This window comes from Methanolobus bombayensis (genome assembly GCF_017873415.1).
GTDB classification, from domain to species: domain Archaea; phylum Halobacteriota; class Methanosarcinia; order Methanosarcinales; family Methanosarcinaceae; genus Methanolobus; species Methanolobus bombayensis.
Map to the genome: position 1 here is coordinate 171418 of NZ_JAGGKD010000005.1, position 98695 is coordinate 270112.

Annotated in this window: 96 protein-coding genes and 3 tRNA genes; 32 read left to right on the forward strand and 67 right to left on the reverse strand. The window is 41.6% G+C overall.

The genetic code is table 11. The features are described 5' to 3' along the window. Nucleotides 1-69: 69 nt before the first annotated feature. Nucleotides 70-1020, reverse strand: a complete 951-nt coding sequence (locus J2746_RS07925; RefSeq protein ID WP_209618783.1) for an alpha/beta hydrolase — start codon at nucleotides 1018-1020, stop codon at nucleotides 70-72. Nucleotides 1021-1050: 30 nt separating this feature from the next. Further along, nucleotides 1051-1122: transfer RNA gene (locus tag J2746_RS07930), tRNA-Arg, on the reverse strand. 391 nt (nucleotides 1123-1513) lie between these two features. Between J2746_RS07930 and J2746_RS07935 the strand changes: the two genes are divergently transcribed. Then, entirely contained in the window at nucleotides 1514-1708 is a 195-nt protein-coding gene (locus J2746_RS07935; RefSeq protein WP_209618787.1) for a MoaD/ThiS family protein, read from the forward strand. Between the two features lie 12 nt (nucleotides 1709-1720). Here the strand turns inward: J2746_RS07935 and J2746_RS07940 are convergent, their stop codons facing one another. Further along, nucleotides 1721-2038: a transcriptional regulator gene (locus J2746_RS07940; protein ID WP_209618789.1), complete on the reverse strand. Its 318-nt coding sequence runs from the start codon at nucleotides 2036-2038 to the stop codon at nucleotides 1721-1723. 220 nt (nucleotides 2039-2258) lie between these two features. Here J2746_RS07940 and J2746_RS07945 point away from each other — a divergent pair, with 220 nt between their 5' ends. The 5 genes from J2746_RS07945 to J2746_RS07965 all read left to right on the forward strand — a co-directional run bounded on the left by J2746_RS07945 (nucleotide 2259) and on the right by J2746_RS07965 (nucleotide 8121). Then, nucleotides 2259-2999 (forward strand): HesA/MoeB/ThiF family protein, encoded by a 741-nt coding sequence (locus J2746_RS07945; RefSeq protein WP_209618792.1) that lies wholly within the window; start codon nucleotides 2259-2261, stop codon nucleotides 2997-2999. Nucleotides 3000-3177: 178 nt separating this feature from the next. Next, nucleotides 3178-3837 (forward strand): cobalamin B12-binding domain-containing protein, encoded by a 660-nt coding sequence (locus tag J2746_RS07950; RefSeq protein ID WP_342451825.1) that lies wholly within the window; start codon nucleotides 3178-3180, stop codon nucleotides 3835-3837. After that, nucleotides 3827-4867: a uroporphyrinogen decarboxylase family protein gene (locus J2746_RS07955; protein WP_342451821.1), complete on the forward strand. Its 1041-nt coding sequence runs from the start codon at nucleotides 3827-3829 to the stop codon at nucleotides 4865-4867. The genes J2746_RS07950 and J2746_RS07955 overlap by 11 nt, the downstream gene beginning before the upstream one ends. After that, complete coding sequence (locus J2746_RS07960; RefSeq protein ID WP_209618806.1) at nucleotides 4867-6555, forward strand: ATP-binding protein; 1689 nt, start codon at nucleotides 4867-4869, stop codon at nucleotides 6553-6555. Before J2746_RS07955 ends, J2746_RS07960 begins: the two co-directional genes overlap by 1 nt. A 102-nt stretch (nucleotides 6556-6657) precedes the next feature. Next, complete coding sequence (locus tag J2746_RS07965; protein WP_209618808.1) at nucleotides 6658-8121, forward strand: MASE3 domain-containing protein; 1464 nt, start codon at nucleotides 6658-6660, stop codon at nucleotides 8119-8121. Between the two features lie 35 nt (nucleotides 8122-8156). Here the strand turns inward: J2746_RS07965 and J2746_RS07970 are convergent, their stop codons facing one another. The 23 genes from J2746_RS07970 to J2746_RS08080 form a co-directional block, all read right to left on the reverse strand. Beyond that, entirely contained in the window at nucleotides 8157-8522 is a 366-nt protein-coding gene (locus J2746_RS07970) for a DUF1641 domain-containing protein (protein ID WP_245250048.1), read from the reverse strand. A gap of 12 nt (nucleotides 8523-8534) precedes the next feature. Continuing rightward, on the reverse strand, nucleotides 8535-9725 hold the full coding sequence (locus J2746_RS07975) for an NAD(P)/FAD-dependent oxidoreductase (protein ID WP_209618810.1): 1191 nt from the start codon (nucleotides 9723-9725) through the stop codon (nucleotides 8535-8537). A gap of 243 nt (nucleotides 9726-9968) precedes the next feature. After that, a complete protein-coding gene (rpsJ, locus tag J2746_RS07980) occupies nucleotides 9969-10280 on the reverse strand; it encodes a 30S ribosomal protein S10 (RefSeq protein WP_015052947.1) in 312 nt (103 codons plus the stop codon). A 36-nt stretch (nucleotides 10281-10316) separates the two neighbouring features. Beyond that, nucleotides 10317-11585 carry a translation elongation factor EF-1 subunit alpha gene (gene tuf, locus J2746_RS07985; protein ID WP_209618813.1) on the reverse strand — a complete coding sequence of 423 codons (1269 nt, stop codon included), beginning with the start codon at nucleotides 11583-11585 and terminating at the stop codon, nucleotides 10317-10319. A gap of 116 nt (nucleotides 11586-11701) precedes the next feature. Continuing rightward, on the reverse strand, nucleotides 11702-13900 hold the full coding sequence (locus J2746_RS07990; RefSeq protein WP_209618816.1) for an elongation factor EF-2: 2199 nt from the start codon (nucleotides 13898-13900) through the stop codon (nucleotides 11702-11704). Nucleotides 13901-13941: 41 nt separating this feature from the next. Next, on the reverse strand, nucleotides 13942-14502 hold the full coding sequence (locus J2746_RS07995) for a 30S ribosomal protein S7 (protein ID WP_209618818.1): 561 nt from the start codon (nucleotides 14500-14502) through the stop codon (nucleotides 13942-13944). 4 nt (nucleotides 14503-14506) lie between these two features. Continuing rightward, nucleotides 14507-14935 carry a 30S ribosomal protein S12 gene (locus tag J2746_RS08000; RefSeq protein ID WP_209618821.1) on the reverse strand — a complete coding sequence of 143 codons (429 nt, stop codon included), beginning with the start codon at nucleotides 14933-14935 and terminating at the stop codon, nucleotides 14507-14509. A 50-nt stretch (nucleotides 14936-14985) separates the two neighbouring features. Beyond that, on the reverse strand, nucleotides 14986-15411 hold the full coding sequence (locus J2746_RS08005) for a NusA-like transcription termination signal-binding factor (protein WP_209618824.1): 426 nt from the start codon (nucleotides 15409-15411) through the stop codon (nucleotides 14986-14988). Nucleotides 15412-15425: 14 nt separating this feature from the next. Next, nucleotides 15426-15713 carry a 50S ribosomal protein L30e gene (locus J2746_RS08010; protein WP_209618827.1) on the reverse strand — a complete coding sequence of 96 codons (288 nt, stop codon included), beginning with the start codon at nucleotides 15711-15713 and terminating at the stop codon, nucleotides 15426-15428. 103 nt (nucleotides 15714-15816) lie between these two features. Further along, nucleotides 15817-16959 carry a DNA-directed RNA polymerase subunit A'' gene (gene rpoA2, locus J2746_RS08015; RefSeq protein ID WP_209618830.1) on the reverse strand — a complete coding sequence of 381 codons (1143 nt, stop codon included), beginning with the start codon at nucleotides 16957-16959 and terminating at the stop codon, nucleotides 15817-15819. A 1-nt stretch (nucleotide 16960) separates the two neighbouring features. Next, on the reverse strand, nucleotides 16961-19606 hold the full coding sequence (locus tag J2746_RS08020; RefSeq protein WP_209618832.1) for a DNA-directed RNA polymerase subunit A': 2646 nt from the start codon (nucleotides 19604-19606) through the stop codon (nucleotides 16961-16963). Between the two features lie 13 nt (nucleotides 19607-19619). Next, a complete protein-coding gene (gene rpoB / locus J2746_RS08025) occupies nucleotides 19620-21434 on the reverse strand; it encodes a DNA-directed RNA polymerase subunit B (RefSeq protein ID WP_209618835.1) in 1815 nt (604 codons plus the stop codon). Beyond that, nucleotides 21427-23064, reverse strand: a complete 1638-nt coding sequence (locus J2746_RS08030; RefSeq protein WP_209619105.1) for a DNA-directed RNA polymerase subunit B'' — start codon at nucleotides 23062-23064, stop codon at nucleotides 21427-21429. Before J2746_RS08030 ends, rpoB begins: the two co-directional genes overlap by 8 nt. Nucleotides 23065-23156: 92 nt before the next feature. After that, nucleotides 23157-23393 (reverse strand): DNA-directed RNA polymerase subunit H, encoded by a 237-nt coding sequence (locus J2746_RS08035; RefSeq protein ID WP_209618838.1) that lies wholly within the window; start codon nucleotides 23391-23393, stop codon nucleotides 23157-23159. A 53-nt stretch (nucleotides 23394-23446) separates the two neighbouring features. Beyond that, nucleotides 23447-23523, reverse strand: a tRNA-Lys gene (locus tag J2746_RS08040). Nucleotides 23524-23903: 380 nt separating this feature from the next. After that, entirely contained in the window at nucleotides 23904-25139 is a 1236-nt protein-coding gene (locus J2746_RS08045) for an adenosylhomocysteinase (protein ID WP_209618841.1), read from the reverse strand. A 68-nt stretch (nucleotides 25140-25207) separates the two neighbouring features. Then, the gene (locus J2746_RS08050) at nucleotides 25208-26506 is read right to left on the reverse strand and encodes an amidohydrolase family protein (RefSeq protein ID WP_209618844.1); all 1299 of its coding nucleotides are present in this window, start codon (nucleotides 26504-26506) and stop codon (nucleotides 25208-25210) included. Then, a complete protein-coding gene (locus J2746_RS08055; RefSeq protein ID WP_209618848.1) occupies nucleotides 26506-27147 on the reverse strand; it encodes an HD domain-containing protein in 642 nt (213 codons plus the stop codon). Before J2746_RS08055 ends, J2746_RS08050 begins: the two co-directional genes overlap by 1 nt. Then, nucleotides 27138-27908 carry a 4-phosphopantoate--beta-alanine ligase gene (locus tag J2746_RS08060; protein ID WP_209618851.1) on the reverse strand — a complete coding sequence of 257 codons (771 nt, stop codon included), beginning with the start codon at nucleotides 27906-27908 and terminating at the stop codon, nucleotides 27138-27140. The genes J2746_RS08055 and J2746_RS08060 overlap by 10 nt, the downstream gene beginning before the upstream one ends. Nucleotides 27909-27939: 31 nt before the next feature. Further along, nucleotides 27940-28884 (reverse strand): prohibitin family protein, encoded by a 945-nt coding sequence (locus J2746_RS08065; RefSeq protein ID WP_209618854.1) that lies wholly within the window; start codon nucleotides 28882-28884, stop codon nucleotides 27940-27942. A gap of 65 nt (nucleotides 28885-28949) precedes the next feature. Further along, on the reverse strand, nucleotides 28950-29852 hold the full coding sequence (locus J2746_RS08070; protein ID WP_209618858.1) for a pantoate kinase: 903 nt from the start codon (nucleotides 29850-29852) through the stop codon (nucleotides 28950-28952). Continuing rightward, entirely contained in the window at nucleotides 29853-31100 is a 1248-nt protein-coding gene (gene coaBC, locus J2746_RS08075) for a bifunctional phosphopantothenoylcysteine decarboxylase/phosphopantothenate--cysteine ligase CoaBC (RefSeq protein ID WP_209618861.1), read from the reverse strand. A gap of 106 nt (nucleotides 31101-31206) precedes the next feature. Further along, complete coding sequence (locus J2746_RS08080; RefSeq protein WP_209618864.1) at nucleotides 31207-31557, reverse strand: nucleotidyltransferase family protein; 351 nt, start codon at nucleotides 31555-31557, stop codon at nucleotides 31207-31209. Nucleotides 31558-31752: 195 nt separating this feature from the next. Between J2746_RS08080 and J2746_RS08085 the strand changes: the two genes are divergently transcribed. Both J2746_RS08085 and J2746_RS08090 read left to right on the forward strand, forming a co-directional pair. Next, the gene (locus tag J2746_RS08085) at nucleotides 31753-32811 is read left to right on the forward strand and encodes an endo alpha-1,4 polygalactosaminidase (protein ID WP_209618866.1); all 1059 of its coding nucleotides are present in this window, start codon (nucleotides 31753-31755) and stop codon (nucleotides 32809-32811) included. 68 nt (nucleotides 32812-32879) lie between these two features. Beyond that, nucleotides 32880-33686: a formylglycine-generating enzyme family protein gene (locus tag J2746_RS08090; protein WP_209618869.1), complete on the forward strand. Its 807-nt coding sequence runs from the start codon at nucleotides 32880-32882 to the stop codon at nucleotides 33684-33686. A 122-nt stretch (nucleotides 33687-33808) separates the two neighbouring features. On the opposite strand, the gene J2746_RS08095 is transcribed toward J2746_RS08090, so the two are convergent. Genes J2746_RS08095 through J2746_RS08115 form a run of 5 tightly spaced genes read right to left on the reverse strand, consistent with a single transcriptional unit; the run spans nucleotide 33809 to nucleotide 38180 of the window. Next, the gene (locus J2746_RS08095; protein WP_209618872.1) at nucleotides 33809-34516 is read right to left on the reverse strand and encodes an ABC transporter ATP-binding protein; all 708 of its coding nucleotides are present in this window, start codon (nucleotides 34514-34516) and stop codon (nucleotides 33809-33811) included. Further along, entirely contained in the window at nucleotides 34504-35268 is a 765-nt protein-coding gene (locus tag J2746_RS08100) for an ABC transporter ATP-binding protein (RefSeq protein WP_209618874.1), read from the reverse strand. The genes J2746_RS08095 and J2746_RS08100 overlap by 13 nt, the downstream gene beginning before the upstream one ends. Then, the gene (locus J2746_RS08105) at nucleotides 35265-36140 is read right to left on the reverse strand and encodes a branched-chain amino acid ABC transporter permease (RefSeq protein WP_209618876.1); all 876 of its coding nucleotides are present in this window, start codon (nucleotides 36138-36140) and stop codon (nucleotides 35265-35267) included. The genes J2746_RS08100 and J2746_RS08105 overlap by 4 nt, the downstream gene beginning before the upstream one ends. Next, nucleotides 36137-37060, reverse strand: a complete 924-nt coding sequence (locus J2746_RS08110; RefSeq protein WP_209618877.1) for a branched-chain amino acid ABC transporter permease — start codon at nucleotides 37058-37060, stop codon at nucleotides 36137-36139. The genes J2746_RS08105 and J2746_RS08110 overlap by 4 nt, the downstream gene beginning before the upstream one ends. 19 nt (nucleotides 37061-37079) lie before the next feature. Continuing rightward, nucleotides 37080-38180 (reverse strand): ABC transporter substrate-binding protein, encoded by a 1101-nt coding sequence (locus tag J2746_RS08115; protein ID WP_209618878.1) that lies wholly within the window; start codon nucleotides 38178-38180, stop codon nucleotides 37080-37082. Between the two features lie 189 nt (nucleotides 38181-38369). Here J2746_RS08115 and J2746_RS08120 point away from each other — a divergent pair, with 189 nt between their 5' ends. The 4 genes from J2746_RS08120 to J2746_RS08135 all read left to right on the forward strand — a co-directional run bounded on the left by J2746_RS08120 (nucleotide 38370) and on the right by J2746_RS08135 (nucleotide 42010). After that, nucleotides 38370-39395: a Vms1/Ankzf1 family peptidyl-tRNA hydrolase gene (locus J2746_RS08120; RefSeq protein WP_209618879.1), complete on the forward strand. Its 1026-nt coding sequence runs from the start codon at nucleotides 38370-38372 to the stop codon at nucleotides 39393-39395. A gap of 16 nt (nucleotides 39396-39411) precedes the next feature. Beyond that, nucleotides 39412-40020, forward strand: coding sequence for a DUF7109 family protein (locus J2746_RS08125; RefSeq protein ID WP_209618880.1), 609 nt, complete (start codon nucleotides 39412-39414; stop codon nucleotides 40018-40020). 25 nt (nucleotides 40021-40045) lie between these two features. Continuing rightward, nucleotides 40046-40810 carry a 23S rRNA (uridine(2552)-2'-O)-methyltransferase gene (locus tag J2746_RS08130; protein WP_209618881.1) on the forward strand — a complete coding sequence of 255 codons (765 nt, stop codon included), beginning with the start codon at nucleotides 40046-40048 and terminating at the stop codon, nucleotides 40808-40810. 183 nt (nucleotides 40811-40993) lie between these two features. Then, nucleotides 40994-42010, forward strand: coding sequence for a tetratricopeptide repeat protein (locus J2746_RS08135; protein ID WP_209618883.1), 1017 nt, complete (start codon nucleotides 40994-40996; stop codon nucleotides 42008-42010). Between the two features lie 51 nt (nucleotides 42011-42061). Here the strand turns inward: J2746_RS08135 and J2746_RS08140 are convergent, their stop codons facing one another. Beyond that, nucleotides 42062-42352, reverse strand: a complete 291-nt coding sequence (locus tag J2746_RS08140) for a DUF211 domain-containing protein (protein WP_209618885.1) — start codon at nucleotides 42350-42352, stop codon at nucleotides 42062-42064. A 155-nt stretch (nucleotides 42353-42507) separates the two neighbouring features. Between J2746_RS08140 and J2746_RS08145 the strand changes: the two genes are divergently transcribed. The 3 genes from J2746_RS08145 to J2746_RS08155 all read left to right on the forward strand — a co-directional run bounded on the left by J2746_RS08145 (nucleotide 42508) and on the right by J2746_RS08155 (nucleotide 44916). Continuing rightward, on the forward strand, nucleotides 42508-43143 hold the full coding sequence (locus J2746_RS08145; RefSeq protein WP_209618889.1) for a histidinol phosphate phosphatase domain-containing protein: 636 nt from the start codon (nucleotides 42508-42510) through the stop codon (nucleotides 43141-43143). 20 nt (nucleotides 43144-43163) lie between these two features. Continuing rightward, the gene (locus J2746_RS08150) at nucleotides 43164-43832 is read left to right on the forward strand and encodes a cyclase family protein (protein ID WP_209618893.1); all 669 of its coding nucleotides are present in this window, start codon (nucleotides 43164-43166) and stop codon (nucleotides 43830-43832) included. A 205-nt stretch (nucleotides 43833-44037) separates the two neighbouring features. After that, a complete protein-coding gene (locus J2746_RS08155; RefSeq protein WP_209618896.1) occupies nucleotides 44038-44916 on the forward strand; it encodes an archaellin/type IV pilin N-terminal domain-containing protein in 879 nt (292 codons plus the stop codon). 110 nt (nucleotides 44917-45026) lie between these two features. Here the strand turns inward: J2746_RS08155 and J2746_RS08160 are convergent, their stop codons facing one another. The 6 genes from J2746_RS08160 to mcrB all read right to left on the reverse strand — a co-directional run bounded on the left by J2746_RS08160 (nucleotide 45027) and on the right by mcrB (nucleotide 52207). Continuing rightward, the gene (locus J2746_RS08160; protein WP_209618899.1) at nucleotides 45027-47075 is read right to left on the reverse strand and encodes a hydantoinase/oxoprolinase family protein; all 2049 of its coding nucleotides are present in this window, start codon (nucleotides 47073-47075) and stop codon (nucleotides 45027-45029) included. A 184-nt stretch (nucleotides 47076-47259) separates the two neighbouring features. After that, the gene (mcrA, locus tag J2746_RS08165; protein WP_209618903.1) at nucleotides 47260-48978 is read right to left on the reverse strand and encodes a coenzyme-B sulfoethylthiotransferase subunit alpha; all 1719 of its coding nucleotides are present in this window, start codon (nucleotides 48976-48978) and stop codon (nucleotides 47260-47262) included. A 10-nt stretch (nucleotides 48979-48988) separates the two neighbouring features. Continuing rightward, the gene (mcrG, locus tag J2746_RS08170; RefSeq protein ID WP_209618906.1) at nucleotides 48989-49738 is read right to left on the reverse strand and encodes a coenzyme-B sulfoethylthiotransferase subunit gamma; all 750 of its coding nucleotides are present in this window, start codon (nucleotides 49736-49738) and stop codon (nucleotides 48989-48991) included. 12 nt (nucleotides 49739-49750) lie between these two features. Beyond that, the gene (gene mcrC / locus J2746_RS08175) at nucleotides 49751-50356 is read right to left on the reverse strand and encodes a methyl-coenzyme M reductase I operon protein C (RefSeq protein ID WP_209619108.1); all 606 of its coding nucleotides are present in this window, start codon (nucleotides 50354-50356) and stop codon (nucleotides 49751-49753) included. A 1-nt stretch (nucleotide 50357) separates the two neighbouring features. Next, nucleotides 50358-50855 carry a methyl-coenzyme M reductase operon protein D gene (gene mcrD, locus J2746_RS08180; RefSeq protein WP_209618908.1) on the reverse strand — a complete coding sequence of 166 codons (498 nt, stop codon included), beginning with the start codon at nucleotides 50853-50855 and terminating at the stop codon, nucleotides 50358-50360. Between the two features lie 47 nt (nucleotides 50856-50902). Beyond that, nucleotides 50903-52207 (reverse strand): coenzyme-B sulfoethylthiotransferase subunit beta, encoded by a 1305-nt coding sequence (gene mcrB, locus J2746_RS08185; RefSeq protein ID WP_209618911.1) that lies wholly within the window; start codon nucleotides 52205-52207, stop codon nucleotides 50903-50905. A 409-nt stretch (nucleotides 52208-52616) separates the two neighbouring features. On the opposite strand from mcrB, the gene mmp10 reads away from it, so the two are divergent. After that, nucleotides 52617-53852, forward strand: coding sequence for a methyl coenzyme M reductase-arginine methyltransferase Mmp10 (gene mmp10, locus J2746_RS08190; protein ID WP_209618913.1), 1236 nt, complete (start codon nucleotides 52617-52619; stop codon nucleotides 53850-53852). A gap of 28 nt (nucleotides 53853-53880) precedes the next feature. Here mmp10 and J2746_RS08195 read toward each other — a convergent pair whose 3' ends face one another. Continuing rightward, nucleotides 53881-57306 carry a DNA polymerase II large subunit gene (locus tag J2746_RS08195; protein WP_209618915.1) on the reverse strand — a complete coding sequence of 1142 codons (3426 nt, stop codon included), beginning with the start codon at nucleotides 57304-57306 and terminating at the stop codon, nucleotides 53881-53883. Nucleotides 57307-57599: 293 nt separating this feature from the next. On the opposite strand from J2746_RS08195, the gene J2746_RS08200 reads away from it, so the two are divergent. Further along, nucleotides 57600-58058, forward strand: a complete 459-nt coding sequence (locus tag J2746_RS08200) for a hypothetical protein (protein ID WP_209618917.1) — start codon at nucleotides 57600-57602, stop codon at nucleotides 58056-58058. Nucleotides 58059-58132: 74 nt separating this feature from the next. On the opposite strand, the gene sso10a is transcribed toward J2746_RS08200, so the two are convergent. Then, nucleotides 58133-58396, reverse strand: coding sequence for an Sso10a family chromatin protein (gene sso10a / locus J2746_RS08205; RefSeq protein WP_342451822.1), 264 nt, complete (start codon nucleotides 58394-58396; stop codon nucleotides 58133-58135). 221 nt (nucleotides 58397-58617) lie between these two features. Between sso10a and J2746_RS08210 the strand changes: the two genes are divergently transcribed. The 3 genes from J2746_RS08210 (at nucleotide 58618) to J2746_RS08220 (ending at nucleotide 60135) form a co-directional block, all read left to right on the forward strand. Continuing rightward, nucleotides 58618-58703: transfer RNA gene (locus J2746_RS08210), tRNA-Leu, on the forward strand. Nucleotides 58704-58720: 17 nt separating this feature from the next. Beyond that, nucleotides 58721-59560 (forward strand): fumarate hydratase, encoded by an 840-nt coding sequence (locus tag J2746_RS08215; RefSeq protein WP_209618952.1) that lies wholly within the window; start codon nucleotides 58721-58723, stop codon nucleotides 59558-59560. Next, nucleotides 59560-60135: a FumA C-terminus/TtdB family hydratase beta subunit gene (locus tag J2746_RS08220; protein ID WP_209618953.1), complete on the forward strand. Its 576-nt coding sequence runs from the start codon at nucleotides 59560-59562 to the stop codon at nucleotides 60133-60135. Before J2746_RS08215 ends, J2746_RS08220 begins: the two co-directional genes overlap by 1 nt. 44 nt (nucleotides 60136-60179) lie before the next feature. On the opposite strand, the gene J2746_RS08225 is transcribed toward J2746_RS08220, so the two are convergent. From J2746_RS08225 to minD, 4 genes are read right to left on the reverse strand one after another with little or no spacing between them, the layout of a single operon-like run. After that, nucleotides 60180-61169 (reverse strand): type II secretion system F family protein, encoded by a 990-nt coding sequence (locus J2746_RS08225; protein ID WP_209618954.1) that lies wholly within the window; start codon nucleotides 61167-61169, stop codon nucleotides 60180-60182. 1 nt (nucleotide 61170) lies between these two features. Beyond that, nucleotides 61171-62094 carry a type II secretion system F family protein gene (locus J2746_RS08230; protein WP_209618956.1) on the reverse strand — a complete coding sequence of 308 codons (924 nt, stop codon included), beginning with the start codon at nucleotides 62092-62094 and terminating at the stop codon, nucleotides 61171-61173. Then, nucleotides 62087-64234 carry a type II/IV secretion system ATPase subunit gene (locus J2746_RS08235; RefSeq protein WP_209618959.1) on the reverse strand — a complete coding sequence of 716 codons (2148 nt, stop codon included), beginning with the start codon at nucleotides 64232-64234 and terminating at the stop codon, nucleotides 62087-62089. Before J2746_RS08235 ends, J2746_RS08230 begins: the two co-directional genes overlap by 8 nt. Nucleotides 64235-64290: 56 nt before the next feature. Beyond that, nucleotides 64291-65085, reverse strand: coding sequence for a cell division ATPase MinD (minD, locus tag J2746_RS08240; RefSeq protein WP_209618961.1), 795 nt, complete (start codon nucleotides 65083-65085; stop codon nucleotides 64291-64293). A 179-nt stretch (nucleotides 65086-65264) separates the two neighbouring features. Here minD and J2746_RS08245 point away from each other — a divergent pair, with 179 nt between their 5' ends. Next, nucleotides 65265-65786: a DUF367 family protein gene (locus J2746_RS08245; RefSeq protein ID WP_209618964.1), complete on the forward strand. Its 522-nt coding sequence runs from the start codon at nucleotides 65265-65267 to the stop codon at nucleotides 65784-65786. Between the two features lie 16 nt (nucleotides 65787-65802). Continuing rightward, entirely contained in the window at nucleotides 65803-66258 is a 456-nt protein-coding gene (locus J2746_RS08250) for a TIGR00725 family protein (RefSeq protein ID WP_209618967.1), read from the forward strand. 36 nt (nucleotides 66259-66294) lie between these two features. On the opposite strand, the gene J2746_RS08255 is transcribed toward J2746_RS08250, so the two are convergent. After that, nucleotides 66295-67068: an exodeoxyribonuclease III gene (locus J2746_RS08255; RefSeq protein ID WP_209618970.1), complete on the reverse strand. Its 774-nt coding sequence runs from the start codon at nucleotides 67066-67068 to the stop codon at nucleotides 66295-66297. Nucleotides 67069-67268: 200 nt separating this feature from the next. On the opposite strand from J2746_RS08255, the gene J2746_RS08260 reads away from it, so the two are divergent. From J2746_RS08260 to J2746_RS08280, 5 genes are all read left to right on the forward strand, one after another. Continuing rightward, nucleotides 67269-67700: a Fur family transcriptional regulator gene (locus tag J2746_RS08260; RefSeq protein WP_245250051.1), complete on the forward strand. Its 432-nt coding sequence runs from the start codon at nucleotides 67269-67271 to the stop codon at nucleotides 67698-67700. A 2-nt stretch (nucleotides 67701-67702) separates the two neighbouring features. Next, nucleotides 67703-68377, forward strand: a complete 675-nt coding sequence (locus tag J2746_RS08265; RefSeq protein ID WP_280921229.1) for a peroxiredoxin — start codon at nucleotides 67703-67705, stop codon at nucleotides 68375-68377. Between the two features lie 37 nt (nucleotides 68378-68414). Further along, nucleotides 68415-68912 (forward strand): ferritin-like domain-containing protein, encoded by a 498-nt coding sequence (locus J2746_RS08270; protein WP_209618972.1) that lies wholly within the window; start codon nucleotides 68415-68417, stop codon nucleotides 68910-68912. A gap of 321 nt (nucleotides 68913-69233) precedes the next feature. Then, nucleotides 69234-71477: a DNA topoisomerase I gene (locus J2746_RS08275; protein WP_209618974.1), complete on the forward strand. Its 2244-nt coding sequence runs from the start codon at nucleotides 69234-69236 to the stop codon at nucleotides 71475-71477. A 16-nt stretch (nucleotides 71478-71493) separates the two neighbouring features. After that, entirely contained in the window at nucleotides 71494-72732 is a 1239-nt protein-coding gene (locus tag J2746_RS08280; protein WP_209618976.1) for an MBL fold metallo-hydrolase, read from the forward strand. Between the two features lie 47 nt (nucleotides 72733-72779). On the opposite strand, the gene J2746_RS08285 is transcribed toward J2746_RS08280, so the two are convergent. The 16 genes from J2746_RS08285 to J2746_RS08360 form a co-directional block, all read right to left on the reverse strand. Continuing rightward, nucleotides 72780-73421 carry a tetratricopeptide repeat protein gene (locus J2746_RS08285; RefSeq protein ID WP_209618978.1) on the reverse strand — a complete coding sequence of 214 codons (642 nt, stop codon included), beginning with the start codon at nucleotides 73419-73421 and terminating at the stop codon, nucleotides 72780-72782. Nucleotides 73422-73629: 208 nt separating this feature from the next. Beyond that, nucleotides 73630-74205, reverse strand: coding sequence for a hypothetical protein (locus J2746_RS08290; protein ID WP_245250052.1), 576 nt, complete (start codon nucleotides 74203-74205; stop codon nucleotides 73630-73632). Between the two features lie 28 nt (nucleotides 74206-74233). Beyond that, nucleotides 74234-74836, reverse strand: coding sequence for a molybdenum cofactor guanylyltransferase (gene mobA / locus J2746_RS08295; RefSeq protein ID WP_209618980.1), 603 nt, complete (start codon nucleotides 74834-74836; stop codon nucleotides 74234-74236). Then, nucleotides 74833-76812 (reverse strand): DUF460 domain-containing protein, encoded by a 1980-nt coding sequence (locus tag J2746_RS08300; protein WP_209618982.1) that lies wholly within the window; start codon nucleotides 76810-76812, stop codon nucleotides 74833-74835. The genes mobA and J2746_RS08300 overlap by 4 nt, the downstream gene beginning before the upstream one ends. A 57-nt stretch (nucleotides 76813-76869) precedes the next feature. Further along, complete coding sequence (locus J2746_RS08305; RefSeq protein WP_209618984.1) at nucleotides 76870-77757, reverse strand: serine/threonine-protein kinase RIO2; 888 nt, start codon at nucleotides 77755-77757, stop codon at nucleotides 76870-76872. Nucleotides 77758-77808: 51 nt separating this feature from the next. Beyond that, nucleotides 77809-78996 (reverse strand): nickel pincer cofactor biosynthesis protein LarC, encoded by a 1188-nt coding sequence (larC, locus tag J2746_RS08310; RefSeq protein WP_209619124.1) that lies wholly within the window; start codon nucleotides 78994-78996, stop codon nucleotides 77809-77811. A gap of 82 nt (nucleotides 78997-79078) precedes the next feature. Beyond that, nucleotides 79079-79855, reverse strand: a complete 777-nt coding sequence (gene larB, locus J2746_RS08315) for a nickel pincer cofactor biosynthesis protein LarB (protein WP_209619000.1) — start codon at nucleotides 79853-79855, stop codon at nucleotides 79079-79081. Between the two features lie 145 nt (nucleotides 79856-80000). Beyond that, nucleotides 80001-81200, reverse strand: a complete 1200-nt coding sequence (locus J2746_RS08320) for an aldo/keto reductase (protein ID WP_209619004.1) — start codon at nucleotides 81198-81200, stop codon at nucleotides 80001-80003. A gap of 77 nt (nucleotides 81201-81277) precedes the next feature. Then, nucleotides 81278-81409, reverse strand: coding sequence for a hypothetical protein (locus tag J2746_RS14890; RefSeq protein ID WP_280921230.1), 132 nt, complete (start codon nucleotides 81407-81409; stop codon nucleotides 81278-81280). A gap of 46 nt (nucleotides 81410-81455) precedes the next feature. Further along, nucleotides 81456-81977, reverse strand: coding sequence for a cyclophilin-like fold protein (locus J2746_RS08325; protein WP_209619007.1), 522 nt, complete (start codon nucleotides 81975-81977; stop codon nucleotides 81456-81458). Between the two features lie 10 nt (nucleotides 81978-81987). Then, nucleotides 81988-82938 carry a DUF3737 family protein gene (locus tag J2746_RS08330; RefSeq protein ID WP_209619010.1) on the reverse strand — a complete coding sequence of 317 codons (951 nt, stop codon included), beginning with the start codon at nucleotides 82936-82938 and terminating at the stop codon, nucleotides 81988-81990. Between the two features lie 152 nt (nucleotides 82939-83090). After that, a complete protein-coding gene (locus tag J2746_RS08335) occupies nucleotides 83091-83468 on the reverse strand; it encodes a cyclophilin-like fold protein (RefSeq protein WP_209619013.1) in 378 nt (125 codons plus the stop codon). A 93-nt stretch (nucleotides 83469-83561) separates the two neighbouring features. Continuing rightward, the gene (locus J2746_RS08340) at nucleotides 83562-85088 is read right to left on the reverse strand and encodes a dienelactone hydrolase family protein (RefSeq protein WP_245250053.1); all 1527 of its coding nucleotides are present in this window, start codon (nucleotides 85086-85088) and stop codon (nucleotides 83562-83564) included. Between the two features lie 3 nt (nucleotides 85089-85091). Continuing rightward, nucleotides 85092-85517, reverse strand: a complete 426-nt coding sequence (locus J2746_RS08350) for a cupin domain-containing protein (RefSeq protein ID WP_209619016.1) — start codon at nucleotides 85515-85517, stop codon at nucleotides 85092-85094. A 290-nt stretch (nucleotides 85518-85807) separates the two neighbouring features. Beyond that, on the reverse strand, nucleotides 85808-86860 hold the full coding sequence (locus J2746_RS08355) for an MBL fold metallo-hydrolase (protein ID WP_245250054.1): 1053 nt from the start codon (nucleotides 86858-86860) through the stop codon (nucleotides 85808-85810). A gap of 167 nt (nucleotides 86861-87027) precedes the next feature. Continuing rightward, complete coding sequence (locus J2746_RS08360) at nucleotides 87028-87603, reverse strand: TetR/AcrR family transcriptional regulator (RefSeq protein ID WP_209619020.1); 576 nt, start codon at nucleotides 87601-87603, stop codon at nucleotides 87028-87030. Nucleotides 87604-87768: 165 nt separating this feature from the next. On the opposite strand from J2746_RS08360, the gene J2746_RS08365 reads away from it, so the two are divergent. Further along, entirely contained in the window at nucleotides 87769-87981 is a 213-nt protein-coding gene (locus tag J2746_RS08365) for a hypothetical protein (RefSeq protein ID WP_209619023.1), read from the forward strand. 42 nt (nucleotides 87982-88023) lie between these two features. Here J2746_RS08365 and J2746_RS08370 read toward each other — a convergent pair whose 3' ends face one another. The 4 genes from J2746_RS08370 to J2746_RS08385 form a co-directional block, all read right to left on the reverse strand. Next, nucleotides 88024-88452, reverse strand: a complete 429-nt coding sequence (locus J2746_RS08370; protein ID WP_209619026.1) for a DUF2023 family protein — start codon at nucleotides 88450-88452, stop codon at nucleotides 88024-88026. Nucleotides 88453-89017: 565 nt separating this feature from the next. After that, nucleotides 89018-89437, reverse strand: coding sequence for a DUF2111 domain-containing protein (locus J2746_RS08375; protein WP_209619029.1), 420 nt, complete (start codon nucleotides 89435-89437; stop codon nucleotides 89018-89020). Between the two features lie 32 nt (nucleotides 89438-89469). Next, a complete protein-coding gene (gene trxB, locus J2746_RS08380; RefSeq protein ID WP_209619032.1) occupies nucleotides 89470-90384 on the reverse strand; it encodes a thioredoxin-disulfide reductase in 915 nt (304 codons plus the stop codon). A gap of 5 nt (nucleotides 90385-90389) precedes the next feature. Further along, nucleotides 90390-90641, reverse strand: coding sequence for a glutaredoxin family protein (locus J2746_RS08385; RefSeq protein WP_209619035.1), 252 nt, complete (start codon nucleotides 90639-90641; stop codon nucleotides 90390-90392). Nucleotides 90642-90784: 143 nt separating this feature from the next. On the opposite strand from J2746_RS08385, the gene J2746_RS08390 reads away from it, so the two are divergent. Together J2746_RS08390 and J2746_RS08395 are read left to right on the forward strand one after the other, a co-directional pair. Next, nucleotides 90785-91513, forward strand: coding sequence for an AIM24 family protein (locus J2746_RS08390; protein WP_245250055.1), 729 nt, complete (start codon nucleotides 90785-90787; stop codon nucleotides 91511-91513). 636 nt (nucleotides 91514-92149) lie between these two features. After that, complete coding sequence (locus J2746_RS08395) at nucleotides 92150-92395, forward strand: hypothetical protein (RefSeq protein WP_209619037.1); 246 nt, start codon at nucleotides 92150-92152, stop codon at nucleotides 92393-92395. A gap of 79 nt (nucleotides 92396-92474) precedes the next feature. Here the strand turns inward: J2746_RS08395 and J2746_RS08400 are convergent, their stop codons facing one another. Both J2746_RS08400 and J2746_RS08405 read right to left on the reverse strand, forming a co-directional pair. Then, the gene (locus J2746_RS08400) at nucleotides 92475-93818 is read right to left on the reverse strand and encodes a PAS domain-containing sensor histidine kinase (protein ID WP_209619040.1); all 1344 of its coding nucleotides are present in this window, start codon (nucleotides 93816-93818) and stop codon (nucleotides 92475-92477) included. A gap of 15 nt (nucleotides 93819-93833) precedes the next feature. Continuing rightward, nucleotides 93834-97121, reverse strand: coding sequence for a chemotaxis protein CheB (locus J2746_RS08405; protein ID WP_209619043.1), 3288 nt, complete (start codon nucleotides 97119-97121; stop codon nucleotides 93834-93836). A gap of 423 nt (nucleotides 97122-97544) precedes the next feature. Here J2746_RS08405 and J2746_RS08410 point away from each other — a divergent pair, with 423 nt between their 5' ends. Together J2746_RS08410 and J2746_RS08415 are read left to right on the forward strand one after the other, a co-directional pair. After that, a complete protein-coding gene (locus tag J2746_RS08410; RefSeq protein ID WP_209619046.1) occupies nucleotides 97545-98036 on the forward strand; it encodes a rubrerythrin family protein in 492 nt (163 codons plus the stop codon). A 399-nt stretch (nucleotides 98037-98435) separates the two neighbouring features. After that, nucleotides 98436-98695: CHASE3 domain-containing protein (locus tag J2746_RS08415; protein WP_209619049.1), on the forward strand; the 260-nt coding region annotated here is incomplete at its 3' end.

Genomic DNA, 98695 nt, shown 5'->3' on the forward strand with positions numbered 1-98695 from the left:
CTACCCATTTTTCCCTGTTCTATTGATTTGTTCTGGATTTATTGTTGGATTTTTATTTCTAGATTAGGACTATTGAAACATAATTGAAAGCTCTTTTTCAATATCTGTAACCATGAGTTGAGAATATCCATGGGTGCTTCCGTTAACTTGATAAAGCATCTTTGGTTCTTCGGCTTTATCAAAAGTGCGAAGTGCAAGTTCATATGGAACTTTGCTGTCGTTTATAGAATGCAGCATCACAAACTTGCGTGGACAGATCATTTCCAGATAGTTGTCAGGATCAATTGATCTGTAAAACTTGTATGCATCAGTGTCAATTGTTTCATCAACTTCTATAGAGTCAGTGTCGTATCCGCTTGTACTTATGCCAATAACTCCTTTGATTTCAGGTTCAATGGCAGTTGCTATTATGGCGAACCTTCCACCATTGCTGAGTCCAAGCACTACAATGTTCTCGGAATTAACTTCTGAATGATCTCCAAGAACAGTGGCAGCTGCAAGAGCATCATGAACCATCATATATTGCACAGGTTCTTCGTTGTTCATATAAAGTTCCAAGTCTCCTTGCGGATCAATGCCCCCAAGATTTCGCTGGTCTATGGTTATGGATGCGTACCCCAGGGATGAAATTAACTGAGGAACCGCTTTCTGCTGTTCTTTCGATACGCCTGCTCCGGAGAGGATCACAACACCAGGTACATTCGTATTAGATTCTGGAATTCTGATAAGTCCTGCAATTTCAGAGCCACGGCTTTCAAAGCTAACTTCTCTGATAATATTGGAACCATTAGTTTCTGAAATGACTTGAGAGCTGTATTCCACATCCTTAATTTCCGGATAGGACAAAATCCCATCATCTGAAACAGACCACTGTTCACCGTCATGCGAACTGTACATGACCCCAATAACACCGACTGCCATGAGTAGTATACCCAGTACAAGAGGGAGAAGTTTGACGTTCATTTTTTGCTGCTTACCTTCAGACTTTCTTTTTCCTTTCACGGTATGTTTCTTACTCATGGAACCGCCAAATTGATTTTCAGAAATATACGAACCTGCCGGGACTCGAACCCGGGTTCTAAGCTCCGGAGGCTTAAGTGATATCCGCTACACTACAGGTCCGCCTTAAGTTTTAAAACTTAAACTCATTTTGCATGTTTGTCATTGAAGATAAATATAATGTTGGTGCTGGTGTTCTATGGGCTTTCTAGATTGTTTCTTGTATATTTATTATTATAATATGGATTATTAGTCCCTATACGAACGTTATTCTTAAATATCACAATTGTGTATTAGATGCTATCACAATTGTGATTTGGCAGGAATTCTGTCTGATATCGGGTTGTAGGGTGGCTACACAATTGTCCTTTGCAATATGCCGGTTCGAATCCGGAACCTGAATTGAGGTATTATACCTCAGATATAGCGCAGGGGCTTCCAGGCTCCTGCTGAAAAACGTCCTATCCTTAAATCAACCTCTAACATCCATTGTATTTTTGATATGAGGACTAACATGAAAGTAAAACTCCCTTCCGGCAAGACTGAAGTAATAGATATGGAATCAGCAACAGTTGAGGAACTCCTTCAATATTTATCCATAAGTCAGGGAGAAGTACTTGTATCCAGGGACGGGCAGATAATTCCTGTAGACACAGTACTTAACAGAGAGGACAATATTCGTATTATGCAGGTGGTTTTTGGTGGTTGAACCTATTCTGGTTCAGACATTATTATTGACACATTGCTGTTCTTCGTCTCTTAATTGTTTACAAATACTGCAAATTCTGGATGCCAGATCATCAACACGCTTTGCTTTCATATCTTCTGCAAGTTTACGTATGGATTCCTTTACATCATCTTCAAGCACAATTCTGTAGCCTCTTTTTTTAGACAGGTACTGTGAGACTGCAGAAGGAGCCATATCCAGCTCTTTAGCTATTTCCTGCTGTGATAGTCCGCAATTCATAAGTTCTTCTGCAATGGCTGCTCTAATCGCGGGTAATACGTCCCAGACTATCATCTGACATGGTAATTTCATGATTTTCACTTTTTGTTGCTTTTTGGTTAGTAAATAGAAAACAACTCACAATTGTGAATATATTCTTCATATTAAATATCTTTTTTTGAGTCCACCAAAATAATATCCTGCTACTGAATCGGAGTTCTGACCCTGTGGACTTATATTATTTGACTACTTATGGACTTTACATAGGTCATTCATGAATTGAAGATTAAATCCATATTTAAGGGTACACTTTATGTTAACTGATGAAGAACTTGAAAGGTACAGCAGGCAGATAATGCTTTTTGGTGAAGGCGGCCAGGAACGCTTAAAGGGAGCTACTGTTTTCATTGCAGGAGCAGGAGGTCTTGGCTGTCCCGTTTCTCTTTATCTTGCAGTTGCGGGAATTGGTAATCTGAGAATTGCAGACAAAGATGCAGTGGAAAAGACAAATCTCAACCGTCAGGTCCTTCACTGGGAAAAAGATATCGGCAAAGAAAAAGTAGGGTCTGTGGAGGAAAAACTCAGGATGATCAATCCTCATATCAACGTTCAATCATTTCATCTGACTATAGATGAATCAAATATAATGGAGCTTGTGGACGATGCAGACCTAATAGTTGATGCCATGGACAATTATGAGGTGCGCTATCTTTTGAATAAGATTGCCCATGAGAAAAACATCCCACTGGTTCATGGTGCCATTCGTGGTTTTGATGGCCAGGCCATGACGATCATTCCTGGAAAAAGTGCATGTTTTAATTGTGTATTCCCTTGTGAACCACCATCAGAAACCTTTCCGGTGGTAGGTGTAACTCCTGGGATCATTGCAATGATACAGGCAAATGAGGTTCTCAAATACCTGTTGGGAAAGGGCAGGCTTCTGACAGACAGGTTAATGATATGGGATGGGCTCAATTCTGAAATGGAATACATGCGCGTTTCAAAAAGACAGGAATGCAGAATATGTGGAAATGGTGATGCAGGTCATGGCTGAAATCCCTTACTGTTTAATTTACACTTAATTCTCAAACTTTGAATGCTCACAAATACGTGCTTACCTTAAATTGATCTATTTTTCAGATAAGCAGAATATTTTAGTTGGTTAATTATTATTTTAATAAAATATTTATATAATTTGACCGCATAAATGATTCATACTAGGTGGTGAGTCTATAACCGGTGATAACTCTAATGCAAAGGATGCCAGGGATTTTGAAGATGCTCTTTTGTCCTTGAACAGGGTTGCTGCACATCAAATGATATGTAGTAAATTCACAGGTGACAATGCCTTTGAACTTATAAGGAACATCATTGCACCAGCTCTTGAAAATATAGGAGATATGTGGAACTGTGGTGAAATTGCCCTGTCACAGGAGTATATGGCAAGTAAGATGTGTGAGGTAATTGTTGAAGACATCCTTCCTTCAGAGAGTTCTTCCAGAAAGAATCAGCCTATTCTGGGAATCACAACCCTTGGGGATGAACACATGTTAGGCAAACGAATAGTCATTTCATTCCTCAAATCCTGTGGTTTTGATGTTCACGATTATGGTGATATGGCTCCTGAGAATGTTGTCCGCAAAATAGCTGAAGATAATGTTCAGGTTATCCTGGTTTCAACATTAATGCTTAATTTTGCACATGAGGTCAAGAAGCTCAGATCAATTCTCGAAAGTAATGGCTCTGGTACCAAAATAATAGTAGGAGGTGCTCCATTTATGTTCGATCCTGATCTGTGGAGGGAAGTAGGTGCCCATGCAATGGCAAATGATGCAACAGAGTCTCTTGACGTTATATGCAAATTAATGGGGGGTAATACCTGTGTCAACTGAAGAGATGAGCTCCATGGAAAGAGTTCTCACAACACTGGACCACAGGGAACCTGACATAGTTCCTTATTTTCTGTTATTGACAACGCAGGGTGCAAAGGAATTTGATGTTTCCATTGAGAAATACTTCTCTGATCCCGAGATGGTTGCATCTGCCCAGATAAGTATGCAAAAGAAATATGGTCATGATTGTTATTATTCATTTTATTACGCATCACTTGAACTTGAGTCATGGGGTGGGAACACTGTTTTCTATCCGGATGCATCTCCAAATTGTGGCCTGCCGCTTATCCATGACATCAATGATATTTCTTCCCTTGAAGCACCTGACGTATATGAGTCTCCTGGGTTGCAAAAGGTTCTGAAAACAACGTCTATATTAAAGGAACATGCAGGAACAGATATTCCTATAATAGGTGTTGTCATGTCTCCTTTTGCCCTGCCTTCAATGCAAATGGGAATGGATCATTATTTTGATCTTATCTATGAAGACCCGGACATTTTTGAAGAATTAATGGATATAAACAAACAATTCTGCATTCAGTGGGCAAATGCACAACTGGAGGCAGGTGCCACAGCTATCTGTTATTTTGATCCCATTTCTTCTTCTACAATAATTCCTCCTGAACTTTACAGGAAAACCGGATTTAAAGTCGCAAAAAGTACTCTTCACGGAATAAAAGGACCCACTGCAACTCATATGGCATCAGGAAGATGTCTTCCCATAATCAAAGATATTATCAAAACAGGAACTTCAATAGTATGTACAAGTGTTCTGGAAGATCTTGCTGAGGTAAAAAAGGAATGTTATGGTAAAATATCTGTTCTTGGAAATCTCAATGGTATAAAAATGCGCCACTGGTCTCTGGAAGATACTGAAAGTAAAGTAAAGGAGGCTATTGATAAGGCTGCTTCAGGTGGGGGTTACATTCTGTCGGACAACCACGGTGAAATCCCATACACAGTTCCGTCCTCTGTAATAAATGAAATTTCTCGTTCTGTAAGAAAATGGGGATATTATCGGAGTAACTAATGTTTCGTAATCACCAAGTTCTTGCACCGGATTGTATCAGGGAAGAGGTAGAGCAGGTTCTAAATGCTAATGTCCTGTTCAAGGGGATCAAATATTCATTTTTTGACTATCTGGAAGATTTTGGAGATTTTGAATCAATTTTCGAAGTAAGCCGGGGAATAATAACATCCGGAAATAACATTCTTCTTATATGCAATAATCCCTGCCCTGAATTTGAAATTCCTGATGAATATTCCCAATCTTTGAAGATAAGAAGGGTGAATCATCTTTATTCTCTTTTTACTGAAGAACTTGTATTGGAAAAACACAGGAAAAATGATGCTTTTTTTGTATCCCCGGGCTGGTTTGAATGCTGGGAGAAGAATCTGATATCTACAGGTCTTTATGAATCGGGTAAAGGTGATCAATTTCTGGAGTCATATTCTCATGTTCTAGTAATGGATACAGGCCTACATCCAAATTTACTCGCTCATGCAGACGAGTTTTCAAGAGTAACAGGTATTCCCTATAAGGTAATTTACGTAGGAATGGATTATTTCAAATTATCCTTTGAGAATTTGCTATTCAAATGGAACATTAAAAAGAAACATGATGAACTAAAGGTCTGTAAAAGACAATCTGCAACATATGCCATGTCGCTGGATTTCATAAAATCACTTGCTGATATGAACGATGAAGCTGCAACTATAGAAGCTATTTGTAACCTTTTCAGCATGATGTTTGCTCCTCGTTATGTTGTTTACTATTCTGTAAATGGTGAAAGTATGGAGTTTGCATATTGCAAACCGACTAATACTGAACAAAAAGCCATTTTTAAGTTGAAGGATTCAGATTCCAGTCATTTTGTTTTTGAAAAAGGGGATGGCTTTGCAATAAAAATACAAATGTCAGGTGATCTTCTCGGTATAATTGAAATCCGTGAAATTGCCTTACCTGAAAACATGGATGAATATCTCAGTATAGCTTATGATATTGCAAAAGCAGCAAGTCTGGCTATATCCAACATAAGAAGATATTATGAGCTCTTCGAATCAAAAGAAGAACAAGCAAAACTTGCTGAATTACTTCGAACCACAAACAGTATTTTGAGACATGATATTGCTAACAATTTACAGGTTATAACCATGGCTCTTGATCTTCTGGAAGAAAAAGGAGATAGTTCTTATATATCAATGATAAGGAATGCTACGAAAAAAAGTGCTTTGCTCATAACCAGCGTTAAAGGACTTGATATGAACTCTTCAGGGCGATGTGATCTGGAAGTTGTTAATGTCAAGCAAGTTCTTGAGTCATCAATGAACAGGCATGATGTGGAATTTACTATGGAGGGCAATTGTAATGTTATGGCTGATCAGGCACTATTGTCGGTATTCGATAATATTGTAAGTAATGCAATTTCTCATGGAAAAGCCACTGAGGTAAAAATCAAAGTTGCAAAATTGAATGGTCGCTGCCAGATTTCAATTGCTGATAATGGAAAGGGTATTCCTGATAGTGTAAAACCCTATATTTTCAATGAAGGATTCATACATGGTGAGGCAGGAAATACGGGAATAGGTCTCTTTGTAAGCAAAAAAACGATTGAGCGCTACAATGGTTGCATTCGTGTTGAAGATAATGTACCTTCAGGTGCCAGATTTATTGTTGAACTGGATCTTGTAAATCCAAAAGGTAGTTCTGGCAACTAATGTTTTTTCAACAGTGTATCAACAAACTGTTCTTGCAACACTTCTTATAATATAATAACAGTGTTTAATATGGGTTTTGTGTAACAAATGCGGGTTTGGCTTATGAATTTGAAAAATTTATGTGGTCTTTATTCTGAAACGATCATTGTAATTCTGTTAATCCTAAGTTTGTATCTTACAAGCCTTGAAAGTTATCTCTTATTTCACAGCATAGTTGAACTTGTAAGTATAATAGTTATTGTTGCTGTTTTTTTAATCACATGGAACTCAAAGAAATACCTGAAGAATTCATATCTTCTGTTTATCGGAATAAGTTTCTTCTTTGTAGCATGGATTGATTTTCTACATACATTAAGTTATAAGGGAATGGGAATTTTTCCAGGCAATGATTCAAACCTGCCTACTCAGTTATGGATCGCTGCCAGGTATATGCAGAGTATTTCACTTTTGATTGCTCCAATTGCAATGGGAAAAAAGTTCAATTATCAAAAAGTCCTGGCTATATATTTTGCAGTTACTTCTTTGGTTATAGCAGTTATCTTTAAGGGTTATTTCCCGGATTGTTACATTGAAGGGAGTGGTCTGACCACTTGTAAAGTCATCAGTGAGTACATTATATCTTTGATATTGATTGGTTCAGCCACATTACTTCACAGGCATAAGGATGAATTTGACAACAAGGTTTACAGTTTGATCATGGCTTCTATCGTTCTCACGATATTTTCAGAACTTACCTTCACCTTTTACATAGATGTCTATGGTTTTTCAAATCTGGTTGGTCATTTCCTCAAACTGTTTTCATTCTATCTGATTTATAAGGCGATAGTTGTTACAAGTCTTGCCAGACCATATGACCTTCTCTACAGGGAACTTAAGATGAGGGAATATGATCTCATAAAAAAGAAAAAAGATCAGGATGATCTGCTGGAAACACTTGGTCTTGTGAATAAGATACTGAGACATGATGTTCTAAATGACCTTAATATTATTTCACTTTTAATTGAAAATCTCAAAGGCAGGATGGACGAAAAAGAACTTGATCTCTCAGAAAATGCTGTTGCACACAGTCTTAAACTCATAAACGAAATGAAGGATTTTGAGTCCCTCATACGCGTCAGGGAATTAATGACAATTGATCTTCGTTTACTTGCATTGGAAGTCTCACAAGAGTTCCCTGCAAATATAAAAGTATCCGGTCATTGTAGTGTAAAAGCAGACAGTGGTCTTCATTCAGTAATTGGTAATATTGTACAGAATGCTATTATGCATGGTGGAGCAGAAAATATTAATATAGATATTATCTCTGATGGGGAATATTGTGAAATGCACATATCTGATGATGGTAGTGGAATACCGGATAAAATAAAAGATCGTATTTTTGATGAAGGATTCAAGTTTGGTAAATCTGGACATACTGGTCTGGGACTGTATATTTCAAAAAAGATTATTGAAAGATATGGTGATATATCTGTAGAAGATAACATTCCTTCAGGAGCAACTTTTATTATTAGATTTTTTAACAATGAGTCAAATAAGGAATTTAAAGAAAACTTTATACAAAAATAAGAAAGAAATTCCCATTCAGTGGGAACTCATGTTTTTTACTCTTCAGCAGCTCTACCCATTGCTTTTACAAGTGTTAGCATAACTCCCATGCCTTTCTGGAAGTCCTCATCACCCATTTCTTTTATTAAACCTCCGAGTCCTACTTTTGGCGGGTTCAGGATAGCTTTGTCAAGTTCTGGATCCTGAACTGCCCGCTCCATGACTTCTATCAAGTCAGTGCACATGATGGCATTTGTGAGCTTTAATACAGTTGAAGTAAGATCAGCAATTCCATGGGCTGTCTGGTCATTGATATAATCCTGCAATATTCTTGCTGTTCGTATAAGGTCTAAGACGGCTTCAACGTCACCTGGTCTGATTTCGACACCTGATATTTCGTTCATAAGATTTTCATCGTTCATATTGTCATCTCCTCAGAACAGTCCTTTTACGCTTATATCCCAGTGGATGTGATAATACATACGATACAGGAACCATCCCATTTTTGTTGTTGAGAAAGCTTCAGGAGGCTTTGAATATTTCCAGGTGGCAATGTATCCCCTTCCCGGAGTGGCTGGAGTTTCAAGTTCAGTTACCAGTGGACATCCTGTTTCTCCTTCGTAAGGTGTCTGAATCCCGTTTCCATGAATGTCATTCTTAAGACTCTGGCTGACTGCAATGGCCTGATAGTGTGCTCCTATTCCTGTTTTAAGGATGTCTGCAGGTCCAAGATCACCAAGAACATAGACATTATCATGATTACCTGCGGGACCACGGTATTGCAGTGTGGACTTGTCTGCGCCTATCCATCCTTTTTCATCTGTAAGTCCGGAATCGATCAGAACTTGTGGTGCTTTGTGTGGTGGAACTGTGATCAATGTATCATAATTGACCTTGTCACCATTCTTTGATGTCAGTTCCTTGTTGGCTGCGTCAACATTTTCAAGTGGAAAGTTCCTTACAACTTCAACGCCCTTTTCTTTGAACTGGGATGTTACAAATTTATTAAATTCGGGTGGTCCTATTGGCTCCATGGGCCATAAAAGGGTTAATTGTACATCGTCTCTGTTCTTTTTGACATTGCGGAGATAGCTGTCCAGCATAAATGTGAATTTGACAGGTGCACCAGGGCATGGAACAGGCATTGAGGCAACGGATACGGCAACTTTTCCTCCATCAAGGTTCTTGACAATATCTCGTACTTTGAATGCATCTTCCATTGATGTGTAGAAAGTGTTCAGGTCATCTGTAAGTCCGGAAACGGCATTGATATCAGCTCTGCATCCCATTGCTATGACAAGGTAGTCGTAGTTGTATTTATTATCGCTTTTGACGGTTACTTCTTTGTTCTGGAGGTCAACAGCTTTTACTTCTCCATCTGCTCCAAAAAATGCCTTTACCCTGGGACTGATAAGTTTCTTCCGAGGTCGTGTGATGTCTTCAGGGGTGTAAAGTTCAAAAGGAATAAAGGTGAATCCGCCCTGATTAATATTTGTGTCATTTTTGTCAAGAATTGTTACTTCTAGTTCGTCTTTAGCAATCTTGTTCCTGAATTCTCTGGCTAATATATTGGCTACTACCGATCCGGCATAGCCCGCTCCTAAGATCAATACCTTCTGTTTCATTATATAAAACCCCATATTTTTTATGAGTTACTTGTTTAGATATAATTTACGGTACTGATACTTTTCTTCAGTAGTATATAAGTAAATGGAAGAACCTATAAAATAAGATAATTTTTAGCAGTTCTATATACATACTTTCATAGAAGGCACTCATGGTGCCTTGCTGAAAGTTGAGAAGTAGTAGGTTACAGATTTAATCTGTAACTTAAAGGTGATAGTTATTGTTGTCAATAACTATAGTTTTTAATTCTGGAGTACGATCTCGATATTGATATCCTTTGGTACCTGGATACGCATGAGTTGTCTGAGTGCACGCTCATCTGCTGCGATATCGATGAGTCTCTTGTGGACACGCATTTCCCAGTGATCCCATGTGGCAGTTCCGTCACCACTTGGGCTTTTACGGACAGGTACTACCATTTTTTTGGTTGGTAAAGGAACTGGTCCAGAGATACTTACACCTGTTCTGTCTGCAATAGCTTTAACCTGATCGCAAACTCCATCAAGGTTTACAGGACTAATTCCTGATAATCTTATTCTTGCTTTCTGTGACATAATACTCTTCTCCTAAAAAAGGAAAATTAGAGTGTCTTATTTCTGTTTGACACTCATGCACATGCCAGCAGCAATGGTCATACCCATATCACGGATAGCGAATCTACCGAGCTGTGGGATTTCCTTCACAGGCTCAATTACCATTGGTCTGGTTGGCTTGATGGTTACGATTGCTGCGTCACCGGCCTTGATGAATGCTGCATTCTCTTCCTTGACCTGACCTGTCTTTGGATCGAGTTTCTTGTCAATGGACATGAGAGTACATGCTGTCTGGGTGGTGTGGCAGTGGAATACTGGTGTGTAACCTGCAGTGATTGCAGATGGGTGCTGAAGGACTACGATCTGTCCTGTGAACTCGTCTGCTACTGAAGGTGGGTTGTCAGAAGGACCACAGACATCTCCTCTGCGGACATCGTTCTTTCCAATTCCTCTTACATTCCAGCCGATGTTGTCACCAGGTGTTGCTTCCGGAACTTCTTCGTGGTGCATTTCAATTGACTTGACTTCACCTGTTGCACCGCTTGGGTTGAAGGTTACATTCTGTCCCTTCTTCATGACACCGGTCTCTACTCTACCTACTGGTACGGTACCGATACCGGAGATGGTGTATGCATCCTGTACTGGGATACGGAGTGGAAGTTTGTCTGGTTTTTCTGGTTCCTTAAGGTCATTGAGGCAGTCAAGAAGTGATGGACCTGTGTACCATGGGGTATTTTCGCTTGACTTTGTGATGTTGTCACCCTCGAATGCGGATGTTGGAACGAATGGAACATCGTCTGCTTTGAATCCTACCATACCGAGAAGCTGGCTTACATCTTCTTTGACCTTGTTGTATCTCTCTTCACTGTATTCGGCTGCATCCATCTTGTTTACAGCAACGATAAGCTGGTTGATACCAAGGGTTCTTGAAAGGAACACGTGCTCTTTTGTCTGAGCCATTACACCATCAGGTGCTGCTACGACAAGAACAGCTGCATCTGCCTGGGATGCACCGGTGATCATGTTCTTCACAAAGTCACGGTGACCTGGGCAGTCTACTACTGTAAAGTAGTACTTGTCTGTGTCGAATCTCTTGTGTGAGATGTCAATGGTAACTCCTCTCTCACGTTCTTCCTTGAGTGAGTCCATTACCCATGCAAAAGCGAAGGATTCTTTACCTTTCTCTTTTGCTTCTGCCTTGTATTTTTCGATAAGGTGAGCAGGTACTGCTCCTGTCTCGAACATCAATCTTCCGACAAAGGTTGATTTGCCGTGGTCTACGTGACCGATAACTGCTAAGTTCATGTGTGGTTTCTCAGCTGCCATTTTAATTACTCCTTATTTAATGTTAGTTTCAATATGATTTGACCTAATAGTTGTTTCTGCTTTTAAACCTTTCTGACGAAATAGGTTTTTGCAGCAAAATGCTGCAAATTCCCTGATTATATACTAAGGAAGTCAGATGCCTGTGGAAGCTCTTTCTTAAGGCCTTTCCTTTCTCTGATGCTACTTACAATTTCTTCAGTCAGGTTTGTTGGGAGTGTGTCAAATCCTGCGAACTCTGTACTCCACATTGCGCGGCCTTCTGTTGCTGATCTGATATCTCCTGCAAATCCGAATAGTTCGGATACTGGTGCCCTGGACTCGATGACGGTCATGTCGCCTTCAGAGGTCATGTTAATGATGATTCCACGGCGACCCTGGATCTCCTTGGTTGCGCCACCCATCTGTTCCTGTGGAACCTGGATGAATACTTTCTGGTATGGCTCAAGAAGTGTATCATCAGCCATAAGCATTGCTGCCTGTATACCCTGCCTGGATGCAGGTATTACCTGTGCTGGTCCTCTGTGGACAGCATCTTCGTGAAGCTTTGCATCCATGAGTTTTACCTTTACACCCATGCATGGTTCCTTTGAAAGAGGTCCTCCCTTCATTACTTCGTGGAATCCCTCAAGGATAAGTTCCATGGTTTCATTCAGGTGCTGGATACCTTTTGTCATGTCAAGGTAAACATTGCTCTCAAAGATATCTACGATACCCTTCGCTTCATCCTTGTCCATTCCTGCTTCCATGAGCTTTTCCCTACGCTCAACTTCTGGCATACGCATTGAAATCTCGCCAGCCTTGATAAGGTCCCTGACACCTTCCTCGAGTGGCTCTACTTCTACATAGAACCTGTTGTGTCTGTTTGGTGACTTTCCTTCTACAGGTCCGGCACCGCCACGAATGGTTTCACGGTATACCACAATAGGTGGCGTGGTTGTAATCTCTACTCCCTTGTCACGCTCAATCCTGTGTGCAATGACTTCAAGGTGAAGTTCACCCATACCGGCCATTAAGTGTTCACCGGTCTCTTCGTCAAGTGTGATCTTAAGTGTTGGATCTTCCTTTGCAACCTGTCTAAGTACGTCAACAAGCTTTGGAAGGTCCTTCATGTGCTTTGCTTCTACTGCTACAGTAACTACAGGCTCACTTGCGTGAGTGATGCTCTCGAAAGGCTCCATGCCTTCAAGGGTTGTTACTGTTGAACCGACAATAGCATCTCTCAGTCCGGTTACGGCTGCAATGTTACCAGCAGGGATGTTCTCCACTTCAAGTCTTTTTGGACCCATGAAAACACCTACTTGCTGAATTCTGTTCTTTCTAGATGTACCGGATACGAAAGCTTCCATTCCACGTGAGAGTGATCCGCTGAACAACCTTCCGGTTGCAACTTCACCCGCGTGTGGATCCATGGTAATATCTGTTACCATGAAAGCAAGGTCTGCCTCTGGATCTGCATTGATCATTGATTTGTAGATTAGTGATTCCTTGTCTCCGTGCCAGATAGCGCCAATCCTTCCTTCCTGTGCTTCAAGTGGTGATGGAAGGAACCTGATGACCATATCGTTCAGAACTTCATGAAGCGGACACTTGTCTGCAAGTTCCTTTATGCTTTCCGGATCGTCAGATTTGTTGTAATCATAGATCTGCTGGAAACTGACACCGGTCTTCTGCATCATTGGTACACTGATAGCCCAGTTGTACAGAGCTGAACCGAATGCTACAGTTCCTTCTGCTGCGTCGACTCTCCATCCTGCCTTGTAACGCTCTTCGTTCATACCCTTGATGAGCTTGTTAACGTGGTCGATGAGTTTTCCGAGTCTGATCTGCATTTCCTGTCCATCAACCTGTAGTTCGTTGATGAGACGGTCAACCTTGTTGATGAAAAGAACTGGCTTGACATGTTCCTTGAGTGCCTGCCTGAGAACGGTCTCTGTCTGTGGCATTGTACCTTCTACAGCATCAATTACCACTACTGCACCGTCAACAGCGCGCATTGCACGTGTAACGTCACCACCAAAGTCTACGTGACCTGGTGTGTCAATAAGGTTAATGAGGTATTCCTTTCCATCGTACTCGTGGACCATTGAAACGTTTGCTGAATCAATTGTAATACCTCTTTCCTGTTCTTCCTCATCAGAGTCTGTCCAGCAAGCATTACCTGCAAGTTCCTTTGAGAGCATGCCGGCGCCTGCAAGGAGGTTATCTGATAATGTTGTTTTTCCGTGGTCAATGTGCGCAACGATACCAATGTTACGGATCATCTCAGGTTTGCCCATGATTGATGCAACACGGTCGACCATTTTATCTTTAGCCATATTTACTACCTAATCCTTATTTACTAACTGCTCGGGTCTGGTTAGCGTGCTGCCTTTGCGACTCTTTCCTTCGCATCTTTCCTGTTGATTGAGAAGCATTTTGCATCGCGGTTTGAAGCGGCAATAAGTTCTGTTGCAAGACAACTTGCTGCACTTCTCTTGGATTTGAAAGCTGCCTGATTTACGCCATTTGTTATATATCTGAGTGCAGTGTCAACACGTCTTTGTGGAGCAGTGTCTACTGCCTTTGGTACGGAAATTCCGCCGTACTTCAGTCTGACAACTTCTTCCCTTGGGCCTGCGTTTGAGATTGCTTCAACCAGTACCTGTACAGGATTCTTGTCTGTCTTTTCATTGATAATATCAAAAGCCTCAGAGACAATTGCCATTGCTCTCTGTTTCTTTCCTGTGTTCTGTTCACTGCGCATGATATTGTTGATAAGCCTCTCAACGATGCAGATGTCTGATTTGTTGAACTGCTGTCTTGCATGCTTTCCATTTGTATGTGGAATGATCACAGGGTCAAGGTTAACATACCTTCTGATTCCCTGGTCAGCGACCTCAACTTCAGCGAGATCCCACTTTCCGAATAACTTATACATATGATTATCTCCTTGGTTTCTCTTTACGGCCAATGACCATTTCGTTTAAAGATACATTGTTTACGGCAGTGACCTTAAAACGTACACCCGGAATGTCACCCTTTGCACCACCCATACGGCCACCGATTCTTTCTACTGTAACTTCGTCGTGCTCGTCAATAAAGTTGATAGCTCCGTCTCCAGGGCAGAAAGCTGACACCTGACGTCCGTTCTTGATCAACTGAATTCTTACACATTTCCTGATTGCTGAGTTTGGCTGTTTAGCCTCTACACCCACTTTCTCCAGTACGATACCTCTGCCCCGAGGTGCACCACCAAGAGGGTCTGCTTTTATGTCCAGACCAAGTGTGCGCCTGTTGTAGCGAGGGTCCTTCCACCTTGCATCCTTGCGCATGCGCTGAAGCGTGTGAGCTGCATATTTTCCATTTGGCATATTATATCCTCCAATTAATGTCTTTGATGAGTATGATATTATTCGAACTATCACTGCAGTATTACGTCATCTATGTCGTGATGTCTCTTTGCAACAAGTTTGACCTTTTCAATATTTTTTCCATTTCTTCCTATGGCAAGACCCTTGTCTTTATTAGACACTTCTACATAAGCTAATCGTTTATTATTCCTGTTTGTGATGTTCACTGATTTGACAGTTACCGGACTGAATGCGTTTTTTATAAACACTTCTGGTTCGTCCGAATATTCGACAAGATCTATCTGTTTATCCACTGTTTTTTTCATACGGTTGATGTGTTCACCTTTTTTCCCGATAGCAGCACCCATGTCGCCTGCCTTTATCACATATATTAACCTGCCGTCCTCGATTATACAATCTCTGACTGCTGCTCCGGTCAATTTTTCAAATAATGCAATGTATCGGATACCTTCAGTGGATAATTTGATCTCGCCCAAATATCGCAACTCCTTTAAGCGGCAGCCAGAATATCAGATTCCCCGCTGTCAATGATGGCCATTGCAGCAATGATGAATGGCTTTCCGCATGCAGGACCAAGTTCTGTTCCTGTTCCTGGGTAGTTGAGTATCGGTACGTTTGTGCTTTCGATCTTGGCTCTGACATCTGCAGGACAGTTTGAAGCAAGTACTACCATTTTAGCGTCTTCGCTTGTAGCAGCATCAATGGTCCTGTTAGATCCAATGATCACCTTTCCGGTTCTGATCACTTTGATAAGTGCTTTGTCAATGTTAATATCCATTTATATCAACTCATTTATAACGTCATTTTGAGATTTGTATTAATAAGTGATTCCGTATATTTACTTTCTGGTTGTTCTTTATATACTTCTATATAACGAACTATTATTTTGTTATTAGATGGACGTCTCCTGTTCCAAGCTTGATGGGCTGCCCGACAATAATGTTCTCTGTGACACCATTAAGTTGGTCACGGTCTCCACGCATTCCGGCATCAAGCAGGTGATTGACAGTCACTTCGAATGCTGCACGTGCGAACACACTTGCTTTCTCTCCGGAGATACCATGTCTACCAATCTGTTTTACTTCACCATCACAGCACATTATATCAGATACCAGCATGATGTGCCTTATATCAACAGTAAGACCCTGCTCTGAAAGTGTATTGGTAGCTTCTGTGATTATAGCGTTCCTTGCAGCCTCTATACCAAATACATCGTATATCTCACCGATGTTGTTGGTTGTTGTTCTTGTAACATCCACACCTTCTATCTGGAGTACATCTTTAAGCTGTGACCCTTCGGTATAGAGTGTATATTCGTCACCATCTTTTCTGATAACAACCCTCTTGATACCTTCGATACCTTTCAGGGTAATTGAGTGAATGTTCTTTGCAAGCTGAAGAAGTTCACGGTATGATGGAGAATTTGGTGTAACAATTATCTGGTTTGCAACACTGTCAGATACATTAACCATAACATCAAGTTCATCCCGGAGCCTGTCTGCGATCTCATCGGGGCTAAGTGCCCTGTGCATCAAAGTCTTCTCGTGAAGATCAATTATAAGATGCATGTTTGCCAGGTCGGTAGTAATGTCTGCAAGATGTTCGATATGAGTTGCCTCTATCTCCCACGCAAGATGACGTGCCTTGTCCCTGTCATTTGCATATTCTTCTTCCAGTGCTATTGTCATCATTGGCGTACTCGGCTGCTTTCTTGCATCCACGATCTCAATGAGACGTGGGAGACCAAGTGTTACGTTGATCTCAGCGACACCAGCATAGTGGAAAGTACGCATGGTCATCTGTGTACCCGGTTCACCAATAGATTGTGCTGAAACGACACCAACTGCTTCACACGGTTCAACGCATGCGTATTCGTAGCTTTTCTTAACCTGTTCGATAATCTCTTCAAGCTCTTTCTTTGAAACACCTACCTTCATCACGTCATCTTTCAAAGTCTTCATGATGTTCTTAGGCAGGTCAAGTCCGGAGATCATTGCATCAATAGTAGCTTCACTGATCGTCATTTTAGTTCACCTCCTTTCCGGTGACTCTCCTGACGACACGGTGAATCGCTTCAGGCTTACTATAGTCACTCTTTGTGGAGTCAATACCATCTTCTCCATACTTGAACTGGACAATAACTCCACGTGTTTCACGTACTGAACCATCGTACTGTACCTCAAGATCCTGCAATGCGTTAACAAGTCTCCTCTGCAGGTAACCTGACTGGGATGTACGGACTGCAGTATCTACAAGACCTTCACGACCACCAATTGCGTGGAAGAAGTATTCTGTTGGGTTAAGTCCGCTCTTGTAACTTGCTTTTACGAAACCGTGGGCATCTGCACCAAGGTCACCCTTGTCAAAGTGTGGGAGTGTCCTTCCTGCATAACCTCTTCTTATCCTTTCACCACGAACCGCCTGTTGTCCTACACAGGCTGCCATCTGGGTAAGGTTAAGCATTGAACCTCTTGCTCCAGACTTTGCCATGAGCACCGCAGAGTTCTCAAGACCGAGCTGCTGACCTGCAATGTTACCTGTCTGGTCCCTGGCTCTACCGAGTTCCTGCATGATCTTCATCTCAATCGTTTCCTCTAGGGTACGTCCTGGCAATGGTTCAAGTTCCTTTGCCTCATAAGCATCAATGAGTTTCTTTACAGAATCTTCAGCTTTACCCAGTAGATTGCCGATCTGGATCTTTGCTGTCTTTGGAATATCTTCATCACTGATGCCGAAACTAAGGCCCGTCTTCATCACACCTCTGATCGCAAGTCTGGTAAAGTCATCTACGAACTTGGCACCAGCTTCGGATCCGTATTCTTTCATAACCTTATCGAGAACCTTGCCCTTGAAAGCACCAATGGCCTGTTCATCAATGGTTCCCTGGAGCATTTCTCCGTCTTCAATGACTACGTAGGCGTCATATTCACAGTCCTTTTTCTTACAGGTCTCACACTTGAAACATGCCTGTGCCGGAAATTCCAGATAGAGCCCCTTTGGAAGGATCTGACTGAAGATCTGCTTTCCGTTCCAGAGCGGATCTCCTTCTTCAGAGTAACTTGCAGGTTCAGGCAGGTCTCTTATGTCGGATTTCCTGAGAAGTTCAAGAGCTGCATTCTTTGTGATCTTGTTCTCGTTCCTTGTAAGGAGGAAAAGACCTGAAATGTGGTCGTGAATACCACCGATGATCGGTCCTCCGAAACGTGGGGAAAGGATGTTTTCCTGTACCTGCATTAGGATGCTGGCTTCTGCTCTTGACTCTTCGGTCTGGAGAACGTGCATGTTCATTTCGTCACCGTCAAAGTCAGCATTGTATGGTGGACATACTGCCGGATTAAGTCTGAATGTCTTGTATGGGAGTACCTTGACCCTGTGAGCCATGATACTCATCTTATGAAGTGAAGGCTGTCTGTTAAAAAGAACAATGTCTCCATCCATGAGCTGTCTTTCAACAGTCCATCCGACCTCTATCTTCTCTGCAAGTTCATCCTTATTGATTTCTGAAACCCTGATACGTCTTCCATCATCACGAATTGCGTAATTTGCACCGGGATGCACTCCGTTCCCGCGCTGTACGTACATGCGGAGTAGTTCAAGATTCCTTGGTGTCACCTTTTCGGGAATTGTCATCTGCATGGCAATTGCAAAAGGCACACCAACCTCATTGATACTGAGATTCGGATCAGGTGATACAACGGTACGCGCCGAGAAATTGACACGTTTACCTGAAAGACTTCCTCTGAAACGTCCTTCCTTACCCTTAAGACGCTGTGTGAGGGTCTTAAGAGGTCTTCCTGATCTGTGTCTTGCAGGAGGCACACCTGATACTTCATTGTCGAAGAATGTTGTAACGTGGTACTGGAGTAGTTCCCACAGGTCCTCAATAATAAGTTGTGGTGCACCAGCGTCCCTGTTCTCCTGGAATCTCTGATTTATTCTGATAATATCTACAAGTTTGTGGGTCAGGTCATCTTCACTGCGCTGACCGGATTCAAGTGTAATTGAAGGTCTGACAGTTACCGGTGGTACCGGAAGAACTGTGAGGACCATCCATTCAGGCCTTGCACTTGAAGGATCCATGCCAAGAACTTTTACATCCTCATCCGGGATGTTCTCGAAACGGTCACGGATCTCGGTTGGTGTAAGCTTGTGGCCGTCTTCAATATAGTCGCTTGGTTTCTCGAACTTGATCTCAAGTTGTTCGGTTGAGCAGTATGGGCATGTCTTTGACTTACGTGCCTCCTTGAATACCTCATTGATGATGTTGTCAGGGAGGTGCCCCATTTCCCTGCATGTTTCAAGCTGTTCAAGGAAATCTCTCTTCTTTTCAGGTTCAAGAAGAAGCCTGCTGCAGTTGCGACACACTGAACGCAGTGTTTTGCGTATTGTCTTGTTAAAACCAACGTGAATAACCGGAGCTACAAGATCAATGTGTCCGAAGTGTCCCGGACATTCTCCTGCACGGCTGCCACATGTCTTACATTTAAGACCCGGGTCGATAACTCCGAGGCGAAGGTCCATAAGACCCATGTCAATAGGATAACCGTCGTCGTCATAGGTGTCAGCAGTAATTATTGCTGTTACGCTCATCTTCCTGACCTCTCTTGGTGAGATCAGGCCGAATTTTATTGCGCCTACTCTTTTTGGAATTGATGGAATATCATTATTCATTTAGAATCACCCCTCACACCGCATCCTCTAGTTGCAGTCTTGGAGCTACACCAAGGGATTTGATTTCGTCAAGCAGCAGTTTGAATGCATAACTCATCTCTACAGGGTGGATGTCAGTCTCAGCACCACAGTTGGCGCAGTATCTTATGTTTCTCTTCCTGTCAAATGTTGCTATCATTCCGCAGTGTCCGCAGACAAGTTCTACTACCTTGTCAGATTCATCAAGCAGTCTTTCCTTCAGTGTCATTGCAGCACCGTGGCCAATAAGCACATCACGCTCCATTTCACCGAAACGCAGACCTCCTTCACGGGCACGACCTTCGGTTGGTTGTCTTGTAAGCACCTGTACTGGTCCACGGGATCTTGCGTGCATCTTTGATGCTACCATATGGTGCAGTTTCTGGTAAAGGATAACTCCTACAAACACATCTGCCTGTATCTTCTTTCCTGTTACACCATCAAAGAAGACTTCCTTTCCTGTATGTGCAAATCCGTGTGTTTTGAGAGCTGCACGAAGATCGTCTTCATTTTCCCCGGAGAATGCAGTTGCATTAACTCTCCTTCCTTCCATTGACCCAACCTTTCCACCGATCATCTCAAGCACGTGACCTACAGTCATACGTGAAGGAATTGCGTGTGGATTGATTACAAGGTCAGGAACCATTCCTTTTTCTGTAAATGGCATGTCAGCAAAAGGCACTATAAGTCCGATAACTCCTTTCTGACCGTGTCTTGATGCGAACTTGTCGCCGATCTCAGGGATTCTCTGGTCTCTTATCTTTACTTTTGCAAGGCGTGTACCGTTAATTGATTCTGTAAGAATTACTGTGTCAACGACTCCTTTCTCGTTGGAACGCATTGTGATAGCACTTTCTCTGCGCTGCTCAACGGTAATTCCGAAATCGGACTGTTCTTCAAGGAAACGTGGCGGACTTGTCTTTCCGATAAGTACGTCATTTGGACCTACCCTTGTTTCAGGGTTCACAAGACCGTCTACATCAAGATTTGCGTATGCTTCAGGGCTACGCGCACCTCTGAACTCGGAGTCAGGAATCTCGAATTTATCTTCCTGTCCGCCAGGATAACGTCTTTCCTCACCCTCGAATGTCCTGAGGAAATGACTTCTTCCAAGCCCTCTCTCAATTGAACCTTTATTGAAAACCAGTGCATCTTCAATATTGTGACCTTCGTAGGACATAACAGCTACAACGAAGTTCTGTCCGGCCGGCCTGTCATCGAAATGAATTGCTTCACAGGTCTGTGTTCTGACCATTGCCCTCTGCGGGTAGTGAAGTATGTGTGCACGTGTGTCCGGTCTTAGCTTGGTATTGGATGTTGAAACACCGATACACTGCTTGACCATGGCTGCACCCATTGTGTTACGTGGGGATGCATTGTGTTCCGGATATGGTACCATTCCTGTACATATTCCCAGCATAAGTCCCGGGTTGATTTCCAGATGGGTGTGTTTCTCTGTAATATCGTCTTTGTAAAGGGCAATGAATGCATTCTCTTCTTCTTCTGAGTCAAGGTATTCTATTTTTCCTGCTTTTGTCATTTCAGAATAGGGAATTTTGCCTTCTGCAAGAAGCTCTATCTCTTCTTCTGATATCAGGGCTTCTCCATTCTTTACAATTATCAGCGGCCTTCTAGCACGACCCATGTCAGTATTGATCAGCACTTCATGTATGTCTTCATAAAATGTTACATTGATCTGGTCAGAGATCATTCCTGATCTGCGTTGCTCTCTCAGGTCCTCTACCAGCTCTGCAGGGTCTGTGTGTGTTCCCACTAATTCTCCATTAAGGAAAACTTTAGCTTCATTCATCGAGAAGGCCTCCCATATCATCTAATGATTCAGAATAATTCGTATACCCGATAGGTTCTGATTTTTTCTCTTGATCTTCTTCTACTGTTGTTATATTTTTCACTTCTATCTCTTCCAGATAGTCATCCAGTTCTTCGTCATATTCAGGAAGCGCTTTCAGTGAAGAGTTAAGGACAGCCTTTACTACACCAAGGTCGTAGAGTACGTTCTTTATCATCTTCTCATCGTCTGTTCCTGTTGAAAGCTCTACCATTTGTGCAAAGTTTTTCACAAGACCACAGTTAGGACCTTCAGGAGTTTCTGACGGACAAAGCCTTCCCCATTGTGTGGGGTGCAGGTCACGGGCTTCGAAGTGTGGCTGTGCTCTTGAAAGTGGGGAAATTACACGACGCAGGTGTGAAAGTGTGGATATGTAATCTGTCCTGTCAAGCAACTGTGAAACACCGGTTCTGCCGCCTACCCAGTTACCTGTTGCAAGTGGGTGCTGAAGCCTGTCTGTGAGTACATCTGCTCTGACAAGCGTGATAACATTGAGCTCACGGTTCCTCATGTTTGCTCTTTCAAGCTGGTATTTGATATCTCTTGAGAGCCTGTTAAAAGCTACCCTGAAGAGATCTTCCATAAGGTCCCCGGTAAGTTTGAGTCTCTTGTTTGAGTAATGGTCCTTATCATCAGGAGTACGCCTTCCAAGTGCCAGTTCGAAACATGATTCGGCCATTCTTCCAAGGAAATTGGCCTTTGCGGCCCTGTCATGAGGTTCATTCCCAAGGTGCGGTAAAAGATATCTGTCAATTACATAGTTCGCACGTTTGATCTGGTAGTCCCTCGCCTGTCCGGAAGCGACCCTTGAACCGATCTTCTCCATCGCATCTTCGATGTTGTCGACCTCTGCTTCCTCAAGATTCTCGAACATGAACTTCATAATCTCCGGATCAGTGGATACAGCTTTTACAAGCTCTTCGTCAGTCTCCACACCCAGCGCCCTCATGAGTGTGATAAAGTTGAGACGTCCGGAAATGGATGGGAATGAAACTTCCAGAAGTGATTTTCTACCTCTTTCTACAACCACTAATGCCCTGTATCCTCTTCTCTGAGAGAATACTTTTGAAACCTCTATGGTGTCTCCGTATCTCTCTCCGAATTCTGTGAGGATCTTGTTTGGAGCAAGGTCTTCCAGAGTCATGACCACACGCTCTGTTCCGTTGATTATGAAATATCCTCCCGGATCAAGCGGGTCTTCTCCGAATTTGACCATCTCTTCCTCCTGGATCTCGGTGAGGTTACATATGTCTGATTTGATCATGACCGGAAGCTGACCTATTTTTGCTTCCTGTGGCTCTTTTTCTTCATCATTCTCGACAACACTCATCTGCAGGTAGAGTGGTGCGGAATAAGAAAGGTTCCTGAGCCTTGCTTCATTAGGATATAGATTTTCTATAGCTCCGTCCGCTTCCTTGACAACGGGATTTTCAACACGGATATTGCCCAGTTTGATATATGTGTCTTCAAGATCTGTCTCGATGATCTTCTGTTCATCGATTATCTTTTGAAGACCTGTCTCCAGAAACTTGTTATAGGAATCTATGTGATGCTGTACGATCTTGTCTTTCGTGAAAAACGAACGTGGGATCTGTCCTTTGGTTAACGCTATGATAGCACCTTCTTTATATGGTTTGTATTATTGCAAAAAAGCCCTTGTATGATTAATGTGAAGATCGCGTTTTAAGCGATCACAAGTCGATAGTAAAATGCTTCGCCGGCGGTCTGGCTGTTACGGGTTATCTTAACGACATCTCCAACCTGTGCCCCAATTTCCTGAATAACGGGATCAACAACCTTTATCTTAGGTAGTTGTTCCTTTTCTATGGCAAATTGCTTTAAAACAGATTTAAGTTCATCTTCCAACATTATCTCATGTTTAGGGATCAACTGGTGGTCGAGCAGGCTAAATTTTCTCAATATATTACTCCTCCCTCAAAAATGTGAACGTGAACACTCCTGTGCAAAAGTGATGGCGGGCTCGTAGGGATTTGAACCCTAGGCCGTCTGGTTAAAAGCCAGACGCTCTGCCTGACTGAGCTACGAGCCCAATTTGGTGGGTGGATTTGCTGAGGCTGCTTCACATTCATCGACTTCGGTGTAGCGGGTGATAAAAGCACTTTTAGTATATATACTTATCGTATGCCCGCAGTATGTTCGAACTTCTATTAGTTCCAATGGTCTACTATTACTTATATCTTATTTATTCAAGTATCTTTAATTTAATCAAAAGCAGAATGTTTATATCTTATTATTAGTCCACTTTACAAAGTAGCTCCCCGGTATTGTTTAATTGATCTCTTTCTAAGGATGCATCTGTTATACTGGTGCTTAATAATATTTTATGTAACAACAGAATCTCGAAAACTTCGATTAAGTCATGTTGTGGCGTTTCCGTTATTCTTAAAAGAAAAAAGGTAAATGACAGGTTTATGTTCCGGTTTCCCAGCCTGCCATATATGCTTCCTGTTCATCGGAAAGCTTGTCAATGCTAATGCCCATTGACATGAGTTTCATTTCAGCAACGCCAACATCAAGTTCATGTGGCACAGCGTGTACTCCATCAGATAGTTTGTTCTCTGCAATATATCTGACACAGAGTGCCTGGTTTGCAAAACTCATATCCATAACTTCTGCAGGGTGGCCATCACCTGCTGCAAGGTTTACAAGTCTTCCGTCAGCAAGCACATAAACACGTTTCTCACCGATCTTGTATTCCTTAATGTTATTTCTCACAGTTCTGACAGAATCTGCCATTGCCTTGAGGTCTTCCAGGTTGATCTCAACATTGAAGTGACCTGCATTTGCAAGGATTGCACCATCGTTTATGACCTCAAAGTCTTCTTTCTTCAGGATGTCTCTGTTACCTGTGGTTGTAAGGAATATATCACCGATCTTTGCAGCCTCTTTCATAGGCATGACACTGTTACCGTCCATGCGTGCTTCCAGTGCTCTTATCGGGTCTATCTCGGTTACAATTACGTTTGCTCCAAGCCCCTTTGCACGCATTGCAGCACCTTTTCCACACCAGCCGTATCCGCCGATAACAACATTCTTACCAGCTACCAGAAGGTTTGTCGTTCTCATGATACCGTCCCATGAGGACTGTCCGGTTCCATAGCGATTATCGAAAAGGAACTTTGTCATTGCATCATTTACTGCAATTACCGGCATCTTAAGAGCACCGTCCCGTTCCATTGCCTTGAGTCTGTGGATACCTGTTGTAGTTTCTTCACAGCCACCAAGGATCTCTGGAAGAAGGTCTGTGCGTTCTGTGTGAAGCTTGAAAATAAGGTCTGCTCCATCATCGATTGTGATGTCAGGCTTAAAGTCAAGTACCTTGTCAATAGCTTCATAGTATTCCTCATTGCAGCAGTCATATTTTGCAAAACACTGGATGCTGTTCTTGTTATGCAAAGCCATTGAAACGTCATCCTGTGTACTAAGAGGATTACATCCTGTAATTGCTACTTCGGCCCCTCCTATTGCAAGTGTTTCAACAAGTGCTGCTGTCTTTGCTTCAACATGAAGTGCCATTGCAACTTTGTGACCTGCAAGAGGTTTTTCCTTTGCAAACTGTTCCCTGATGATATTGAGAACAGGCATGTGATTAAGAACCCAGTCGATCTTCATATTTCCGGATTCTAACATTTCAGTATCAGTCATCTTTAATCTCCAAATTCAAAATTACATTTGATAATAACGTATCTAATATAAGTATAAGCCTTGGTTTCTTAGTTTCCAATTCTTCCAAGAAGGTCTTTTGACTTTTCAATTGCAGTATCTATTACTTCCTGCTCATCCATGGAAAGTACCTTTCCATCTTCCATGAGCACTTTTCCATCAACAATTGTAGCCTTAACATCCTTACCACTTGCAGCATAGACCAGATGTGACGGAACATCATAGACCGGTGTAAGATGAGCTTTGTTCATATCAACAATTATCATGTCAGCATTATAATCTTCCTTCAGCATTCCACTGTTAATCCCAAGTGCCTTTGCACCGTTTACAGTTGCCATCTCAAGTACCTTGCGTGCTGGAAGCACAGTAGGATTCATGGTGCTTACCTTCTGCAAAAGAGCAGCAGACCTCATTTCCTCGAACATATCAAGGTTGTTGTTAGAAGCACAGCCATCAGTTCCAAGACATACATTTGCTCCTGCATCAATAAGTTTTGCAACAGGACAGATTCCGGATGCAAGCTTCATATTACTGTTAGGATTATGGGAAATATTGACACCGTATTCAGCCAGTATTTTGATGTCTCCGTCAGAAAGCCAGACACAGTGTGCAGCAAGAACATCAGTTCCCCAGAAGTCTATTCCCTTCAGGAAGTGTATGGAACACATGCCGAAGTTCTCTTTCATATAGTTGAGTTCAGCCTCAGTCTCAAGTACATGGATATGCTGTTTAACATTATCCTTTACAGCCTGCTCTTTAACTCTGATAAGAAACTCTTTTGAACAGGTGTTTGGTGCATGAGGTCCGTACATGGTGCTTATCCTGCCACCGGCTTTCCCATTCCACTCTTTAACAAAAGCACTGCCAACTTCAAGCTCTTTGTCAGCTTTTTCCTTATCTCCAAAATCGATCATTCCGTAGGAAAGGGCAGCACGGAGTCCGGCTTCACTTACTGCCTGAGCTACCTTGTTCTCATGGATATACATATCTGCAAAAGCAATGGTTCCGGAGCGTATCATTTCAAGACATGCCAGTTTAGTGCCTGCATATATATCATCATCAGTAAGTTTAGCTTCAGCAGGCCATATGTGATTCTCAAGCCAGTCCTGCAGGTGCATGTCATCAGCATAGCCTCTGAAGATTGTCATTCCTGCATGACAATGAGTGTTAACAAGTCCGGGCATAAGGACTGAGCCCTTAGCATCGATGATCTTCTCAGCAGTGCATTCTGTGGAAGTTCCGACTTCCTTTATTTTTCCGTCCTCTACAACAACGACTCCGTTCTCAATGTCTCCTGCTTCCGGGTCCATTGTGAGGATATAAGCATTCTTTATGATAATATCTGCCATTATCTCTCTCCTGATGTCTCTTCTTTTAGCTCTTCCAGATATTTGCGCATAATTGCCAGTCTCTGTTCTGCAATATCTTTAGCTGTTTGTGTATTAAGTCTTTCAGGTATTTTAAAAGGTTTTCTTTCCATGTAATCATAGAAACCATCGAATGGATCTTCCGTATAAGCATTCATGGAAGTTTCCTTTACAGTTCCGATTGTCTCTTTCAAAGCCCTTAACGCTCCCATTGAGACCAATGATCTGAAAATGCCAACAGCACCAAGCGCATCTATCCTGTCAGCATCCTGCAGGATCTGTGCTTCGATAGTTTCTGCCTTCATTCCACGGCTGAAACGATGGGTAAGGATACATGATGTAACATGTTTTATGAGTTCAGCTTCAGCACCATTTTCTGAAAGGAAATCCCTGGCGATCTCTGCACTGTATTCTGCATGATTGCCACCTTCCTTGTGTTCCCTTACAATCCCCACATCGTGAAGAAGCGCTGAAAGGCGAATGACCTGTAAGTCTCCACCTTCTTTTTGCTGAATTCTCATGCAGGTATTTTCAACCCTTTCTATATGTGACATATCATGGGTGCTGGGCTCATTTTCCAGCACCTGTGAGACGAAATCTCTTGTGGTTTCGATCAGACACATGTAAGACCTTTCTCCTCTGCTTTGTTCTTCAGATTTTCCTGCATTGTATAAAGGGCATCAGAAATTGTTACATCATTGTTGAATGAATCCGCAACTTCCTGAAGTTCATCCCTGCTGTGAGTTTTCATATCCTTTGTGAACTGGATCATGTTCCTGAGAGCTCTGGTAACATTGTCCACTATGGTGATGTTAGCTGTCAGCGCTGTTCTGGAAAGAGGGTTCAGGTCAATGGTAATGACAGTTTTTCCCATTTCCACAAGTTTCTGGCACCTGTCACCATCTTCAAGAGGAACCAGCACAACATCCGCACTGAATATACCTTCCTCATCAACGATAGCCCTGTCATGGGAAAGGTCAAGTCGTTTGTCTCCCTTTCCACCAAGGACCACACCAGCACCATGAGCTTTCAGGTGGTCTATAATCTTGTGAACCCTGGCATCACTTCTATGGAACAGGTTCACTTCCAGTCTTGCTCCGGTAACATCTGCAAGAGCCACCATCAGATCAGGCACAAGTGCAGCAGTGTTGCCGTTCACCGATATTATGGCATTGTCTGCGAGAAGGATGTTAGCAACTGCTGCCCTCTCGGCAATGGCTGCTGACTTTGTCGTCTTTTCCCCTATCATGTAATCGAAGGCTTCACCGCGTCCCTGCGCCACAAGTCCCTGCTTGCTGGTGATGCCGATGTTTACGCCTTCAACTATTCTTTCCCTGGTGATGAGAGATTCATACCTGGGATGATCTTTAGGGATGTCTGTCATTCAGTCCGTTTTCTCCTGTCATTCAATTATTTTAGTTGCTTGCATCCAGTATTATTCCCTGGTCAGTTGGTACAAGCATTGTCTGTATTTCCTGTCCCTGCAACATCTGTATGTACTTATAGTTGATGAGATCAGGGTTCTTTGCAAGTTGCTCATTGATGATTCTGAGCGCTTCGGCTTCACCGTATGCTTCTGCAATGGTCGCGTTTGCAACACCATTTGCTTCAATTATCTTCCTTTCAGCTTCAAGCTGTTCTTTCTGCTTTACAAAGATCATTCTCTGGGCATCCTGATCTGCCTGAAGTTTTGCTTCAATAGCCTCGGCAACTCTTGTAGGGAGCACTACGTTTCTGACAAGCACTTCTTCTACAACTATGCCGTCGGTTTCAAGGGAGTTAGCGATATTTGTGAGCATCTCACCCGCAACTACTTCTCTCTCCTCACCATATACCTGCAGTGCTGTCTTTGTGGAAACAACTTCCCTGATGGATGATCTTATTGTAGGGCGTATAATCTTCTCAGCATAATTCGTACCAAGATTCTGGTGAACTTCACTTACTTCATCTGAAAGAAGTCTGTACCTGACTGTAATATCAAGTCCCACAGTAAGACCCTCGACAGTAAGGGCTTTGATCTGGTCATCACCTTCTATCTGTCCCTCGCCTACAACTCCGCTCATTGTGTATGTTTCACTCCTGACAGAGTACTTTGTAACACTCACCCATGGAGGAACAATGTGTAAACCTTCACCGAGTTCATCGTTTTCCACACCGCCGAACTGGTTGAATTTAACGCCAACTTCTCCGGCTCCGACTGATACGAATATCGAGCCAAACATTAATGAGAATATTATCAATATAACAAATATAACTACTATTCCGCGTCCTACCTTGCCAATAATAGGAGCTATTTCATTTATTGGGAATTCCGGTGCCTTTTTAGGAGGTTCGGGTTCCCATTCATCTTCAATAACCATAAAAATCTCTCCAGTAAATAATTCTGAGCGTATAATATCAGGCATAATTGATAATATGCTTTCGCTCAGACGATCCTGATGCTTCCGGTCCGTATCCTGAATCGGTGCACTTCGCCGAATTCTGAAAATACATCTACCAGTTCTGATGCACTGGTCACTGAAGTTATCGAAGGTATTGAGAATACTGCATTGCCAAGCATTGCCTGTGAAGCTATAAATCCTATCTCATCTGCAGCTTCGATTACGTCTCTGACCTTTCCGGTCGCAAGCTCACTATCGATGGCAAAATCTCTTGAGCAGTTCATGAAATTTTTAATAGTAGGCTTTTCAGTGAGCTTTTTCATAGCTTCTTCGCCTGAGATATTGATATTCTCTACCATTTCTGGATTTGAAAGCACAGAGCTGGTGGGCAGTTCTCCAAGAACTACACAACATACCTCTTTCTCTCTTGTGGGTATCTGATCTGTTTCTGCTAGTGAAGGTGCACCAGGTGTTTTTCTGATAGGGATTCCACCATGTGCCTGTCCTGTGACATCCCCGAGTCCACTTCCGTTCTTCACTTCAGCAACATGTGCAATGTCGTTGAGCCGGACTGATGTATATTCAAGTGACAGAGCGTGGTTCAGTGCATATGCAGTTCCAAGTGCTCCTGCTCCCGATGCTCCGAAACCGCATCCTACTGGTATATCTGAAATACTTTCCACTTTTACCGGGAGCTCTGTAATGGATTCAACAACTGTCCTGCTGGTCTCTCCTGATACAATTTCAGCATTGAGGTATATCTCTGTCCTGTCAATGTCTTTTCCTGCCTTTACAGTGGTATAGACTCCTCCATCAAGTACAACACCACAACCAGTTGATCCTTTTTTCATAGGGTCTTCATGGTCATGTATTTGAAAAAAACCTGTAATATGTGCCGGGGCAAAAACCCTGGCCGTTCGAATATCGGTGAACGATTCAAATTGCATTTATATTTCGCCTTTTGATGTCAGAAGTCCCGTGATCTCATCCATAAGGAAATTTGCAATAAGAGTTTTGGACCCTTCTATACTAATATTATCTCTGTCATTGGAGTATAATATAGTAATGCTATTGTTGACAGTTCCCATACCCTCTTTGCTGACTTCATTGGCAACTATCATATCAAGCCCGGAACTTTCAAGTGTCTGCTTTGCTCTTTTGACCAGCTCCTCTTTATCCACGCCAGCCTCAGCCTTGAACCCGACTATTTTCACTTGTGGATATGCCTGCCTTGCTTCTTTTATTAGTTTGCGTGTGTTCCTGAAAGAAAGTTCAAGCCCGCTATCTCCTGATTTGATCTTCTGCTTGCTTGCATCCAGAGTATAATCTGCAATTGCAGCAGAACTTATCAACACATCATAACCCTTTGCAAGTTCGCCAAGCACTGCATCGGTCATCTGGTCAGCAGTTTCAACATGTATCTCATTGATGCCAGTTACTCCAAGCTTGTTCCTATGGACTATGGTTACTTCAGCACCCCTGCGATAAGCTTCAAGTGCAAGTTCGTTCCCGGTCTTTCCAGAAGCCCTGTTAGTGAGAATTCTTATCGGATCGATAGGTTCAGCCGTGGAACCGCTTGTAATGAGTATTTTTTTTCCGCAGAGTGTCTTTTTCCCAATCTCTCTTTCAACCTCAAGCACAATTTCATCATTTCCGGCTATCTTTGCAATTCCTTCCTCGATCCTCGGTCCGATGAAACTGATTCCCCAGCTTTTCATCTTCTCAATGTTCTCCATTACAGCCGGATGGTTGTACATATCTTCATGCATTGCAGGTACTATCATTACAGGTTTACCTGCACCGATGGCTGTGGTTGCAAAGGTTGTTACAGGTGTATCATCTATCCCTGCTGCGATTTTTCCAAGTGTATTGGCTGTTGCCGGAGCGATTAGTAAAAGGTCTGCTCTGCCAAGATTTCCAAAGAACTCTACATGTTCTACCTTTCCGGTAATCTCAGTGATAACTTCATTCCCGGTTGCATAATGCAGGGCCATTGGGTTGATTATCCAACCTGCAGCTTCACTCATAACTGCATAGACTTCTGCTCCCCTGCGGATGAATTCACGTGCAAGTTCCACTGTTCTTACAGCAGCAATGCTGCCTGTGACTGCAAGTACTATTGTCTTGCCTTTAAGAGATTCTGATTTTGTGGATTTAATCCAGAGTGTCGGGTGTTCATTTTGAATCTGAGGCATATTCTGTCCTTATTTGATGAATAAGTGGATTTTAGTATTTAAGTTGGGGAGTTTCAGAGAATTAGTTTGCAAGTATTGTCTATTATGTAACTGAGATCAGTAAGAATCATCCTTCACAATAGATTCTCATGACTTCATCTCTCAACATGGGTGAAATATATGGACTTAATGACCTTTCAGTAACCATATCTACTTTTTTCCCAAGCAGATCTTCAAAATAATTTTCTATTTTTATGTGATATATAAGGCTTTTACTTTTAGAAAGCGTCACCAGAAAATCAATATCACTACTCTCTACCTGTTCTCTTCTTGAGAATGAACCAAAAAGCTCCAGAGAAGCGATATCATTCTGCCTGCAAAGCTCCACCAGGTCTTTTCCAATCTTTCTATCAAGACCCAGGGATTCTGCAAGGTCAAAGGCATTGTTGATCTCAATACTGTTCTTCTTTAATAGCATATTCATCTCTGTATTATCTTTATTTTCTCTTGTTTTAGAGAGGTAGTCATCTTTAGTATCATAATATGTAATTGGTTATCATTCTATTAAATTTTACAGGAATCTATTCTGTATATTGACAAAAGGAGTATCATCTCGCCGAAGGCAGCACGTTCCTACAAGTCTATATAATAGTGTAAAACAAATCCTTTCCATATGAAGATAAATTCATTGTCGATAATTTTCCTAATCACACTCATCCTCCTGACATCCGGCTGTTTAGACAACAGCTCAGATACTCCCGATACAATCGAAAACCCAGATATATCCGAAGTCACAAACACAAATTCTCCAAACACCGCTGACGAACCCACTTCAGAAATGGACTACCGCCAGCAAATGCGTGATTTTGTAATCGGTATCAGCACTTACTCAAAACAGAATAATCCAGATTTCATAATCATCCCACAGAACGGTCAGGAACTTCTGACATCCGGTGGAGAGCCTGATGATCCGTTTGCACAGGATTATATTTCAGCCATTGACGGCGTTGGAAGGGAAGATCTCTTCTTCGGTTATGATGATGAAAACGTAGCAACCGATGAAGAAGATACAGAATATATGGCATCGTTACTGGATATTGCCAGGGACAACGGTGTAGTTGTACTTGTAACCGATTACTGCTGGACTAAATCTTATGTCGATGCTTCATATCGTGAAAATGCAGATAGGGGTTACATCTCATTTGCTGCTGACAGCAGGGACCTTGATACTATCCCTGACTATCCGGCAGAGCCGTACAATGTCAACAGCAATGATATTCGATCTCTTGGTGATGCTGAGAATTTCCTGTATCTCATCAATCCTGAGGAATTTGGCAGCAAGGAAGATTTTCTGGAAAGCTTGTGGGAAACTGACTATGATGTGATTCTTATCGATCTGTTCTTTTATGACCTGCCTCTTACATCTGATGACATAGCTTCCCTGAAAACCAAATCAAATGATGGCTCACGGCTGGTAATCGCATACATGAGTATTGGTGAAACTGAGGACTACCGGTACTACTGGGATGAATCATGGACTGCAGGCTCTCCTGAATGGGTTGAAAATGAGAATCCCGATTGGGAAGGCAACTACAAGGTACGCTACTGGGACGAGGAGTGGCAAGCTGTCATCTATGGAAATGATGATGCGTACCTGGATATGATACTTGATGCGGGATTTGATGGTGTTTATCTTGACATAATCGATGCTTTCGAGTATTTTGAAGATTGAATTCAACAGCCAAAAATAGATATGTATTAATAACATATCCTCAAAAAGACTCACAGCGAGGTCTTTTTATGCGGATAGGTATTAAAAAAATAATAACGATTCTGGCAGTACTCCTGCTGGCAATCTCAGTAACAGGATGCACAGATGATAATGGTAATGACGGTGGGGAAAGTAGCTCATCATCTTCAACAAGTTCTTTAGATATGGATTTCGTGCTTATTGAAGCCGGAAGCTTTGATATGGGCACATCAAAGTATGCTTATTCCCAACCAGTGCACGAAGTGAGACTTGAAAATGATTATTACATTGGCAAGTATGAGGTCACACAGGCACAGTGGGAAGCGGTAATGGGAAGTAACCCGTCAGCAAACCAGGGTGACGATCTCCCGGTAGAAAGCGTATCATGGGAAGAGGTCCAGGAATTCATTGATAAGCTCAATGAGATGGAAGGAACCACAAAATACAGACTTCCAACCGAAGCAGAATGGGAATATGCTGCAGCAGCCGGAACAACAACTCTCTATTCATTTGGTGAAATAGATGAGGACGAAGGTCCATTCCTAAAGGATTATGCATGGTATCAGGAAAACTCATACGAGAATACCCACGAAGTAGGTCAGAAACTTCCAAACCCATGGGGACTTTATGATGTTCACGGTAATGTATGGGAACTGGTGCAGGATAGTTGGGTGGACAATTACGGCAGTGCAAGTGAGGATGGCAGTGCAGTAGATAATGGTGAAGGTTCACTGAGAGTTGCCAGAGGTGGCAGTTACTCAAGCAAGGAAAACGCACTATACACAGCATACAGAAAGAAGCAGGACCCACGTGATGGAGATTCTGCAATAGGTTTCCGTCTTGTGATGGATGCCTGAATCTGAGTTGAATAAATAAATAAATGCTAAACTAACAAATAAACTAAAAATGGACTAAAGCCACTTTGGCTTTAGTTTTGTCTATTTTTATTCAAGCTAAAATTAATCCAAAAATAAAGTGGTTAGTATCTTCCACCAAGATACACATTCCTGATCGCTTCATTTTCAAGGATCTCTTTTCCACCTTCAAGAACAACATTCCCGTCTTCCAGCAGGTATGTCCTGTCTGCAAGTTCGATTGCCTTCTTTGCATTCTGCTCAACTATCAGCATGGAAATACCCTCATCCCTGAGGCTTGCTATTGTTGCAAACAATTCCTGCTGCAATTTAGGACTAAGTCCGAGGGAAGGTTCATCCATAAGCAGAAGCGAAGGTCGTTGCATAAGACTTCTTCCAAGAGCAAGCATCTGCTGCTGTCCGCCGCTTAAAGTATAAGCCAGCTCATTCTCCTTTGTTTTAAGATCAGGGAATTTTGTATATACTTTTTCCAGTCCATCCTGCACGGTGCCAGGGTCAAATATCTGGTCAGCACCAATGGTCAGGTTCTCTCTCACAGTCAGGTTGGTGAAATTGATCTTACCCTGATTCAGGTAACTGATTCCCAGTTTAATTATCTCATGGGTTTTAAGGGATGTAATATCCTGTCCTTTGAAAGTAATATTTCCTGAAGTTACATCTGAAATATTGAACACGGATTTAATCACAGTACTTTTTCCGGCACCGTTTGGTCCGATGAGTGCAACAATCTCATTCTCACCGACTTCAATGTCTATACCTTTCAGTACCCTGAGTTCACCGTATCCTGAATGGAGGTCTTTTATGTCCAGCATTCTATCTCCTCCTCATCTCCGCAGTTCCCAAGATACGCAGCCAGCACATAAGGGTCATTCTGTATCTCTTCAGGACTTCCTTCTGCAATTACTTTACCTGCATCCATAACAAAAATATGGTCCACAAGGTCCATGACAAAGTTCATATCATGCTCTATCAGCAATATGCTCTCTCCACGATTGTTCAGTTCCCGGAGGATATTCTTTATGGAATCTCTGAGTCGGGGGTTAACACCAGCCACAGGTTCATCAAGCATCAGAAGAGAATGCGGTTTTGCAATTCCGATGGCAAGATCCAGAAGTTTTCGCTGTCCGTAACTAAGGTCAGTTGCATAGGTTTCCAGCGGCTTGTCAAGCCCTACTATTTCCATAACCTCCTGTATCTTCTCAGATTCTACATCCTTTGTTCTGAAGAGATTTGACAGCAACCTCTCATCGGAGTCTGACAAAGCTATCTGGAGATGTTCCCTGATGGTCAGGTTCTGGAACAGTTTCACATCCTGAAACGTCCTTGAGATTCCAAGCTTTGAAAGTTCATAGTCTTTCAGAGAAGTAACATCCTGTCCATCAAATTCAATTGTACCACTATCGGGGTCTATAAGCTTGGAAATAACATTGAACATTGTGGTCTTACCGGAACCGTTCGGTCCGATTATGGCGGTTATTTTGTTCTTCTTAACAGTAAAACTGCATCCTTGAATCGCTTTAATCCCGCCAAAGCTTTTGTGGATGTCCTTGCATGAGAGAATCATTCCAGATCCACCTTCCCGAATATTCCTCTTGGTCTTATCATAAGTATGGCTATCAATATCATTGCGTAAAGGGCCTGCCTAACAGGTCCGAGCACAGAGGCCGGAAGTTCCAGCATTTTCAGCATCTCCGGCACATAGATTATAACAATTGTAGCCACAATGCTGCCCTTTATGGATGCAAGCCCACCAACTATCACTATTGTAAGAATGAGGATAAGCTCAGCGATGTAGAATGACGTCGGGTCGATAAAAGTAATGTAGTGTGCATACAGGCTTCCTGAAACACCTGCAAAGAATGCTGATGTCATCATTGCCTTGTATTTCAGGGCAAATGTATTCTTTCCCAGTACCCTGAGATTGACCGCATTATCCCTGTTCGCTTCAAGTAATTTTCCAAATGGTGAATTGACCATTCTGTACATTATGAATACTGAAATTGCACAGACTGCCATCACGAATATGAGATACTGGTCATTTGTCCTGATGGTAAGTCCGAGTATGGATGGTTTTGGTATTCCCGGAATTCCCATGGCACCTCGTGTTATATCTCTAAGGTTGAGCAACAGTGAATAGACTACGAAACTGAAACCCAGGGTCGCCATTGCCATGTAATCTCCTTTCAGTTTGTCCGTTGCTTTTACGAGCAGATATCCGAAAACAGATGCAAATAAACCTGCAATGATCACAGCTGCAATATATGGCAGTCCTTCAATTGCCAGAAGTGCGGATGTGTATGCGCCTATTCCGAAAAAGGCTACATGTCCGAGGTTCAGTAGTCCGGTGTAACCAAGTGCCAGATTCAGGCTTACTGCCAGTATAATATAGATGAAAATAAGGATGAATATGTGGGTCTGGTATGCGGAGATTATCATTTGTCAAACCTCCCTTCCTTCTTACCCAGAATTCCATTGGGTTTGAACAGCAGGAACAGGAACAACATGGAAAATGCGATTGCATCTTTGTACCCTGATGGTAGTACAAGTATGCCCAGATTCTCCGCCATCCCTAGCAGGAATGAGCCTACAATTGATCCCGGTACGTAGTTTATTCCACCGATCACAGCTCCGGTGAAACCCTTGATCATGAGATTCGTTCCCATGAAAGGTGAAAGGTTCTGTTCAAGTGCCACAAGTATACCAGCAACTCCGGCAAGTGCGGAGCCTATGAGAAAAGAAATGTCTGATATTCTTATGTGGTTTATTCCCACAATGCTTGCAAGTTCACTATTATTTGAGACTGCACGCATATTCCTTCCTGTTTTTGTTTTCTGCATGAACTGGTAAAGAAGTATGAAAATGATCAAAGAAATGATAAGTATAACAATCTGGAGCAGGGTCATTGTTACTCCTGCAAAGGTGATTCCTTTTGAGACTTCAATGTACCCGACAAGTTTTACTCCTGAGCCAAATGCTATCTGGATCACGTTCTGGAAAAATGTGAGTATGCCAATGCTGGCTATAAGAAGAATTACGTTAGAAGCTCCTTTTTTTTGCAACGGAAGGTAGATGAGTCGATACATTGCGAGTCCAAAAATAGCTGAAAGAATGACAGTTATTATGCAGGTGACGTAAAATGGAATTCCTACAAGGCTGAAAAGCCAGTAGACCATATAACCCGCAGCAACCACACTGATGCCGTGGGCAAAATGCATGAAATTATTTGTAGAATAGATCAGAGAGTATCCTGATGCCACAAGTGCGTATATTGAACCTGTGATAAGCCCGTTGATTATGGATTGTGCCAGTAGTGCTATTGTTTTACCCCCTAAGGATGTTTTTATTTCGTTTTTCAATAAAAGGTGGTAGAGGATTTTACTCCTCTAGCGTAACAAAAGCTCCATCCTGGACTTCTACCAGTACATATCCTCCTGCAACGTCTCCATTCTCATCGAATTTGATGTGGCCTGAAGCACCATCGAATTCCATCTCATAGAGTGCGTCCTTTATTTCTTCACCTGTGGTTGCACCGCCTTCGATTGCCATTATTATTGCAGTTGCTCCGTCATATGCCTGAGCCGCAAAGGCTGGTGGTTCAACACCATATTCTTCCATGTATTTCTGCTTGAATTCCTCGGATTCAGGGCTTACGGATGTAATTGTAACTCCTTCAACAGAGTCTCCAAGTTCAAGTATTGATGCAACCTTAAGGCCTTCAGAACCATAAACATCTGCATCAATTCCTATTTCGGTAACCTGACGCAGCAGTGCCACACTTGAGTCTGGTGTGTTACTTACAATGAATAATGCTTCAGGTTCAGCATCCTTGATCTTTGTAAGCTGGGTTCTCATATCTGATGAACCGGCTTCGTAGGTTTCGTCTGCAACGATCTCTCCACCAAGTTCTGTGAACTCATCTGTGATAATGGTTGCAAGACCGTTTCCGTACTGGTCGTTGGTGTAAAGCAGTGCAAGCTTTGTGTAACCTGCGTCGCTCAGTGTTTGTGCTGCAAAGATCCCCTGTCCGTCATCTCCCGGGATTGTCCTGAAAATATAATCTCCCGCAGTTGATACGTCTGTGCTGGTTGATGCAGGTGAGATAAGTACAACTTGGTTCTGCTCTGCAATTGGTGCAGCAGCAAGGGTAGCTGCGGAAATAAGATCACCGACTACTGCCTGAACGTTGTCAACACTCACCATTTTGTTCATAGCTGTTGCAGCTTCCTTTGTTTCGGATTTAGTATCCTCGGTCACAACCTCCACATTTGAAAGGTTTGCCTCGTTAAATGCAAGCATGGCCCCATCCTTTGCAGCATTGCCGTATTCGGCTGCACCACCTGTGTATGGTCCCATGATTCCAACAACTATCATGTCGCTTTCTGTGTCTTCTGTTGTTTCTTCGGTATCTGCACAACCTGCCGTCAGCAGAAGTCCCATAATAACTAACATTACAATAACTACTTTGAATGTTCTCATGATTTCGCTCCTCTTTTTGTAATAAAATGCAATAAAACGTTTTTTGTAGCTCTATATATCTCTTTTGCATTTATATAGATGAAAATTTCCACACTGTACTCATATATTTTTCAAATGTAACTTTAGATTTATTTGTTTTCAGAACAAATCGACAGATTATTTATCATGTAAGTTTCTATTTCAGTTGAAATGATAGAAAAGGAAAAAGTTGTTGGCAATATCAGCTCCCTTTTCAATAAATATTCCGGAAAAGAGGAGCTTGAGACTGAAATAAACCGCTTGCAATCACACATCGTTGAGCTTGAGCTGGATGTGAGGACGGCCAATATAAGATATGGGAAAAGTGCCGAGTCTGAAAAAAAGGCAATTGCAGCAAAACAGGAGGCAGAAGAAAAACTGAATTCTCTGGAAATAAGGCTCAAAACCCTTGAGCATGAGGTAGAAAAAGAACGTAATGATGCCCCTGCATCTATCTCATTCACCTTCAATGATGAATTTAGTAAACAACAAACAGCAAATTTCCTGAATTCCCTGTCAACGATCAGATACAATGATCCGGTGCTTATTACAATGTATATTGCTGCAAACGAAAGTCCTGCCGGCATAAAAGAATATGGAATTCTTTCAGACAACGTGGATAGCGAAACCCTGGCTCTCGCAGAAAAACTGGATTCAAACACGGGTTTGGTGTTATTCCATTCTCCAAATCACATGATAAATGAGATTCTTGTGCCACCATTACCACTGGAAAAATCATCATGGGGTGCAGATAATAAGTTTGATATTTCAGTAATTTCGGAGTTACTAAATAAGGATGCAGGTATTTGCGTGCTTGTAGCTCATGCAGGTGAATCATTCACAGGATTTTCCTTTGATTCTCAGGATTTTGATTCCTTCCAGATGATAAAGACAAGTGTCAAGGCTAAACATTCCAAAGGCGGTTTCAGTCAGAGACGCTTTGAAAGGTTGCGGGATGAGGATATCGCACACCATATCGATAAAGTAAGACTTGCCCTAAAAGATCTTCTTGATGAATTCAGAGACAGCATTGACTATCTGATTCTTGCAGGTGATCTTCCTCTTGCAAAAGAAATTGCTTCGGATTTTCCTTTTGATATTCCTCAGGTCCACTCTCCATCAGATGTTCGTATCGAAAAACATAATATCTCCGGCATAATGAAACAGTTAATGACCTGTCGCAGATACAGACTATGATCATGAGGTTGCTTTAATGCTAAGTAAAGAGGAACTTTGCGGAATAATCGATGCTTTAGGTGCCCTGACACTTGATGAGATATACCATGTAACAAAAGAACTTTCTCTGCTGAAAGGAGGAATTCCTCCTTCAATGCTTTCTATTAAGGATATATGTTCAGAATCTGAAAAGGAACATCTTATTGTAGCTGTCTCCCGGGAAGAGGTCACAGGACCGTCATGTGAAGGTGCCAGTACTGTTTCACAGAATTCGGATGAAGAAAATAGTACTTTAATGTATTATATCTCAGGCCCGAATGCATTTCCTGAAGTTCCTTTCGAACTCAGCGAAGTTATCGACATTCTCGAATTGAAAAAACGGGAAGTGGATCTCAGCAGCGTGGCTTCCAGACTGAACAGAAATCTTCATCGCAGGATAAAGAATCTTGAAAACAAGATAAGTTCTGTCAGCTCTGCAAAGTTACATGAAAAAGATCTTGAAAATCTGGAGTACCGGTATAGCGATATACTGAACCAGTATTATGATTACACTTTCTGGTTGCCTGATGATATGTCTGATCTGGAAGACGAGATACAGGAACTAAGTTCCAGGATAGAATCCCTGAAGGCGGCACAAGGTATTTGACTTTTAGGTATTATCTGGTACATATATGGCAAGAGACAGGCGTGACAAATATTACTGGAAAGCCAAAGATGAAGGTTTTCGCTCCAGAGCAGCCTATAAGCTTTTTCAGATAAATGATAAACATCATGTTATTAATGAAGATGACACCGTGGTAGACCTGGGAGCAGCTCCCGGTGGATGGTGTGAAGTTGCAAAGCAGTTGTCAGGTGGGCGAGTTGTAGGAGTCGATCTCAGGAGAATATCGCCAATTGAAGGTGTAGAGACCATAGTTGGGGATATCACTTCCGACAGGACAATTGCGAAAATACTTGATATGGTTGGTCATGAAGGAGCAGATGCGGTAATCTGTGATGCAGCACCAAACTTAAGCGGTAACTGGAGTTATGATCATGCACGTTCTATTGACCTGACAAGGTCAGCTCTTGGATGTGCAAAAAAGATTCTGAAGCCAGGTGGACATTTTGTAGTAAAGGTGTTCCAGGGTGATATGTTCAAAGAGTTTCTGGATGAGGTAAAAGATAATTTCACTTACACACGTTCTTATTCTCCCAAAGCTTCAAGGTCTCAGAGTGCTGAAATATATGTTGTCGGTAAGAAATTCCTTACAGCTCCTGTAAGACGCGGAGATGAATTTGAAGTTGATATAACAGAGCTTGGTTCCAGTGGTGATGGTGCAGTTCTGATAGATAACTTTGTTGTTTTTGTAAAAGGTGTGCAGATTGGTGATCATGTCAGAATCAAGATAAATGATGTGAAACCAAACTTTGCATTTGCGGAAGTTATAGAGTAAATTACTGATTGTTTGGCTTAATTATGTAAATTCATGATGCAGCCATCATCAATTATATATTTATGCCATTAAGTAATGTATTTTTTATAGTGCGTGTGCAATTATACTAGTATTACTTGCAGTATTTTCTTAAACATAAAACTTGCATGGGCATTTTGAGTAAGCATCTGGAAATTTATGTCTATGAACTGTGAAGCCCCAGAACCGGAATCTTCCCCAAAGAAAAAACCACTTGTATATGCTGGTGTTGGCATTCTTATTGTGCTTATTGCAGGATATATTTTTTTTGGAGATTATATTCAGGAGCAGAGGACACTTAATGCTATCGATTCTCTATGGGAGCAGGCATCACAGTTACGTGATGAAGGAGATTATGATTCTGCACTTGAAGTCTACAATTCTGTTTTTAACCTGATATCTTCAAGAGATTTCCCATTGGAGTATGGGATGAATCATTACTACAGAGGAGGTACTTACGAAGATATGGCATCTTATGATCCGGAAAATGCTTCAAGCCACTTGCAGAATAGTATCTATGCCTATGATTATTCCCTGAAGTTCATAACGGAGGAAGAGTACCCTGCCGAATATTTCAGGGTACAATACAGTCTTGGTGATGCTTACCTCAAATTATACGCTTCCAGGAAAGATGTAAATGATCTGAACACTGCAATTAACTACTATAATAATGCACTGAGCTATTATTCCATAGCATTGGACCCTATTTACTTTGCTTCTATTAACAATAAGCTTGGCAATGCTTGGCGTAAGAAAGGTAATATTGAAAACAATTCGGATTACCTTCAGAAATCACTATCATCTTATGAAGAATCACTCAGGGTATTCAGGGAAGAGGTATATTCTCTGGAGTATGCAGGTGTTCAGAACAATCTTGGAAATCTCTACCTTGAACTGTCCTCTTACGGAAATGAAAAAACAAACATAGAGAATGCTATTACTTCTTTTAATAATGCTCTCAAAGTGTATACAATAGAAACCCGTCCGATAGAATATGCTACAGTTCAGAACAATCTTGGAAATGCATGGTTTGAACTGTCAGAACTGGAAAATAAGGAAAATAATGTGGAAAAGGCAGTTAAGGCTTACAACGAGGCTTTAAAGGTGTTTACCATTAGTCTCTTCCCTGTTGAGCACGATGGTGTTATTCACAACATCGCACGGGCCTACAAGAGCCTCTGATTCCTACTGGACTATGAAAAACGCAGAAAATGATTTTGCCATATAATGACTCTATCTTTCCTGTAAGGTCTCTACTTCCTCAACAAGACGTTTTCCTGCAGCTATCTCGTCAATACTATGGACAACTGCACCCAGATTTTCAATGGTCTGTTTAATCTCATCATAATCCAGGTTCTCTCCTTCTACCGTGATCTTTATTGTTTCCGTCTGCTGGTCCACTTCAGAAAGACTTAAATTCACTCCGTGTACGCCCGGAAGCACGCTAAGCGTCTTGGACACCTCTACAATTGATGGATGGTGAGGTTTTAGCACATCCAGAACCAATCTTCTAATTCCTGTCAATTTATATCCTTCCTTATTAGAAAGTCATAATCATGTAGTTATCAAACTAGCAGCATTGCCTATTAACCTTTATAGTATTTTTGTTTTCCTATGAATGCATTTATCTAATTTCAGAACATAATACCATTCATTCTCAGTACCAATGAGGTATTTTTATGATTGATATGCATACTCATTCTATTTTCAGTGATGGTGAACTGATTCCAAGTGAACTCGTACGAAGGGCAGTTGTTCATGGTTATAGGGCAATAGGTATCACTGACCATGCGGATTTTACAAACGTTGAACATATTATTAAGAACGTAAGTAAGGCAAAGTACCTTGAAGATGAGCTTGATATCCAGGTAAAGGTAGGTGTGGAAATTACTCATGTACCACCACGTAAGATCGCTCCTCTTGCAAGGATGGCTAAGGATCTTGGTGCAGAGATCATAGTTGTTCATGGCGAGACCATAAATGAACCTGTAATTCCCGGAACAAATGCTGCATCTGTGGAACTTGCAGATGTGGATATACTCGCACATCCGGGTTTTATTACAGTAGAAGAAGCAGAAACTGCCCGGGAGAATGATGTTTGCCTTGAGATCACTGCAAGGAACGGTCACAACAGGACAAATGGTCATGTAGCAAGGGTTGGAATGGAAGCAGGCGCAACTCTTGTGGTTGACACGGATGCTCACAGCCCGGGTAATCTGATCACTAAGGAGTTTGCTTTGAAAGTTGCCATGGGTGCAGGACTTTCAGAGAACCAGGCAAAGGAAGTACTAAATAATTCCATGCGCTTCCTTTGATCATTTTCCATTTTTTTTCAATGGCAGTCAGGATTATAGATATTACCACCGGTATATCTGAAAATACGCCGGTTTATGAAGGAGACCCATTACCTGTATTTGAAAAAGTATCTTCAGTTGAGAACGATGGTTTTATGGTTTCCAGGGTTAGTATAGGAACTCACACAGGTACTCATGTGGATGCTCCTTTACATTTGTATGGAAATGGCAAAGCAGTTTCAGAAATAGATCCTGCTTCATTAATGGGTAGAGCTATTCTGATTGATCTTTCATCAGGTGAAGGCCCGATTACTGACAAAGAACTTGAAAATGTCAACAAATCATATTCAGGGAAAACTGTAGATGTCATTCTCATAAAAACAAGGGACTATTCTAAATATCAGGGTCAAAGCCCGCATTCAGGCAGAATGCTTGCGGCAACTGCAGGAGAATGGATATTCAATAATGGTTTTAGATTAGTAGGAGTTGACACTCTTTCAGTTGATAATGATGTTTCCCTGCCTAATCATCACCTTTTTTTGAATAATGGTGTCAACATTGTGGAATATTTGAACTTTAAGGATGCTCAACCGGGTGTTTACTTATTTATTTGTCTTCCTTTGAAACTGGAAGGTTGTGATGGTGCTCCTTCACGTGCAATTTTGATAGATTTAAATTCTCCTGATGATTTTCTCAATATAATAATGTAGTTTTTACAGGATAATTTAAATATAAGTATTATTATATTTGATTATGCAATTATGTCACTAGATGTTATCAGCATGATATCTATATTAACTCGCGAAAAATATTAAATAACAGAATTAATATAGTATAACTCGCAATATAATCCTGTAACACGATTGCTAAAACGTTTCATGAGGGAATCGCACGAAAGCAAATCAGAGACATTCAATGCACAGGGATGACCGTGCACAGGTAGGTATAGGTACCCTTATCATCTTCATCTCCATGGTACTTGTGGCAGCCGTAGCATCTGCCCTTTTGATCAAGACCTCAGGAGTGCTTCAGCAGAAAGCATCTCAAACCGGCCAGGAAACAACACGTGAGGTTGCTTCCAATATGCGTATTGACCGTGTGGAAGGAGCACGTGCTACTTATACTACGGTTACTGTTACAGACGGCACACCTTCATCTACTGCTTTAAACTGTTCTGAAGGTGGAATGATTGAGTGGATTTCTTCTTCGGGTGCTTTTAACATTTCAGTTGATGGTGGTGATGAAACCTCTGTTGAAGATGGTTCTTATTATGAATATCGTTTTTCACGTTCAGGTTCACACAATTTTTCCATAACCGGTACTGCCGGGACAACAACTGGAACTGTAACGGTTAGTGATACAGTAGATTATGGTGAGATTACAAAGCTGCACATATCCGTATCACTTGGACCGGGTAGTGAGGATGTTGATCTGTCACAGCTTATCATTTACCTTTCAGACGGAAGTCACGTAGCCAATGTTAGGTATGATACCAGCGATGAGGATGATGAAATCCATCTTCCTACAGAAGAGTATTTCACGGTAAGCCCTATTCGTACCCGAGACCAGACTGTGTTCAAGGCCACACAACCTGTATTGAGAACAGGTGATATTATGGAAGTGGTAGTTGATATCAGAAGGGTTTTCCAGGCAGATGATGTGGAGTATGAAGGTCTTGAACCAAGGACTGAGGTTTCATTCCAGGTAAGGCCGGAAGCTGGTGCACTTGTAGTTTTCGACTTCACAACACCGGGAGCATACTTTGATGAAAAGTATATCCTGTTGAGATATTAAAACTCAAAAGTTCAAAATTAAATAAGAAATTTTCAGGAAAAAACAACGTAACTTTACAAAATTAAGTTATGACGTCCTTCCTGATGTCTATTTATTTCTAAGAATGTTTTTTACTTTCCTGAATATGAATCTTCAGCAGAGCGGAAACTGACAGCTTTTTTGCGCATGTACTCCGGGATAACATCCTTTTCTACAACAAGCTTGGATGTACCGATACCCACTACAATTACTTTTGTCTCAACAGGCTCTTCTCCTTCTCTGACCATGAGTTCCTTCTTTGTAACCTCTATCTCGACCTCATCTTTGCTATAACCGGCAGCTTTCATATAATCCATTATCATGTCCTTACCTGTGTTTCGGGCAAAGTCAAAAGCCTGTGCATAGTCAGGGAATATTTCTCTTCCTTCAGGTGTGAATACAAAATAACTGATAACTTCTTTTGCATTCTTTAGTTCCTCGTCAGAAACATTTTCACCTGTGATCGGAGCAAAGTCTTTTTTAATAAGGATTTCAACACGTTTAATACCTTTGCCAACAAGGGCACCGACAGCATTTCCCACACTGGCATGCTCGGGAACAACTATGTTTGCATCGATGAGCTTCTCCATCTCTTCCTTGTATGCAACAACCGGACCGCCAAGAAGTACCACCGGAGTTTCCACCTTAAAACGTGTGTAGTTGTTACCTGTCAGCATCTGGTCAATAACTGATTGTGGAATTTCGTCGACCAGATATGATACAAGGTCGGATGCCATGTTCTTTGCAACTCTTTTCTTTACCATGGTGGCAACTTCTTCTTTGCTGACACGCAATTGTTTTGCCAGTCTTTCAGCACCCAGAATGGAAGCTTCTGTTTCCCATTTCTGAAAATCTCCAAGAACATGTAAGGCATCTGTTGGGGTAAAACCGATAGATTGTACAAGGCGTTTTTGGATAAGACCATCAAGTGCACGCACACTTGGCTGTTTCTTAAGGCGCTGGAATATATCCACATATGAAACAGGTGTTCCCTGTATTACATCGTAAATCTCTTCTTCCATCCTGCTTAGCTCAAAAGGACTGAGTCCTGTGCGAACAAAGAACTTTGTAGGCTGCACATTCTCACACAGAAGTTTTCTTGATGGGGATTTTGACTCTCTGAACCTTTCAAGGAAACCTGTATACTCTGAAGCAGCACGGCAGAGAGGAATTACTCTTCTAGGACCAACATAGAATTTCTGATCTTTTACCCATACATGGCTGTCTCCACCGGTCGCAGATGTTTCCATCCTGATAGCTTTAACCATGGTCTTCCACCCCCCAACAATTGCACCCTGATCACTGAGTTCAGGAACACCATTTCTGATAAGGGCAACATCAGTACTGGTACCTCCAACATCAACCATTGCACATGTATCATACTTTGTAAGGAAGGAAGCACCTACAAGACTTGCAGCAGGTCCTGAGAAAATAGATTCGATTGGGCGCTCCAGGGCCTCATCCATTCCAACAACAGATCCATCACATTTGAGCATGAGCAGGTTTGCGTCCATGCCTCTTGATTTTATGTCCTGCATTATTGACTGGATGAACTTGTGGGTAATAGGCAGAAGCTGGGCATTAAGATATGCAGTTATGGCCCTGTCATATGCACCTACTTCCTGTGAAAGTTCGTGTCCGCAAACAACAGGAAGTCCGGTAAGCTCCCGGATAATTTCCTTTACACGAAGTTCATGTTCTGAATTACGGTTACTGAAGAATGATGATACAGAGAAGGCAGCAACATGTTTTTTTACTTCCATGGCAAAGAGCTTGACACCATCCTCGTCAAGTGGCATGGCTTCTTCTCCATTACTATTATGTCCTCCACTCAACTGTACATAGTACTTTGCCGGAAATCCTTCCTTTGGAATTACGTAATCACCAACAAGAATAACACCTACAGGAAAACCTGTGTCTTCAAGTATTGTATTTGTGGATAAAGTGGTTGAGACTGAAACCAGCTTTACGTCTTGCGCATATTCGGGGTTCAGCGAATCTATCACTTTTTTAATTCCGCCAATAGGGTCTGGATAAGTGGTAAGCACTTTTGTGGCATCCATTATCACACCATCCGAATCGCGGATTATTACACCGTCTGTAAATGTTCCTCCGGCATCAATGCCCAGACTGTATTGCATTTTAGTTCACTCCTTAAAACAAAATCAAAGTAATAATTAATAGTGTAAAAAACAATGGTTTTGCAATATTTAAGCATTACCACGCAAAGAAGAACACAAGATGGGAATAGTAATTGATAAATCAGAATTAAAGAATTTCAAAAAAGAGTAAGTAGTAGGCATAAAGCCTACACTTGTTTTAAATTTATTTTGCTGGAATGATGAGTGATCTCTCACCAGCAGGCTCGAACTCTCTGAGTGCACCCTTTGCGAACTCCTTCCTTGGCTTTGTGAAGTCAAATGGCAGGAGCTTGTCTGCGAATGCTACCTTGACGAGTGGGTTGACTGCGAATGCGTCTCCACGACCGGCGTGTGCACCGGAGGTGATTGCTGCATATCCACCCTGGTGACCTACGTTCATTGCGTAGTTCGGATAGTTTGGTCCACGGAGTTCAAGAGCAAGACCTTCGTCGGACTGGTATGAGAGTACGTTTGTAGCACCACACTGGTCCTGCAGGTCGTATCCGAAGAAACCGAGTCTTCCGAGTGCTTCCTTGTGGAGGTACATACAGAGGTACCATCCGGAAAGACCAGCATTTCCGTTTCCTGTTGCGATTGAAACAGCGGAACCAGCTGCTGCGGAAAGACTTGTTGCTCTCTGTGATCCACCGAAGTGGTCTTCGAGGGTTGTTGGGTATTTCTCGTAGTTCTCAAGACCGTAGATTGTGGACTCTGTTGCGATGTCCTTTACTACGTCGAGGTTTGCAGCTACCTTGTTGTCTGTACCCTTGTTTGCTGCACCGTCGTACTTGTCGTTGATATAGTCAACGTTGTAGTAGAGGTTGTCATCAAGGATGTTGTTACAGTATGCTGCTGTTGCGTACTGGGTGAAACCTACACCACCGGACATGTATGAACCGAGCCAGATCTGGTCGTAAAGCATACATCCTGCACCGACTACTTCAAGAGCTACGTGTGCTGGGTCTTCTGCGTCTACACGGCTTGTCTGTACGATATCTGCCATGTGACCGAATGGGATTCCTCCAGGCTCGTTTGGTGCACGTGCACGTCTTGCTGGGAGCATGTCACCCATCTGGATAACACCAGCGTGCTTTGCTGCGTATGAAAGGTCAGCTACTGCTGCTTCACCAGCACACATGCTGTATGCTGAAATGAATGACATACCGACCTGCATAGCCATCCATCTGCTTGTCTGACCACCGTCTGTGGTTCTGCTGACAATTGTTGGGATGTGTGCTGCCTGCCATGATGTCTTTCCGATTGATGCCTTGATCTGCTCTGCCTGTTCTTCTGGGAATTCCTTGTTGATGTCAATAAGGAACTGGCTGTCGATCTCGTCTGCGAGTTCATCGTCACCGGTGAAGATCTTGACGTAACAGTCATCTACAAGAGCTGGGTGTGTTTCGACCATGTGTTCCTGGACAACTGCTCCACCAGGAAGTGCGTGGTTGAGTGTCTCAAGGTAGTGGTTGATTGTTTCTGGTGTGACTTCGATACCGAGCCTCTTCTCGAGTGTCTCGTGTGCGAGGTCCATACCGACAACTACTGTCCTTCTGATGTCGTCCCACATCTGCTGCATTGCTGCGTTGTTGACGTAGTGAAGGTCGTCGATCTCGACCATGTCATCTGTTCCTGAAAGGAAAGATGGTGTGAGTGCTCTCTGACCGAGTGGGATACCACCACAGTGCATCATTGGGTTGTAACCGACAAGTCCTCTCTTTGCTGCGAGTTCCTGACCTGCCTTTTTCATCTCTAATTTACGTGGGTTCTGATCAACACCAAGTCTGTAGTACTCTACAGTCTTGTCGGTGATCTCTCCACCGCTCATCTTGTTAGTACCATGCTCTTCTGTGTACTTTTTCTGCATGTGTTTTGCAAACATTCTCTTTCTATCGTCTGCCATTATAATCACCTCAGTTCTCCGGCTTGAAGCCGTATGTGGTTCTCTGGTCGAATACTCTGTGTACCCATTCAATGACCTCTGCGTCATCTCTGAATGCTACATTGTCGACACGGTAGATTGTTGTTCTCTTTGCTGCTTCTTCTGCAGACATTGGCTTTCCGAGGTCTACCTTCTTGTCGATTGGTCTTCCTACCTGGTCCTTGTGCATGATGATTACATCGCCTTCTTTTCTGCACCTGTCGAGCATGTCGAACATTACACCGTCTTCAGGAAGTCTGAGTGAGTGACCGTGTACAGTTGCACCCCTAAGACTTGCGAGTGCTGGGCAGGTCATTTCAGTTTCCATCTGGAACTTTGCGATCTCTTCCATGTCTCTTTCACGAGCTTCAACTACCTGACGGCCGGAAAGTGTACCTGGGTCGACACCTCTGAAGTTGATTGCTGCGTTGTATGATCTGAAGTATGGTACTGATGGACCGTTGTACATTGAGTCAACGAACTGTACGTACCTTACCCTGTCACCAGCTTTTGCACCTGGTGTTGGTTCTACGAGTTCTCTGACTGAACACTCTGGCTCGCCCATTTCTGCGAGTGGTGGGTGGGTGCTTGGGTAGTCGCTACCTGGTGCACGGTGTCCGAGAACAAGTGTCAGGTCATCATCGGAAACTTCTCTGAGTTTCTCGACTTTACCAGACATGTGTTTTCTTCTGTTTTCAGCAACGGATGTTGCTCCTGGATAATATTGTGGTTCATATGCCATAATTATTCACTCCTAATTCTCTAATGATCTCATTGTGGTTTTCACGGCTTTCACGAGTTCGTTCAGTTTTTCCCTCGAACATGATTCTCCTCGTGTAACTCCTGTCACAATTTCCATAACCCTTCCTTTTGCTAAAATATCACTATCCTTAGGTTTAACAAGCCTTGTCTTTATCCCTGCCATTGCAAAATCCTCGAAATCAACAAGGGTCTGGCAAACAATTACTGCAGGAACATCGGCCTGTTCAAGAATTGCCTTTACTTTTCTTACCACATGGTCCCTGATATTTCCTGTATGGATCACAGCAACCTTGTGCCTGTTTATCTGTGCTATCTCCTCGGGACTTATTCCAAAGGAGCCGGAACCCATATTTGTGTCCGGAACACCGGAACCGGTATTAAGCACAAGCACACTTACCTGAATTTCCTCACGGCGCATGCCATATGTGAGTTCACAGACAGGTTTTGTGATATGTCTTCTTCCCGGGCTCATTGCAACTGCGATGACATCAGGCCTTCCGGTTTCAGAAAGGGTACCGCGTTGTGCAAGTCCTCCCCCTCTTCCAAGGCCCATTCCGTGTCTGCAATCTACAACCTGTGTTTCCCGGTCAAACATAATATCACTCGTCCTTATCTTCGGGTTTAAGGATGCATACAGGTTGATCTTTCAATTTTCCTTTCGGGTCTGTCATTCCTATCATCATAGGGTCAGCCCCCGGTCCACGCTTTGCATAGTCGGTGACTGTCTGTTTTGTCGGGATGAAATTACCTTCCCTGAACTCGAAGGGTATTGAAAGAACATCTTCGCAAACTTCCCTTACCTGCTCTTTTGTATCTACATCAACAACTTCCATACGGATACTGCCAACATACACTGCAAGTTCTATTGCCTGGCCTGCAACCTCGATCACAGCATTCCCCGGATGATTCACAGGTAATCCTGATGCAGGTCCGTAAGGAACGGTCTGGGGAAGTCTGGGGCCATGGACAAACAGCCTGACAATTCCATCGATTTCAGCGATGGAGGTGAGCAAGTTCTGTGCTGTTTCGGGTTTAAGCAGCCTGGAAGGGAATATTTCAAGCTGCACAAAGTTTGTCTCTGAAAGAGTATCGGACATTTTTGTTACCTTTATTATATGTGATATTTAAGGAGGGATTTTGTGTCTTAGAGCGCACCTGCCACTGCCTTGATTGGCTCCTTGAATTCTGGAATTGATCCGAATACAGTACCGACAAGTCCTGATGTCTTCTCGATGGAGAACATCTGTGTACCTGCGTCAAGTGAGACTGCTGCACATACACAAGGAATTGCGAAACCTCTGGAGTGCCTGGTTACAACGTGGTTACCGTTGAAGATACCTGGTCCGCCACCACCATAGATGGAGTGACTGAAGAATGAGAATCCTACTGCAGTACCCTGTGCTCTACCCATGTCACAGCCTGGAAGACCTGTTTCCTTCTCAAGCATGTCATTGAAGTAGAGGATAGTTGATGATACATTCTGAGCTGCTCTGCCTGCACCACAGTTTACCATGGTTGCTGCGAGCTGACCGACTGCTGCACATGCATTCCACATGGATACGTCGTTTGCCTTGTAGAAGTTGTAGCCGGATGGTGCTGTCTTGTCAACGGAGATGATACCTGCTTCAAGAGCTCTGTCTACTGTTGACTGGATCACAGTACCGATTGTACCGTCCTTTCCGTTCTCTTTTACGATGTCGTAAACGAAGTTGTTTGCGTTAAGACCCTGATATGCAAGACCGAGTAACTGGTGTCTCTCGAATGGTCCTACAGCGTTACCCATCTCGTACATACCTACCTGCTCGAAGATGGATGAGAGTGCTGCTGCATTCATTGCCTTCTTACCGGTAATTGCTGCAACGTGGTTTGTTGTGATGTTCCTCAGGGAGTAACCGAGACCTTCGTTCTTCTGTGGGATACTGAGGATGGATGCAATGTTACCACCGGACATGTCCATTGTCTGTGGGTAGCTTCCCCATACAGCGGACTTTACGATTGGTGCATCGAACATGTCAGTGTTGAACATGTCAATGATTGTCTGGACGACTGCTGCACCTGTTACGGTACTTGCAGATACGAAGTCAGCACCGACCTGTGACCTTACGCTTGGTACCTGTACAAGAAGCTGCTTTCCGCCACCAAGTTCCTGTACGTTGGTGTCGTCGCCATCGTTTACGCTAACGAGTTTTGCTACAGCATCCTGGATTGCACCGGAGTTGCCAACAATATCGTAATCGAGTTCTCTTCCGAGGATCTTTTTCTTTGCTCCGCCCATTGCACCTGTTTTAAGTGCTTTCTCGATACCTGCGAGATTCACAGCAACGGTTCTCTTTGTATCTTTGATGATATTTTGAATCGCTGCGTTTCTTGTTGGCGCAATATCCATAAGATCAACGCCGCTTTCCAACAGTTTTCCTCTGTCGTCGTAAATGTCTATTTTATCAGACACGTATATTTTCCTCCTATGTTTCTATTCAGAAATCGCCCATTCTGGAAATGTACAGGTGAACGAATGAATGCTAATTACTTTGTACCACATAGTAATTTCCTGTACGAATTTTTTCCACTGGGAATTCTCGGAATAATTAAGCAACGATGACGTTTAAACCTTTTGCATCGATTCCTGACAATTTCGCAATCATCAACCGCAAGCAAAATTTCCATGCAAAAATTATTCATCATGTCATCCATTGACATTTGCGTGGAGAAGACTTAAATAAAAGAATGCAGGCCAAAGAAATATCTTATTTTTTCCTTTATAAATATAATGTCTTTTCATCGCGTATATGATGAATTATTACTATTTGATCATGCGAACCACAAACCTTTAAGTACCTATATATTATCTAACTCGTCCTATGGAGATCACTGCTGACGTAGGAGGCAATCCGGGAATAGATTGCAAAGGCTTCTGTACATATTGTTATTTCAAGAAAGTAAAAGAAAATCCTCCATTTGGATGTAAGTACTGTTTACCTTTCAAAAAAGGATGCGACTACTGCACAAGAGGTGTCAGGGAATCCTATTCCGGTTTTAAGCCAGGTCAGTATGTGTTCCAGGAACTCTACCAGCGTTTAATGATGACAGCTAATAAAATCGATAAGATCACCATAAGTGGCGGGGGGGACGTAAGCTGTTATCCTGATCTGATGGAACTGGTGGCTAACATTGCCCAGTTCGGACTGCCTATACATCTTGGTTACACCAGCGGAAAAGGTTTCATTAAAGGTGATGAGGCAGAGTTCTTCATAGAATATGGTGTTAATGAGGTATCATTCACAGTATTTGCAACCGATCCGCATCTCAGGAAAGAATACATGCGCGACCCGGAACCTGAAGCTGCACTGGAAGTTTTGCGTCAGTTCTGTCAGCATTGTGACGTTTACGCAGCAATAGTTCTCATTCCCGGGGTAAATGATGGTGATGTTCTTGACAAAACCCTTGCAGACCTTGAAGAGATGGGAGCTAAAGGTGCAATACTTATGCGCTTTGCCAATAATACAGAAGAAGGTCTCATACTGAATAACTCTCCGATAATGGAAGGGATCGAAACGCACAGCATTGAAGAATTTGTAAATATAGTAAAGGATGCAGATGCAAAGTACAATCTCCGCATAACAGGAACACCACTTGAAGACCCGTTGATAGGATGTCCTTATGCAATCAGAAATGAACCGGATGAACTGGAAAAACTTCCTGAGGTCAGAAAAGATGCAACAATTCTTACAAGCAGAGCCTCAAAAGACAGACTTCAGGAGATATTCACAAAAATTGGAAGTGCTGTTAATGTTGTTGCCGTGGACAAGGATATCGGTTGCCTCATTACAATAGATGATCTGAAAAAACTGGACCTGTCAGAAGTAAAGGAAACTGTTGTAATTCCGGGAAGAGCATTCGTACATGATCCAGAGGTTACAACTGTACTCTCAGAAGACGGTGTCTCGCGCTTTGTCCGCCGTGGACCTGATATGCTTACCTACGATGGTGAGATGTCAATAGGTCTTTCAAAAGAAGAAGTTCTTGAATTTGAGGTGGAGCAGTTCACAGAACTCATTCATGAAATAAATGCAATAGGTCTGCCTGTTAATGAATAAAGTACCCCTGTTTTTATAAGAGGACTTATCACATAAACTCCAGAAGACCGGTCTGCTTGGACCTGTCATTCTCAAAGAGTGATTGCATATCCAGGCCCAGCAGTTCTATCCTCTGCTTGGTATAACTTGAAACATTATACTCGTAGGCAACTTTCTTTGAGACCTCCAGATACTTTTTCACCGCACCTTCATGCACAGTCAGTATGACCCTGCCCCCGCATTTAGGACAAACCCCGGTAAGTGGAGGTCTGCGGTACTTAGCAGCACATTTCAGGCATCTGGTTCCCTGCCTTGAAAATGCCCTGAGATTACCGAACATATCCGGCAGGAAATGAGATATAAGCACTCTTTCAGCCACATTGGAAGCATCAACAGCCCGTATCTTGTCTGCAAGTGCAAGCTGTGCATCCATTTTCTCAACCATGCTTCCAAGTGTCTTGTAAGCACTTTTCAGGGGACCTGCTGCAATGTCGCTGGTGTCATGTGTGTACATGAAATGCTCATACTGGTCCGGTGTTCCAAGTCTGGAACTTATAAGATCAAAAGTAGATTCCAGGTCCTTTGGGTTAGTATAATTGAGGGTTGCTTCATAGAACTCAAGTGGATAATGGTCACACACATCTATATTATGCGCCTCTTTGTCAACCTCACTCGGGTCAAGACGTGTGGTAAGTACAAGAGGTGCATCCATTTTTCCACCCCTTTTCTCAGGCAGATAGTCCCTTGAGAAATTAATAAGACCATCCATTAGCAACATCACACAGTCCTCATCCCCGTCACAATTCCTTCTTTTAGCTGCATGAAAGAAAGGATGTGCATAACCGACCGATGCCTTGGTAAAACCTACAAGTCTTCCAAGCACACCTGCGGATGTGTGCGGAGCCAGGCCCATGAGCATAACACCCACAAGATCCTCCAGTTTCTCCGCATTATAGTATGGTTCCTCACCGTAATATTTCTCAAGAAGATTGTCTATGTACTTTGTGGTCCTGAGAAGATACTCGCCACAATCATACGAGACAACAAGGTCCTGCACTTTGAGGCAGACTACCTGGTTATCCCTTTCAAGAGGGTTTCCGTATATATCTTCCGTATATCCTATTTCCAGAAGTTTTTCCACTCTGATCCCGAGTTCATCGGAACGGATATGGGTAAGGGGAATGTCGGACATATCATACCTGACTGTTCCGTCTTTGAAAGTATAAAGGTCATATTTTGCTCGGAGAATCCCTTTTTCAAGAGGTTCCGGGGTCATTGTCCCGGACATCATTCTCTTCACGCCCTTGAATTCAATGTTTTCCCGTTCACCAAGCTTTGCAAAAGCAGCCTGATATATCTGTTTGAAATTTATATTCTGCATTTTCACACATGTGGTCTTGGAACCACATTTCGGGCATTCTTCTTTCTGTGATGATATTCCGCACCTGGGGCAGAAGAGTTTTGGAATTGTGAATTCGCCGCAATCACAACGATAACGGAATGTGTCCATCCCGCAGGCAGGACATATTCTATTGCCGATTTCAACCCTTATCTGCCCAACCTTGCTGTTCATTGAAGATATATAACTTGCAGCAGCTTCCATCTTTCTTGTATTGCCTGCAGAATCTCCTATCGGGAATAAAACATGAGGTGCAGGGGACATTTTTCTCTTGTTTGATTTCTCAGGACGTCCCATTCTGGCACCTATCCTGATCGGTGCACGCTCTCTTACAAAAAGTCCGCTGAGTTCATTTATAAGTGGCACAGTTTCAGTTACTTCTTCCGGCAAAGAAGTCCATTTTTTCTTTAGCCCTGCATCCAGTCCCAGGCACCTGATGAAAGGTAATGGATTTTCGATAACTATTTTTCCGTCACTTAATCTGTGAAGGACAAGTAGATGCTCAAGTATTGTTTTTATGCCGGAATCATTTGCAGTATCCAATGGTAATTCAAGGATTTTTGAATCATCAGAAAGGGTTCCGTTCTCTGATATAAAAGATGCAAGCGTGGCATAATCTGTTACGGAAATATCGTGCCAGAGGTGCGTATATTCAGGATGCAGAGATACTTTATACTTATCACATAGCTCCAGTGCAAGTTCCTGTGAAGGTTCTTTAAGTTCATCTCTGGAATAAGGCGAGTTATCAACTTCTTTTTCAAACTCCTGAATCCACCATTCAAAGCAATAAGAAGCCGGTACAAGAGGATGGTTATTCTCAAGGAAGTCCCCGTAATTGATTAGGATCTCGCCTATATCAATGATATGTTCAACTTCAGGGTGTATATCGATGGCCATCTGTTCATCGTCGATCCTGACAACATCACCCGACTTCAGTCTTACAGTAGGTCCTTCCAGACTGTCCACAGGTGCCATTCCGGCAGCTTTTCCGGGTCTTTCCACCTTAAGTTGTGTGCCTGCAACGATAAAACTGTCCATTATATACATACTTGCAGGACTTATTCCTGAAGCGGCGAAGGATGTATTTCTTGACCTGCCATACCTGAGCCTGAATCCTCCGGGGCGCATGGGGTGGGAGAATACCGGACGTCCGGCTATCAGGTCACGCAGATATTTGTCCTTTGGTTTAACACCTATAAAACTGCTGTCTTCATCGTCTGAACTTTTGGTTCCGGCTATGAGCTGGTCAAGCCACTCCCATCCGTCCATGCCCAGTTTATTTACGTGCTTCTGGACCTTTGGAGCTTTTAGTGCCAGACCTTCAGCAAGTACAAGACACATGCCTCCTCTAACTCTGTTTGTCTCTATCCTGTCAAGGTTCCTGTAACCTTCAACTTCTTCGGCTTCAGTGGGTTCTCCGTCTATGCATATGGGGCAATTCTCAACGATAAGTCTGATCTCATCCTCGGAAGGTGTGTATTGCAGGGTTGCCACCCGCCTGTAAAGCAGGATTTCTTCTACATATCTTTCAACTTCTTCCTTGCGTGGTTTGTACCTTTCAATTCCCACTGCGCGGCGAACATAATCTCCCACAAGTACTGAGAGTGCCTGGGCCGTACCTCCGGCACTGCGTATAGGTCCTGAATAATAGATTCTTATGTATTCGCTTCCATCATCGTTCTTACCAAGAGTGACCTTGTCAATTCCTTCAATAGGAGCGGCTACAACACCTTCAGTAAGCATTGCAACGGATACGCGGATAGCAGCTTCAATGGCTTCTTCCTTTGACTCGAATTCTCCTACTACTCCTTCAGCTACTGCCTTTCCTATTGCAAGAGCACCTTCCTCACGGGACATGGTCTCATCGAATATGCGTATCTGTTCTGCGACTCCTTTTACGCCAATGAGGTTTTCCACTCTGTCGGCAAGGTCTTTTGCAAGCGGTATTTCGATATGTGGTTTTGGATCTCCACCTTTTGAACGTGCACTGTTTGCGATTTCTATCTCTTTATGGAGCTTTGCTTCAAGTCCTTCGAAATACTCCTTCATGGTGTCGCTTACTACTATTTCACCCATTAGAAATCGCCCTCTGTGAAGATGCCATTATGCTTTTGTTATTAAAATTGTTTTCCTGTATTTTTCAGTATTGCAGGTTAGTACACGGACAACTATAACTATAATTGTATTCAATATATATTTGGTACGATGTATGGGTGATTATGTGGCTGGAAACAAGAAATCATTTTAAAATAATGCACTCATTCGGCTTTTCTATTCATCCATGACTGTTAATATTACGGATTATAATCAAATATTCATATAAACTCATTATCTATCAATAAATAGATAATCATACATGGAGGAAGCGGATGAAAAAAATATTAATTCTATTGATGCTGCTGACCCTGATGGTGCCAGTAGCAAGTGCCGATATAGTCAGTGACCTCGAGATCAAGGTAAATGAGTACAATGAAAATTCAGAATATCTACCTTCATATCTTAAGAGCCTGCTTGGAGATGAAGTGATCAAACTTGTTATCGTAACTGATGCAGGTGATGAGGTTTACGTCAAAGCAGTTACAGAAAATGCGTATGTAACAACATTTGAGGAAGTAACAGAAGATACTGAATTTGATGCTACTATGATAATAGGGACCAGCGAATCAACTGTTAGAAACGTGATTAACTCTGAAACCCCACTGGAAACTTTTATCGAGGCAAAAGACAATGGTGACATTGTCATCGAGCCTGTGGGTATTATGAACAATGTCACTTACACTGTAGCAAATGTCGTTCTCAAAATATCTCAGCTACTTGGTTTTATTTGAGCCAGGTTTTAAATTGAAGCTAAATTACAAAGAAAATTAGCAGTTTTACTAGCAAACAACACTTTATTGTATGTTCAGCGAATATCCAGCTCGCTGGCCATATCTTTATAGACTCTGCCTTTATCTGTTGTGACAAAGAGGTTACCTTTCTGCTCAATTAGCTGTTTTTCTTCTAACGTAGAAAGATACTTATTTGCAATTGTTGAGTTAAGATTTGCTCCGTAAACGATCTGTGTTTTTTTTGCGCCATCCATTGCAATTTTTAAAATAGCAATTGTAATATCCAACCTACTCCGTCTTCTAATAGTATGCCCCCTGCATTCTATGTTCAGTACCACTTTTAACCACTAATATAATTATGTATTAATGGTATACCACTATATTCCAAATATCAAATATCCTCTATTTAATACCATCGATTTGTAATTATACTAAGTAAATATGTTACTGAATTGATACAACTGTTACGTCTTTGAATGCCCTGACTATGAATTGCATTTTGGAACAACAGTTAAATTTATAATAAATACAGCAGTAGAGATATCGTAAAATCTCAAATGCGGGAGTAACCAAGCGGCCAACGGTGGCAGACTCAAGATCTGCTCGCGCAGGCGTTCGGGGGTTCGAATCCCTTCTCCCGCACCACATCAAGGTGATCTTTTTTGTCAAATCCAATTGATCATGATACTGTTGTATCAGCAATTATTGATATTTTAGAAGAGGCTGAGACTGTACTGCCACAGGATGTTGTTGATGCGTTAAAAAAAGCCACATCTGAAGAAAGATCCTCTGTTGCAAAAGAGCAACTTGAAGCAATTCTGAAAAATATAGATATTGCAGCCAGGAAAAAAGTGCCAATGTGTCAGGATACCGGTATTTTGATTTTCTTTGTAGAGATCGGTCGTGATGCAAAAATGGATTTCAGACTTGAGGATGCCATTCTTGAAGGTGTTAGAAAAGCAACCGAATCAATACCACTACGTCCTAACGCAGTTGATCCGATAACACGCAGCAACAGTGGTAATAATACCGGAAGCGGCATTCCTGACATAAAATACGAACTTGTGGATGGCAGCAGTATAAAGATAACGGTGGCACCTAAAGGGGCAGGTTCTGAGAACATGAGTTCTATAAAGATGCTTAATCCGACTGAAAAGGATAGTATACGCAACTTTGTGCTTGAAACCGTCCTGAATGCAGGTGGAAAACCATGTCCTCCGGTAGTTGTGGGAGTTGGTATTGGCGGTTCATTCGATAAATCTGCAAGACTTGCCAAATCTGCTCTGCTTGAAAAAGTTGATGTAATGAACGAAGAAGAAAAAGTTCTGCTTGACGACATAAATTCGCTTGGTATCGGGCCAATGGGACTTGGAGGAAAAACAACTGCTTTAGCAGTCCACATTAAAAAAGCATACTGTCATACGGCTTCTCTGCCGGTTGCGGTGAATATCCAATGCTGGGCAAACCGTCATGCTTCAGTTGTCCTTGGTGGTGATGAATAATGGAATACAGACTTGAAACTCCACTGAAAAAGGAAGATATTGAGCAGCTCAAAGCAGGTGATATAGTTTATCTCACTGGAACTGTTTTTACTGCAAGGGATGAAGCCCACGCAAGAATTCTTGAGATGGCAGGGGAAAATAAAGAACTTCCATTCGATCTTGAAGGGGCAGTAATATACCATTGCGGTCCGCTCATGAAAGGAAAAGATGCTAGCTGGGAAGTTGTTGCTGCCGGACCCACCACCAGTGCGAGAATGTCAAAAATGACACCTGAACTGCTGGATGTTCATGAAGTACGTGCTTTTGTTGGAAAAGGTGGAATGGACAATGTTTCAGAATCTATGGAGGGAAAGTCTGTTTACCTTGCATTTACGGGAGGTTGTGCCGCACTTGCAGCCATGAGCATTGAAAAAGTGAGTACAGTACACTGGCTTGACCTTGGAATGCCTGAAGCTGTCTGGGAACTGAAGGTAGAGAATTTCGGACCTCTTGTAGTTGGAATTGATTCACATGGCAGTGATCTTTTCACAGATGTAAGAAAAAAATCAGTGGAAGCTTATTCTAAAATAGAATAAACCTTCCTGTTTTAAAATCTTGACTTTTGTTTTCTTTTTTGTTTTTAGATGGCGAAAGTGAATACCATCCAGGCAATCAGAGTAAGGATTATAGAGTGTTTAAGACCCTGGAACACAGAACCTTCACCCATTTGTCCTGCCACAAGTCCGCTCATAAATCCCTGAATAACTCCTGTGTGCATCATTAAACGTGTGTATTTTGCAGGATCGAACGAACCTATGAACTGGCTTCCGGCACCTGCTGCCTGTGCAGCTTTTCCAGCTTCTGCCATTGTCGGTACAAAGGTGGATGTGAGCATTCCGATGACAAAAAGGAACACAAAGAAAGACATGTAGCTGATGACTACATAGACCATCATATTACCTCTTCTCTCACGCTCCAGCAGTTTAACCTCTCTTGCGTCACGGGCAGCAGCTTCAAGAACAGCAGCAACACGTCCTCCTGCCTTACTTGCCTGTGTGATAAGTGACACTGACCTCACAATTATCGGAGTTGAGATCCTTTTTGCAAAATTGTGCAATGCTTCTTCAAAAGAAACACCCCAGGACATTGCCGCATCCATTGTCTGAACTTCCTTGGTCAGGGCACCGTATTCGCCTTTAGCAACAGTATTGACCGCTCTTGGGAGGGTAAGTCCTGCCCTGCTCATTTCAGATATGTCCCTGAGGAAAGTAGGCAAATATTCTTCTATAGTGTCTGTTCTGTTGTATTTTTTATGAAATGTGAATGCAGGAGGTGTTATTGAGATGAGCACTGAAAAGATGATGACATCATCTATTATTGGTGTTCCCCACGTAGCTATCATGCCAATTACAAAGAATACAATAGCAATGGGTATACTGATAACGAATGTATATTCCGGATAAAGGTAAAGCGTCTTAAAAGGATCTTTAAAGAACTCTTTAATAACCACATTTTTCGTTGCTTCCTCCATTTTAGAACTTATCAGGTTGTCTTCCAGCTCCGATAATTCTTCTTCCGTAAGCATGTCCTGATCTTCTGCATTGAAATTCAAAAATTCCGGTAATTTCATTTTAGGCCTCCGGAGTTAGGGTACTGATAAGAATAACGTACATGATACTGCCAATAGGTATCAGTGCGTAGATTATCACATAAAGGAATACAAGTTGTGCATTTCCCATTATCGACATAATAGATATTACAACTACCAGGAACAAAGGACCGGCAACAAAAGCCGTTACATATGTCTCCCCCAGAAGACCAAGGGTTTCCAGGAATTCCTTCTGGTTCTGTCGGTTTTCCAGAATATATTGTTCAGTCTTTATTTCGAAATAAGGTTCAAGCTGGCCACCGGAAGTTACTACGGTGATCGCACCCTGCAGGAAATCCTGCAATGCCGTTGATGGTGTTGTAACAGAAAGGTTCTTCATGGCGGTCACAAGATCATGACCAAGTATTTCCAGGTCACGTACCAGATACCTGCATTCTACTGACATCTCACCGTAAATGTCATTGTTTGCAAGTGATCTGAAAAGGTCTACAGGAAGAACTCCTGCACCTGACATGGCTGACATATAGTTAACAGCATATGGAAGCATACTGTCAATTCTTCTTTTCCTGTCCCCTGCCATGATTGAAGGATAAACCAGGAATAGCTTATAAATTACCACGAAGACAAGGACTGTGAAGGCAATCCCAAAAAATATTCCAAGAACAATAGATTTGTACTGGAGATATGGTGCCATCCATCCGGGAAACATAATCCTTGTAGGACTGACCTCTGGAACCCCAAAGACAATAAACAGGAAAGAAACACCAATCAAGGCTATAAATGCACTCAGTATAGCACTCAGGAGTGCACCGGACATGTAGACATCAAAGGCCATGTCTACTCTGTTCTTAAGTAAACTATGACGAAGGCCGAAGAACTCAACCCTCTTTTTCTCATAGTATTTTCCAAAAAGGTTGTAAGCAAAGACAAAATACGGATTAGCCATACAATTCCTGCCTTACGAGTTTCATTATCATTTCCGGTTCACGGTTATAGCCCACAACTATCTTTGCAAAGTCTCTGAAGTGAGTGATGTTCTTGTCACGGGCCCATTCCAATATGTCCTGTCGTCGTTTGAGTTCATCACGGACTTTCTCTTCAGTCCATCCGCGGTTTTCCATAACACTTTCAATAATGTAAGAACGTCCGGAGTACTGGAACATGTCACGGGCTGCATCCCATACGAAAACATCATTTGTAAGCAATTCACCTGTTCTCGGGTCAACACCTACTATCTCAGTAAGACTCTTGCACCTTCTGACACGTTCTCCATCAACCTTGACCTGTACCTGGATAGCCACAAGATCGAGTGCCTGTATCATTATCCTTGGTACATTGATTGGTGGGTTTTCCAGTCTGTGTACTACAGATTGCACTGAATCTGCGTGCATTGTTGAGAATGTTGTGTGTCCTGTGGACATTGCCTGGAACAGTACATATGCTTCAGCTCCTCGAACCTCACCCACAAGGATATATTCGGGCCTTTGTCTCAGGGACGCCCTGAGAAGTTCATACATTTCAATGGAACCTTTGTCCTCTCCTGCAAATGCCTGTCTTGTAACGCCAGGGATCCAGTTCGGATGTGAAAGGTTCAGTTCTCTTGTATCTTCAATGGAAACGATTTTCATTTCCGGCTGGATGAAAAGTGAGACAGCATTCATGGCTGTTGTTTTACCGGATGCGGTACCTCCGGCAAAGATAAGACTTTTACTTGAATCCACAGCAAGCCACATATAAGCCATCATGGCTGTTGAGAATGTATGGAACTCTATCAGGTTTGCGGGAGTTATCGGATTATCCTTGAATCTTCTGATAGTAAAAGTACTTCCTCTGGTTGTGATCTCACGTCCAAGGGTCATCTGGATACGTGATCCATCCGGCATTGTTGCATCCAGCAGCGGCTTTGCAATAGAGATGTGTCTTCCGCATATCTGTGCAATTCTGATAGCAAATGAATCCAGTACCTCATCAGAAGGGAATTCAATGTCACTTGGGATTGAGTTGTATTCTTTATGATAGATATATACAGGAGTGTTAGGTCCGTCACAGGAAATATCTTCAAGATACGGATCTCTCATTAACACATCGATCTCCCCGTATCCTACATAGTCACGGACGATGTGGTATAATATTCTCTCACGTTTTCTCGGGGAAATATCAATTTTGAATTCCTGCAGGTATTTGACTACATTTTCTTTCAGGTAATCCTCTGCATTCCTGCGGGATATTTCCTTAAGATTTACATCAAGTGTTTCCACAAACTTCAGTTTTATTGTATCAAGGAGTTCCTGTTCCTTTTCCGTAAGTAAGGGTTCTATTGCCTGATACTGGTACTCATGTGATTCCGGGTCGTATGCTATTCTCACATAAGCATAGAGGGGATTAACCTCATACAGTTCCACTTCTCTGAAAGGACTGTCTGCAGGCATTGTAAGGTCTACTATTGGTCCATGCTCCACAACATTATATGGTTCCATGAGGGATTTATTAGATGAGAATAACTTGCTGATACGATCAATTATCGAAGAACCTTTTTTCTCTTCTTCAAATAATTCTTCTTCAACAGCTTCTTCACTAAATATATCGGAAACAGTATCCTTCCAGAAAGAATCCTTCTCTTCCTCAATGCCATCTCTGTATGAAGGAACATAAACATCATCTATCTTGCTTTTCAGACTATCGATACTTACTGGTTCGGCATCAGGCAGTATCAGGTCCGCAAGCTCTCCGATCACACTGTCATCGTCAACTTCCAGAATATTGTCGGCATTTTCTTCATAATCTGTCTCATGGTCTGTGCTTATTTCCTGAATTGCTATGTCTGGAGCATCATAGATTTCATCTCCTGATTCCCTGACAAAAGAACTCTCTCTGATTTCAGTAATTTCAGTCTCTTCGTCTGATTCTGCTAAATTGCCTTCAGTTATCAGATCCTCTGCAGGTACTTCGATGGGAGTATCATCCAGTATGATGACATTTTCCTCCGGCACAGATGAATGAATTTCATCCGCATCATCTTTTTTCTCAGTCAGATCCTCTGGATCATTATTTGTACTCAAATCACCATCCCCGGTAATCGTGGCCATTCAGGTTATATTCCAGATATAATGTTTCAGGCATTTTTTTCATAATTACACCCGGATCAGTTCCTGTTCTTTGCAAGGGAGAACTTTCTTGCTTTCTTTTTCTTTTCAGGTGCTTTTATGACCATTTCTTCCTCTGGTACTTTGATACCTGCGATTTCAGCTGCCAGACGGTTGAAGTTTCCAGAAACCTGTGAAGCAGGATACTTGATAACCACCGGTGCCTTGAAAGCCAGTGAATTTTTTACGTTCTTCTCTTCATTCATAGTTGCCAGTATCTTAAGCCCAAGAGTTGTTTCTACTCGCTCAGCACTAAGTTCGTTCTGGGTAACTTCGGTCCTGTTCAGCAATACACCTCTGAACTGTTTTCCCATATTGTCGGAAACTACCTTGATCTTCATTGCACCGGCAAGTGATAGTATGTCCGGATTAACGACCTGGATTATCTCATCTGCAAGTGATATTGCTAAAAGTGAATTCTTGCTGATCCCGGTGGGGGAGTCCAGTATAATATAATCGTATTTTTCTTTGACACTCTCAAGGATATCGCCGATAATGTCCATGTTCGCATTTACAAAACCCTGAAGTGAAATGCTTCCCGGGAGAATGTGCATGTTGTTTGGTCCGTCATAAATGGCCTCTTTAAGCTCTGCGCTGCCTGCAAGTACTTCATGAATACTTGCTTTTGAAGTTTCGAGTCCCAACATCAGCCCTATGGTGGGCATTCCTATATCAACATCGATGAGTAGAGTTTTCTTTGCAAACCCTGCCAGAGCGGCACCAAGATTTATAGCAGCCATACTGGTGCCTGCACCACCCTTCCCTGAGACGATTGTAAAAATTGTTGCTGTCATAAAATGCCTCTGTTAATGATCCCAATTGATGTACCTTTCAAGTGTAGATCGGTCTGGTTAATGTAACATTATATAATCACGACTAAATACTACTTATAAATATAAATACATATCTATATTATTTGTTGTAAAATTGTTCACAGAACAATAATTTATAGAATCATGACTCATTTTCCCATATGTCCAAATCTGAAAAAAATGACATCAGACTTTTCCTGTATCATGCAAAACAGTGTGATCCCAGGAAATGTACTGGCAAGAAAATGGCTAAATTCGGACTTGTGGATCTTTCTGAAAAAATCGGAAAAATCCCATCAGGGTCAATATTACTTGATCCTATGGCAGAAAAGGCTCTCTCACCGGAAGACAATGTTAAAAAAGGCATAACAGTACTCGATTGTTCATGGGAGGAAGTCGAAAGAGTGTTCCCTCATCTCCTTAAAATGAGACTGCAACATCGGGCACTGCCCTATCTTGTGGCTGCAAATCCGGTTAATTTTGGAAGACCATTCAAACTGACCTCAGTGGAAGCATTTGCTGCTGCACTTTACATTCTTGGTAACAAGGAGCAGGCTGAACATATAATGTCAAAGTTCAACTGGGGACACACGTTCCTTGAGCTCAACCATGAGCCACTTGAAGAATATTCAGGAGCAAAGGACAGTAAGGATATTTTAAGGATACAGAGCGAATATATGTAATACCGGATGTGATTATATGATTCAAATAGGAGTTATTGGGGCAGGTTCATGTGACGGGGCATTGAAAAAGATTGCTGAAGAAGTTGGTGCTGAAATTGCCAGAAATGGAGCAATACTTCTTTGTGGCGGACTCGGAGGAGTAATGGAGGCATCAGCAAAAGGTGCTAAAAATGAGGGAGGTACAACAGTTGGTATTCTCCCTGGTGACAGGCGCAGTGATTCAAATAATTACATGGACATTGGGATCGTAACTGAAATGGGGCATGCCCGCAATGTGATAATCGCACGTTCGTCAGATGCGCTGATCGCTGTTGGTGGTGAATATGGTACGCTTTCAGAGATTGCTCATTCACTTAAAATGGGAAAAACAGTTGCAACTCTTAATTCTAAATGGGAGATTGAAGGCACACTCAAAGCAAAAGATCCAAAAGATGCGGTCAGGATTGTCCTGAACGGCATCAGCAAATCATAATCCTGATTATTTTTTCCTCTGATTTTGGAATTACGATCAGATCTCAAGATCAATTCCTATCGGGCAATGATCAGAGCCCATTACGTCCGGAAGTATGAATGAATCTTTGACGTTGTCTTTGATATTCTCACTAGCAAAGAAATAGTCAATTCTCCAGCCAACATTTCTTTCCCTTGCTCTTGTCCTCATACTCCACCAGGTGTAGTTCTCAGGTTCTTCATTGAAAATCCTGAAAGTGTCTACATACCCGTTGTCAAGAAGTTTGTCAATCCACGCGCGTTCCTGAGGAAGGAAACCTGATATCTTTTCATTCTCTTTTGGTCTTGCAAGGTCGATTTCCTTGTGTGCGGTATTCACGTCACCACAGACGATTATTTTCTTGCCTCTGGATTTGAGGGTGTTAGCATATTCAAGGAAAGCATCGTAGAATTCCATCTTATAGTCCAGTCTTTCAGATGATGCTTTTCCATTTGGGAAGTAAATGTTAAAGAGTACGAAATCTCCGAAGTCAGCTATTTGTGTGCGTCCTTCACTGTCAAATTTTTCTATTCCGAAACCGCACTTTATATCCTCTGGCTCTTTTTTAGTGTATAGTGCAACACCACTATATCCTTTTTTTTCAGCAGATGCAAAGTAGTTGTAATATCCGCCAGTTTCAAGAAGTCCTGCAGGAAGTTGTTCCCTGCGTGCTTTTGTTTCCTGGATGCAGAGTATGTCAGGCTTTTCTTCATTGAACCAGTCAAGAAAACCCTTTTTATGAACCGCTCGTATGCCATTTACATTCCATGAAATTATCCTGATCTTACTCATTTTATTTCTCCGGGATTTTTGATATTATTTGCTAACTTATCTGTTAAGTAGCTTGCTCAAAAACATGTGTTTCTGTTTGCTGAACCGGTTTTTGTGCATTGCATATGTGTAATATATAGTTCTAAATAGTTCTAAATGCTAAATGAGAAAAAAGCTTAAATAATAATAATTATTATTTAGTGTTTGTTCTTACATTGGATATGTTAAGAACAAGAAAAAGCGAAGAGTGTTCAAACATGAAAAAACCAGACATCAAATATACAAACCAGCGGATTGAGATCCTGGAATTCCTCAAGGAATTTGATGGTCATCCAACTGTAGATGATGTCTATGAGGGAGTAAGGCAAAAACTGACCCGCATCAGCAAGGCTACGGTTTACAACAACCTGAAATTCCTTGCTGAAAAGGGATTGATAAAGGAGGTGAATGTAAAGGGGGTTTCAAGGTTTGAATCCAATCTGATACCTCATCATCACACAATATGCCTCGAGTGTGGAGAAATAGCAGACTATGAATCAGAAGAGCTTAGCGATTACGCTATGAAAATAGCAGAACAGATAGATGACTTCAAAATAGAATCAGCAGACACTAACTTTTACGGAATTTGTAAGAAATGTATGGAGATGGAGTAATTATGGAAGAAGAAATAGTAACAATGCCACTTATCGGAGACGCAGCACCAAGCTTTAAAGCAGTGACAACTAACGGAGAAATTAATTTCCCTAAAGATTACAAGGGCAAGTGGGTAATTTTGTTCAGTCACCCCGCAGACTTTACACCTGTATGTACAACTGAATTTATGACATTCGCAACCATGCAGGAAGAATTCAGGGAACTGAACACAGAACTTATCGGACTGTCCATTGACAGTATCTATGCCCACATTGCATGGCTGCGCACAATCAAAGAGAAGATCGAATACAAGGGCATGAAGGATGTCGAAGTAACATTCCCTGTTATTGAAGATCTTAAGATGGAGGTTGCAAAGAAGTTCGGAATGGTACAGCCAAATGCTTCCACAACACAGGCTGTAAGGGCAGTTTTCATCATGGATCCCAAGGCAACGGTAAGAGCAATCCTCTATTATCCACTGTCCAACGGAAGGAACATGGACGAGATCAAGAGAATTATACTTGCAATGCAGAAGTCTGATGCAGAGAACATCGCAACACCTGCAAACTGGCAGCCAGGAGATGACGTGATCATCCCACCACCAGGTTCATGCGGAACTGCAAAGGAAAGGGTCGAGACCGAAGAAGAAGGCAAGTATTGCCTTGACTGGTTCATGTGCCTGAGGAAACAGTCTTAAATACGTACGAAACGATATATTCCAGAGGTGACCTATCATGGGAACAAAAGGTGTAGAAATTCTTGGATTAGATGTAAATGAGTTGATTGAGTTACTGAACAAGGCCCTTGCAGACGAATGGCTTGCATACTATCAGTACTGGGTCGGTGCAAAAGTAATCAAAGGTCCGATGAGAGAAGCTGCAGCAGCTGAACTCATTGAGCACGCAAACGATGAACTGCGCCATGCAGACATGGTTTCCAACAGGATCTTACAGCTTGGCGGAACACCTGTACTCTCCCCGCAGGAATGGGATAAGATAACAAACTGTGGATATGAAGCTCCGGAGGATCCATTTGTAAAGAAGATCCTTGAGCAGAACATCAAGGGAGAACAGTGTGCTATTCAGGTTTACAGCACAATCCTTGACAAAGTAAAGGACAAGGACCCTGTGACCTACGAGATCGTGTTACAGATACTCACCGATGAGATCGAGCACGAGGACGATCTGCAGGCTGTCATGGAAGATATCGAACTTATGCAGAGGAAAGACTAATCTTCATACGGATTAGAAGGATTTGGCATTTCCTGTTCATTTGAAATGGACGGGGAATGCATCATCTATTTTGTTTTTATTTTACTGTGCGCCAGTGCGCATGGCTGTTTTCGCTTTATATTGCCACTTGATGCTGTTTTCTCAAAAATGATCTCTGTTTGATTTGTAATTCATTTGCGATAGATATATTTAGAAGAATGTTTGTTAGATTTAATCATTAAATAACACTGTAAAAATAAAGATTTTCTATCGAAAGTATCGGATCAAATGAACATTTAATCATTTTGTTTATCACACTATTTCAAGATCTACGGAGATAACATGCATCTCATCATAGCAGAAAAACATATTGCAGCAAAAAGAATAGCTGCAATTCTGGCACCTAAAAAGGTAAAACAGGTTCGTGTAAGTGGTGTAGACACTTACGAATATGAATCTGAGGGGGAGAGAAAGGTATTCATAGGCCTTAGCGGGCATATTGTGAAACTGGATTTCCCTAAGGCATATAACAACTGGCAAAAGGTAGAGGCAAGTGAACTTATCGGGGCAGAAATAATCACAGCTTCAACCCAGGTAAAGATCGTATCCGCACTTAAGAAGCTGGGAAAAGAAGCTACAAAAGTCACGATTGCTACTGACTATGACAGGGAAGGAGAACTTATTGGTGTTGAGGCTCTTGACATTATCAAAGGCGTAAATGCTGATATTATATTTGAACGTGTACATTACAGTGCAATTACTCCTAAAGCCATTGATACTGCATTCTCGAACCCGACAAATGTGGATTTCAACCTTGCAGATGCAGGACATTCCCGCCAGGTCATTGACCTTGTATGGGGTGCATCGCTCACCCGTTATATTTCACTTGCAGCCGGTCGTCTGGGAAAGATGTTCCTGTCAGTAGGTAGGGTTCAGTCGCCCACGCTTTCACTTATCGTTGAGCGCGAAAAGGAAAGAGAGGCTTTTATTCCAAAACCATATTGGGAACTCTCAGCCATGCTTAAGAGCCAAAGCGGAGAGGAGTTCAAGGTCGAACACCGCACCAAAAGGTTCTGGGATAAAGCAGAGGTTGATGCGGCAATGGAAAAGATATCCATTGGAGACGATGCTCGGGTAACAGAACTTAAAACATCTAAAAAAACAGACAAACCTCCTACTCCTTTCAATACAACTGAATTTATCAGTGCAGCAAGTTCCATTGGCTTTACAGCAGCAAACGCAATGAGAATAGCTGAATCACTTTACACTAACGGTTTCATCTCATATCCAAGAACTGACAACACAGTCTATCCGGATACGCTTGATCTCAGGGCACAGATTGAGATTTTCAAGACCGGAGCTTTCAAACAGTATGCTCTCAAGCTGCTTGAAAAGAAAGAGCTTGTACCTACCAGGGGTAAGAAAGAAACAACTGATCACCCACCAATTTTCCCTGCATCACTTGCCAAAAAATCCGAAATGAACGAGCAGGAATGGAAACTTTATGAAATGGTTGTCAGACGTTTCTTTGCAACCTTCGCAGACCCTGCAATATGGGAGACTATCAGGTCAAAGTATGATATTGAGGCTGAGGAATTCAAAGCAAACGGTGCAAGACTTGTGGAACCTGGCTGGAGATGGTACTATCATTATAATGCACCTGAGGACAGACTGCTTCCAAAAATGGAAGAAGGGGATGTTCACTCCGTATTAAAGATTGATGTTGAGGCAAAAGAAACACAACCACCAGGAAGATACGGACAGGGAAGGCTTATCAGAATAATGGAAGAAATGGGACTTGGAACAAAAGCTACCCGTCATGATATTATCAGTAAACTTTACTCAAGGGCTTATGTACATGGAAACCCACTGCAACCTACTAAAACTGCCGTTGCGGTTGTAGACGCACTTGAAAAGTTCGCACCTACTATTTCCAAACCGGATATGACCAGTAAACTTGAAGCTGATATGGACAGGATCGCAGAAGGTGAGATTCCGGAAGATGAGGTTCTGAACGAATCCAGGGAAATGCTTGAAGGGGTATTTACTGATCTTGAAAAGAACAAGGATGATATCAGTGAGTCTCTGCGCGCAGGTCTGCGTGAGGACAAGATAATAGGCGAGTGTTCGGAATGTGGTTCCAATCTTATGGTAATGAGATCAAAGCGCGGTGGCCGTTTCATCGGATGCGAGGGCTATCCTGATTGTAATTTCTCCCTCCCTCTTCCAAGGTCCGGCCAGGTAATTGTAACGGATAAAATGTGCGAGGATCATGGTCTTTACCATATACGTATTATCAATGCAGGTAAAAGACCATGGAACCTTGGATGTCCTGAGTGTAACTTCCTTGAATGGCAGAAAACACAGGAAGAAGAGAAGAAAAAACAAAAGGAAGAATCTCCTGATAAGGAAAAGCCAAAGGCACTCAAAGATATCTCGGGCATTGGTAAGGTCACCGAAGAGAAACTAGTGGATGCAGGTATTTGCAGTGTGGATGAGTTATGTGAAGCTGATGCCCTGGAACTTGCAAAAGTTACAAGTATACCTGTCAAGAAAATAAAGACGTGGCAATCTGATATTTTCTAATGGGAACGGGTTTAACATGGAACTGGAATTTAAGGGTGCGTGCAGGGAGGTCGGAAGATCGGCCGTCCTTGTGGACGAAAAGGTCATGATGGATTACGGAGTTTCTCCGGGAGAACATATTAAGTATCCTGTGAACGGGTCCAGGCCGCAGGCAATTCTTGTTTCACACGCGCATATTGACCATTCAGGTGCTGTTCCAAATCTTATGGACCTTGAACCCGATGTTTTCATGACTCCACCTACTTTTGATCTTTCACATATGCTTGCACAGGATACTCTCAGGATCGCTGAAAGGGAAGGCGAGATGCCTGCATATGATTCCATTGAGCTTTCAAAGTTTGCTCATAACACTAAACAAATTGATACCGGTGTTCCATTTCATACTCATGGATATGATGTCGAATTCCTTGATGCAGGACACATACCCGGTGCTTCTTCGATACATCTGACAGACAAAGATAACAGAAGCCTGTTCTATACCGGTGACATCAATACAGCCGACACAAGACTTGTCCCGGGAGCTGTTGATTTTCCTGATTCTGACATACTTATTACTGAAAGCACATATTTCGGAGATGAACATCCGCCCCGAAAGGAAGTTGAAAACCAGTTCATAGATTCCGTAATGGATACTCTGGATATAGGTGGAACTGTTATTGTTCCTGCATTTGCCATCGGCAGGACGCAGGAGATACTAATGCTGCTGGATGCACATGGTATCAGGGCTTACGTGGATGGGATGGGAGTCAGGGCATACAAACTGATGACAAAACATCCGGAATATATCCGAAACCCTACTCATCTTAAAAGGGCATTTGATAATTCCATTGCAGTAAAAGGAAGAAAACGTGACTCAGTACGTCTGGAATCATCTGTTATTGTTACAACGGCAGGTATGCTGAACGGTGGTCCTGTATTGTATTATATCAGCAAGAAATTCAAAGACCCGAAATCCAAGATTATACTTACAGGTTACCAGGTCGAGGGTACAAATGGCAGGATGGCTATGGATAACGGTATAATTGAAAATGATGGGGTTATCCAGCACCTGAAACCGAAGATCGAGCAATATGATTTCTCTGCTCATTCAGGCGACAAAGAACTTAAGGAAATGGTTAAGGATTTCTGTGACAGGGGAACTGAGCATGTGTTCACAATGCATGGTGACAACTGTGAAGGATTTGCTGACTGGATCAATGAAGAGGTCGGTGTGAAAGCTTTTGCTCCTGAGATAGGAGAACGGTTTAGCGTATAAGAATCAAATTTTGTATAAGTGTTGCAATTTCTGTAATCTCTTGTTTTTTACAGGCATGAGGGATCTGAACAGCTAATGTCTTCATTCATCTTTTTTGCTTTTGACATTGCAGCTTTCAGGTTCTCTATTGCATCAATGTGTTCAGGGTCTATTTTAAGTACCCTGTTGAAACACTCGACAGCATCTTCATATTTCCCAAGACCAAAATAAGCAAGACCTTTTTTATTCCACACAACGGCAAACTTGTTGTCAAGTTCGATCTCCTTGTGGACCTTACTATAACATTTAATTGCTTCATTGTGCTTACCCATTACTCCGAGAATGTCTCCTTTGTTTACCCAGGCATTCTCATTTGATGGATCTATTTTGAGTATTCGGTTATAACATTTAATTGCAGCTTCACAGTTGCCGATTTTAAAAAGGATAGCTCCCATGTTACACCAGACATCGACATCTTTTTTATTAAGGCGAACAGACCTTTTGAAGCATTCAAGAGCTTCGTCATCCATTCCAAGAAAAGAAAGTGCTATTCCTTTGTTATTCCAGACCAATGCGAGTGCTTCATTACTCCATAGCTCAGGGTCCAGATCTTCATATTCAAGTATAAGTGAAAAATATTCTATTTTTTCTTCCGGATCTTCTGCTTCAAATGCTAATTTGAACCATTCCTCCGGCGTATCAGAATCCATTCAACCAACCAACTCCAGAATAATGTAATATCCTGAAATGATATCACATTTGCGTCAATCTATATTCACTTTTTACTTTTCCTTAATGTACATAACATATTAATTAAGTTATCGAAATTATTCGGAATCTAGTTATGAATATATTACATAATCAATAAAAAATATAATTTAATATGACCATAAAATACAAACTGTGATTAGTTTATTCCTATGTTTGGTTGACACATATATCAACTGGAGCATTGCGAATTTCATCAATATGCATCAACTTGTTCGCATCAATTCCCACAAGACACATGCCCTTTTTGTCCATTGACCATACATGAAATTTTTCTTTCACATCCTCAGGAATTTGTTCAGATGGCAATTCCTCTGGTTTGATGCTACATTCCTGCAGACCCGGATACTCGTCAGGATTCAATTCCATGATAGCGATAACTTTTTTCAGATCTGATAATAGAACAGTGATATCTTCATGGTCCCAATTGCGTATGCGCTCACAGATAATAGGTAGTAGTATTTTTGCAACACCTGAATTTGCAAGAATCTTGCATGACAGACAAAGAGCAGCATTGTCATACTTTACATTGTCATTCGGTCCCCTAAAGCAGAAAATTCCTTCACTGACAAGTTTTTCAAGGTCAGGTGGAACTTCAGATTTTTTGATGGCATCTTCTACTGTTCTCACATCAAAATCATATTCCTCGGCAATTTTCCAGATGGCTTTTTCGATAACGATTCCATTGTCTATCATTCTGACACATCCTGCCGGCATAACATGCATATTGCCACTAATTAGTTTCTTTATGGTATTATTCCAGCTTCAGCATATCTGATGGTGTATTAATGTTAACAAAACTCTTAAAATCTTGGTCTATTGTCCTGATAATTTCGGATTCCAGATAGATAACATTATCCAGAAAAGATACCGGAGAAAGAATACTTCTGTTGCCCTCATTAAGAGCATTTTCTATTGCTTCAAGCATGGTGTCTCTTTTATAAACTGCATGTAACGGTTCTTTTGTACCATACTCGCTTATCGGTATCAGTGCATCATGTTCCCCGACCATGTTGAACATCATATCAATAAGCGCCCTGTTAAGATATGGCATGTCACATGCAACAGTAAAAACATATTCTCCGTAAGCTCTCTCAAAACCGGAAAGCATCCCTGCAAGAGGACCGGTATTTTTTATCCTGTCGGTTACCACTTTTCTGTTGTGAAGATAGGAAGAGAATTCATGAACCTGTTCTTCATCTCTCAGGGATATTATCACTTCATCGGAAACATCATCCAGAACAGATAATGAACGCTCCAGAAGTGTATTATTTTCAAACATCATAAGGGCTTTTTCCCTGCCATTCATCCGGGTACCCAGTCCTCCAGCAAGCAGGAGTGATGAACGCTTTATCATACAAGTCCTCTCCTGCGCTCACTTCTGTATTCCTCAAGAATTGACTGGAACTGCTCCTGCTCTTTTTCCCGGAGACGCTCTTCAGCTTTTTCTTTCCATTTTTTGATGGATTCATCCAGCATATCAGGATCAACTGATGCCAGGTCTCCAACACGGTGAACTCTAACGTCTTTCAACACCGGGATCTCGTTATCATAAAACGCTTCCAGCGCAGCATGCGGCATATCTTCGGATATCAAAACAGCTTTAACTTTTGATTCTGACAACAGTGATGCAGTAACAGGCCCGCCTCCACTTGGATCTTTCAGGAACACCACATCATTCTCCTTGATCCCATAAAGTTCTCTTGTGTGCTGTATTGCTTCTTTTGTAAAGGCAGATATCACTTTTACAGGCATGCCTTCGCCTTTCACTTCTTTTTTGCGTATCTGTTTCAGGCGCTTGTTCTGCCTGCGCTGGTTCTTGAGATTCTTCCTGCTTTTTGCAAGTTCTTTATTCAGGCGATTTATCTCGTTATCCCTGATCTGTATCTCTCTTTCCCTTTTCACCTGTTTGTAGATAGAATTCTTAGTTTTGTTGATACGCATCTCAAGTTTCTCTATATTTTTATCCTTCTGCCCTGCTTCATATTTCAATTCTGATACATAATCTTTGAGCTGTTTGATCTGGGCATTCTTTTGCCGGAGTTCCTCACGTAGTTTCTTTACCAGTTCATCAGTTTCTGTAAGTTCTTCTTTGGCAGGCTCTGGTTCCGGTTTGACAAGGACCTGTATCTTTGACTCAGAAGCTACTTTCTCGATGGCTTCCTCAATGGAATCTCCATTAATTACATGGAATTTGATGCTGTCCGTATTGAGGTATTTAGGTGTTCTTTTTTCTACTCTGGAAAAGACATTCTTGTAGGATTTATATGTTGCAAGGGCTGCTGTAAGTGAATCGCGCTCATGGTCGTTGGAATAGCCGAATGTGCGTGCAAGAGCTATCTTTTCCTCTGCTCTTATCTCACCGCCGGGACTCCATATAACCGCGTTGAAACTGCGGCGTATCTTTTCTACTGCAGAAGGTGTGGGGTAAACATCTGTGGCAACAATTGCAGGTTTTCCGTATTCGGATATCATTCTGACAACTTCGTCGTGTGAAATCCCGCGAATGCTTTCCGAGAGCAGAAGTTCTCCATCAAGCGAAAGGATTGCAATTCCTACAGTTGTTCCAGGATCGATACCTACTATGGTGTATTTCCTTCCGGCTTTTTTCAGGGGCAGATATTGTATCTTGTCCCGTTCCACACTTTTAACAGTAACCTGCACATCAGCATTTGAAGACGGTTTTACAGGAACTCTGTCCCGACGTGCTTTTACTGTGAATTCCGACCTTACGTAACCGCCGAAACCTTCGGTAATGTGCTCGGTATATCTGTATCCGGTATCTCTGGAGAATTTACGCAGGATGCTCTCTATTTCCCTGCTTTTTTCTTTGACCGCACCGTGAACTTTCCTACGATAGCGGTTCTGGCTCCATCCGCCTCTTCCAAGGGAACGTGCACGGCTAACCTTGATGCGTGTAATATCCTCAAAAAGAGAAACTTCTTCTCCAACCCCAAGGCTTGCAAGTATGGCACAGGCCTCCGCTTCCTGGACAGGATCGAACTGATTAATTGAAAGTCCATGTTCCTTAGCTAGTCTGAGCAGAGGTTTCTGGTGAATTCCTCCGGTAACCTGTACAAGTCTGGTGTTGTCAGGGAGCTTTTCAAGAAAACGAATAAGACCTTTTTTGTTCGGTGCAAGCTCAAAAATGTTGTCAACTGCAATGTAATCCGGCCGGTCCTTGTTCAGCATGCGCAGTATCCTGTGAAGTCTGACCATGGTGTAATGACTGATTTCTCCGTCCCTTAGCACGGCAACGGCATATCGGGGAGCTTCCTGCGCTCTGGCTGATCCCTTTGCTATGTCAATGCCGTATATAACCCCGTTTTGCATACAATCTAATTTATGTTACTACTAAGATATATCAATGACCACTGACAGTTTCCAGCTTCAGCTCTGTATTATCTCTGACACTATCTCCCGGGAATCTCTGTCTATCCTGTATTTTCGCTTGAAGTGTTTCAGGACATTGGATACATCTCTTTCAAGCAGTTCCTCAGCATGTGGATGACTTATCTCAACATACTGTGGCCAGTCAATGAACTGAACTCCTCTCTCGTTCACAAAGATATTGTACTCACTGAGGTCTGAATGAATGTACCCTTTTTCATAGACAAGAGCTATCTGCGTTAGAATCTCATTAAGGAACCACTCCGGGTCTTCAAGTTTTGTTTTGTAGAGGAGTGTTCCCTTTGCCACATCCATTACAAGCGCATGACGGTTGTTGTCTATAAGTTTTGGAACGGATACTTCAGGATAGAGCTCTTTTAAAATGGCAGCCTCTCTTTTTGCAGCCAATCTTGCTGCATATATCCATGAAAAATGTTCCTTCCCTTCAAGGTGAGATCGTGTCCTTTTGACGGTCTTAAAACTGGTCCTGCCTTCCCTGTGGAACTTAAGAATGACGCCCTGAGCTTCGCCAAATGCCAGTTCAGGTTCCTTGACAGCCTCATGAACCACAGATTCCTTTCCGACACCAATCTCATCCCCAATGGCACTGATCGTCCCTCTTTTAACCAATGTGTTAAGAGCAAGTGTATCGTAGCCGTCAAAGTATATCTGGTAACCCTCGTATGGCTGGTTGGTGCCGATTACCATGTTGTTCCTGATGAGTTTTTTAAGTTTGAACTCAAGATCTGAGTGTGAAAGGCGCGTGTATTTCATTATATCTTCAGCAGGCACCCATTCAAAGTGCTTCATGCCTATTTCAATACCTGCAAGTATACGCAGGTCTTTACTGTCCAGTTCCCTGAATAACTTCACAACGTCGTCTATCATCTGAACTCCTAATTGCCGGGATGGTTTAGATTGTTTGTGGTTAGATTGAATCTATAATCCAAACTTCCCCCAGGCCTCTTCCTCAACCCTGCGAATCACTTCTTTAAGTGGCAGTCCAACCTTATCAGCAATCTTCCTGCAGTCCTCATACTCAGCAGAAATATGAAGCACTTCGCCTGTTTTATCCTGTGCGATTTTCACGGCACTGGTAAAATTCTCACCCTTAAGATGAATGTCAACACTATCCATTCTCCTGTCAGCAACAAAGCGGTGAGCCGTAGGAATCACACGAATTCCCAGTGTGCCGGTTTCTTTCATCATCTCTCTGGCAACACGTTCGCTGTTCTGGGATTTTGTGATAACTTTGATTATATGGCCTGATCTGCCTTTCTTCATAATTGTAGGAGTTATGGCAACATCCCTTGCACCTGCTGCGAGTAATTTATCAAACAGGTTTCCGAGAACCTCACCTGTTACATCGTCAACATTTGTTTCCAGAACTTCTATCTGGTCTTTGGTCAGGATATCGTCCATCTCAACAAGCATGCTTCTAAGGACATTCGGGTCTTCAGTGTCAGCATCGCCTGCACCGTATCCGATAGAAAGGATTTTTCCTTTTGGCAGATCATTAATGGGTTTTGCAAAATATGACAGCAGAGCGGCACCTGTTGGCGTGAGAAGTTCTCTCTTGCCGGAGCCATAAGATAAGAGATTTCCTGAACGCAGAATCTCCAGTGTTGCAGGTGCCGGAACAGCCATAAGCCCGTGTGCAGCCTTTACCTTTCCTCCGCCAACGTTGACAGGTGTGCAGAATATCGCTTCGGCACCAATCTCATGAATGGCTGCACAGGAGCCGATAACATCTGCAAGGGCATCATTCTGTCCGACTTCATGGAAATGAATTGTTTCAGGAGATTCTCCGTGTACTTTTGATTCGGCTTCTGCAATGATAGCAAAAACATCAAGAACACTTTTTTCGATATGTGGATGAAGTCCTGCTGACTTGATGATATCCACAAGTCCGGTGTAATGTCTGGAATGTTCCTTATGTGTTACATTGACCTTAACATCGGTAGCTGATATTCCTCTCTTATCAGCCCTGTCAATAGATACCGTTACATCAACTGCAGATTCGATAATCTCACGTATCTTTGTGGCATCCGCTCCAAGATCGATGAGACTTCCGAGTATCATATCACCGGCAGCACCGGAGAATGGATCGAATATAAGGGATTTCATTTTATTCATTCCAGATTATAATTTAAAATTTCAAACTTCAAACAAGAACGTTTAAGTATGTCACTTTTCAGTCATACTTTTCTTATTCGCTGTTCCTTGCTTCAGCAACCCTGTTTGCTATTCTCGCAGCAAAGGAACCAGCCACAAATCCTGCATCGATGTTTACAACTGAAAGCACGGAACATGACTGTAGCATTGAAAGTAGTGCAGCCTCTCCTTTTGCACCGGCTCCGTAACCTGTGGATACCGGAAGGCCGATAACCGGTACATCCATAAGACCTGAAACTACAGTTGGCAATGTACCTTCCCTTCCTGCTGCCACGACAATTGCATCCGGTTTCTTATCCTTAAGAACCTGCATTTCGGATACTAACCTGTGGAATCCTGCAACTCCGACATCATATATTGCGATTGTCTCACACCCCATCTCATGAGCAACTATCCTTGCTTCTTCGGCTGCATCAATATCAGCGGTACCAGCTGTGATTATTGCTACAACTCCTCCGGTTCTTGGAGCAGGAGTACCATTGTGGACCACAACACCTTTTGAATGGAGATCCCACTCAAGTTCATCGGAATTGAATATGGCCCTTATCATTTCCCTGTGACCATCATTGAGTCTTGTGATAAGCACTCTTCCGGTGGCATCAACCTGTGCCTTTGCAATTTCCACTACATCTGCCGGGTCTTTGCCTTCTGCAAGGATGGCTTCCATTATGCCTGTGCGATGCTTGCGGAAGATATCTATTTTGGCAATGTCCGTGACCGGAACATAGCCCATCGAACGAATATCGGATTCTGCAGTTTCGAGATCCATCTCGTTATTTTTCAGTCTGGTTAAAATGTTTTTGAGATTCATTTATCTCACTTCTGCATTGGATAACTAATATAATTAACTGAATGTGAAATTCAGAAAAGAAAAAAAAGAAATGATATATTGTTTGATTTAAAGTGTGGTTGAACCAAACAACATCTGCTTTTCTGCATCTTTTACAACTCCGGAATTATACCTTCTTGAACATCTCCTTTGCCATGGCAACCCTTTGCTCAAGGTCGGAACCTTCAAGTTCGCTAACTACGGAATCAAGAACATTTGGTATATCAATATGTTGTGGGCATTTTTCAAGACATTGTCCACATTGGACACAAAAGGATGCAAACTCTCCTCCACCTGCACCTACAGCACCGCCTACACGTGCAGCATACATAAATCTTAATGTTTCGGTGTCATCCTCCATGTAAAGGTTGTTGTACATTTCAAAACAAAGTGGAATATTCACACCTGCCGGGCAGGGCATGCAATATTGACAACCGGTACATTCTACCTTCATCAATTCACGATATTTATTTTCCACTCTTTTTACAAGTTGTAGTTCCTCTTCTGTAAGTGAATCTGGATGTGCATCTCCTGCAATCCTGAGATTCTCTTCAACATGAGATTCTTCGCTCATACCGGAAAGAACCACTGTAACTTCCGGATGGTTCCATACCCAGCGCAGAGCCCATTCAGCAGGTGATCTTTTTATAGTTGCCTCATTCCATATTTCTTCCACAGCCTGTGGTACAGTTTTTGTAAGGCTTCCTCCACGGAGAGGTTCCATTATTATGACACCAAGATCTTTTGAGGCCGCATATTCCATACCTGCTTTGCCTGCCTGATTCTTTTCATCAAGATAGTTGTACTGTATCTGACAGAAATCCCAGTCATAAGCATCAACTATGCGGTTGAAATCCTCTGATGCTCCGTGGAACGAAAAACCTGCATTGATTATGCGACCATCAGCTTTGGCTTTGTCAAGGAAATCATCTACACCTAATTTTTCAACACTGTCCCAAAGATCACCAACAAGAGCATGTATAAGATAATAGTCAATATGGTTGGTGTTCAGTTTCTTAAGTTGGGTATTCAGATAGTGGTCCATATCCTCACGTTTTTCTATAAGCCACGAAGGAAGCTTTGTTGCGAGCTTCACTTTCTCACGGTATCCATCGTTAAGGGCATGACCCAGGAAAGGTTCACTTGCTCCCATATGGTATGGCCATGCCGTATCAATATAGTTCACACCCTGGTCGATTGCATCACGCACCTGCCTGGCAGCCCTTTCTTCATCTATGCTACCGTCTTCTTTTGAGGCGAGGCGCATGCATCCAAATCCTAATATTGAAAGCTCGTCTCCGCTTTTTGGTATTTTTCTGTATAACATTTTAGTTCTCCTGAATTGTTAATTTTTATCTCTATCTTGATTGACCAATCACTCATTATTCCGTGAGAACTTAATTTTTAGTCAGATTTCCTGAATACTTTTTCATTGAGCATACTTGCAATCTCATGTATGTCACTGGAATGCGAAAAGGTACCTATGCGAATTTTCTTTGCGTCTTTATCGAAACATGTACATTCTTTTGTAGTCACTAAAATTGTCCTCTCTGTTTATTGTATTATTTTAAAACGGATTCATTTACACTTTCTCTATGAGTATCGTACCTGACATATTTTTGATATGCTCTTCTCCTGATACGACATTACCTAATTCATACAATCCACCTGCAGAGCCGAAGCTATCATAAAACATTACCACGTCTCCCCAAGGAGCATAATATGCAAGGGTTCCGGATTTTGCATTTGCCATTGGTGTGTTAGTTGTATCGAGTCTATTGGGCGGATAGAATGTCTTTTCATTATTGCTGAAATCTTCAACATCAACAGTTAAGGGCAATTGTTCATAGAGATCTTTTGCAGCTTTCCCATCATTAAGTTCAAAGATCGTTGTATTTCCATTTGCCTGAACACTGATCTGCATTTTTGTTTCCTCCTCTTTCTGGATAACTCCATCCTGTTCTGATTCTGATTTAACGCTGATGTTTCCTTGTTCTATATTATTTTGTTCAGCACATCCGATCGCTAAAAATACCAATAAAAATACTCCTAAACAAATTAGCATTCTTTTTGTTCTAGCATGATGTTCTGGAATAATTTCCATTGGTGATTCCTCAATTTGTTATGTTTCCTGAACAGACACATCTGCATTGTTTTATATATGTTTCATCACAGTTATCTGATCTTTGAATTTCTTCTTTTTTCAGTTCTGCCATGACTTCGATCACACATGAATCGTCTGTCAGTTTGTTATCATCCAATATCACTTCACCAATGGAATCAGCACTGATATGGCCACTACGTGGGTTTTTTACACTTGTTATAGGACCTGTAATTGTAGCATGAACATCACTGTATTCAAAAGCAAGATCGCAATCTATCATTTCGCAATCTTCCAGAACCAGATTTTTCGCATAACAAAGCGGTTGGGTTCCGATTATTTTGCAACGGACAAGTTTGAGATTCTCAGAGTACCAACCAAGGTATTCACCTTTTACGATACTGTCTGAAACTGTGACATTTTTGCTGTGCCAGAAAGCATCCTTTGTATCCAGCCGTGAATTGCTTATCTCGACATTTTCCACATACTGAAAAGAGTATTTACCATTCAATACGAAGTTATCAAGAAGTATGTCTGTGCTGTAGAAGAATGGATATTCAGACTCAAGTTCTGAATTCTTTATCGTTAGTCTGTGTGATAACCATCCAAACTCAGATGATACAATGTTTGAGTTTTCAATAGTGATATCCTCGCATTCCCGTACAGCTTTAATACCTCCCATATGACTATCTTTTATTGTCACCTGGTTACTGTACCATAATGCAGCACGGCATGTATCTGTCATACGGCTATTTTCAATTTGAGCGTCCCGAACATGCCAGAAAGGATAACGAAGTCTGAAGTCACAATCGTAAACGCAAATGTCTGCACTTTCCTTTAAAGCAGATTCTCCATCAGCAAGCCCATCAAAGGTACAATGGGTGATTGTCGCATTCTGTATGGCATACAGAGCACGCTCTTCATCCAATATCAAGTCCTTAAATTCATTAGTTTTTTGACTCATATTTTACCTTTTTTCTGTCCTTAATAAGAATTATTTTAACTTCCATAGGTTACAACTGACTGAACAGTCATTATATAATATGACACGTGCTATATAATATCTTTGATTGACTACTCACTCATATGTCTGTGTAAAATAAAATATCCATTCTATCAGGCAAGTTCTATCAAAATATCAAAGCTGCCATTCAATGAATCCATCGTGGATGGGTCACATTCAATAATACCAAGATTTACAAATTCACCATAGCAATTTTCTTCGTTATCAAACAGAATGGTGAAATAATCTCCATGAGTAGTAAAATCAATATCACCATTTTTCCATCCGGGGACCAGGTCTTCATCACCAAATGACAATGGTTCATCCATTACACCACAAACATCAAACTCATATCTGCTGGCATGGATTGTATAGGGTAGTCTGCTGATGAGTTCCCTTGCAGGTTCACTATTATTTAGTATTCCGGGAATGACCTTGCTACCAAAAAGCATGTTAATTTTTGTTCCGTTTTTTATTTCGCGAGTTGTCATATCCAGATCCTCACTTGTTAGTAATATATCAAAATAATTAAAAAAGGAAAAATTGGAAAAATAGAAAAATGATTTTCTATTTCGCCATTATACTTACTCGTTCAGGTTTTCTTTGAAGAAAGATTCCAATTTGTCAAATGGAATATAGTTATTATCTCCGCCATCGTACAGATCGATGTGTCTTGCACCTGGAACGATTACCAGCTCTTTAGGTTCAGCTGCTTTTTCGTATGCTTCTTCAGTATAGTATCTGGAGTGAGCATTCTCTCCCATGATGAAAAGAATCGGTCTTGGGGAAATTGTTTCAATGTAGTTCATCAGAGGGAAGTTCATAAAGGACATACCACTTGTAGCAGTAAATGCTGCTCCTGCATTTGGATGGAATCCTCTTTCCATTGCATAGTATTCAAAGAATTCACTTGTAACAGGATCCAGCACCTCCGGAATTGATGTTGCTGGTTCACGTGGGAATCCTTCAGGTACCAATGGACTTCCGTTCTCGAAGTCTATCCATCTTTGTTCAGCCATCTGGGCTAAAGATTCAGCACGTTGCTCATCAGTCAATGAATATCCGAATCCATCCCTGAACATGCTGCTAATATCATACATACTTGCAGTGGCAACTGCTTTTATACGTGGGTCAACCTGAGCTGCAGTCAGTGCAAATCCACCACTGCCACAAATTCCGATAACTCCTATCTTCTCTCTGTCTACAAAGTCTCTTGTGCCGATATAATCAACTGCTGCACTAAAGTCTTCAACAAACAGGTCAGGGGATGAGATATGTCTTGGTTCTCCGCCACTGTCTCCGTTATAGGATTCGTCGAATGCCATTGCAACAAAACCTCTTTGTGCCAGTTCCTGAGCATAGAGTCCTGCTCCCTGCTCCTTTACTCCACCATAAGGTGTTCCAACAATGATTGCTGGATATTTTTCGGACCTGTTTATGTCTTTGGGCACGTACAAATGACCTGCAACCTCGACTCCGAATTTATTCTTGAACCTGACTTCTTCCAGAATTACGTTTTCACTTAATTCGAATGTAAGATCTCCTGGATCATATCTTCCTTGTTCGTTATTTTCTACCATATTATCTTCCTCTGAATTTTCTTCTGTTTTTATGATTAAATTATTGTATTGTTCATCTGTAACGTCTCCAAACCACTCTGCAGCACCTGCAATGGGATTGGTGGTTACTCCTACATGTTCAAATGTACTATCTGCTGTTGCACCATGCCAGTGTATGACATCTGGTGGAATTTCAACAACATCCCCGGCTTTCAGTGATCTTGCTGGCTCACCTTCTTCCTGATAATACCCTTCTCCAATGGTAACGAATAGAAGCTGTCCTCCTGGGTGGGAATGCCAGTCGGTCCTTGCTCCTTCTGAAAATATTACGTTATATGATGGAGAGTTGAAAGTATCGTCAGTTACAAGCATTTCGACCCATACATCTCCTGTAAAACTGTCTCCAAGTGGACTTCCGGCAACATTATTCCCTCTTGGGAATATTGTGTCATCTTCAAGTTCACTATCAGAATCACTAATGCATCCTGTAGCAAAAATGAACATCAAAGAAAAACACAGCATAAGTAATCTGGTTTTATTATTTTTGGACATTGTTCATTCCAGCTTTTTGTAGTCTTCATCAGCTACAGGTTCAAGCCATTCTGCCGGGCCTGCGTCAGCGTTTGTCTCAACGGAAAGGTGTACGAACCAGCTGTCGTGTGCTGCTCCATGCCAGTGTTTTACATCAGGAACTATTTTCACTACATCACCTGCTTTAAGTTCCCTTGCAGGCTTTCCTTCTTCCTGATAGTAACCGCGTCCGCCTGTTACTAACAGAATCTGACCTCCGGGATGCTTATGCCAGTTATTTATGCATCCGGGTTCGAATGTTACATTGCCGATGGGACAATTGAATTCATTGTCTCTGTCAACCAGCATGCTGACCCATGCTTTACCTGTAAAATACTTGCTTAAAAATTCCGGAAGTTTTCGTCCTTTCGGAAAAATTGCACTTTCGCTTAGATCATTTGTATCGCTCATATTAAATCCTCAATTATCTTTTTCTGAAAGTTTTATGTAACTACAATCTTTATGATTGAGTAATCAGTCATCAATTTTGAAATGCCGTATTTTCAATCATTATTGCTGGAGAGTGACTAATCAGTCATTTATGTATTATCCCTACTAGTATATAAGGTTAAGCTTTTCAGAAAATAATTGAATGCAAATCTTAATAGAATATTTTCATTTTTTCTCGAATCAAGCAAGACATTTTGTAACTCTTTGCTTAGTGACGTTACCGGAAAATTTGCTGAACTGACATTTCTGTATCAAAAATTCCACCATGAAGTTGGAAGTGATTCCAGCTCAGAATCCAACAGAACTGTCTCACCGATCATTGGAGCAATTATGTCCACTTCTTTTTCATCTGCCTCTTCCAGCGCTCTTTCTATTGGTTCGTTCCAGGCATGATTTGCCAGCGTGAAAGCTCCCCAATGCATCAGCATCATAGTCTCACCGTTCACATCAAGATTGGCCTGTACTGCCTGTTCCGGAACCATATGGATCTCAGCCCATCTCTGGTCATATTGGGCACCTTCCATCAGGGTGATGTCAAAAGGTCCGTATTTGTTTCCAATCTCCTTAAAATGCGGACCATAACCACCGTCACCACTGGTATAGATTCGGTTTTCATTCCCAAGAATGACCCAACCGCCCCACAAAGTGGTATCAATGCTAAAAGGATCTCTTCCCGAGCTATGTCTGGATGGTGTCAGAGCAACAGTCAAGCCCTGATACTCCGTTTCTTCCCACCAGTTAAGTTCAGTGATTCTCTCTTCCGGGATCCCCCATCTGACCAGATGGGCGCTACATCCGAGAGGAACAAAGAAATGTGATACTTTACCGTTTAGTTGTACTATGGATTGGTAATCCAGGTGGTCGTAATGGTCATGAGTAATGAGAACTGCATCAATGGGAGGCATTTCATCAATAATATTCAACATGATGTCTTCATTATATTCATATCTGTTAATTCCCACAAACGAAACCGGTGAAGCAATTGGACTCAGCATAGGATCAAGCAATATCTTTTTGTCATCAATACTAAGCAGATAAGCAGAGTGTCCTAACCATGTCAAACTATCGTTTTTAGTGTTTATCTTGTTCCAGTCTATCGTAGAAACTGGGATCGGACCTGCAGGATCGCGGTCTGCGAGCTCGTAAACAGAAGGATCATTTACTGTTGGAGTATCTGACAAATCTACGAATACACTTGTAGGCAATTCATTCACAAAGTGTCCATCGACATAGTTACTTAATTGTTGATATGCTGCTTTTTGTTCTGTTGTTGGATCCCCGCCAAAAGCAGGGCTTACATTCATGAATATTATTATACCGGCACAAAATAGAAGCAAAAATAAGAATGAATGTAACGCAATCTTTCTGAGCTTAACCATTTATCTCATTCTTTTTCATTTATTCTCAAAATATGGGCTAGATACAGAAGGCCTAATGAGTGATGGATTACTTAGGCAAGTACTGGGAAATATTATTTTTTGGACACTCCCTGCCATACAACCTGAAATCCATCTTCGATAGCTTTATTCTTATCCTGTGGTTCTGAATAAAGAATATAATCCACTATTGTCCTGCTTGACTGATAGAACATTGAAGTTATCATTTCTGGTGGGTAGTCTCCAAGCTCACCATTTGCCAATCCTTCCATAGCCAGATCATGGAAGAAAACATACTCTTCCATAACCACTTCACGGGTATGACTTGTTATGTAAGGAGAAGAACAGAACTGTCCGACAAAAAGGAATTGATCCTGATTCTCTATTCCCCATTCTACCAGATTATACCACATTTTCCTTAATTTTTCTTTATAAGTTTTTTGTGCCTGGACATCTTTTCCCATGCTACGACTTAATTTCTCTTTAACATCGAAATAGAGGGCGTTGATGAGATCCTCTTTAGTAGGGAAATAATTGAATAATGTACCTGTGGCTACACCTGCTTCTTTTGATATCTGGGCAGTGGATGTACCGTGGAAACCTCTTTCAGTAAAGAGCTTCAGGGCAGCTTCTAAAAGGGCTGCTTTCTTGTCTTCAACCTGTTTTTTCATGGATTAACTCTGGTATTGACTATTTAGTCATTTTCATTTGAATTATAATTATTGGTATAAATACCTTGTTACAAAAACCCAACACATTAAAAATATACATGGTGCCTGCAAAATTGAACCGTTATGAATAGAAAACTATAATATGGATTAAATGTTGTTCAAACTATGGAAGAAGGGCCACTTGGTAAAATATATAGTATTCCGGCATCTGTGCTGGTGATTATTGGTATGGTTTTGAGTGCGTTCCTTTTCTATAGTCTGATGAAGGCAGCGGAAAACGGGAACGTGCTGATGGTTATAATTCTTGCAATAGCGATATCCATTGTAGCTTTTGTAATAAGTAGGGCTATAAAATTTCAGAAATTTAAAGAATTCTGAGCTGATCTGTTATTGCAAGTCTGTAAAAATCAAATTTAGAGTTCATACCGGCAGGTCTGCTGGTATATGCTGGTGATCACAGGTAAAATAAACTCCGAACATTTTGGTCTTGCTTTTCCTCTTGAGGTAGCGGTCACACTGCTGTATCCTGTCATAACCTAACATGATACCAAGTATGAAGTCCTCTTCAGGAGTATAATCTGAAAGACTTTTGTTCCCCATTTTTTTGAGAACACTGATACATCTTTTGTTTCCAAAGAAGACATTTATTTTTTTATCTGAAGCTTTCTGAATATGATAACTTACATTCTTTTTTTCAAGCAGCTCAGTTATCTCTTTTTCAAGTTCACTGGTCGAAGTATGTAATATCAAATGCCTCAAACCTTTCTGGTATTCATAGATATGATGGCGTAAAACCTGCATGTTGCCACACACGTACGAACTCAAAAGTTCTTCACTTAATTTTTTCACTTGAATACACCTTTTGATTATTATATTTTGTATCCAGTTCTCTTCAGATCCCGGACATTTACTTTTCTGAATCACAATAATAATCTGAATCGCGCCATACTCTGAAATATCTGAAACGCTGTTGTGTTCTTCGTGGAAGTCTCCAATCCATAATTAAAACTCCTTATTTGAACTGTTTTTATTTATTCAGTTATTATATTCTCTTTTTTTGTTTTTTTTTCGTTATGTGCTTTTTTGTGTTTGAAGGCTACCATGAAACAACTGGAGAAGAGTGTTCTGCTTAAGGAAAATGACCTAGTTGGTGCAATAGATAACCAATTTTTATCAAATTGTGTTTATTGACAGTTTGTGTTTCATGGTAGCAATACCAATAATGCATTGTCTGTATTTAATTATTTTGGTATGGCTAACATTCTTAGCAAACTACAAAATATGCAGTGATCAAGTATAAAAGTACAATTACTGACACATACTAAAAATTAAGAAAATATAAATGTGCGAATCAGGAAAAAGAATACAAAAATAAGGTAGAAGTAAAGGCAGAAATAAATACAATTCACTTTCTTTACTTCATTCTCTTTCTTGATTCTTCCACTTCGTCAATAACACCTGGATATTCTCTGAACATCACCAGGATGTCAAGGGCTGCAACAAGGTCAACAACACCTATCGCACCAATAGCTTCCCCGCTGAGTGTCCTTATAGGAGCCACAACAACTGACTTACCCTTGTAAACACCTTCCTTCGGTACAGTCCTGATACTTACGTTTGTTCTCATTACCTCTTCAAGGACCGGGCCTGTGTAGTCCCTGTCAATGATCATGCCTCTTTCCATACGGATACCCTTACAATTGAGACTGCGAATGGTTGTTGGGATTCCTAGCAGGGCGTGTACGGCAATTGCTATGGGCTCCAGATCCTCAGCCGTAGAATCCGAGCAGATATTCAGGCAAACCGAACTATTTAATTCTTCATCACATGTCATTTTTGACTCACCTTTTATTTTGTGGAAAGAATTTAATTTTCAAATTTAACAGATGTAATGTATTCATGAGCAGAGATAGCTGCCACAGCTCCATCGGAAACAGCAGTCACAACCTGCCACATGGAAGTCCTGCGACAATCTCCTGCCGCAAATATGCCGCTGACCGAAGATTCCATTTTCTCATCTGTAACTATGAAACCTGCTCCCTGCTTTTCAACATCCGCAATGGATGTGTTAGGAGTGATACCAACATAAATGAAAATCCCGTCAATTTCCATTTCTGTTATTTCATCGGTCTTTGTATTCTTGAGTATTGCTTTTTCAACAAACTCTCCGCCTTTGATCTCCTGAACGACGGTATCCCAGACGAATGTTATGTTCTCTTTATCAAAAGCCCTCTTCTGAAGAATAGAACATGCTCTTAGTTCATCGCGCCTGTGTACCACATAGACATTTTCGGCAATATCTGAAAGTATAAGTGCATCTGTCACAGCGGACTCGCCTCCGCCCACAACGATGACATTCTGTCCTGCATAGAAAGGACCATCACACGTGGCACAATATGATACACCTTTTGTCAGGAATGTATCTTCTCCCGGAACTCCAAGTCTTCTCGGATTTGCACCTGTGGCGATGATCACTGCCAAGGCTTCAAGGTCTCCATTATCGGTGACTATGACCTTTTTGTCACCTCCATCTTTCACGGATCTGACATCAGAACTATGAACGATGACGCCTGTTTTTTCGGCGTGTTCCTTGAACTTATTCATGAGTTCCATTCCTGAAATTGAAGGAAAACCCGGATAGTTCTCCACTCTGTCTGCTGTTGCTATCTGGCCTGGCACTACATTCTTTTCAATTACCAATGTATCAAGGCCGTAGCGTACTGCATAGATGCCAGCTGTCAGCCCGGCAGGTCCTCCGCCAATAATTATGAGGTCATGCATACTTATCAACTATCATCATTACAAACATTACTTGCCTGTGCTTTATCAGGAACTCCTACAAAGGCAACCTTGTCATCAATGATAGTTGTAGGTATTGAACGTATCTTGAACTTCTTTGCAAGTTCTTTGCCTTCAGGAGTGTCCAGTTCTACTTCCTCATACTCAAAATCACACTGTTCGTTTAATTCCCGCCACATTTTCTTTGCAGTTGGACAGAAATGGCACCATTCTGAATGCACTAAAGTAACCTTTACCATATTTTCCACACTCCTTTTCATCAGTCAATAATCTATTAGTTAGGAGACTATATGAAATTAATGACTGTAAAAAGTTAATTATCAGTGTTAACTTGCTTGTCATGTTGAAACCTGTTAATTTCCTTTGAAAAACTATATTACTGATGAACAATATTTATAATGAAGGAGGGATTGATATTCCAAGATATTCAATTGATGAATTTGTAAAAAATACAGGTCAGAAGGATCTCGGACAGGGTAAGTTTGAACTTGAACGCGACAGGATGCTGGAAGTTAACCTTGATGGACGTATATGGATGAAAATGGGCGCTATGGTTGCTTATCTTGGTGATGTGAAATTCACCAGGGAAGGAGTGCTAGAGCATGGTTTAGGTAAACTTGTGAAAAAAGCAGTTACAGGTGAAGGAGTTACCCTTACCAAAGCAGAAGGTGCGGGAAAAGTTTATCTTGCAGATAGTGGAAAGAAAATCTCAATAATCAACCTTGATAATGAGGCTATTTATGTGAATGGTAATGACCTGTTGGCTTTTGAAGAGAGCATTAAATGGGACATCAAAATGATGAAAAAGGTTGCCGGAATGATGGCTGGTGGACTTTTCAATGTTAAACTGGAAGGTACCGGCATGATAGCTATTACTACTCACTATGATCCTCTTACACTCAGAGTAACACCTGACAGGCCGGTATTCACTGATCCGAATGCTACTGTAGCATGGTCAGAGAATCTTGTACCGGACATTAAAACCGATATTTCCCTGAAAACCCTTGTTGGAAGGTCAAGCGGTGAAAGTCTGCAGATGGCATTTAAGGGGGATGGTTTTGTTGTGATACAACCTTATGAAGAGATCCCTTATGTAACTCCGACTGCCTGAAAACTGATCTACAAATGAAATTAAACAATCTATCTGTTTTTTAACAGCATATTATTGGGTGCATATTTATTTGCATCCTCTTTTACAGAAATGAGTGTGTTGTCAGCGATCAGATGTTGACAAGTCCTGCGATTACAACCACTGCCAGTAGCATGAGGGTATAAAGAAGGACCATGATTCCCACTTTTTTAGCACTGATTATTGCATTGTTATTCATTGTTAGACCTCACCTTATTATATGGTCTATTTGTATATAATGATTATTCGATATAAAATATCTATAATTCATTGAAGGTTTTTAAATTTCTGTCTTCAAGTTATATTATTGATGTTTTTCATTCATTTCTGAACGAAGTAATTCACAAATGTTATATCTGATTGCGTATGTACATAATCTATCAGACGTGGGGGTGGTCTCATCTGGCAGACCACCTCTAATGGCAATTGCCTGAAAAGGTGGTCTGCCTTCCCGCTCGAATACATGGGAAGATGGGAATAGGATGTAACAGCATACCACCCCCACAAAAGATACATTCTTTTTGATTACCGGTCTGCAATTTTGAAGCAAATTCAATTTAACTTAATTCTGGCTTTCATCATAAAAAGCTAAATTACTTGAAAACTATTATGCGGCCAATGAAACTAAAAACGCCAATGTATATGGTAGCATCAGGACTTGTTATTATTTTCCTTGTTGCAAGTATCTTATCAATATGTGACGTTTCCGGAATTGATCTTACTGCAAGCTCATGTGATATGGCAGAAAATACTCATGCTGATCCTCATGTTCTCTCATCAATAATATTTAATGTAGGTCTAACCGGAATTTTCATGGTTGGAATAGGAATTACATGGACTATAAAGTCCTATTTTTTCGGATGAGGTCATCAGGTGTTCGGCTGATCAGTATCTTAACCATCCTGAATTAAAACGAGTAAAAAATAAGGTAATGGAAGTAGTTTTATTTTGATACATCAAATAAATTAAACGTTTTTGGAATTGTAACTGAGAATTTACTTCCCTTTGACACTTCGCTTTCAAGTTGTATGGTGCCATTGTGAAGTTCTACAAGTTTTTTGACAAGGGCAAGCCCAAGGCCGGTTCCTTTCTGCTCCGTATTTGATGCTGAATTGATCTGTGAAAAAGGCTCAAATATCTTTTTTTGATAATCATATGGGATTCCGATGCCAGTATCTTCCACCGATATTTCTATTACCTGGTCAAGTGACCTTCCGGAAACCTCTACTGTTCCTTCTTCGGGAGTGAATTTAATGGCATTGCTTATTAGGTTTATTAATATTTGTTTTATTTTTCCCGGGTCAGCATCAAAAATAATGTCATCTGGTTCCAGGACAAAATTAAGATTAATGTTCTTACATGAAGCTATGGGATATATCATATGTTCAATTTCCTCAAATATATCATTCAGCTTTATCTGTTCAAGCGAAAGCTCCATCTTTCCTGCTTCCGTTTTTGATATGTCCAGCAAATCGTTAATCAGGTTTAAAAGATGATTGCCACCTTCCTCGATGTATGTAAGGTAATGTTTCTGATCATCATTTAGTTCTCCGGCCTCTCCTCCCACAAGTGCTTCTGAAAAACCAATTATCGATGTCAGGGGGGTTCGAAGTTCGTGGCTCATATTTGCAAGGAATCTGCTTTTAATATTGTTTGCCTCTTCTGCTGCAAGCATAGCTTTAAGTGTTGCTTGCTCTGCTTTTTTACGTTCAGTTACATCATTGAATGTGATAAGTATCATGGACGCTCTTTCATGGTTTCCAGGGAAACTAAAGTATTCACGGATCTCTTTTCTTCCTCTCATTTCCATGTGCAGGATATTCCCGTTAGCATCTTTTATTCTGACTTCCAGGGTCTTTCCCTCGGGTTTTTTGAAAAAGGCTTTGAAGCGTGACATGTAAATCACTCTGTCTTCTTCAAGAATATATTTGGAGAGGGGTTCATGCATATCATCGCATTTATGACAATCAATTATCTGGCAAAGCAGTTCATTGGCTTTTCTTATTATCCCGTTTTCATCCAGAAGTGCATAGCCTACAGGTGCCCTGTGGAAAAGATGATAGTAACTTTCTCTCTGAACTACCAGTTCTGCCTGCGCTTTTCTTAGTTCTTCATTCTGAAGTTCAAGTTCAATCTGATGTACTTGCAGCTCATGAAGGACTGACTTCAGTTTTTCATCGAGTTCGTCTCTGATCTTATCTTCCTTTTCCAGTTCATGAAGTCTGTCATATGCCTGCAATCTTAAATTTTCCATGTATTCATCCTTACATGTCTCAGATGAGTCCAAACTTTCTCCTTCCATCTATTTTTTCTGTTTTTCGATATCTACGTCTTCTATTTTTGAGAAAAGACTTACAATTTCTCCGCAGGGGAGCTTATAAACATGGATTTCATACGCACTCTTCAAACTTCCATTGAAAGGTCCATATGTTGCAACATGTGCTGCTGTTCCTGTATCTTTTACATCAGTGAATAATCTGTTCAAAGTTCCGGAATCCTCAGGTAATAGTTCAAATAGATCCTTTCCTTCTGCTCTACCACGGTTTATGGCAAGCATCTTCTCTCCGGCACAGTTTATTTCCCTGATGATGAATTTCCCATTTTCATATTTGCAGACGACCATAGGACTTGTTATTGTATCGTAAAGTTCGTCATACTTGCTTGTAGCATTTTCAAGTTTTTGTTTTCTATGGGTTTCTTCTGTGATATCCTGGAAAGCCCCGTAAACTCTGATTATTTTATTTTTCTGTTTTTCAGCCTTTCCTATAGATCTCACATATTTCAGATTTCCCTTGCCAGTTAGAAGGCGTAAAGTGAGATCAAATGGTTTGCCTTTTTCCAGGGCATTTTTCACTGCAGTTTCGATTTTAGATCTGTCATCAGGATGGTAGAATTCGATTCCATTTTTGACTCCATGTTCAAACCCAGGTTCTACTTCATGTATTTTGTAAACTTCTTCGGTCCAGAAAGTCTTCATTGTAGACGGATCTATCTCCCATCCTCCCACTTTTGCAATATTTGCAGCTTCCTTTAGCCACATATCTTTCTTTTCAAGAGAACGCTGTGTTTCTTTGAGTGATGTTATGTCAATGATAGTAACAACTATGCCTGAATATTTATCGTGGGAAATGAAGTAAGGAAGCACTTTGAGAAAATACCATTTATTGCTTTTTGAGCGTACTTCACTTTCATAAATATTATTGCTATCCTGAACTTCTTTAATTATATCCTGTATATTGATATCAATTACATAATTAGCAATTCCTTCAAGCGGCCTGCCTATATCGTTATCCAGCAGGTGGAATACCTCTTTCATCATTGGTGTGTACTTACGTATCTCAAGATTTTCATCAAGGAAGAGTGTACCTATCTGGGTATTTGCCATAAGGTTTTCAATATCCTGATTGAGTTCTGTAAGCTCAATGATCTTGGCCTGGAACTCTGAGTTGACGGTATGCAACTCCTCATTAACCGATTGAAGCTCTTCATTTGTTGCCTGCAGTTCTTCGTTGCTTGCAAAAAGTTCCTCATTTGTTGCCTGCAGCTCTTCATTTGACGTTTCAAGCTCCTCTATTGTTGCCTGCAGGTTCTCACGGGTGAACTGCAATTCCTGCTCAAGATCAGAAATTCTCTGCTCAACGATTTCATCCATGTCATATTCCTGTCCCCTGTCAATACCCTGTTCCTGGGTGGTAATTATATTTTCATCAAGGAATATCGCAGCAAGAGGTATCTGGTTATGTCTGGAAGGAAGAAGTTTCATTGTAATGTTGAGTGTCTTTTTTTCACCGTTGATTTTTGTCTTGACATTTTTGTATTTGACTTCTTCTTTTGTGTTGAATACTTTTTGAAGACCAGTGGTAATCGGTATTGACAAATCCTTTGATAACATTTTTGGGATATTGAACATCATTTTCCCGGAAGGAACCCTGAAATACCCCTCTGAGTTGCCAAGTGTATAAACGATTTCCATATTTTCGTTTGCGATTATGGTTAAGGGTAGATATTCTTCCTGGACAGCACCCATAATCCTTTCAAGCAGCTTTTCTTCTTCTGTTTGCTTCAACTTTCTAGGTGCTACAGAGTAGTCATTTTTAGCTCTTGAAGCATCAATTGTGATGTTGCGGATTTTCTGCATGTCAATTGCCTTTGTTTTCCCCCTTGAGCGATATATTTTCCATTTATGGTTCAAGGGTTCAAAGCGATCGGACATTTCACCTGTGGTCTCACTTGGTCCCAGGAATAAAATCCCGTCTGCTTTCAATGAATAATTAAAAAGTTCCAGGACTCTTGATTGCAGCACGGGCTGAAGATATATGAGAAGATTTCTGCAACTTATCAGGTCTATATTAGGAAACGGCGGATCTACAAGCACATCATGTTTTGCAAATACGATCATTTCCCTTATTTCTTTGCGAATATGGAATTCAGTATCAGAAGCATTAAAGTGTTTTCTAAGTCTTTCCTGACTTACGTCAGCTGCAATTGTTTCGGAATAACGTCCGCTTGCCGCTTTAAGAATTGTCTCTTCATCAACATCGGTTGCAAATATCTTGACATTGATGTATTTTCCAAGCAGTTCCATGGTTTCCTTAAAGATTATGGCAATACTGTACGCTTCTTCCCCGGTTGAACAACCTGCAACCCATATACGTATCTCTTTATCATCAGCTTTTTTAACGATATCCAGCACGCATTTCTGAGTTATATAATCAAAAGCTTCTACGTCCCGGAAAAAGTGTGTGACTCCAATGAGAAGTTCCCTGTAGAGGTTTGTTATTTCCTGCGGATTGTCTTCCAGATATCTGACATAATTTTTGAAATTATCAATGTGATTTACCACCATTCTGCGCTCTACTCTTCTGACAACAGTGTTTATTTTATAATGAGTGAAATCAACTTTGTGTTTTTTTCTTAAAAGGGCAAAGAGCCTGTTCATGTTTTCCTGGTCAGTAAGTAAGATATTCGCATCTGTCTGATTGCTGGCGTAGGGGTGCTCAATAAAAGATATGAGTTGCTCTGGCATTTCCTGTGTTGGTAGTATGAAATCCACAATCCCGGTGGATATGGCACTTCTGGGCATTCCGTCAAATTTCGCCGATTCCTCACTCTGAACCATTGTCATGCCACCTTTCTCTTTGATGGCTTTTATTCCCCTCATACCATCACTGCCGGTCCCTGAAAGTATTATACCAATAGCTTTGCTTCCCTGATCCTCGGCCAGTGACTCTAAAAATATATCTATTGGAAAGTTGGGTACTCTGGAATGATCATGTTCACTTAGGAGCAGTTTCCCATGGAAAATTGTAAGATTATTTCTGGGTGGTATAAGGTAGATCTTATTAGGCTTAACTACCATGCCTTCCTCTGCTCTTAAAACTTCCATCCTTGTTCTTTTAGAAAGCAGTTCAACCATGAGACTTTTGTAGTCAGGAGAAAGGTGCTGTATCACGACAAAGGACATTCCTGTGCTAAGAGGCATATTTTCAAATAGTTCTTCAATAGCTTCAAGACCACCTGCAGATGCCCCTACTCCAACTATATAATGCGAAGGTTTGCTTTCATTTTCAGTGATTCCCACTGTATTCATATTCTACTCCCGTTTATTGTTACCAGAAGCATAGACCCCCTAAAGTACTAGTATTTTTTTGACCGATAATGCTCAAATTAGTGCAAAAAAATGTGATTTGCAGATCAGAACAAATTCAGCAATTATATCTAGTAGTATTTTTACAATGATGGATTCTTTTATTTAACACTTTCTATAATATAGCATATAACAAAAAAAGTGACATATGTTGTGTATATATTTGTTAATATTATTTGCATTCATAAATCTCAAATTTTGAAATTATTCTCAGGATTGAAAAAATGGATTTCTATGGCTCATGCAGTTCACCGATGGTCTGGAAATTCTAACTTTTTTGATTTATGATTTATTCAGCCTGTAACGGCGTTAAACTGATATATTGACAAAGGCGTAATCTAAATGGAAAATCGCAAGGAGATATCCATGAGTTCAAAAGATAACTTAAAAGCAGCATTTACCGGTGAGTCTATGGCAAACAGAACATATCTGGCTTTTGCAAAGAAGGCAGATTCTGAAGGGTATACACAGATCGCAAAATTGTTCAGGGCAACAGCTGCAGCTGAAACGATCCATGCTTTAAATCATCTCCAGCGCATGGGAGGTATTGGCACTACAATGGAGAACCTTAAGGAAGCTATCAACGGGGAAACCTATGAGTTTGAGGAGATGTATCCTCAGTTCATAAAAGAAGCAGAGGAAGAAGGGGACAACCGTGCTCTATGGAGTTTTGATGTTGCAAACCAGGTTGAAAAGGTCCATGCAAATCTCTTTAAAAAAGCACTTGATCATATAGGCAAGAACGAAGAGGTTGATTATTATGTTTGCAGTGTCTGCGGACATACCCATGAAGGCAAACCTGAAGACAATTGTCCTGTCTGTGGTGCACCTGCATCCCGTTTTGATAGGATCGACTGAAAGGGAAAAATGAGGAATTGATGTGTAAATATCATTTACACAAATTTTATTTTCCGTTTTGAATTTTTTTTCATTATATTGTATATACAGATAACACTTTTTATATAATGGAATTTTCGTATTATTCAACTGTTCATATTTTCTCCTGTCTCTGTACTATATTTTTTTGTAACATTTTTGTTTTATAATTCATTCTGAATATGTTTTGAACGGTGATCAGATGAGCATTAATGTATATCTGTTAGTTTTCTATTTTTTTTAGTTAGCTGCTAGAATAGCTGGCATGCGCCCAGTATTTTTATGATACTATGAAATTTATATATAAATTATTATATATTATTTTTATCTGTTGAACAGTTGCATTAATCAACAGATGGTTCATGAATTTAAAAATACTCAATGAAAGATGAAAATTACAATTATCAGTTGGTATTTGGTGAGGTATTGAACATGTTTGAGAATATGAAAATCAAGAATCTTCTTATAGGAAGTTTTGCAGTATTATTATTATTAACTGCTATAGTGGGATATAGTGGTTACAATGGAATGATGAATGTAGATGACAGGGTAGTAAAGGCGGATGATATGAACCGCCTTGTCAAATACATGAAAGATGCCCGTATATCGCAGGAAAGCTATCAGCTAACACAGGATCCTGC

What these genes read in the sequence shown, in the direction of transcription:
- J2746_RS08260 (WP_245250051.1), top strand. Translation starts at nt 67,269, where the DNA reads ATGTTAAGAACAAGAAAAAGCGAAGAGTGTTCAAACATGAAAAAACCA.
- J2746_RS07990 (WP_209618816.1), bottom strand. Translation starts at nt 13,900, where the DNA reads ATGGCTAAAGATAAAATGGTCGACCGTGTTGCATCAATCATGGGCAAA.
- J2746_RS08375 (WP_209619029.1), bottom strand. Translation starts at nt 89,437, where the DNA reads ATGACATGTGATGAAGAATTAAATAGTTCGGTTTGCCTGAATATCTGC.
- J2746_RS08305 (WP_209618984.1), bottom strand. Translation starts at nt 77,757, where the DNA reads ATGATAGACGACGTTGTGAAGTTATTCAGGGAACTGGACAGTAAAGAC.
- J2746_RS08265 (WP_280921229.1), top strand. Translation starts at nt 67,703, where the DNA reads ATGGAAGAAGAAATAGTAACAATGCCACTTATCGGAGACGCAGCACCA.
- J2746_RS08055 (WP_209618848.1), bottom strand. Translation starts at nt 27,147, where the DNA reads ATGTGTCTGATCGAAACCACAAGAGATTTCGTCTCACAGGTGCTGGAA.
- J2746_RS08070 (WP_209618858.1), bottom strand. Translation starts at nt 29,852, where the DNA reads ATGCAATTTGAATCGTTCACCGATATTCGAACGGCCAGGGTTTTTGCC.
- J2746_RS08120 (WP_209618879.1), top strand. Translation starts at nt 38,370, where the DNA reads ATGATAGAAAAGGAAAAAGTTGTTGGCAATATCAGCTCCCTTTTCAAT.
- J2746_RS08220 (WP_209618953.1), top strand. Translation starts at nt 59,560, where the DNA reads ATGGAATACAGACTTGAAACTCCACTGAAAAAGGAAGATATTGAGCAG.
- J2746_RS08255 (WP_209618970.1), bottom strand. Translation starts at nt 67,068, where the DNA reads ATGAGTAAGATCAGGATAATTTCATGGAATGTAAATGGCATACGAGCG.
- J2746_RS07935 (WP_209618787.1), top strand. Translation starts at nt 1,514, where the DNA reads ATGAAAGTAAAACTCCCTTCCGGCAAGACTGAAGTAATAGATATGGAA.
- J2746_RS08280 (WP_209618976.1), top strand. Translation starts at nt 71,494, where the DNA reads ATGGAACTGGAATTTAAGGGTGCGTGCAGGGAGGTCGGAAGATCGGCC.
- J2746_RS08360 (WP_209619020.1), bottom strand. Translation starts at nt 87,603, where the DNA reads ATGAAAAAACAGGTTGAAGACAAGAAAGCAGCCCTTTTAGAAGCTGCC.
- J2746_RS08095 (WP_209618872.1), bottom strand. Translation starts at nt 34,516, where the DNA reads ATGCTGGACATAAAAGACCTCCATTCAGGATACGGTGAACTCAGGGTA.
- J2746_RS08080 (WP_209618864.1), bottom strand. Translation starts at nt 31,557, where the DNA reads ATGCTATTAAAGAAGAACAGTATTGAGATCAACAATGCCTTTGACCTT.
- J2746_RS08085 (WP_209618866.1), top strand. Translation starts at nt 31,753, where the DNA reads ATGAAGATAAATTCATTGTCGATAATTTTCCTAATCACACTCATCCTC.
- J2746_RS07975 (WP_209618810.1), bottom strand. Translation starts at nt 9,725, where the DNA reads ATGAAACAGAAGGTATTGATCTTAGGAGCGGGCTATGCCGGATCGGTA.
- J2746_RS07925 (WP_209618783.1), bottom strand. Translation starts at nt 1,020, where the DNA reads ATGAGTAAGAAACATACCGTGAAAGGAAAAAGAAAGTCTGAAGGTAAG.
- J2746_RS08105 (WP_209618876.1), bottom strand. Translation starts at nt 36,140, where the DNA reads ATGATAATCTCCGCATACCAGACCCACATATTCATCCTTATTTTCATC.
- J2746_RS08350 (WP_209619016.1), bottom strand. Translation starts at nt 85,517, where the DNA reads ATGAGCGATACAAATGATCTAAGCGAAAGTGCAATTTTTCCGAAAGGA.
- J2746_RS07965 (WP_209618808.1), top strand. Translation starts at nt 6,658, where the DNA reads ATGAATTTGAAAAATTTATGTGGTCTTTATTCTGAAACGATCATTGTA.
- J2746_RS08060 (WP_209618851.1), bottom strand. Translation starts at nt 27,908, where the DNA reads ATGACAGACATCCCTAAAGATCATCCCAGGTATGAATCTCTCATCACC.
- tuf (WP_209618813.1), bottom strand. Translation starts at nt 11,585, where the DNA reads ATGGCAGCTGAGAAACCACACATGAACTTAGCAGTTATCGGTCACGTA.
- J2746_RS08300 (WP_209618982.1), bottom strand. Translation starts at nt 76,812, where the DNA reads ATGCAAAACGGGGTTATATACGGCATTGACATAGCAAAGGGATCAGCC.
- J2746_RS08285 (WP_209618978.1), bottom strand. Translation starts at nt 73,421, where the DNA reads ATGGATTCTGATACGCCGGAGGAATGGTTCAAATTAGCATTTGAAGCA.
- J2746_RS07960 (WP_209618806.1), top strand. Translation starts at nt 4,867, where the DNA reads ATGTTTCGTAATCACCAAGTTCTTGCACCGGATTGTATCAGGGAAGAG.
- J2746_RS08355 (WP_245250054.1), bottom strand. Translation starts at nt 86,860, where the DNA reads ATGAATGTAAGCCCTGCTTTTGGCGGGGATCCAACAACAGAACAAAAA.
- J2746_RS08125 (WP_209618880.1), top strand. Translation starts at nt 39,412, where the DNA reads ATGCTAAGTAAAGAGGAACTTTGCGGAATAATCGATGCTTTAGGTGCC.
- minD (WP_209618961.1), bottom strand. Translation starts at nt 65,085, where the DNA reads ATGACAGCAACAATTTTTACAATCGTCTCAGGGAAGGGTGGTGCAGGC.
- J2746_RS08245 (WP_209618964.1), top strand. Translation starts at nt 65,265, where the DNA reads ATGTCCAAATCTGAAAAAAATGACATCAGACTTTTCCTGTATCATGCA.
- J2746_RS07970 (WP_245250048.1), bottom strand. Translation starts at nt 8,522, where the DNA reads ATGAACGATGAAAATCTTATGAACGAAATATCAGGTGTCGAAATCAGA.
- mcrD (WP_209618908.1), bottom strand. Translation starts at nt 50,855, where the DNA reads ATGTCCGATACTCTTTCAGAGACAAACTTTGTGCAGCTTGAAATATTC.
- J2746_RS08340 (WP_245250053.1), bottom strand. Translation starts at nt 85,088, where the DNA reads ATGTCCAAAAATAATAAAACCAGATTACTTATGCTGTGTTTTTCTTTG.
- J2746_RS08145 (WP_209618889.1), top strand. Translation starts at nt 42,508, where the DNA reads ATGATTGATATGCATACTCATTCTATTTTCAGTGATGGTGAACTGATT.
- larB (WP_209619000.1), bottom strand. Translation starts at nt 79,855, where the DNA reads ATGAATCTCAAAAACATTTTAACCAGACTGAAAAATAACGAGATGGAT.
- J2746_RS08365 (WP_209619023.1), top strand. Translation starts at nt 87,769, where the DNA reads ATGGAAGAAGGGCCACTTGGTAAAATATATAGTATTCCGGCATCTGTG.
- J2746_RS08325 (WP_209619007.1), bottom strand. Translation starts at nt 81,977, where the DNA reads ATGGAAATTATTCCAGAACATCATGCTAGAACAAAAAGAATGCTAATT.
- J2746_RS08200 (WP_209618917.1), top strand. Translation starts at nt 57,600, where the DNA reads ATGAAAAAAATATTAATTCTATTGATGCTGCTGACCCTGATGGTGCCA.
- J2746_RS08330 (WP_209619010.1), bottom strand. Translation starts at nt 82,938, where the DNA reads ATGAGTCAAAAAACTAATGAATTTAAGGACTTGATATTGGATGAAGAG.
- coaBC (WP_209618861.1), bottom strand. Translation starts at nt 31,100, where the DNA reads ATGCCTCAGATTCAAAATGAACACCCGACACTCTGGATTAAATCCACA.
- J2746_RS08135 (WP_209618883.1), top strand. Translation starts at nt 40,994, where the DNA reads ATGAACTGTGAAGCCCCAGAACCGGAATCTTCCCCAAAGAAAAAACCA.
- J2746_RS08010 (WP_209618827.1), bottom strand. Translation starts at nt 15,713, where the DNA reads ATGGATATTAACATTGACAAAGCACTTATCAAAGTGATCAGAACCGGA.
- rpsJ (WP_015052947.1), bottom strand. Translation starts at nt 10,280, where the DNA reads ATGTCACAGAAAGCAAGAATAAGATTATCAGGAATTAGTCCTGTAAAC.
- J2746_RS08045 (WP_209618841.1), bottom strand. Translation starts at nt 25,139, where the DNA reads ATGACTGATACTGAAATGTTAGAATCCGGAAATATGAAGATCGACTGG.
- mcrA (WP_209618903.1), bottom strand. Translation starts at nt 48,978, where the DNA reads ATGGCAGACGATAGAAAGAGAATGTTTGCAAAACACATGCAGAAAAAG.
- J2746_RS08195 (WP_209618915.1), bottom strand. Translation starts at nt 57,306, where the DNA reads ATGGGTGAAATAGTAGTAAGCGACACCATGAAGGAGTATTTCGAAGGA.
- J2746_RS07995 (WP_209618818.1), bottom strand. Translation starts at nt 14,502, where the DNA reads ATGTATAAGTTATTCGGAAAGTGGGATCTCGCTGAAGTTGAGGTCGCT.
- J2746_RS08065 (WP_209618854.1), bottom strand. Translation starts at nt 28,884, where the DNA reads ATGGTTATTGAAGATGAATGGGAACCCGAACCTCCTAAAAAGGCACCG.
- J2746_RS08230 (WP_209618956.1), bottom strand. Translation starts at nt 62,094, where the DNA reads ATGGCTAATCCGTATTTTGTCTTTGCTTACAACCTTTTTGGAAAATAC.
- J2746_RS08130 (WP_209618881.1), top strand. Translation starts at nt 40,046, where the DNA reads ATGGCAAGAGACAGGCGTGACAAATATTACTGGAAAGCCAAAGATGAA.
- J2746_RS08100 (WP_209618874.1), bottom strand. Translation starts at nt 35,268, where the DNA reads ATGATTCTCTCATGCAAGGACATCCACAAAAGCTTTGGCGGGATTAAA.
- J2746_RS08270 (WP_209618972.1), top strand. Translation starts at nt 68,415, where the DNA reads ATGGGAACAAAAGGTGTAGAAATTCTTGGATTAGATGTAAATGAGTTG.
- J2746_RS08410 (WP_209619046.1), top strand. Translation starts at nt 97,545, where the DNA reads ATGAGTTCAAAAGATAACTTAAAAGCAGCATTTACCGGTGAGTCTATG.
- J2746_RS08320 (WP_209619004.1), bottom strand. Translation starts at nt 81,200, where the DNA reads ATGTTATACAGAAAAATACCAAAAAGCGGAGACGAGCTTTCAATATTA.
- J2746_RS08385 (WP_209619035.1), bottom strand. Translation starts at nt 90,641, where the DNA reads ATGGTAAAGGTTACTTTAGTGCATTCAGAATGGTGCCATTTCTGTCCA.
- rpoB (WP_209618835.1), bottom strand. Translation starts at nt 21,434, where the DNA reads ATGAATGAAGCTAAAGTTTTCCTTAATGGAGAATTAGTGGGAACACAC.
- J2746_RS08050 (WP_209618844.1), bottom strand. Translation starts at nt 26,506, where the DNA reads ATGGCAGATATTATCATAAAGAATGCTTATATCCTCACAATGGACCCG.
- J2746_RS08235 (WP_209618959.1), bottom strand. Translation starts at nt 64,234, where the DNA reads ATGGCCACGATTACCGGGGATGGTGATTTGAGTACAAATAATGATCCA.
- J2746_RS08250 (WP_209618967.1), top strand. Translation starts at nt 65,803, where the DNA reads ATGATTCAAATAGGAGTTATTGGGGCAGGTTCATGTGACGGGGCATTG.
- J2746_RS07945 (WP_209618792.1), top strand. Translation starts at nt 2,259, where the DNA reads ATGTTAACTGATGAAGAACTTGAAAGGTACAGCAGGCAGATAATGCTT.
- J2746_RS08335 (WP_209619013.1), bottom strand. Translation starts at nt 83,468, where the DNA reads ATGACAACTCGCGAAATAAAAAACGGAACAAAAATTAACATGCTTTTT.
- rpoA2 (WP_209618830.1), bottom strand. Translation starts at nt 16,959, where the DNA reads ATGACGATCAGTGAAGCTACTATTGATGCAATGATCTCCGGACTTGAC.
- J2746_RS07940 (WP_209618789.1), bottom strand. Translation starts at nt 2,038, where the DNA reads ATGAAATTACCATGTCAGATGATAGTCTGGGACGTATTACCCGCGATT.
- J2746_RS08405 (WP_209619043.1), bottom strand. Translation starts at nt 97,121, where the DNA reads ATGAATACAGTGGGAATCACTGAAAATGAAAGCAAACCTTCGCATTAT.
- J2746_RS08395 (WP_209619037.1), top strand. Translation starts at nt 92,150, where the DNA reads ATGAAACTAAAAACGCCAATGTATATGGTAGCATCAGGACTTGTTATT.
- trxB (WP_209619032.1), bottom strand. Translation starts at nt 90,384, where the DNA reads ATGCATGACCTCATAATTATTGGCGGAGGACCTGCCGGGCTGACAGCT.
- mcrG (WP_209618906.1), bottom strand. Translation starts at nt 49,738, where the DNA reads ATGGCATATGAACCACAATATTATCCAGGAGCAACATCCGTTGCTGAA.
- J2746_RS08115 (WP_209618878.1), bottom strand. Translation starts at nt 38,180, where the DNA reads ATGAGAACATTCAAAGTAGTTATTGTAATGTTAGTTATTATGGGACTT.
- mobA (WP_209618980.1), bottom strand. Translation starts at nt 74,836, where the DNA reads ATGATAAAGCGTTCATCACTCCTGCTTGCTGGAGGACTGGGTACCCGG.
- J2746_RS08020 (WP_209618832.1), bottom strand. Translation starts at nt 19,606, where the DNA reads ATGAATAATGATATTCCATCAATTCCAAAAAGAGTAGGCGCAATAAAA.
- larC (WP_209619124.1), bottom strand. Translation starts at nt 78,996, where the DNA reads ATGAAATCCCTTATATTCGATCCATTCTCCGGTGCTGCCGGTGATATG.
- J2746_RS08275 (WP_209618974.1), top strand. Translation starts at nt 69,234, where the DNA reads ATGCATCTCATCATAGCAGAAAAACATATTGCAGCAAAAAGAATAGCT.
- J2746_RS08090 (WP_209618869.1), top strand. Translation starts at nt 32,880, where the DNA reads ATGCGGATAGGTATTAAAAAAATAATAACGATTCTGGCAGTACTCCTG.
- J2746_RS08160 (WP_209618899.1), bottom strand. Translation starts at nt 47,075, where the DNA reads ATGCAATACAGTCTGGGCATTGATGCCGGAGGAACATTTACAGACGGT.
- J2746_RS08155 (WP_209618896.1), top strand. Translation starts at nt 44,038, where the DNA reads ATGCACAGGGATGACCGTGCACAGGTAGGTATAGGTACCCTTATCATC.
- J2746_RS08150 (WP_209618893.1), top strand. Translation starts at nt 43,164, where the DNA reads ATGGCAGTCAGGATTATAGATATTACCACCGGTATATCTGAAAATACG.
- J2746_RS08390 (WP_245250055.1), top strand. Translation starts at nt 90,785, where the DNA reads ATGAACAATATTTATAATGAAGGAGGGATTGATATTCCAAGATATTCA.
- J2746_RS08000 (WP_209618821.1), bottom strand. Translation starts at nt 14,935, where the DNA reads ATGCCAAATGGAAAATATGCAGCTCACACGCTTCAGCGCATGCGCAAG.
- J2746_RS08290 (WP_245250052.1), bottom strand. Translation starts at nt 74,205, where the DNA reads ATGCATGTTATGCCGGCAGGATGTGTCAGAATGATAGACAATGGAATC.
- mmp10 (WP_209618913.1), top strand. Translation starts at nt 52,617, where the DNA reads ATGGAGATCACTGCTGACGTAGGAGGCAATCCGGGAATAGATTGCAAA.
- J2746_RS08225 (WP_209618954.1), bottom strand. Translation starts at nt 61,169, where the DNA reads ATGAAATTACCGGAATTTTTGAATTTCAATGCAGAAGATCAGGACATG.